The following is an 89,022-nucleotide window of genomic DNA, read 5'->3' as shown; positions in this document are numbered from 1 at the left end:
GCTGCTGCAAAGCCAGCCGCGAAGCCAGCTGCTAAAACCGCTGCTGCAAAGCCAGCCGCGAAGCCAGTTGCTAAAACCGCTGCTGCAAAGCCGGCCGCGAAGCCAGCTGCTAAAACCGCTGCTGCAAAACCAGCCGCCAAGCCAGTTGCCAAAACCGCTGCTGCAAAACCAGCCGCCAAGCCAGCTGCAAAACCGGCTGCTGCAAAACCGGCCGCGAAGCCAGCTGCTAAAACCGCTGCTGCAAAACCAGCCGCGAAGCCAGCCGCCAAACCTGCTGCTGCAAAACCAGCCGCTAAGCCAACTGCCAAACCTGCAGCCAAGCCAGCCGTTGCCAAACCAGCTGCCGCAAAACCAGCACCGGCCAAGCCAGCAACATCTGCTGCTGCCCCGGCCGCGTCGAGCGCTCCAACTGCACCGGCCACCAACACGCCTGCCCCGGTAGCGCCAAGCACCACCCCAACCAGCGCTTCCTAAGTGCTGGTGACCACGACGCGCAGCTGCTGCAGCGCGTCGTGGTCAAGGTTGGCGGCATCCTCGGCCGCCAGTCCTTCCAGCCACTGTTGATGACCCATCGCCTCATCCGTCGGCCACATTCGCGCCAGCGTTTCCAGGCGCGCGAGCAATTGTCGTTCGGCCTCCAGCTCCAGGGCTTTGACCCGTTCACGTAACCCCGCCAAATCCTCGTCCTGCTGCGCCATCGCACGCCATTGCATGCGCACCCGTCGTAACGGCTCAATCACGTGCGCCTGCCAAGGTTCGGCGATCTGTTTCAGCGCCTGGATGCGTTCGGCCGTCACGGCCACAGCGCGCTGTTCCAGCCACGCGCCACAGAGCAATAGGCACACATCCGCCCCTTGCTCCTGTAAACGCAGGCAAGCAGCTTCGACGCCCGGGCGGGCGTAAGTCGAGAGGGCAAAGCTCCATAGGTCAGCGCACATATTCACACCCAAGCCAGCGGGCAACGAAGCTGGTAGACTCCGCCGCCATTATGATCCGACTTCAAAGCCTAACATTACAGCGTGGCCCGCAACGTCTTCTCGAAGACGCCGAGCTGACCCTGCACGCCGGTCACAAAGCCGGCTTGATCGGTGCCAATGGCGCCGGCAAATCCACGTTGTTCGCCCTGTTGCTGGGCGAGCTGACCCCAGATTCCGGGGACTGCTTGCTGCCGGCCGACTGGCGCATCGCCCACATGCGCCAGGAGATCGACACCCTGGACCGCATCGCGATCGACTACGTGCTCGATGGCGACCTGCGCCTGCGCCAGGTGCAACACGACCTCGCCGAGGCCGAGAAAGCCCAGGACGGCGCCGCCCAGGCGCGCCTGCACTCGGAACTCGACAGTGCCGACGGCTACACCGCCGACGCCCGCGCCCGCAAAATGCTCGCCGGCCTTGGTTTCACCAACGAACAGATGGACCGCCCGGTCGCTGACTTCTCCGGTGGCTGGCGCATGCGCCTGAACCTGGCCCAGGCGCTGATGTGCCCCTCGGACCTGTTGCTGCTCGATGAACCGACCAACCACTTGGACCTTGATGCGATCTTGTGGCTGGAAGACTTCCTCAAGAATTACCAGGGCACGTTGCTGCTGATTTCCCACGACCGCGATTTCCTCGACGCCGTGGTCGACAACATCGCCCACGTCGAACAGAAGAAAATCACCCTGTACCGTGGCGGCTATACCGCATTCGAGCGCGCCCGCGCCGAACGCCTGGCCCAGCAACAACAGGCGTTCGAGAAGCAGCAGGCGCAGCGTGCGCACATGGAAAGCTACATCGCCCGGTTCAAGGCCCAGGCCACCAAGGCCCGCCAGGCCCAGAGCCGGATCAAGGCCCTGGAGCGCATGGAAGAGCTGTCGGCGGCCCATGTCGATTCGCCGTTCGACTTTGTGTTCCGCGAGTCGGTGAAGATATCCAGCCCGTTGCTGGATCTTTCAGATGCTCGCCTGGGTTATGGCGACAAAACCATCCTGGAAAAAGTGAAGCTGCAGCTCACGCCAGGTGCGCGCATCGGTTTGCTCGGCCCTAACGGTGCGGGCAAGTCGACGCTGATCAAGAACCTCTCGGGTGAGCTTGAGCCCCTGGCCGGTCGCTTGACCCGTGGCGAGAACACGGTGGTGGGCTACTTCGCCCAGCATCAGCTGGATTCCCTGGACTCCAAAGCCAGCCCGTTGCTGCACTTGCAGCGTCTGGCGCCGACCGAGCGCGAACAGACCCTGCGCGACTTCCTGGGTGGTTTCGACTTCCGGGGTGCGCGCATCGACGAGCCGGTGCTGAATTTTTCCGGCGGCGAAAAAGCCCGACTGGCCCTGGCGTTGATCGCCTGGGATCGTCCGAACCTGCTGCTGCTCGACGAACCGACCAACCACCTGGACCTGGAAATGCGCCTGGCGCTGACCATGGCCCTGCAGGAGTTCAGCGGTGCGGTACTGGTGGTGTCTCACGATCGTCACTTGCTCAAGAGCACCACCGACAACTTCCTGCTGGTGGCCGATGGCAAAGTCGAAGAGTTTGACGGCGACCTGGATGATTACGCGCGCTGGCTGACGGATTACCGCCTGCGCAACGCGCCGGTCAGCAATACGCCCGTCAACCCGGACAAGACCGACAAGAAAGCCCAGCGTCAGGCCGCCGCTGCACTGCGTCAGCAGTTGGCGCCGCACAAGCGTGAAGCCGACAAGCTGGAAGCCGAGCTGGGCAAGGTGCACGAGCGTCTGGCCAAGATCGAAACCAGCCTGGGCGACAGCGCCGTTTACGAGGCCGCCCGCAAGGACGAGCTGCGTGACCTGCTGGCTGAACAGGCCAAACTCAAGGTGCGCGAAGGGCAGTTGGAGGAAACCTGGATGGAAGCTCTCGAGCTGCTGGAAACCCTGCAAGCGGAGCTGGAGGCGCTGTCCTGATGGAAGCGTTGCATCTGCCGTTACCGGCGCAATGGGTCGAGCCCGTATGGATCGGCGTGCAAATCCTGCTGATCCTGCTGGCCGGCTACCTGGCCCAGCGTTTTGTGGCCAAAGGCCTGACTCGCCTGGGTGAGCGCTACCCGTTCCCCCCGCAACTGCTGATGCCGCTGCGCGGTGGTTTGCGCTGGTTGATCATGGGCAGTGCGCTGATCTTTGTGCTGGGCCGCCTGGGTGTCTCTGCCACCGTATTGTGGACGGCGCTTTCCGGGTTTGTCGCGGTCGCCGCCGTGGCGTTCTTTGCCATGTGGTCGGTGCTGTCCAACCTGCTGTGCGCCATTCTGATCTTCACCGTCGGGCCGTTTCGCCTGGGTGATATTGTCGAGCTGGTGGATACCGTCGACAAACCGGGCGTGAAGGGCCGGGTCGTGGCGATCAATCTGCTCTACACCACACTGGTTGAAGTGGCGGAAGCCGGCACCGACAGCGCGATGGTGCAAGTGCCTAACAGCCTGTTCTTCCAGCGCTCGGTGCGCCGTTGGCCGGGTACCCACGTGTTTCCGGGCGACCGCTAGCGTTCACATCTTGTAAAAATCTATAGCCATCCGTTGGTCGGCGGAGTTAGCTTAAGGCACAACAGCTAACTCCCCCCTGAGGTGTGTAATGGCACTCGACACGTGGCTGGCCTTTTTCCTGGCCAGTTGGATCATCTCCCTTTCCCCTGGCGCTGGCGCCATCGCCTCGATGTCCAGCGGCCTGCAATACGGTTTCCTGCGCGGTTACTGGAACGCCATTGGCCTGCAACTGGGCCTGGCGATGCAGATTGCCGTCGTTGCTTGCGGCCTGGGTGCCATTCTGGCGACGTCGTCCACGGCCTTCTATGTGATCAAATGGTTTGGCGTGGCGTACCTGGTGTACCTGGCCATCAAGCAATGGCGCGCGTTGCCCATGGACATGACCGACGACGCGGCCGTGCGCCCGATCGGCAAACCGATGGCGATGATGTTCCGAGGCTTTCTGGTCAATGCCAGCAACCCTAAGGCCCTGGTGTTCATGCTGGCGGTGCTGCCGCAGTTTGTGAACCCACAAGCGCCGTTGCTGATCCAGTACCTGATCCTAGGTGCGACGATGATTTGCGTCGATATGGTGGTGATGGCGGGGTATACGGGGCTGGCGTCGAAAGTGTTGCGTTTGTTGCGCACGCCTAAGCAGCAGAAGCGTATGAACCGTACGTTTGCCGGGTTGTTTGTGGGCGCTGCGGGCTTTCTGGCCAGTCTGCATCGCGCAACGGCTTGAACTGAAGAAACCAGATCAAAAATGTGGGAGCTGGCTTGTCGGGTCGCCGCACCGCTGCGATAGCATCACCTCGGTGTATCAGTTACACCGAGGTGCTCGCATCGCAGCGGTGCGGCGACCCGACAAGCCAGCTCCCACATTGGTTTTGTGTTGCTTGTGAAATCGGGTTTCAGCGCAGTATCTTCGGCGCTTCATCCCTCGGCAGGTTGTTACGCAACACCGGCTGGCCAGGCTCTTGATACCCGCCACCCAATTGCTCCGCCAACTGCCGCGCCACATCTTCCCCCAGCGCTTTCGACACTTCTTTCACTACCCGCGGCCGATTCAGGCTCACACGCACATCGCGGCTGCTCACCAGCTTGGTGTCCTGGCCTTCACCCATGGCGGTAAACGCCGAGGTGATCTCGTAGGTACGGGTGTTGATCAGGCTGAAGTCCGCCACCAGCGTCAGGCCCAATACCGCCGAGTAGCTGTTGGTGTGGTCCAGGGCGTTGATGTCCTGGGTGAAGTCGATGTCTGACAGCGTGCCGAACAGCACATAGTCAGCTCCCTTGAAGTGGCCGGCCTTGATGCGCTTGATCACATCGTAGACGTCACCCTTGGCATCGGCGGTGTAGGGCGTGCCCTGCACCAGCTGGAACTGGCGGGACTTGAGGATCTCGCCCTTGATGTCACCGCTGAATTTACGCAGCTCGGTCTGTTCGATGTAGCTGGTACGGCTTTCGTACTCGCTGTAATTCGATGCGCCGCTGGCGTGGTAAGCGCTGGCCTGGAAGTTATTGCTCGCCGACACCTGGTGAATGTATTCCTCGACCCGCGCCTCGTAGGCCAGGTCGGTCACCGCGATCTTCGGGGCGGCCGAGGCGCCGAAGGCGCACAGCAGGCCGATCATGCCGATCCATGCACGCATTGCTTAGCGCTCCGTGGTCTTGCGGATTTCTTTTTCGTCCATCCATTCGGCCAGGCCGCTCTCGACGTCGATCAGTTGCAGGCTGAACTTGTAGAACACGTCCTTGTAGTCTGAGCTGCGCTTGACGATGGAGCTGATGGAGCCTTCCAGGCGGTACTTGGCGGCGACCATGTTGCCGGTCTTGCTGACGGTGGACTTCTTGTACAGGCCGCTCTGGTTCTGCAGCTTGAGCTGGTCAACCTGGCTTTGCATGTCGGTGTTGTCGCTGGCAAAGCGCGCGGTGCCGGTCTTCATCAACTGGGTCTTGATCGACGTGGTGATCTCGCGGGTATCGATGTACTCGCTGGTCTTATTCTTCACGTCGTACACCTGCACCACCGGGCGGCCTTGCAGGATGCCGGACTGGGCCAGGGAGCGGGTCATGCTTTCGGCGATCATCTGCAGGTCGGTGGAGCCGAACTCGTTGGTCACCAGTTCTACGGCCTTGGTATCGCCGTAGCTGATGTTTTTACCGCCCAGTACCGGCGAAGTGTTAGAGCAACCGCTGGCCAATACGGCAACTACGGCGAGGATCGAGAAGCGTGCAAACATGGGGAAATCTCTCAGTAGCAAAAAGGGTGAACGGCTCAAGGCGTTTTCACTTCAAGGCGGAAGTCCGCCGCCTGGGGCAGGTTGGCGATGGCCGGCAGAAAGGTCGCCTGGTTGGCGTACAGGTTCAGCACCTTCCAGGTTTCTTCATCGCCCACCGGGAAGCCATCGGCGCCCAGCCAGGCAAAGCGGTAATACATCATCTGGTTGCTGCTGGTGATGTTGCTCAACTGCACCTTGGCGGTGAGAAAGCCGTTCTCGCGGGCAACACGAATGGCACCGACCGCGATGCCCTTGAACTTGCCCATCACTACGATTTTGCTCGCGGCGCTGCCGGGCTCCGGCGGCGGCGGGGTGGCGCAACCGGCAAGCAGGACCAGCGCCAGGGCGCCAGGGATGAAATGACGCATAGCGTGCTCCTTAAGGTTGTTTGAGGGCGATGGCCTGGGTGGCCGTGCTCGGCACCACATGGGCGGCCAGGCCGCCCGCGAACACTTGGTTACCAACCACGCGCAGGGTGATCACTTGATAGCGCTGATCAGCCTTGACCGTTACCAGCGTGCCGCCCAGGGCATTGGGCAGGCTGACCTGGTGTTCGCCGTGCTTGAGGCGCAGGCGGGTCACCTGGGTCATGTCCGGCAGGGTGCGCCAGGTGCGGGTGTCGGCGCCTTCGGTGACGGCTGAGGCGATACCCAGCACCAGGCCCGCCATCGGGTTGGTCTTGTTCAGGTTGTTTTGCGCCACGCCACGGGTGACCGCACGCACGGTGGTGCGCAGGATAATCCCAGGCATGTCATCACGCAGTGCGCGGCGGGACATGGCCGTAGTGCTGTTGAGTATGGTGAGGTTCTGTTGCTGGCCGTCGACGCCGATCTGGGCGAAGGTCGCGGTGGACGTATCCGCCTTGATCACCGGGAACGACAGCGGTGTGATCACCAGGTTGCCATTGATCGGAATCGGCAGCGGCAGGCGAATCGAATCGCGAGCCGGTGCCAGGCCACTCTGGACCACGATCAGCACGTCGGTTTCATTGGCGCCGACCTTGGATTTATCCAGGTTCAACAGCGCCTGTTCCAGCAACGGTGTATTGGGGCGCAACTCGGCGGCCTTGCGGTAACCGGGGGCTGCCAGGTCTTTTTCGCCCAAGGCTTCGTAGACGAAACCGGCCAGGTAATGACTGAACGCACTCTGGTAGCTGTTTTTCAGACCGACCACTTCCGGCGCATCCAGGGCTTCCACCGGGTAGCCGCGCAAGTCTTTCATCTGGGTGGTCACGCCCTCACGCTGGGCTTCGTTCTCGCGCTTGAGGTATTCCTTGTCCCGCAGGTCGGCGATCACCGCTTCGCGTTCATGGGTCTTCTTGATTTCGGTGCGCGCGCCGTCGAAGTCGTTCAGGGCCAGGAGGTTCAGGGCCATCTGCGTGGTCAGCATGACCTTTTCGTAGTCATAGCCTTCGTAGCGCCGCACTTTGTCGTTGGCAACGAAACTGCCGAACTGGGCGAGATACCTTGCGCTGTCGAACTTGACCGAATCCTCCCACTTGGCGACTTGCAGGTCGGCGCTGCGCCAGGCGGTCTGGCTGCCGGTCATGTCGCCCTTGGCCCGCAGCAACTCGCCCTTTTCGAAGAAATAGAGCAGGTCTTTGTCGTCGCCGGTGTTGTTCTTTTCCAGCAGGGTCAGCGCGGCGTCGACATTGCCGGTGGCCAATTGCTGGTTGGTGGCTTGCAGTTCGGTGTCGTAGTTGCGGAACATCGAACAGCCGGACAGCAAGGTGACCGCCGCAAGCGCGAGCGAAGGTAAGGCGCGAAATGCCATGCAAACTTCTTCCCTGAAAGTATCAACCGATGTGGTAATTCCTCATAAAAACGAGGAACAAAATTCCCTTTCGCACTAACAGGGCGCGGCATTATAGGCACCATTACTGGCAAAACAATGGCTATTTGATCCGGTGAAATCGGCTGGAGTGCCACCATCCCGCATCTAAAACGCTCCGCCCCCACAAACGACAAATCACTTACGCCTTGAGTCAAACCCGTAAAGCCCTAACAATATGTTACTTCGTATTTCCATTTGAGATTCGTTCATGACTGCCCCCTTCCGTTTTCTCGCCTGGCTGATAGTGCCGGCGTTGATGTCGTGCAGCTTCAACCTGTTGGCCGCGACTGCCGAGGGCGCCCCACAAGCCCTGCATTTGCTGGACTACATTGGTGCTGACTATCCTCCGACGGTGGAGGCGGGCAAGGTTATCGATGAACCCGAATACCGCGAACAGCTGGAGTTTCTCGGGGTGTTGCAGGGCCTAGTGGCAGAGTTGCCACAGCGCCCGGAACGCGTGGCGTTGGTCAAAGGTGTTGATGAACTGTTAGCGGCTGTAACCGCTCATCAGGACGGCCCGACAGTCGCCCGCCAGGCCCGGCAATTGGGGGCTCAACTGGCGGTGGCCTATGAAGTCAGCCAGGCACCGGCGATCACGCCTGACCCAACCCGCGGCGCGCCGCTTTACGCCCAACACTGCTCGGTCTGCCACGGCACAGCGGGCGCCGGTGATGGGCCGGCCAGTGTTGGCATGACGCCGCCGCCCGCTAATCTGCGTGACGCCGTGCGCCTGGATCGCCTGAGTCTCTACGCGATCTACAACACGCTGGGCCTGGGTGTGGAAGGCACTGACATGCCGTCTTTTGCCGACCAACTGGACGATCGCCAACGCTGGGACCTGGCCACTTACATCGCCGGCTTCACCGCCGACCCGGCCGCCGCCAAAAGCGAGCAGCCGTTCAATCTCGCTGACCTTGCTCGCCAGACCCCCAATGAAGTGCTGGCCGCCAATGGCCCGGCTGCCGCCGCGACGTTCCGCGCCCAGCGTGCGCAACCGCCGCAGGTCAAGCGTGGCCCGGCGCAACTGCTTGAATACACCGCTACGACCCTGGACAAGAGCCTGGCCGCGTTCCGCAGCGGTGATCACGAACAGGCCTACGATCTCTCGGTAGCCGCGTACCTGGAGGGCTTTGAACTGGTAGAAAGCTCCCTGGACAACGTCGACGCCAACGTGCGCAAAGACACCGAGAAGGCGCTGATGGCCTACCGGCAGTCGTTGCAGGACGGTTTGCCGGTCGAGCAGGTGCAACAGCGTCTGGACGTGGCCAAGGGCAAACTCACCGAGTCCGCCGGCTTGCTGGGCAGCGACGGCCTGAGCTGGTCATTGAGCTACATCTCCGGTTTGTTGATCCTGTTGCGTGAAGGCCTGGAAGCGATCCTGGTGCTGGCCGCGATCCTCGCGTTCCTGCGTAACACCGGCCAGCAGTCGGCGGTGCGCAGCGTCAACGTAGGTTGGGGCTTGGCGCTGTTGGCGGGTTTGGCGACCTGGGCGTTGGCCGCGTACGTGATTGACGTGAGCGGCGCCCAGCGCGAATTGCTTGAGGGCTGCACGGCGCTGTTCGCCAGCGTGATGGTGCTGTGGCTCGGCGTGTGGATGCATGACCGTCGCCACGCTGCGGCTTGGCAGGATTACATCAAGAGCAGCCTGGTGGGCGGTGGCGGGCGTTTTGGCTTTGCGATGCTGGCGTTCTTCTCGGTGTACCGCGAGCTGTTCGAGGTGATCCTGTTCTACGAAACCCTGTGGCTGCAAGCCGGCCCGGCCGGGCACAACGCGGTGCTGGCGGGTGGCGCCACGGCGCTGGTGCTGCTGGTGGGCCTGGCGTGGGTGATCCTGCGGGGTTCGGCGAAGCTGCCGTTGGCGTTGTTCTTCGGAATCAACGCGGCGCTGTTGTGTGCACTGTCGGTGGTGTTTGCGGGGCACGGCGTGAAGGCGTTGCAGGAAGCCGGGATCTTCGGCACGCGGCCGGTGGCATTCTTTGACTTTGATTGGCTGGGGATTCACGCCGATGCCTACTCGCTGAGTGCGCAGGCAGTAGCGATCCTGGCGATTGTGGTGCTGTATGGCCGCAGTCGAATCGCGGAGAAGCGCCGGGTGGCGGCATAACATGCGCGTGTGGATCGATGCCGACGCCTGCCCTCGGGCGGCCAAGGACCAAGTGGTGAAGTTCGCCCTCAAGCGCCAGTTCGAAGTGGTGCTGGTGGCCGGTCAGAGCCAGATCAAGCCGAGCTTTGCCTGTGTGAAGCTAATTGTGGTGCCCAGTGGCCCGGATGCGGCGGATGACTACCTGGTAGAGCACGCAGAGCCCGGTGAACTGGTGATCTGCAGCGATGTGCCGCTGGCTGACCGCTTGGTGAAAAAGGGGGTCACGGCCCTCGATCCACGAGGCAAGGAGTTCAGCCCGGCCAACATGAGTGAGCGCCTGGCAGTGCGCAACCTGTTCACCGATCTGCGCGAGCAGGGCCAGATGGGCGGCGGTCCACCGCCCCATGGCGAGAAGGACAAGCAGGCGTTTGCCAATGCCCTGGACCGAATCCTCACCCGGTTGATGCGCCAAGCCTGAGCTGTGTAGTGAGCGGGCTTGTCGAATCGTCGCACCGCCCGCGCTGGGCTGCGTAGCAGCCCCAATAAAGACACCGCAGAGTTCCAGATAAAACCAGGTCGTCTGGTTTGGGGCGGCTTCGCCACCCAGCGCGGGGCAAGCCCGCTCACTACATTAAGTGTTTGGCAAGCGGGTCAGTCGTTTTCGTGGGTCAACTCCAGCACCCGATCCACCAGCTTGTTGATCCCCGAAGCGACCTCGCTGATGTTCTTGCCGAGCATATAGGCCGGGGTGCTCACCAGCTTGCGCGCCTGGTCTTCGACGATATCTTCCACCGCGCACTCCTGGTGGGTGGCGCCCATCTTGTCCAGCGCGGCGGCGGTGTCGGCACAGTTGCCAATGGTGCAGGTCACGCCAGGACCGTAGATTTTCGCCGCCAGGGCCGGGGAGATGCAGATCAGTCCCACGGGCTTGCCCGATTCGGCAAAGGCCTCGGCCAGCTCCAGAACCTGCGGGTTGACGCTGCAGCCGGCGCCTTCCACGGCAAAGTTCGACAGGTTCTTCGCCGCACCAAACCCGCCGGGCACGATCAGCGCATCGAAGTCTTCGGCATTGGCTTCGCGGATGTCTTTCACGTCCCCCCGGGCGATCCGCGCCGACTCCACCAGCACATTGCGTGACTCGGGCATCGTTTCGCCGGTGAGGTGGTTGATCACGTGCAGTTGCGCGATGTCCGGGGCAAAGCATTGGACCTGAGCGCCGCGCTGGTCCAGGCGCAGCAGCGTGATCACGCTTTCTTGGATCTCTGCGCCGTCGTACACGCCACAGCCGGAAAGGATCACTGCTATCTTTTTGCTCATGGGCATTTCTCCTGGGTTCTTGGCGTTAAATGTCTACTAATTTGTCATCTGTTGCCAATGGGATCTCGCGCCGCTGCACCTAATCTGATGTAACAAAAATAGACCGGACCAGACCATGGACTTCGTGCCTTACGCGGTACCGTTTTTCATCGCCCTGATTGTGGTGGAGCTGCTCGCCGATCATTGGCGCGGCCAGCGTAACTACCGGGTGGCGGACGCCATCAACAGCCTCAGCACCGGTGTGCTGTCTACCACCACGGGGCTGCTGACCAAGGGCGTGGGGCTGTTGACCTATGCGTTCGCCCTCAAGCACCTCGCGGTGATCGAGCTGTCGGCCCACAGCGTCTGGACCTGGGTGTTCGCCTTTGTGTTCTACGACTTCTGCTACTACTGGCTGCATCGCATGGGGCACGAACGCAACATCTTGTGGGCCGCGCACTCGGTGCATCACCAGAGCGAGGACTACAACCTCAGCACTGCCCTGCGCCAGACCAGCACCGGTTTCCTGCTGAGCTGGATCTTCTACCTGCCGCTGGCCGTACTCGGCGTGCCGTTGGTGGTGTTTATCAGCGTGGCGTCCCTTAACTTGCTGTATCAATTCTGGGTGCACACCCGGCATGTGCCCAAACTCGGCTGGTTCGAATGGTTTTTCGTCACGCCATCCAATCATCGGGCCCACCATGCACAGAACGCTCTCTACATGGATCGCAACTACGGCGGGGTGTTCATTATTTGGGACCGCCTGTTCGGCTCCTTTCAGGAAGAAGACGACAACGAGCCGGTTATTTTCGGCGTGACCACGCCGTTGTCCAGCTGGAACCCGCTGTGGGCTAACCTGCAGTTTTATGCACAGCTGTGGAGTGATGCGCGGCGCACAGAGCGCTGGTGGGACAAGCTGCGCATCTGGTTCATGCGCACCGGCTGGCGCCCGGCGGACGTGAAGGCTAAGTACCCGCTGGCGAAACATGACTTGAGCCTGTTCCGTAAGTTCGAGGTAGCGCTGGATGTGCGCCAACAGGTCTACATCGCCCTGCAGTTCGCGGCGTATGTGAGCTTTGGTAGCTATTTGATGAATTTCGGCGAAGGCTTGCCCACGGCGGCGCTGATCCTGGGTTGGAGTGCCATGGCGTTGGGGCTGTTTACATTGGGTGTGGCTTTGGAGAACCGCCCATGGGCGTTCAAGGCCGAGCTTTCACGGCTGGTGCTGAATGTGCCGCTGGTATGGCTGGCGCCTTTGGTCGGTCTGTGGCCGGCCAGCAACCTGGGCTGGCTGGGCCTGCTCAGTTACAGCCTGCTCAGCGTGATTGGCCTCTACTGCTGCAGCAGCCGGTTTACTCGACTGGTGTCTTAGGCGCTTCAACCCGTGCAGGCTCGGCGGCAAGCCGGGCCTTTTCATCGGCACAGGCCTGACGAGCGATACGGGCGTTCTTGAAGCGGCGGCGCAGCCAGAGGCCAAAGCCCAGCAGCAGCAACGCGCCCAATACCCATAACTCATATTTCTTCACGCTACCGAGCATGCCTTCCAGCACGGCGCCGAAATGGTAAGCCGCTGCGCCCAACGCGGCCGCCCAGATCGCGGCACCAATACCGTTGAGGATGAGGTAGCGCAGCGGTGGGTAGCCGGAAAGACCAATCGCCACTGGCATGACCGTGCGCAGCCCGTAGACGAAGCGAAAGCTCAATACCCAGATATCCGGGTGCTTGCGGATATGCTCCAGGGCTTTGTCGCCCATCAATTGCCAGCGCGGCTTGCGCGCCAACAGCTTGCGGCCGTGCTTGCGGCCCATGTAATACCAAAGCTGGTCGCCGGCGTAGCTACCGAAAAAGGCAACCACCACCACCAGGTTGATATCCATGTACCCACGGAACGCCAGGAAGCCTGCGAGAACAAGAATGGTCTCGCCTTCAAAGAAGGTGCCTAGGAAGAGGGCAAAGTAGCCGAAGTCATGCAGAAATTGTTGAAGCATGGTCTGGGTGCTGGCGAAATGAACGCGCAGCCTACGCCTTCACGAAGATTCATGAAAGTATCGAGATGTGTCACGAAGTGAACAATTCCTACGTAAATCGCGAATGCGACTACAGGTCGCATCGTTAAGCACAACTGTCATACCTTCGTCATAATGGCCGCTTATAACTGCAACGCTCGCCCGTGAACCCGGGCTCAGGAGTCTGTCGTGAGCTTTACCCCTGCCAATCGCCTGTTTCCCGCCACTCGTCTGCGTCGCAATCGTCGTGATGATTTTTCTCGTCGTCTGGTGCGTGAAAATGTACTGACGACCGACGATCTGATCCTGCCGGTGTTTGTGCTGGACGGTGAAAATCGTCGGGAAGCGGTGGCTTCGATGCCAGGTGTGGAACGCCTGAGCATTGATCTGCTGCTTGAAGAAGCCGCGGGCTGGGTTGAGTTGGGGATTCCCGCGCTGGCGCTGTTCCCGGTCACGCCTCCTGAACTCAAGTCCCTGGACGCTGCCGAAGCCTGGAACCCGGAAGGGATCGCGCAGCGTGCCACGCGTGCGCTGCGCGAGCGTTTCCCGGAGCTGGGGGTGATCACTGACGTGGCGTTGGACCCGTTCACCACCCACGGCCAGGATGGCATTCTTGACCGGGACGGCTATGTTGAAAATGACGTCACCGTGGATGCCCTGGTCAAGCAAGCCCTGTCCCACGCAGCAGCCGGTGCCCAGGTGGTTGCACCGTCGGACATGATGGACGGCCGCATCCAGGCGATCCGCGAATCCCTGGAGCTGGCTGGCCACGTCAACGTGCGGATCATGGCCTATTCGGCCAAGTACGCCAGCGCCTATTACGGCCCGTTCCGCGATGCGGTGGGCTCGGCGCTTAACCTGGGCAAGGCCAACAAGGCTTCGTACCAGATGGACCCGGCCAACAGCCATGAAGCCCTGCACGAAGTGGCGGCCGACTTGGCCGAAGGCGCTGACATGGTGATGGTCAAGCCGGGGATGCCCTACTTGGACATCCTTTATCGGGTCAAAGAAGAATTCAAGGTGCCGACCTTTGTGTATCAGGTCAGTGGCGAATACGCCATGCACATGGCAGCAATACAGAATGGATGGCTGAGTGAAGGGGTGATCCTTGAATCCCTTACAGCCTTTAAACGCGCCGGGGCTGATGGCATTCTGACCTACTTCGCCGCCCGCGCCGCCCAATTGCTTAGAGAGCAACAATAGCCCTCACAGGAACACTCGATGAATACCGAAGGACTCACAGAAGTTGCCGTAAAAGACGCTCACCCGGTGGTTGAACAAGTCACCGAAACGCCGCCGGAGCACGAGCCCGCCGTGCCTGTCGTGGTGGCTGAGCCGCCCGCGCCGGTCCCGGTGGTCGCTGTGACCAACCTGGATGACAGCAGCCTGTACATCCACCGCGAGCTGTCACAACTGCAATTCAACATCCGCGTGCTGGAACAGGCGCTGGATGAGTCCTATCCGTTGCTGGAGCGGCTGAAGTTCCTGTTGATCTTCTCCAGCAACCTGGACGAGTTCTTCGAGATCCGCGTCGCCGGCCTCAAGAAACAAATCACCTTTGCCCGCGAACAAGCCGGCGCCGATGGCCTGCAGCCGCATCAGGCACTGGCGCGCATCAGCGAACTGGTACACGGCCATGTGGACCGCCAATACGCGATCCTCAACGACATTCTGTTGCCGGAACTGGAAAAACATCAGGTCCGCTTCATCCGTCGCCGTCACTGGACTACCAAGATCAAAACCTGGGTGCGCCGTTATTTCCGTGACGAGATTTCGCCGATCATCACCCCGATCGGACTCGACCCGACGCACCCGTTCCCGTTGCTGGTGAACAAGAGCCTCAACTTTATTGTCGAGCTGGAAGGTATCGACGCCTTCGGTCGTGACTCAGGCCTTGCGATCATCCCGGCACCGCGTCTGTTGCCACGGATCATTAAGGTACCGGAAGAGGTGGGGGGCGCTGGCGATAACTATGTATTCCTGTCGTCGATGATCCATGCGCACGCCGATGACCTGTTCCAGGGCATGAAGGTGAAGGGCTGCTACCAATTCCGCCTGACCCGTAACGCCGACCTGGCGCTGGACTCCGAAGACGTCGAAGACTTGGCCCGTGCCCTGCGCGGCGAGCTGTTCTCGCGGCGCTACGGCGATGCGGTGCGCCTGGAAGTGGCCGACACCTGCCCTAAACACCTGTCGGACTACTTGCTGAAGCAGTTCAACCTGGCCGAATCCGAGTTGTACCAGGTCAATGGCCCGGTGAACTTGACACGCCTGTTCAGCATCACCGGCCTGGACAGCCATCCGGAACTGCAATACACCCCGTTCACGCCGCAGATCCCGAAATTGCTGCAAAACAGCGAGAATATCTTCAGCGTGGTGAGCAAGCAGGACATCCTGCTGCTGCATCCGTTCGAGTCCTTCACGCCAGTGGTCGACCTGCTGCGACAAGCCGCCAAAGACCCACACGTGTTGGCCGTGCGCCAGACCCTGTACCGTTCCGGCGCCAACTCGGAAATCGTCGACGCCCTGGTCGACGCCGCGCGTAACGGCAAGGAAGTCACGGCGGTGATCGAGTTGCGTGCGCGGTTCGACGAAGAGTCCAACCTGCAATTGGCCAGTCGCCTGCAAGCAGCCGGCGCGGTGGTGATCTACGGTGTGGTCGGCTTCAAGACCCACGCCAAGATGATGCTGATCCTGCGCCGCGAAGCCGGTGAGATCGTGCGCTACGCACACTTGGGCACTGGTAACTACCACGCCGGTAACGCCAAGCTCTACACCGACTACAGCCTGCTGACGTCCGACGATGCCTTGTGTGAAGACGTCGGCAAGTTGTTCAGCCAGTTGATCGGCATGGGCAAGACCTTGCGCATGAAGAAGCTGCTGCACGCGCCGTTCACCCTCAAGAAGGGCATGCTCGACATGATTGCCCGCGAAACCCAGTTCGCCCTCGACGGCAAACCGGCGCACATCATTGCCAAGTTCAACTCGCTGACCGATCCGAAGATCATTCGCGCGCTGTACAAGGCCAGCCAGTCCGGCGTGCGCATCGATCTGGTGGTGCGCGGCATGTGCTGCCTGCGTCCTGGCATTGTCGGGGTTTCGCACAACATTCACGTGCGCTCGATCATCGGCCGCTTCCTGGAGCACACGCGGGTCTTCTACTTCCTCAACGGTGGCGAAGAACAGATGTTCCTCTCCAGTGCCGACTGGATGGAGCGCAACCTCGATAAGCGTGTGGAAACATGCTTCCCGGTGGAAGGCAAGAAGCTGATCATGCGGGTCAAGAAGGAGCTGGAAAGCTACCTCACCGACAACACCCACAGCTGGAGCCTGCAGTCGGACGGCCGCTATATTCGCAACACGCCGACCGGCAACCAGAACCCGCGCAGTGCGCAGGCGACGTTGCTGGAGAAGTTGGGTAGCCCGATCCTGTCGGTGAACTGAAGCCGACACAAACCAAATGTGGGAGCGGGCTTGCTCGCGAATGCGGTAGATCAGTCAGTACATCTAGTGACTGACACTCCGCATTCGCGAGCAAGCCCGCTCCCACATTTGCTTTTGCAGTGTTCTTTGGGCCGGGTTAACGCAGGTTCAGGCTGAACCCCACCCGCGTCAGCCACTCCGCTTCCTGGGCGAAATCCGCCTGGGTCAGCTGATTCTCATCCAGCCAACCTTTCGGGAACACTACGTCCAGGCTGTCGCCGTCGGCGCGCAGGGTCACTTGGGGCATTTCCTGGGTGCCACGGATATGGTGGAACAGGATTGCAAAGCGCAGCAGCACGCACAGGCGAATCAGCTTGATGCCCTCGTCGCCGAACTCAGCAAATTTATCCTTGGGGATGTTACGGCGATGGCCACGCACCAGCAGGGCGAGCATTTGCTGGTCTTCGCGTGAGAAACCGGCCAGGTCCGAGTGCTCGATCAGGTAGGCGCCGTGCTTGTGGTAATGGTAGTGGGCGATATCCAGCCCCACTTCATGCACCTTGGCAGCCCAGCCCAACAGCTCGCGCCATACGCCGTCTTCCAGGTCCCAGTCCTCGGCCACCTGGTCGAAGGCGTGCAGGGCTTTACGCTCCACACGGGCGGCTTGTTCCAGGTCGACGTGGTAACGCTCCATCAACGAGGTGAGCGTGCGCTCCCGCACGTCCTCGTGGTGGTGTCGGCCCAGCAGGTCGTAGAGCACACCTTCGCGCAGGGCACCGTCGCAGTGGTCCATGCGTTGCAGCTCGAGGGCGTCGAAGATCGCTTCGAGAATCGCCAGGCCGGCCGGGAAGATAGTACGACGGTCGGGCTTGATGCCGTCGAAGTCGATTTTCTCGGCGTCCCCCAGCTTGAACAGTTTGCGCTTGAGCCACGCCAGGCCTTCGGCGTTGACCTCGCCGGTGCCGTGGCCGCCGGCTTTCAGGGCCAGGCCGATGGCGCGGATGGTGCCGGATGAACCGATGGCCTCATCCCAGGTCAGGCGGTGCAGGGCGTGCTCGATGCTCATGATCTCCAGTCGCGCCGCCGTGTAGGCCTGGGCATAGCGCGCCGGGGTGATCTTGCCATCCTTGAAATAACGCTGGGTGTAGCTGACGCAGCCCATCTGCAGGCTTTCGCGCAGTAGCGGTTCAAAGCGCTGGCCAATGATGAATTCGGTACTGCCACCGCCGATGTCGGCGACCAGGCGTTTGCCGGGCGTATCGGCCAGGGTGTGGGACACGCCGAGGTAGATCAGGCGCGCTTCTTCACGGCCAGAGATGACTTCGACGGGATGCCCAAGGATCTCCTCGGCGCGGCGGATGAATTCGCCACGGTTGCGGGCTTCGCGCAGGGCGTTGGTGCCGACGATTCGCACGGCACCCAGGGGCATGCCGTTGATCAATTGTGCAAACCGCTTGAGGCAATCGAGCCCGCGCTGCATGGATTCTTCGTTGAGTTGGCGCTCATCGTCGATTCCGGCAGCCAGTTGCACTTTTTCGCCGAGCCGTTCAAGGATGCGGATTTCGCCGTTCTGGGCCTTGGCCACGACCATGTGAAAGCTGTTGGAGCCCAGGTCGATGGCGGCGATCAGGGACAGATTCTTGGCTTGGGATTGCGGCATGGTTAGGGGGTCTCGGTCGATAACCCAGCCATCGTGCCACGATCGACCTTTGGTGCCAACGCGTACGGCTTCGGTAATTTTCCTTTGACTGTCTGTAAGGAATTCTTGTGGGGAATGTAGGGCGGTTTTCTAGGCCCGCAGCGAATGATGTTTCATTTTTGTAGGCGTAATTAAGCGTTTGTTGTTTTCAGGCTGTTTATGATTTTGCCTACACTGAGTTGGATATTCACTAGTTGGTTTTGTACTTAAGCTTACTCGACGATGAATTCTGGCCCACTTTCTCTATCTACACCTCCCACGAAGAGTGGCGTGTTCTCTCATTCTTTATTCGGGGGGTAAAGCGACAGACTGTCACTCGGCAATTTCGCCGTGGTGTTATTTATGTGTGGTCATATGTTAAAGGATGAAGAGAGGGGTAAAGGATACCCGCCCATCGTAAACGCACCTGCCCACTATAGATGACAGGATAAACATGAAAAAAATGCTTGGTTTGACAGTCAGTACTCTGTGTCTGGTCGCGAGTATCGGCGCTCATGCAACAACGGCTGCTGAACTGATTGTACGAGGGACGATCAAGCCGTTGGCTTGCAACCTCAGCCTCGCCGGTGGCGGCATCGTGGATTACGGAATAATTCCCTCCGGAAGTCTGTCCGCCACTAACTTCAATCCTCTAACAGAGAAACCTGTCGCCTTGTCCGTCAGTTGCGGCAAGACGCCAGCCCAGTTCGGCCTGGCGCTGACTGACCTGCAATCGGGCAGCAAGGTGACCGGGATTCTCGGTTCCGGGTTCACCGAGGCGCAGAACTTCGGGCTTGGCCTTGCCAACGGCAAGCGTACGGGTGGCTACTCCGTGACTCTGACGAATCTACGCTCGTCCACCGGGGCCCTGAGCCCTCTCGTGCGTGTTGGTACCACAGGTTCCTGGCAGCGCAGTGACGGCAAAGTCGCGCAAAAGCCGAGTCAATATTCGTGGGGCAACGGCTCCAGCCTGCAACCCGCATCCATCACCCAACTTACGGGCACTCTGGCTGTGAAAGCCGTTATCAACCGCACGCAAGATCTGGACCTGACCCGCGATACGACACTGGACGGCCGCGCCACTCTGGAATTGAGTTACATCTAAATACGTTATTAACGGCCGACCTTAATGCACAGGCAGTGACGCGTCTCTGTTAAGTGTCGGCTGTTTTTGCGTGGGTGTTCGTTAATTGTTGGCTTTATGGCTGTGAGGAAACTCAGTGAAGGCTCTTTCAATAATAGTGATGGCGTTTCTACGGTATATAAGCGTGTGCCTTTGCTTGTGTGGTATGGCAGTAGCTGACGGGATGCAACCCGAGACAACAGTTGTGATTTTGAATGAAGAGGACGGTGAAGCGACACTTAATATAAAAAACACTGATCCTGGCGCGGCGTTATTGCATTCGGTCATACAAAACATACCAGAAGATTTGGAATCCTTATTGATCGTTACGCCGCCCATTACTCGGGTCGAGTCGGGCGACACTCAACTTGTACGCTTCATCATGACCGCGAAGGCACCGCTCAAGACCCAGCGCCTGAAGCGAGTCTCCTTTGAAGGTATCCCCCAGGCTCGCACGCCCGGCGGTGCGACCATTGGTATCACCCTGCGCCAGAACCTGCCGTTGATCCTGCATCCCAAAGGCCTGCCCAAGCACGATGCGCCGTGGCAGTTGCTCACCTGGAAGCGCGAAGGTGACCAGATAAAGGCTTATAACAACAGCGCTTACGTTGTGCGGATGGCACTCGAAGTCCAACTGCATCCGCTGGCGCGTCTGGGAAAGTTACCGCGTACCTACATTCTGCCGGGTGAAGTGCTCACAGTCGTGACGGACGACTCAGTGGCGGGAGTGGTCGCGGTGGAGATTCAACCGGCCACGGTCTACGGGTTTACGGTGGACAGCTACCGCGCACCCGTTACGGCAGATGCGGACTGACGAGCCTATGAAAAAGATCAGGCACTCAGGTCGCTCTGCCAAAAGCGCGCCTGGCAAGGTATTACAGGCGCGTTCCAGGGTCTTGCTGGGGCTCGCGACGCTGTGGGGGTTGCCAGGCTCCAGCGCGGCCTTGGAGCTCGGAGAAGGTTTTGACCTGGCCGCGTTGACAACCCTTGGGATCGACCCGCAGGTGTCCGAATACTTTCGCAGCGCGGCGCGCTTTCGCGAAGGTGTGCATGTGGTCGGGCTGCGGGTCAATGGCACCCCGCTGGGGTTGGTGGACGCGCGGTTCGATTACCAGGGCCAGTTGTGCTTCACCGAGGCGTTACTGGCGAAGGCGGGTCTGGTCACACCCTCCCGTGTGCTACGCGAAGGCATCAGTCCTGACCAGGCCTGCCATGATTTCGTTGGGGAATACCCGGCGACCATGGTACGGCTGCGCCCGAGCAGCGATGAGGTCACCCTGGTAGTGCCGACCCAGTCCCTGCGCGCGCCAGAGTGGGAGGCCGGGAATTTTTCTCAGGGCGGCGCGGCAGCCATCTTCAACTATGACGTGTTGGGTTTCGATACCCGCTCGCGAAGTGGGCCAAGTCGCTTTGTATCGGCCTATACCGAGGCAGGGTTCAATCTGGGTAACTGGATTGTTCGTAGCCGCCAGTTTTTTATCTCTGACAATGGCCAGACTCGAACCGAGCAGGTGGACGCCTACGCCCAGCGCGATATCGCGGCGTTGCAGTCGACTTTCCAGGTCGGGCAGATTTCCAGCAACAACCCGATATTTGGCGGGGTACAACTGGCTGGCTTGCAGCTTTTTCCGGATGGTCAACAACGCGCGGGCGGGGGCAGCAGCGAGGTAGTGGTTGAAGGGCTGGCCCAAAGCCAGTCACGGGTCGAGGTGCGTCAGTCGGGTGCATTGATCCATACCACGCTGGTACCGGAGGGGCCGTTCAGGCTCACCGGATTACCGTTGCTCAACAGCACCAGCGACCTCGATGTGAGCGTGATTGACGTGCGGGGCGCAAAGCGCAGTTTTGTCGTACCCGCTGCGTCCTTTCGAGGTGGGGCTCCTGTTACGCCGGGGTATTACTTTTCCGTCGGCAAGGTGCGTGACACGTCCTTCGACAGCCGGGAAGCGCCCGTTGTTGCCATGGGCAGCGGCACCTGGGGGCTGGGCCAGAACGCGTCACTGGGTTTCGGTTTGCTGAGTACCGACGAGTATCAGTCGGCAGGTGGCTCACTGAGCAGTGTGTTTTTCCATCAAATGACGGTGGGCATGCGCCACAACCTGTCCCGTGATGGCCAAGATGGCGTAGGGGGCGCACGCAGCACACTCTCTGTGGGCAGCCCGTTGTTCGCCAACCTCGACATGAACCTGAGCGCCTCTACGCAAAGCCGAGGCTATCGGGAGGTGCTGGACGCAGGCCAGGCGTCGCGTGGGTACGACTTCGATGCGCGTTTCAAGCGCCAGTACACGGCAGGTTTAAGCTGGGCGGATCCGTTTGTGGGTGGTTTTTCCATCAGTTTCACGCGTAGCTCGCAGTTTGACGGGCAGTCCGCCGATCACCTCTTTGCCTCGTGGAACAATACGTTTAACGGTGTGGGGGTGGCGCTGATCGCCGACGCCCAGGTCGGTGGGGCCAGGCCTCGACGCCGTGACGCGGTTGCGGGTGGCCGACGCGACGACCGGCTGGACGAAGACACCTCCCTCAGGCTGCAGGTCACGGTGCCCCTGGGCGGTGATCGCCGAGTCAGTTCTTACGTCAGTCGTCGAGGCGACCGACTGGATGCGGGTACCGCTCTAAGCGAGCGGGTCAACGACTATGTGAACTACGAGGTCGGTGTTGATCGAGACGTGAACGAGCGGGAGCAGAGCGTGCGCGGCCGGGTGGACGTATTGCCGCTTTATACCCGCGTGAGCCTCGGTGCCAGCCGTGATCCGTCAAGCACCAGCTATTCCGGGCAACTGCAAGGCGGCATCGTCGCTCATGAACACGGCGTGACGTTCTCGCCGTATGCAGTGCAGGACACGTTTGGCATCGTCTCGGTGGGCGATATTGCTAAGGCCAAGGTCTCCACGGCCCAAGGGCCGGTATGGACGGATTTCAGCGGCCAGGCGGTGATCCCCGGGCTGCAGGCCTACAGCAACAACCATCTGCAGGTACAGACCCAGTCGCTGCCCAAGCGCGTCGACTTGAAGAACGGGACCAAGGTGCTCGCCGCTGGTCGTGGCTCAGTCAACATCCTCAACTTTGATGTGGTGAAAGTCCGTCGCCTGTTGCTTGAAGCTCAGGATGAACAAGGTCGGCCCTTGCCTCAAGGGGCTGCTGTGTTTGGCCAGGACAACAACTTTGTAACCAGCGTGGTGGGTGAGGGCATGATTTTCCTCAGCAACATTGATGGGCCGCAAACCCTGAAGGTTTCATTGCCGGATTCGCAATCCTGCCTGCTGCAAGTCAACCCGGAGCAAGAGCCTGACGATGACCAACTCTACGACACCGCACCCGTGGTATGCCATGTTCGCTGAACGGATGTACGGCCCGCGTGCCGCTGGCGTGTGTCTGGTGGTAGTCGCCCTGCTGGTGAACCAGGCGCGGGCTGAAGACTGCCGGATGACCTTGAGCGAGCCCCGGGTCGATTACGGGGTAATTCGTCCCTCGCAAACGTCGTCCGGTCGCTCGACGCTGAGGCTGGATACGCAGCGTACGCTGCACCTAAGCGTGCTCTGCGCCAACCCGGCGGCAATGGCATTGCGCTTCAGTGGTGCGCCTGCCGATGCCCAGGGTTTTCAGTTTGGCCGACAAGGACGCTTCATGTTGAGCCTGAGGCGGGCTCAGGTCGACGGCAGGCCGGTGGCGTGGCAAACCGATGAAACGGCTGACGGGCGGCTGTTACCTGGCCGCACATTGGTTGCGAGCGCAGCCGGTGTGCCAATGATGGGCCGCCGGTTGACGGCCCAGGTAGAGGTTGAGGTTCACTTGCCCGCCGATGCCCTCTCGGTGCGCCGGGAGGTGCTGCTGGAGGGGCATGGCCAATTCGTACTGGTCAGTCCTACTGTTCCGTAGAGCCGATGAAGTTGGCCAGTTCGGCAGTTTGCGGGTTGGCGAACAGCTGCTTTGGGTCACCCACTTCATGCACCTTGCCCTGGTGCATGAACACCAGCTTGTCGCCGACTTCCCGCGCAAAGCGCATCTCGTGGGTCACCATGATCAGGGTCATGCCGTCCTTGGCCAGTTGGCGCACCACACTGAGCACCTCATTGACCAGTTCTGGGTCGAGGGCCGAGGTGATTTCATCGCACAGCAGCACCTTGGGCGACATCGCCAGTGCGCGGGCAATCGCCACACGTTGCTGCTGTCCGCCGGACAGGCGATCGGGGAAGGCGTCGAATTTCTCCCCCAGCCCGACGCGCTCCAGCATTTGCTTGGCCAGCAGCGCAGCCTTGGCCTTGGGCACTTTTTGGACGACTTGCGGCGCGAGCATCACGTTTTCGCCGACGGTCAGGTGCGGGAACAGGTTGAACTGCTGGAACACCATGCCGACTTTCTGCCGCAGGCTGCGCAGGTCAGCGCGGGCGGCGTCGAGGTATTCGCCGTCGACTTCAATCACGCCGTCGTTGATCGATTCCAGGCCGTTGAGGGTGCGCAGTAGTGTGGATTTACCCGAGCCGCTGCGACCGATGATCGCCACCACCTGGCCTTCTTCAACGGTCAGGTCGATGCCCTTGAGTACGTGGTGATCGCCGTAATACTTATGCAGGGCGGAAATTCTAAGCAGAGGCATGCAGTCTCCTTTCCAGGTAGCGCGCACTGAGGGATAGGGGGTAGCAGAGCAAAAAGTAACCAAGCGCTACCAGGCCGTAGACCATGAAGGGCTCGAAGGTGGCATTGGCGAGCATGCCGCCGGTCTTGGTCAGTTCGGTAAAGCCGATGATTGAGGTCACGGCGGTGCCTTTGACCACCTGCACCGAGAAGCCCACGGTGGGCGCCACGGCGATGCGCAGGGCTTGGGGCAGGATCACGTAGCGCAGTTGTTCAAGCGGGTTGAGCGCCAGGCTGGCCGACGCTTCCCATTGCCCGTGGGCGATGGAGTCGACGCAGCCGCGCCAGATTTCAGCCAGGTAGGCGCTGGTAAACAAGGTCAGGGCGATTGCCGCCGCGAGCCAGGGCGAGATATCCACACCCAGCAGAGCAACGCCGAAAAACACCAGGAACAACTGCATCAGCAGCGGCGTGCCCTGGAACAGTTCGATATAGGTGCGCGCAACGTTGCGCGGGAACGCCTTGCGGCTGATGCGCATGGTCATCACCAGCAAGCCGATCACGCCGCCACCCACAAACGCCACCAGCGACAGCAACAGCGTCCATTGCAGGCCCGTGAGCAGGTTGCGCACGATGTCCCAGAAAGAGAAATCACTCATCGGCTGTTCCTCATCACAAACCGGCGGCCGATCCAGTTGAGCAACTGGCGAATCATCAGCGCCATGCACAGGTACACCAAGGTGGTCAGGGCATAGGTTTCAAAAGCGCGGAAATTGCGCGACTGGATAAAGTTGGCGGCGAAGCTCAGCTCTTCAGTGGCGATCTGTGAACACACTGCCGAACCGAGCATCACAATGATGATCTGGCTGCTCAGGGCCGGCCACACCTTGCCCAGCGCCGGCAGCAGCACCACGTGGCGGAACGCTTCGAAGCGTGTCATCGCCAGCGCTGCGGCAGCTTCCAACTGCCCGCGTGGAATCGCCTGGATGCCGGCGCGGATGATCTCGGTGGAATAGGCCCCCAGGTTGATCACCATCGCCAGTACGGCGGCTTGCCATTCGGTGATCTTCAGTCCCAGGGACGGCAGGCCGAAGAAGATGAAGAACAACTGCACCAGGAACGGCGTGTTGCGGATCAACTCGACGTACACACCGAAGAACCACGCAAACGGCTGGATCTTCCAGGCCCGCACCACCGCGCCTACGGTGCCCAACGCTACGCCGAGAATCGCGCCAATGGCTGTCAGTTCAAGGGTGAACAGCGCACCGCGCAACAGCAGGTCGGTATTGGCCAGCACCGGCAAAAAGTCGAATTGATACGCCATGAATCAGCTCCGCTTTTAGAGGTCGGCAGGCAATGGTTCTTTGAGCCACTGCATCGCGTTCTTTTCCAGGCTGCCATCGGCTTTAGCAGCGACCAGGATCTGGTTGACCTTCTCCAGCAGCGCCGGCTCGTTCTTGTTCACGCCCACGTACACCGGCGAGTCCTTGAGCTTCACTTTCAGTGCAGGCACGCGTTTCGGGTTGCGTTCGCTGATCGCCACCATCACCACGTTGCCGCTGGCGATCAGGTCGACCTGGCCGGCCAGGTAGGCGGCGATGGTCGAGTTGTTGTCTTCGAAGCGCTTGATGGTCGCCTCTTTGGGCGCGACGGCAGTCAGCTCGATGTCTTCGATAGCGCCACGGGTCACGCTGATGGTCTTGCCCTTGAGATCGTCCAGGGTACTGACGGCGGCATCAGGCGGACCGAACACAGCCAGGTAGAACGGTGCGTAGGCCTTGGAGAAGTCGATCACCTTTTCGCGCTCGGCGTTTTTACCCAGGCTGGAAATCACCAGGTCGACCTTACCGGTGGTGAGGAACGGGATACGGTTGGTGCTGTTGACCGGGGTCAGTTCCAGCTTGACCTTGAGTTGGTCGGCCAGCAGCTTGGCGGTGTCGATGTCCAGGCCACGCGGCTTCATGTCGGGGCCGACCGAGCCGAACGGCGGGAAGTCCTGAGGCACGGCGACCTTGAGGGTGCCACGGGCAACGATGTCGTCCAGACCATTGGCCTGGGCGGGTGCCTGGCTCAGCATCAGGCTGGCAAACAGGGCAGTAAGCAGGGCGCTGTAGCGCTTGGTCATGGCAACTCTCCGAGAAGGGCGAAGGACTTTTCTGGATTTGCTCAGTGCACAGCCCATGCCATTACCTCTGGAATCGTCTGCGAGGCCGGGATTTGTTGAGCTGCCGTGGTCTTACTGGTCTGAACAGTGACTCGGCGTTTCGCACCCTTTTCGAGCGCCGGTAAAACCTGGCGAGCCCCTTTGGGGCGTGGCTTGCCGCCCGCCCCGAATAGCTTTACAACTAGCCGCTCAGTTGACTGGAACATTGAGTTTTCTATGAATTCCATCGCCCAAGCCGTACCGGAAGCGGCCCTGCAGGCCATCCGCAAACTGATCAAGGAGCAAGGCTTCGGGCCGGGCGATGCCTTGCCGTCCCAGCGCGATCTTGCGCTGCAGTTGGGCGTGAGCCGGGCGTCGTTGCGCGAGGCGTTGTCGTCCCTGAGCGCATTGGGCGTGGTCAATGTGCAGCCGGGCAAGGGCGTGTTTGTACAGGCTGCTGACGAGTCGCCGGGGTTTGCCTGGCCGTTCGCGGCACAGGCCACGCCGCTGGATATCTTTCAGTTGCGCTACGCCCTTGAAGGCTTTGCAGCGGGGTTGGCGGCGGTGACCTTGACCCTCGATGAGCTGGACAGCCTGGAAGACAATGTCGAAGCGATGCGCAAGGTGCTCAAGGCCGGCGACTTCGAAGCGGCTGCCAGGCTGGACTTCGAATTTCACCAACGCATCCTGCTGGCCAGCGGTAACCAGGCGATGGTGAGTATTTTGAGTGCGAGTGCCGAAGTGTTCCTGGAGAGCCAGAAACTACCGTTCATCCGGCCGGAGCGGGCCATGGAAACCTGGCAGGAGCACCGCAGGATAGTGCGTGCCCTGGCCCGGCGCGCCAGTGCGGCGGCGCAGAAAACCATGCAGGAACACGTGCGCAATGCGGCGTTGCGCACGGGTATCGCTTTCGTGACTCCCGTAACCCCCTGAGTGGGGCGATACCCAAACTCATGCGGCACCATAGCAAGACTCAATCAGAGGCGGCTTCCTGAACGGGGGAAGGGCGGCTATGATGGGCCACGTTTTTTTTGCTTACAATCCGGAGACATCCATGAGCAACGATCTTATCAAGCACGTCACCGACGCGACCTTTGAGGCCGAAGTACTCAAGGCTCAAGGCCCGGTGCTGGTTGACTACTGGGCTGAGTGGTGCGGCCCTTGCAAAATGATCGCTCCAGTCCTGGACGACATTGCAACCACTTACGAAGGCAAGCTGACCATTGCCAAGCTGAACATCGACGACAACCAGGAAACCCCGGCCAAGCACGGCGTGCGTGGTATTCCGACCCTGATGCTGTTCAAGAACGGCAACGTCGAAGCCACTAAAGTAGGCGCGCTGTCGAAGTCTCAGCTGCAAGCTTTCCTCGACGCGAACATCTAAGCGTCGTCAAAAAAGCCCCGCAAATCGCGGGGCTTTTTCGTAAAACAGGGCTAGACGCTCCGAAATTCAGGTGGTACATTCGGCCCCGCACTGGTTTCTCCACTGCCCCCTGCAAGCCGTCGCCGACGCATTCCTTTTCGATTAGTACGCGATCCTGTCGCCTTCTCTGCGGCGCGGCCTCATTAAGCCAAAAGCTTAATTTCCCCCCTCCATAAATGATTACGTCATTCCTATATGAATCTGACTGAACTCAAGCAAAAGCCGATTACCGACCTGCTCCAACTGGCCGAAGAAATGGGCATAGAAAATATGGCCCGTTCGCGCAAGCAGGACGTGATTTTCTCCCTGCTCAAGAAGCACGCGAAAAGCGGCGAGGAAATCTCCGGTGATGGCGTGCTGGAGATTCTCCAGGACGGCTTCGGCTTCCTCCGCTCTGCAGACGCCTCCTATCTTGCCGGCCCAGACGATATCTACGTCTCGCCGAGCCAGATCCGTCGCTTCAACTTGCGCACCGGTGACACCATCGTTGGCAAGATCCGCCCTCCTAAGGAAGGCGAGCGTTATTTCGCCCTGCTCAAGGTCGACACGATCAACTTCGATCGTCCAGAGAACGCGAAAAACAAGATTCTCTTCGAGAACCTGACCCCGCTGTTCCCGACCGTGCGCATGAAGATGGAAGCCGGTAACGGTTCCACCGAAGACTTGACCGGTCGTGTGATCGACCTGTGCGCCCCGATCGGCAAAGGCCAGCGTGGCCTGATCGTCGCACCGCCGAAAGCCGGTAAGACCATCATGCTGCAGAACATTGCAGCGAACATCGCACGTAACAATCCTGAAGTTCACCTGATCGTATTGCTGATCGATGAGCGTCCGGAAGAAGTAACCGAAATGCAGCGCACCGTGCGCGGCGAAGTGGTTGCCTCCACGTTCGATGAGCCGCCAACCCGCCACGTGCAGGTTGCCGAAATGGTGATCGAGAAGGCCAAGCGCCTGGTCGAACACAAGAAAGACGTGGTGATCCTGCTCGACTCCATCACCCGTCTGGCCCGTGCCTACAACACCGTGATCCCGAGCTCCGGCAAGGTATTGACCGGTGGTGTCGATGCCCACGCCCTGGAGAAACCGAAGCGTTTCTTCGGCGCCGCGCGGAACATCGAAGAAGGCGGCTCGCTGACCATTATCGCCACCGCGCTGGTTGAAACCGGCTCGAAGATGGACGAAGTGATCTACGAAGAGTTCAAGGGTACCGGCAACATGGAACTGCCCCTGGACCGTCGCATCGCGGAAAAACGCGTGTTCCCGGCGATCAACATCAACCGTTCCGGCACCCGCCGCGAAGAGTTGCTGACCGCCGACGACGAACTGCAGCGCATGTGGATCCTGCGCAAGCTGCTGCACCCGATGGACGAAGTCGCCGCCATCGAGTTCCTGATCGACAAGCTGAAAGCTACCAAGACCAACGACGAGTTCTTCTTGTCGATGAAGCGTAAGTAATACGACGTTTCAGGTCCGAAAGAATGGCGCCCTCAGGGGCGCCATTTTTTTTCGTCGGTTTTTTAAGCATTCTCTGTACCCAAATGCACCGCGATAAGCTGCCAGCCGCCGTCATAGCAGGTAGGATGTACGCCTATTTTACGGGTGGCATGGTTAATGAAATTCAAGGATCTTCGGGATTTCGTGCAGCAACTTGAGCAGCGCGGAGAGTTGAAACGTATCCAGATGCCGATTTCCCCGGTGCTGGAAATGACTGAGATTTGCGACCGTACCCTACGCAACAAGGGTCCGGCGCTGCTGTTCGAGAACCCGACCGGCTTTGATATCCCGGTGCTCGGCAACCTGTTCGGCACGCCTGAACGCGTGGCGTTTGGCATGGGTGCCGAGGCGGTCAGCGAACTGCGCGAGATCGGCAAGCTGCTGGCCTTCCTCAAGGAGCCCGAGCCGCCCAAGGGGCTGAAGGATGCCTGGTCGAAGCTGCCAATCTTCCGCAAGATCATTGCCATGGCTCCCAAGGTGGTCAAGGACGCGGTGTGCCAGGAAGTCGTCATCGAAGGCGATGACGTCGACCTCGGCATGCTGCCCGTGCAGACCTGTTGGCCAGGCGACGTTGGCCCGCTGATCACCTGGGGCCTGACCGTCACCAAAGGCCCGAACAAAGACCGCCAGAACCTCGGTATCTACCGTCAGCAAGTGATCGGCCGCAACAAGGTGATCATGCGTTGGTTGAGCCACCGTGGCGGCGCCCTGGACTTCCGCGAGTGGTGTGAAAAGCACCCCGGCAAGCCGTTCCCGGTTTCCGTGGCCCTGGGTGCCGACCCGGCCACCATCCTCGGCGCCGTGACCCCGGTGCCGGACAGCCTCTCCGAATATGCGTTCGCCGGCCTGCTGCGCGGCAACCGCACCGAACTGGTGAAGTGCCGTGGCAACGACCTGCAAGTGCCGGCCACTGCCGAAATCATCCTCGAAGGCGTGATTCATCCGGGCGAGATGGCCGATGAAGGGCCGTACGGCGACCACACTGGCTATTACAACGAAGTCGACAGCTTCCCGGTGTTCACCGTCGAGCGCATCACTCATCGGATCAAGCCGATCTACCACAGCACCTACACCGGCCGTCCGCCAGATGAGCCGGCTATTTTGGGTGTGGCGCTGAACGAAGTGTTCGTGCCGATCCTCCAAAAGCAATTCCCGGAGATCACCGACTTCTACCTGCCGCCGGAAGGCTGCTCGTACCGCATGGCCATCGTGACCATGAAGAAGTCGTACCCAGGCCATGCCAAGCGGGTAATGCTCGGTGTGTGGTCGTTTTTGCGACAGTTCATGTACACCAAGTTCGTTATTGTCACCGACGACGACATCAATGCCCGCGATTGGAACGACGTGATCTGGGCCATCACCACGCGCATGGACCCCAAGCGCGATACGGTGATGATCGACAACACGCCGATCGACTACCTCGATTTCGCCTCGCCAGTGTCGGGCCTGGGTTCGAAGATGGGCCTGGACGCCACCCACAAATGGCCGGGTGAAACCACCCGCGAATGGGGCCGGGTAATCGTCAAGGATGAAGCCGTCACCGCCCGTGTCGATGCGATCTGGAAAGAATTGGGAATAGATTGATGCGTGTAACCCTGCAACCTTCCGGCGCCGTGCTGGAGCTAGTCCCTGGTGAGCGAATCCTCGAAGGCGCTCGCCGCCTGGGCTACGACTGCCCTCAGGCCTGCCGCAACGGCGTATGCCACGTGTGTGCCGCGCTGCTGGTGGAAGGTCGGGTGCAGCAAGCCGGTGAGGTGCGCGACCACGGGGAGTTCTACACCTGCATCGCCGAGCCGTTGGAAGATTGCATTGTGCTGTGGGATGGCGTGCTGGCGCCGGGAGAGTTGCCATTGCGCAAGTTGTCGTGCCAATTGAGTGAATGCGTAGAAGTCGGTGGCGATGTATGGCGCGTGCGCCTGCGCGCGCCGGCTGGCAAGGCGGTGCGTTACCACGCCGGGCAATACTTGATGATCGAGCGCGACAATGGCGAGAAATCGGCATTCTCCCTGGCGTCGGCACCCCATGCTGGACGCGAGCTGGAGCTGCATGTGCTGGTCCGCGAGGACAGTGCGCGCACCCTGTTGGAGCAACTGCAGCGCAACCAGATGGCTCGGATCGAAATGCCCTTTGGTGACACCCACTTGGCCGAGCTGCCGGATGGGCCGCTGGTATTGATCGCCGCCGGTACCGGCATGGCGCAGATGCACAGCCTGATCGAACATTGCCGCGCCTCTGGCTTCAAGCACCCGGTGCACCTGTACTGGGGCGTACGTCGCCCGGAAGATTTCTACGACATTGAGCATTGGGACCAGTGGCTGCAACTGCCCAACCTGTTCCTGCACAAAGTCGTCAGCGACTTGTGTGGTTGGGAAGGGCGCTGTGGGTTGTTGCATGAAGCGGTGTGCGAAGACATCACCGACCTCAAGTCGGTGCATGTCTACGCCAGCGGTTCACCGGCCATGATCTACGGCACCCTGGACGCGCTGGTGGATGCCGGTATGGATGCGCACCAGATGCGTGCCGATGTGTTCGCCTACGCCCCCCGGCCCTGATCTGACCGGAATCTAATGTGGGAGCTGGCTTGCCTGCGATAGCGGTGTATCAGTTGCAAATAGGTGGCTGACACACCGCTATCGCAGGCAAGCCAGCTCCCACAGTATTTTGCGTTGCGGTCAGAATCGTAATCCAGTCGTCACCATCGCCGCATTAAACCCCAGCAACACCACCTCCGCCGCCACGGGCCCATAATGCGTGCCCACCGACGGAATGATCACCGGCGCCACGCCGTAACGATTCAATGGGATCTTGTCACGGTACTTGCCGCGATAACCCTGGATCGCTCCGCCGGTCAGCTTCAAATACACCGGATAGTTCGCCATGTCGTAGCGCTTGCCCGCGTACGCGTAATACGAGCGCTGCCTGAACGAATTGCGAAATGTCGCCCCGCCATACACAAAACCTGACGCTTCGTTGCGCTCCAGGCCGATCAGGTCCTGGTTGTTGTTGTGCTCCGGGGCGGGCGCGAAATGCCGGGTGTAGACGCTGGTCTGCGCGTACCAGAAGCCTTTGTCGTCCTCGCTCGCGAGTGTTTCGCCAGCCAGTGCGGTGGTGGCCTGGGCCAGGAACAAAAGGCCAGGCAGTCGGAATCTTTTCATGGGTGCGACCTCGATAGTCGATTTGGTGGGCGGCTAAGTGGGTCGTGATGTGTGCGCTATTTTGATGGGTTGGCGGGTGCCCAGGCTGAACCGGGGCTGAAAGCGACGGGATTGGCACGGGTAATGCTGACGAATGGCAGTGGCGCTTATATCCGTACTTATTCGCTTACGGTATTTAGTGTCTCAGGCAAATGTCCTTAAGCTATATCTGAGACGGGCGGCTTATTGCTGCGGGTTTTATTACGGTAGAGTTGCTTACAACTGGTAATACATAGGAGGCGTACCGCTTTTCGCCATGACCGCCATTGAAACTGATCTTTTGCAATTGGCTTACCCTCCGCGTCTCGATCTTGGGCCGCAACTCACTCACGAACAATTGATGAGCTCGATGCAGGCCACCATGGCCCGGCATAAGGGTGGGCCGGTCTGGCTATTTGCGTATGGTTCGCTGATCTGGCGCCCTGAATGCTCGTCGACCGAGCGCATGCGGGCACGGGTCCATGGTTATCACCGGGGTCTTTACTTGTGGTCCCACGAGCACCGGGGTACGCCGGAATTACCAGGTTTGGTCTTTGGTCTGGATCGCGGCGGCTCTTGCAGCGGGTTTGCCTACCGCTTGCCGGAAGATCAGCTGGAGGCCTCGCTTTACGCCTTGTGGCAGCGCGAGATGCCTTACCCCTCTTACCGGCCGCACTGGCTCAGCTGTCGCCTGGAAGATGGCAGCACGGTGCAGGCATTGGGGTTTGTGTTGGAGCGGCACTTGCCCAGCTACGCCGGCAACTTGCCAGATATCGTGCTGAACCACGTGCTGCAAAGCGCTTGCGGGCGTTACGGCACAACTCGCGATTATGTCGAGCAGACCGTCAACGCCCTGCGTAGCCACGCCATGCCAGATAAAAACCTGGAGGCGCGGCTCAAGCGTTGTGCAAAGGATTGCTCAGGCGGCGGTTAACGCGCCGAGCTGACGCTGTTGGTGTGCCACAACGTTGGGATCAGGAAGGCGATCGCCAACACGCACGCGCCGATCAGCAGCACAAAACCACCGTCCCAGCCGAAGTGGTCCACGGTGTAGCCCATGGCCGCACTCGCTGCTACCGACCCCCCCAGGTAACCGAACAAACCAGTGAAGCCCGCCGCGGTGCCGGCGGCTTTCTTCGGTGCCAACTCCAGCGCCTGCAGGCCGATCAGCATTACCGGGCCGTAGATCAGGAAGCCGATGGAGACCAGCGCGATCATGTCGACCATCGGGTTGCCCGGCGGGTTGAGCCAGTACACCAGGGTCGCCACGGTCACCAGTGCCATGAACACGATACCGGTCAGGCCACGGTTGCCACGGAAGATCTTGTCCGACATCCAGCCGCACAGCAGCGTGCCCGGGATACCTGCCCACTCATAGAAGAAGTACGCCCAGGACGATTTGTCGACCGTGAAGTGCTTGGCTTCTTTCAAGTAGGTCGGCGCCCAGTCCAGTACGCCGTAGCGCAGCAGGTAGACGAACACGTTGGCGAAGGCGATGTACCACAGCATTTTGTTGCGCAGCACGTACTTGACGAAGATTTCCTTGGCGCTGAATTCTTCTTCGTGGCTCGCGTCGTAGCCTTCCGGGTAGTCGTTCTTGTACTTCTCGATCGGCGGCAGGCCGACCGATTGCGGGGTGTCGCGCATGGTGATGAAGGCAAACGCCGCCACTGCCAATGCCACCGTCGCCGGTACATAGAACGCTGCGTGCCAGTCGTTGAACCAGGCCATGCCCAGCAGGAACAGCGGGCCGATCAGGCCGCCGCCGACGTTGTGCGCCACGTTCCATACCGACACCACGCCGCCGCGTTCTTTCTGCGACCACCAGTGCACCATGGTCCGTCCACTGGGCGGCCAGCCCATGCCTTGAGCCCAGCCGTTGATGAACAGCAAAATGAACATCATGGTCACGCTGGACGTCGCCCAAGGTGCGAAACCGAAAATGAACATGACCCCAGCTGAAACCAGCAAGCCGAAGGGCAGGAAATAGCGCGGGTTGGAACGGTCGGACACCAGGCCCATGAGGAACTTGGACAGGCCGTAGGCGATCGCGATGGCCGACATCGCCAGGCCCAGTTCACCACGGGTGTAACCCTCGTCGATCAAGTAGGGCATGGCCAGGGAGAAGTTTTTGCGCAGCAGGTAGTACCCGGCATAGCCGATGAAGATACCGGCGAAGATCTGCCAGCGCAGGCGTCGGTAGGTACTGTCTATTTTTTCTTCAGGCAGGGGCGCCTGATGTGCGGCAGGACGAAAGAAAGCAAACATTCAAGAGCTCCAGATTTCTTGTTTTGACTGCGGATGCGAATGTTACAGTTTCGTTACCGAAAATAGCATCGCCTCTTATCTGCAAACACAGGAAATCAGAGCAATTGCATGTTCTCTTATGAACATGTCGCGAATAGATAAGTGCTGGTCGGGATTGGGTCTAGAGACCACTGATTAACTAACGTGGGAGCAGGCAAGCCAGCTCCCACATTGACCGCATTCAAGTCCATTAGCGGATTTGGACGACGACCTTGCCCACCGCCTTGCGCTGCCCCAAATCATTGATCGCCTGGGCGGCCTGTTCCAGCGGGTATACCTGCGACACCAGCGGCTTCAACTTACCCTCGGCATACCACGTGAACAACTGCTGGAAATTCGCCGCATTCTCCTGCGGCTGACGCTGCGCAAATGAACCCCAGAACACCCCGACCACTGCCGCGCCCTTGAGCAGCGCCAGGTTCACCGGCAGCTCCGGAATACGCCCGCTGGCAAACCCCACCACCAGCAAACGCCCGTTCCAAGCGATGGCGCGGATGGCCTGGTCAAACAGGTCGCCACCCACCGGGTCGTAGATCACATCGGCACCGTTGCCGTCGGTGAGGCGCTTGATCTCGTCTTTCAGGCTGGCTTCGCTGTAGTTGATCAGCTCATCGGCGCCGGCGGCTTTGGCCACCGCAAGTTTATCGGCGCTGCTGGCGGCAGCGATCACCCGCGCGCCCATGGCCTTGCCGATTTCAACGGCGGCCAGGCCCACGCCACCCGAAGCGCCGAGCACCAGCAGCGTTTCGCCAGGTTGCAGGTTGGCCCGTTGTTTCAACGCGTGCATCGAGGTGCCGTAGGTCATGCTGAAAGCGGCAGCGGTGTTGAAGTCCATGCTCGGCGGGATCGGCAGCACGTTATAGGCCGGCACCGCGACCTGTTCGGCAAAGCTGCCCCAGCCGGTCAGCGCCATGACCCGGTCACCGACTTTCAGGTGACTGACCTTTTCGCCCACTTCACTGACCACGCCCGCCGCCTCGCCGCCCGGCGAAAACGGGAAGGGCGGCTTGAACTGGTACTTGCCCTCAATGATCAAGGTATCCGGGAAGTTGACCCCGGCGGCATGCACGTCCAGCAGGATTTCGTTCTTCTTGATCGCCGGGCTGGCGATTTCTTCCAGCACCAGGGTTTCGGCAGGGCCGAAGGCTTTGCACAGCACAGCTTTCATCGGACTATTCCTTTTGGCGTCGTGGCCGATAAGTGTAGGAGGGTACGCCCGTGGGTCAACGAGCATGCCCGGGCCTGATAAGTCGCCATAAGCTTGTGCTCAGCCTTGCTAGCGTTATGCTACCTGGCAACCGAATGTGAGGAATGAACTGTGAAAGCGTGGATCCTGTTGATGCTGGCCCTGACCTTGCCGATGGCAGCCCAGGCCGAAGAGGCCAAAGAAGGCGAGGCGCCGAAGGTCAGCTATATCAGCCTAAGCCCGCCGTTTGTGGGCAACTACGGCCTGGATGGCACGGCGAAGCTCAAAGTATTCAAGGCCGACATCGCGCTGCGCGTGACCGGCACTGAAGCTGCCGCTGCGGTCAAAGCCAACGACGCGTTGATTCGTAACCAACTGGTGGCGCTGTTCACCCAGCAGACCAACGAGAGCATGAGCACCGTTGAAGGCAAGGAAAAACTGCGTCAGGAAGCGCTGAAGCAGACTCAGCAGGTAATGAATGACGAGACCGGTAAACCGGTAGTGGAAGACTTGTTGTTCAATAACCTGATCATTCAGTAGCAGGCGGTGTCGCTCTCCAGATCTTGAGCAAGGTCGCTATGAAGTCGGGCTCCAGCACGCGGTTGCCGTGGCCGCTCAGGTGGTTGGAGTCGAAATACAGCGGCTTGGCGTTTTGGTCATAGGCCCAACAGGTCACGCCGGGGCACAGCAGCGGCAGCGGGTCCCACACCCTCAGCGCCGGATACTCGGCGCTCAGCTCCTGCAACAGTTGCATTTGCGGTGCGCGCAGTCGTTCAAGCTGTGCGCGTTGCATTGTCAGACCTGGCGCGCATACCGGGTTCATGCGGTTGAACCCATCGGAACAACGATTGGGCGCGGCCTTGAACAGAGGCTTGGGCGCATCGATCAGCACAGTCAGGCGTGCCGCCTGCAATCGGTTCAACAGGGTTTGGGCGTCAATGCGCGCCGCTTCCATCGTTGAAGCGGTCAGTTCGGTCAGCGCCTTATCGACCATCGCCTGCTCACCCTCTCTCCATTCGCGGCCCGCAAGCTCCGGCATGCGCAATGAGGCCAGAAACACGATGTCACCTGGCTTGGCCCGCGCTTCGATCTCCTTCAACTGGACTTCGCGGGAGGCCGCGCAGTGTTTCGGATCGGGGCCTATCAGGCTCACGACCCCGCAGCCGCCTTGTTCATAGTCATGCACCTTGATGCCCAGCTTCAGCGACACGAGGTTCAGCAGGGTGCGATAGGCCGCCGTGTGTGAGTCGCCGATGACGAACAACTGGCGACCGGCCAGGTGCGGGTCCTTGAGGACCTCGAAGTCTTCCCGGGGATAATGTTTATAGGCGTACCAAGTGTAGGTATCGCGGGTCTGGCTGATCGACAGTACGGCAGGATCCTCCGCTACCCACATCGCGCCGCGCCAGAGCAGGCCGGTCACCAGCACGGTCGTGGCCAACGTCAGCCATGCGCTGCGCTGGGTCACGGACCTGCTGCTGCGGATCGGCGTCTCGATCCAGTGGTAGGACGCTGCGGCAAGCGCCAGCACCAGGCAAGGATAGAGCAGCTGTACCGCCAGCAATTCCAGCCCGGTGGTCCAGCGTAGGAACACCAGTACCGGCCAGTGCCACAGGTACAGCGAATAAGACAGCCGCCCGATGTAGGTGAACAACGACGTTTGCAGCAGACGCTGCAAGGGGCCCGGCGATGCGTCACCTTGCTGCACAATCCCTGCGATCATTAGCAGCGTGCCCGCAACCGTCACCAGCGCCCAGGGAAACGGAAATTGGCGCGGATCGGCAAAGATAAAGCCCATTACGACCAGCACAAGTCCACCGCCCAGTAACCAGGGCGCGATACGCGCCGCCGGAGCCCGCGTGCACATCAGCTGAAACAACATTGCCCCGGCAGCCAGTTCCCAGAATCGCCCTGGCAGCAGGTAAAACGCTGCCAGCGGTTGGTCATTCACCTGGTAGGCAGCGACCAGCAGCGACACCAGAGCCGCCAACGGCAGCAACGCGCGCGGTCTGGCGCGCAGCCAGATGAAAAACAGTGCCGGGAAGATCACGTAGAACTGTTCTTCAACGCCCAGCGACCAGGTATGCAGGTAGGGATTGAGTTCGGCGCTCGGCGAAAAGTAGGTATCGGTGTTCCAGGCCAGCACAAAATTGCTCAGGCCGAAAAACGCCGCCAGGCCGGTGCGGTTAAACAGGTCGCTGAGCCAGAAGGGCGGCATCAGCATCGCTGAGAGCACGCCGCTGACGCACAGCATCACAAGCAGAGCTGGCATGATGCGCAGCATACGACGCCGGTAGAAATCTGCCAGGTAGCGGCCCAAGGTCAGCTCCCGCCGCTCCCATAGCGACTGGCTGATCACATACCCGGAAATCACGAAGAACATGTCCACGCCGGTAAAACCGCCCGGCAGCCATTGGAAATAATCCAGATGGAAGACGATCACACTCAGCACGGCGATTGCCCGCAAGCCGTCGATGGCTGGCCTGTAGGTGGAGGTGGGGCAGGACACGTGGGCTTCCTTTGCTCAGTGGGTGGGGCACTGATTCTGCCCCAACCTGGCGAGCGCGACGACTGGCCGTTCGGACAGGTGTAAGTCCGCTTATTTCGCGAGCAAGCTCGTTCCTGCTGATGCGGGGGTTAACGCAGCGCCAGCACTGCCGTCCACTGTTCAGGGGTCACCGGCATTACCGAAAGCCGGCTGCCTTTTTGCACAAGGGGCAGTTCGGCGAGGGCGGCTTGCTGTTTCAGGTAGCCCAGGCCCAGTACCTTGGGAAAGGTTTGCAGGTGCGCGACGTTGATCGCACTCCACGGGTTTTTTTCCGAGGTGGCCTTGGCGTCGAAATAGTGGCTTTCTGGTTCCAGCGCGGTGGGGTCCGGATAGGCCGCCTCGACGATTTTGCCGATGCCGGCAATGCCAGGCTCGGGGCAGCTGGAGTGGTAAAAGAAAAACTCGTCACCCACCGCCATCGCGCGCAAAAAGTTGCGTGCCTGGTAGTTACGCACCCCGTCCCAGCGCGCTTCACCGAGCTTTTCCAGGCCGTTGATCGAGAGTTCGTCGGGCTCGGATTTCATCAGCCAATAGGCCATTTTTGGGCTCCTGAAACAGGGAGTGGGTAAGTTGTCAGGCAATTTGATGACAAACCGACAGTCGGTTGGCGCCAAGGTTTGCGTGTTGGTTCACGTTACCGCAGAATGCCGGCTTTTAAAGCTTGGCGCAGCTGCAACGGACTTCTTTGGAACGTTGTTGTCATCGTGTACGAGGTGCCTGCAGGGGGGCAATCGATGCAACGTAAACCGGATTTACTATGGATTTTGGTGATTTTGTTTGGTCTGGGCGTCGTGACCACCGGGTATGCCCAAAGCTTGTGGTCGAACAAGACCGATGCTCCCGTTGAACTGGCTCAGCAGCAGCCGCAACCGTTCAAGCGTTAACTCTTCCTCAAGGCGCCGCTGATTCCAGTGGCGTCTGTGCGATATACCAAGTCTTATCTGTTACGGTGCCAGCCAACGGCACGTCCCAGCTCGCTTGCGCCAAACGATCGACTTTCTGGCATTCATGGGCCAGGCCCAGCAGCGTCGGCTTGCGCCAGCTCTGGCGGCGCGCCAGGTAGGCCAGGCTACGGTCGTAAAACCCGCCGCCCATGCCCAGTCGCCCACCGGCATCATCGAACCCCACCAACGGCAGCAGCACCAGGTCCAATGCCCAGACCTTGCGTTGGCGGCTGATATTCACCCGTGGCTCCAGAATGCGAAAACGGTTCGGCAGCAGTTTTTCCCCAGGCCTTACGCGCTGGAACACCATCTTGGTCCGCGGCCAGGCGCTGAGTACCGGCAGGTACGTGGCCTTGCCCCGGCGCTGGGCTGCGCGCAGCAGCAAGCGCGGATCGATTTCACCGTCCGTCGGTAGATACAAAGAGATATGTTTGGCCCGGCGAAACAGCGGGTGCTGTGCCAGTTGCCGATACAGGCCGTGGGCGGCCTTGCGCTGCTCGCTCGGCGTGAGGGCGCGGCGGGCCTGGCGCAACATGCGTCGAAGTTGCGGACGGGAAAGCGGCGCAGGTTCGGTCATGGTTTCCGGCTCATAAAACAATGCCAGTCCGAGGACTGGCATTGAGTTTGGGAATTCAGGCTCCCCGACAGAGCCGCTGTCGACTTAGCCCTTGAACCCGAAAGTTCAAGGTGGAAGATGCAGTAGGCTTTAAGGCTTTCCGTCTAGCGGACATGCACACCAGCCCAACGTGCAACTTCCAGGGTAGTGCGAATCGGCTCAGGGACATCGCCGACTGGCAAACACGCCAGGGAGTGGGGCGAGTATACCTTAAAGAGTCGCGGCAATCAGCCCTTGGGTGCGTCTGTGTCGCTGGAAAGCGCCAGATCAACACGCTCCAGCAGGTCACGCACCTGCTCACGGGTGGAGCCGCTGGCCTGCACGTCAGGGCGTTCCTGCTTATGCAGTAAATCGTGAGTAATATTCAGCGCGGCCATCACGGCGATGCGGTCGGCGCCGATGACTTTGCCGCTGCTGCGGATTTCACGCATCTTGCCATCCAGGTAGCGGGCGGCGCTCACCAGGTTGCTGCGCTCTTCCTGGGGACAGATGATCGAATATTCTTTGTCGAGGATCTGCACGGTGACGCTATTGCTTGAACTCATGAGTCTTGCTCCAGGGCCTTCAGGCGCGAAATCATCGATTCGACCTTACGCCGGGCGATTTCGTTTTTTTCAATGAGGTGAGCGCGTTCCTCGCGCCAGGTCTTTTCCTGAGCTAATAGGAGTCCGTTTTGACTCTTTAGTTGCTCGACCCGGGTAATTAGCAATTCGAGTCTGGCCATCAGCGCTTGCAGGTCGGTGTCTTCCATTGGGTTCCACTGGATTTGTCTGATGAATGGCAACTGCAGGATAAACGATCTGACGCCCTTGATAGTCTTGGTACGTCTGCCGGTGCTAGGATACAACGCTCCATTCTAGACATTGCGCCGTCTGGCGCCTAGCTCACCATGCCTATTCAGAACTCCCCGTACGATGCTTTTTCCAAACTGCTGAGCACCAGCGGCCACCCCTGCTCGCCTGCCGAACTGCACGGCGTGCTGCTGGGCCGTAGTTGCACCGGCGTTGGCTTTGACGCTGATAACTGGCTGGCCGATGTGGCCGAGCTGCTCGAAACCGAGCCGACCGACAACGTGCGTAACGCGCTGATCGGCTTGCAAGAGATGGTCAAGGGCGAGCTAACCGGTGATGACGTCACCGTGGTCCTGCTGCTGCCGACTGACGACGCGCCGCTCACCGAACGCGCTGCTGCCTTGGGCCAATGGTGCCAAGGTTTCCTCCACGGCTTTGGCGTAAACGCCGGCGGCCTGGAACTGAGCACCGACGCCAAGGAAGTGTTGCAGGACCTGGCAGCCATCTCCCAGGTGCAAGACGCTCTGGAAGAATCCGAGGACGGTGAAGGCGACTACATGGAGGTGATGGAATACCTGCGCGTCGCGCCGCTGCTGCTGTTCACAGAGACCAAGAAGTCTGCTGAACCCGCTGCACCCAAGCCGTCGCTGCATTAAGAAAGGAAGCCCATCTGTCCATGATTCATATCCCCCGAGCGGAATACACGCGGCGCCGCAAGGCGCTCATGGCGCAGATGGAACCCAACAGCATCGCGATCCTACCGGCCGCCGCCGTGGCGATTCGCAACCGTGATGTCGAACACGTGTACCGCCAGGACAGCGATTTCCAGTACCTGAGCGGTTTCCCCGAGCCGCAAGCGGTGATCGTGCTGATGCCCGGCCGCCAGCACGGCGAGTACGTGCTGTTCTGCCGCGAACGCAATGCCGAACGCGAACTGTGGGACGGCCTGCGTGCCGGCACCGAAGGCGCAATCCGCGACTTTGGCGCCGACGATGCCTTCCCGATCACCGATATCGACGACATCCTGCCCGGCCTGATCGAAGGCCGCGACCGGGTGTATTCGGCCATGGGCAGCAACGCTGAATTCGACCGGCACCTGATGGAGTGGATCAACGTGATCCGCTCTAAAGCGCACCTCGGCGCCCAGCCACCGAACGAATTCGTTGCTCTGGATCATCTGCTCCACGACATGCGTCTGTATAAATCGGCGGCAGAAGTGAAGGTGATGCGCGAGGCCGCACGAATCTCCTGCGCCGCTCATGTGCGGGCGATGCAGGCCAGCCGGGCGGGTTTGCACGAGTTCAGCCTGGAAGCCGAGCTGGACTACGAATTCCGCAAAGGCGGCGCGAAAATGCCGGCTTATGGTTCCATCGTCGCCGCCGGGCGTAACAGCTGCATCCTGCATTACCAGCAGAATGACGCGTTGCTCAAGGACGGTGATCTGGTGCTGATCGACGCCGGTTGCGAGATCGACTGCTACGCCAGTGACATCACCCGTACCTGGCCGATCAACGGCAAGTTTTCGCCCGAGCAGAAGGCAATCTACGAGATTGTGCTGGCCTCCCAGGAAGCCGCCTTTGCCCAGATCGCCCCCAACAAGCATTGGAACCAGGCCCACGAGGCCACAGTGCACGTCATTACCGCCGGGCTGGTGAAGCTGGGGTTGTTGCAGGGCGACGTCGACGAACTTATCGCCAGTGAAGCCTACAAACCCTTCTATATGCACCGCGCCGGCCACTGGCTGGGCATGGATGTGCATGATGTGGGCGAGTACAAAGTGGGCGGAGAATGGCGTGTGCTGGAAGTTGGCATGGCGTTGACCGTTGAGCCGGGGATCTACATCTCGCCGGACAATCAGAACGTGGCAAAGAAATGGCGTGGCATTGGCGTACGCATCGAGGACGACGTGGTGGTAACCAAGCAAGGCTGTGAAATCCTGACCGGCGGCGTGCCCAAGACCGTCGCCGATATCGAAGCGCTGATGGCGGCTGCGCGATGAGCCGGGTCAACCTGGCGATCATCGGCGGTGGCCTGGTCGGTGCCAGCCTGGCGTTGGCGTTGCAGGCGGGGGCCAAGGCGCGCGGTTGGAAGATCGTGCTGATCGAACCGTTCGCGCCGGGCGACAGCTACCAGCCGAGCTACGACGCGCGCTCTTCGGCGCTGTCCTTCGGCGCCCGGCAGATCTATCAGCGTTTGGGCTTGTGGCAGGACATTTCCCGCCGCGCCGAACCGATCAAGCAGATCCATGTGTCCGACCGTGGGCGCTTCTCCACGGCGCGTTTGTCAGCCATGGAAGAGGGCGTGCCCGCCCTTGGTTACGTGGTGGAAAACGCCTGGCTGGGCCAGTGCCTGTGGCAAGGCCTGGATAAAGACGTGGTCAGTTGGCGCTGCCCGGCGGAAGTCACGCGCATGGAGCCGCTGTCCGATGGCTACCGTCTTACCCTCAACGATGAAACCGTGCTGGAATGCGACCTCGCGGTGCTGGCCGATGGCGGCCGTTCCGGCTTGCGCGAGCAACTGGGCATCGGCGTTAAAACCCGCCCGTATAACCAGAGCGCGCTGATCGCCAACATCACCCCAAGCGAAGCCCATAACGGCGAAGCATTCGAGCGTTTCACCGATGAAGGCCCAATGGCCTTGCTGCCGCTGCCGGACAACCGTTGCGCGCTGGTGTGGACGCGCATCGGTATGGATGCCCAGCGCCTGGCCAACCTCGATGAACGCAGCTTCTTGAGTGAATTGCAGGGCGTGTTCGGTTACCGCCTGGGCACCCTGAAGCAAGTCGGCGCACGTCATCTGTATCCGCTGACGTTGGTTGAGGCCGAGGAACAAGTGCGTTCGCACCTGGCAATCCTTGGCAACGCCGCCCACAGCCTGCACCCGATTGCCGGGCAGGGCTTCAACTTGTCCCTGCGCGATGCGAACGCCTTGGCCGAGGCCTTGCTGGCCGGGCCGCAAGTACCGGGCGACCTGGCAACCTTGCAGGGCTATCGCGAGCGTCAGCGCCTCGACCAGAAACTCACCGTGGGCTTCTCCGACCAGGTCACGCGCCTGTTTGGCAGCGCCCAACCGCTGGTAGCGCTGGGCCGCAACATAGGCCTGCTGGGCCTGGACCTGTTACCGCCGGCCAAGCGCTGGTTCGCCCGTCAGGCCATGGGCCTGGGCACGCGTCCCGATGCGTAAGGGGTTGATCGAGCGCCTGGGCAAGGCGCGGTTGTTGCGTTGGATCATGACCCTGTATCCGCCATATTTGGGCGCCGGGATCAGCGTGCAGCAGATGAGCGCCGATTTTCGCCACGTCAAAGTGCGCATGGGCCTGGGCTGGTACAACCGCAATTACGTCGGCACACAGTTCGGCGGCAGCCTGTATTCGATGGTCGACCCGTTCTACATGCTGATGCTGATGGAGAACCTGGGCCGCGACTACATTGTGTGGGACAAGGCCGCGAGCATCGATTTCATCTCGCCGGGCAAAGGCCCGGTGTACGCCGAGTTTTCCATCGACGACGCCTTGCTCGATGAGGTGCGTCGACACACCGAAGGTGGCGAGAAGTACTTGCCCCACCTCAAGGTCGAGATACATGACGGCTCCGGCACCCTGGTGGCGCGGGTCGACAAAACCCTTTACGTGCGGCGCAAGCCGCCAGCGAGACAGGCTTAAAGCATGGACATGCGCGCAGATGTGCTGGTTGTCGGGGCAGGAATGGTCGGAAGCGCCCTGGCGCTGGCGTTGCAGGGCCGTGGCCTGCAGGTGCTGCTGCTCGATGGCAGCCCGCTGAGTGTCAAACCGTTCGACCCTGACGCGACTTTCGAGCCGCGGGTGAGCGCCTTGTCGGCCGCCAGCCAGCGCATCCTCGAGCGCCTGGGTGTGTGGGACGGCATCGTGTCGCGCCGTGCCAGCCCTTACGGCGAGATGCAGGTATGGGACGGCAGTGGCACCGGGCAGATCCACTTTTCGGCGGCCAGCGTGCACGCTGAGGTGCTCGGGCATATCGTCGAGAACCGCGTGGTTCAGGATGCCTTGCTCGACCGTCTGCACGACTGCGACCTGGGCCTGTTGGCCAACGCGCGTCTTGAACAGATGCGCCGCTCCGGCGATGACTGGCTGCTGACCCTGGCCGATGGGCGCAAGTTGCGTACGCCGTTGGTGGTTGCCGCCGATGGCGCCCACTCCGCCGTGCGCCGCCTGACCGGCACGGCGACCCGCGAATGGGATTACCTGCATAACGCCATCGTCACCAGCGTGCGTAGCAGCGAGCCGCACCAGCGTACGGCGTGGCAACGCTTTACCGATACCGGCCCGCTGGCGTTCCTGCCACTTGTGCGGGATGGGCAGGAGGATTGGTGCTCGATTGTCTGGTCGACCACGCCCGCTGAGTCTGAGCGCCTGATGGCGCTGGATGATCAAAGCTTCTGCCGTGAACTGGAGCGGGCTTTTGAAGGCCGGCTCGGCACAGTGCTGAGCGCCGACCCGCGCGTTTGTGTGCCGTTGCGCCAGCGTCACGCCAAACGCTACGTGGCCGAAGGCCTGGCATTGATCGGCGACGCGGCCCACGTCATCCATCCATTGGCGGGGCAGGGCGTGAACCTGGGCTTTCTTGACGCAGCGACACTGGCTGAAGTGCTGTTGTCGGCGACCGAGCGCGGTGAGCGCCTGGCGGATGTGAAAGTGCTGAGCCGCTACGAACGCCGACGCATGCCGCACAACCTGGCGTTGATGGGGGCAATGGAAGGCTTTGAGCGACTGTTCCAGGCCGACCAATTGCCGCTGCGCTGGCTGCGCAACGCGGGGTTGAAGCTGGTCGACCAGATGCCCGAAGCCAAGGCCGTGTTTGTACGCCAGGCGCTGGGCCTGACCGGCGATCTTCCTGACCTGGCAAAACCCTGACATTGACGCCCGGTCCCCTGTGGCAGCGGGCTTGCTCGCGAAGAGGCCATCAGCTCCACCGCAAAAAGTTGACTATGCAACATCTGGTAACGCCTCCAGCAAGCACCACCAAATGTGAGTCCTTATCATTTGCCCTCTTTTTGCAAATGAGAGACCGCACCCATGTTGGCACCCAAGCGCCTCCTGACTGCCCTGGCACTCACCCTGATCGGCAGCACCACCGTGCAGGCCGCCGACGAAGTGGTGGTCTACTCCTCGCGCATCGACGAACTGATCAAGCCAGTGTTCGACGCCTACACCCAGAAGACCGGCGTGCAGGTGAAGTTCATCACCGACAAGGAAGCCCCGCTGATGCAGCGCATCAAGGCCGAGGGCGAGAATGCCACCGCCGACCTGCTGCTCACCGTGGATGCCGGCAACCTCTGGCAGGCCGAGCAAATGGGCATCCTGCAACCGTTCACCTCAAGTGTGATCGACAAGAATATTCCGCTGCAATATCGCTCGTCGGCCCACGCCTGGACCGGTTTGAGCCTGCGCGCGCGGACCATCGCCTATTCCACCGACCGGGTAAAACCGGGTGACCTCACCACTTACGAAGCCCTGGCCGACAAACAGTGGGAAGGCCGTCTGTGCCTGCGTACGGCGAAAAAGGTCTACAACCAGTCGCTGACCGCCACCCTGATCGAAACCCACGGCGCGGCCAAGACCGAAGAAATCGTCAAGGGGTGGGTCAACAACCTGTCCACCGACGTATTCTCCGATGACATCGCCGTGCTCGAAGCCATCAATGCCGGCCAGTGCGACGTAGGGATCGTCAACACCTACTACTACGGTCGCCTGCACAAGCAGAAGCCGGACCTGGCGGTGAAGCTGTTCTGGCCGAATCAGGGCGACCGTGGCGTGCATGTGAACCTGTCGGGCATTGGCCTGACCAAGCACGCGCCACACCCGGAAGCCGCCAAGGCGTTGGTGGAATGGATGACCACGCCTGAGGCGCAGAAGATCTTTGCCGACGTGAACCAGGAGTTCCCGGCGAACCCGGCGGTACCGCCGTCGGCCGAAGTGGCAACCTGGGGTAAATTCGTGGCGGACACCTTGCCGGTGGAAGTGGCGGGCAAACGTCAGGCTGAGGCCATTCGGTTGATGGATAGGGCTGGCTGGAACTGATACAAGTTTAAAAACACTGCAGTCCAAATGTGGGAGCTGGCTTGCCTGCGATAGCATCACCTCGGTATGACTGATATACCGAGGTGTCTGCATCGCAGGCAAGCCAGCTCCCACATTGGTTAGCGGCGACTTCAAAACCTTCATTTCTCTGAGAGCTTTTCCTTGGCCCACCCCGCCCAACGCCGCTGGTACCTGCCGGTCTTCACCGTCGCTGCCCTGGTGCTGCTGCCGCTGAGCGTGATGTTGCTGTCCTGGCAAAGCATCGACGCGCAAATCTGGTCCCACCTCTGGGAAACCCAGATGCCGCGCCTGCTGGGCAACACCCTCACCCTGGTGTTGGGCGTCGGTGTCGGTGTGACCTTGTTGGGCGTCAGCCTGGCCTGGTTGACCAGCCTCTGCGAATTCCCCGGACGGCGTTGGCTGGATTGGGCGCTGATGTTGCCCTTCGCCATTCCCGCGTACGTGCTGGCTTTCGTGTTTGTGGGCCTGCTGGATTTTGCAGGCCCGGTGCAAACCCTGCTGCGCGAATGGTTTGGCAGTGGTTTGAGGCTGCCGCGCGTGCGCTCGACCAGCGGGGTGATCATCGTTCTGGTGCTGGTCTTTTACCCGTATGTGTATTTGCTGGCACGCACCGCGTTCCTGGCCCAGGGCAAAGGCTTGATGGAAGCGGCGCGGGTGCTGGGGCAATCGCCATGGCGAGCGTTCTGGCACGTGGCCCTGCCCATGGCACGGCCGGCGATTGGTGCCGGGGTGGCGTTGGCGCTGATGGAAACCCTGGCGGATTTCGGTGCGGTCTCGGTGTTCAACTTCGATACGTTCACCACCGCCATCTACAAAACCTGGTACGGCTTCTTCAGCCTTTCCAGCGCGGCACAGTTGGCCAGCCTGTTGCTGCTGGTGGTGATGTTGGTGCTGTACGGCGAACGTCGCGCACGCGGTGCCAGCCGGTCGAGTAATGAGCGGCCACGGGGCAAGGCGCTGTATCACTTGCGTGGGCTCAAGGCAGCGGCGGCCAGCGGCTGGTGCGGGCTGGTGTTCGCCTGTGCGTTTGTCATCCCGATGCTGCAACTGGTCGTCTGGTTCTGGCAGCGCGGCCGCTTCGACCTGGATGAGCGCTATTCGGGCCTGATCGTCCACACGCTCTACTTGGGCGGCATCGCAGCGTTGATCACCGTAAGCGTGGCGTTGCTGCTGGCATTTGCCAACCGCCTGGCGCCGACCCGGGCGATCCGCTCCGGCATCAGCCTGGCCAATGTCGGCTATGCCTTGCCGGGCTCGGTGCTGGCGGTATCGATCATGTTGGCGTTCAGTTATCTGGATCGTGAGCTGGTGGTGCCGCTGTCTGGTTGGCTCGGTGGTGCGGGCAAGCCGTTGCTGCTGGGCAGCCTGTCGGCATTGGTGCTGGCGTACCTAGTGCGTTTCCTGGCGGTGGCCTATGGGCCGCTGGAAAACAGCCTGGCGCGCATCCGCCCGTCCTTGCCGGAAGCAGCACGCAGTCTGGGCGTCAGTGGCCCGCGACTGTTTTGCAAAGTGTATCTGCCGTTGCTGCTGCCGGGGACCTTAAGTGCGGCGCTGCTGGTGTTCGTCGATGTGCTCAAGGAAATGCCCGCCACCTTGCTGATGCGCCCGTTCGGCTGGGACACCCTCGCGGTTCGTATTTTCGAAATGACCAGCGAAGGCGAGTGGGCACGGGCTTCTTTGCCGGCGTTGACCCTGGTGCTGGTGGGGCTGTTACCGGTGATCGGGCTGATCCGACGCTCTGCCCGGCAAATCGGTTAGGTGCCAGTCCTACAGCTTGCAGCTACAATGCGCGGCATTCGGTGCGGCCCGTCTTTCGGGTCGAGTCGCTGGGCGTGGCTGCGGGCCTTGTAATTCAAGGTGTTTGGCACGAACGGCAACGCTGCGCACCTTCGCCACGCCCGGAAGGAGAAACCCATGGGACAGCGTACGCCTCTGTACGACCTGCATCTCGCCCTCGGCGCGAAAATGGTCGATTTTGGCGGTTGGGATATGCCTTTGCACTACGGCTCGCAAGTTGAAGAACACCACCAGGTGCGACGCGACTGCGGGGTGTTCGATGTATCTCATATGACCGTGATCGATGTCAGCGGCCCCCAGGCCAAGGAATGGCTGCAGTATTTGCTGGCCAATGATGTCGAACGTCTGCATGGCTGCGGCCGTGCGTTGTACAGCGCCATGCTCAACGAAAAGGGCGGCGTGGTGGACGATATGATTGTCTACCGCACCGAGGACGCCTATCGGCTGGTGGTCAACGCCGCCACCCGCGATCAGGACATGGCGTGGATGCACGCGCAACTGGGTAATTATCAGGTGCAGCTGCATGAGCGGCCCGAATTGGCGATGCTCGCCATTCAAGGCCCCCACGCCCGGCAGAAAATTGCCGAGTTGGTCACCCAGTCCCGCGGCACCCTGATTCACCAACTCAAGCCCTTCGAAGGCCACGCCGATGGCGATTGGTTTATCGCGCGCACGGGCTACACCGGCGAAGATGGCCTGGAGATTGTCCTGCCTGCTGATCAGGCGCCAGGCTTTTTCAACGATCTGGTGGGCGCGGGTATTTCACCCATCGGTCTCGGCGCCCGGGATACCCTTCGCCTGGAGGCTGGCATGAACCTGTATGGTCAGGACATCCACCAGGACGTTTCGCCCCTGGCATCGAACATGGCCTGGAGTATTGCCTGGGAACCTGCCGAGCGAAATTTCATTGGTCGCACCGCGCTGGAAGCGGAAAAAGCGGCGGGTGTGCAGTTCAAACTGGTCGGGCTGGTACTGGAGGAACGCGGGGTTCTGCGTGCTCACCAGGTGGTTCGTATCGCCAATATTGGCGAAGGGGAGATCACCAGTGGTAGTTTCTCTCCTACGCTGAGCAAATCCATTGCCCTGGCGCGTGTACCGACGGCCACCGCCGATCGGGCCGAAGTGGAAATCCGCGGCAAGTGGTACCCGGTTCGAGTGGTCAAACCGACCTTCGTGCGCCATGGCAAGACCTTGATCTAACCTATTCCCGGCAGGCCGAAGGCCGCTGACATTACTTCTTGAGGACACAGACTATGAGCGATATCCCTGCCGACCTGCGTTTTGCCGAAAGCCACGAATGGGCACGCCTGGAAGCTGACGGCACCGTGACCGTCGGGATCTCCGACCATGCCCAGGAAGCGTTGGGTGATGTGGTGTTTGTTGAACTGGCTGAAGTTGGCGCTACGTTTGAAGCCGAAGGCCAGGCGGGTGTGGTTGAGTCGGTGAAGGCTGCTTCGGATATCTACGCCCCGGTTGCAGGCGAAGTGATTGCAGTCAATGAGGAGCTGAGCGGTAGCCCTGAACTGCTGAACTCCGACCCGTACGGCGCGTGGATCTTCAAGCTCAAGCCAAGCAACCCGACTGATCTGGAAAAACTGCTGGATGCTGCCGGTTACAAAGCCGCCATCGGCGAGTAAACGCCAATAGCTGAAACAGCACAAACCAATGTGGGAGCTGTGGTGCGACGAATCGTCGCGCCGCAGCTCCCACATTTGGTTGTGGTGAGCCAGATTTTTCAGCTCGCTTTCAGAACCGCTTTCACGGCTGCCACCGACCGCTCCACATCCGCCTCTGTCATCGCCGTAAACATTGGCAATGATACGATCAAGCGCCCAACCTTTTCCGCCACCGGAAACATGCCTTCCTTGAACCCCTGCGCCCGATAAAGACTCAGCAGATGGATCGGCGGGTAGTGATAGCCAATGCCGACGCCGTGGGCCTGCATCTGCTCCATGAAGGTGGCGCGGGCCGGCAGACCGTCCTGACGCTCCGGCAGTACCAGTTGGAACAGGTGCCAGTTGCTGTTTTCGAAATCCGCTGGCGGCAGTTGCGCGCCGTATTGCGCTTCAAAGTCATCGCCAAAGCATTTGAAGTAGTGCTGCGCCAGGTTCTGGCGGTGAGCGGTGATCTTTTCGATATGGGCAAATTGCCCCAAACCGATGGCTGCGGCGATGTCGGTCATGTTGAACTTGCCACCCAGCACATCCACATCCAGGCCGTCGAAGCCTGTGCGGGTAACGCCTTGCAGGCGGTATTTTTCTGCCAGCCGCGCTTCTTCGGCATTGTTCAACACAAGACAGCCGCCTTCGGAAGAGGTGATGTTCTTGTTGGCCTGGAAGCTGAACGACACAAAATCCCCGGTGGCGCCGATACGCTCGCCATCCCAGCTTGAACCCAGCGCCTGGGCAGCATCCTCAACGATACGCAGGTTGTACTTGTTGGCCAGTGCATACAGCATCGGCATGTCCAGGGGTAGGCCAGCGAGGTACACCGGGATGATCGCCTTGGTGCGCGGGGTAATCGCAGCCTCTACCTGGGCCAGGTCGATATTGCGAGTAATCGGGTCAATATCGGCAAACACTGGCGTAGCGCCGACTTCCAGGATCACGTTGGCCGTGGCAACCCAAGAGATCGGCGTGGTGATGACTTCATCGCCCGGCCCGATACCGGCAATGCGCAAGGCAATCTCCATGGTGCAGGTGCCCGAGTTGAAGGTACGCACCGGGCGGCCGCCAAAGTATTCCGATAACTGAGCCTCGAATGCCTGCACTTTCGGCCCGCTGGTGATCCAGCCCGAGCGCAATACATCGCCAACCGCCGAGATGGTGGCTTCGTCAATGGTAGGTTTGGAAAACGGCAGGAAGGGCTGTTGGCTCATGACGACGAAGGCATCCGTTTCAGATTGGCGATGAGTGAGCGAGGTATCAGTACGGCATGGTTGCACGGCTTGACTGAATATAGCCTGTCGTCCGTGAATGAATTGTCATACTGCGGGTTAAAACGCGGGCAAAAAAATGCCGCTTCAACAGCGGCATTTTTCAGAGCGATGAAATCACTCGGTAACGGCGTTTTTCGCAAGGATGGCGTTGGCCAGCTCCATATCCGTGGCCTGTAGGCCAGGGTTATCGGCGCGGACTTTCTGCATTGCGGCTTCCAGGTATGGACCACGGATGCCGCCGTCGCTGGCAACAAAGCTGCCGGCGTCGTCTTGTGCGGCAACCACCAGCTTGTGGTCCTTGAAGGTCAGGTACGTCGAGCCAGTAGTGGCGCCCGACGAGATGACATTGCGCCAGAAACTGTCGGCCATGGCTGAACCGACAGGAAGGGAAAGCACAGCAAGGGTTGCGACAGCATATTTGAGACGCATGATGGGTGACTCCGGTGAGTTATCTGTACATTATGATTGTAGATAGCCCAGCCGAGTTCCATCACTGACTAAACAGTTTCAACCTTTAACACCACGCCCTCCTGACTAACCACACGGACTTGGGCGCCTACAGGGCTGTCCGGGCCGGTCACCATCCAAACGCCATCGCCGACTTTCACTTTGCCACGGCCGTCCACGATCGCCTGATGCACGATAAACATACGGCCGATAAGCTCCGAGCCCCGTTCGTTCAGCCCGGGTTGGTCACTTGCCTTGGCGCTGCTGCGCTGACGCTTCCACCAATACACCGCCGTCAGGATCGATAACACGGCAAACAGCAGCAACTGCCACTCCAGCCCCAGGGGCGGCACCAGGAACTTGATCACGCCCACGGCAGCCGCTGCGATACCCATCCATAACAGGTACCCACCGGCGCCAAATACTTCAAGAATCAACAGCACCGTACCCAGTGCCAGCCAATCCCAGAACGACAAATGCTGCAGGAAATCCCACATGGTGCTGGCCTCAGCCTTTCTTGTTGTCGAACGTCGCCTTGACGATCTCGCCGATACCGCCGACCGCACCGATCACCTGGCTGGCTTCCAGCGGCATCAGGATGACCTTGCTGTTGTTGGCGGACGCCAGCTTGCCCAGTGCGTCGATGTATTTTTGCGCGACGAAGTAGTTGATGGCTTGAACGTTACCGGTGGCGATCGCCTCGGAAACGACTTGAGTCGCACGAGCCTCAGCTTCAGCCTGACGTTCACGGGCTTCAGACTCCAGGAACGCAGCTTGGCGCCCACCTTCGGCCTCAAGAATTTGTGCCTGCTTCTTGCCTTCTGCTGTCAGGATCGCCGACGCCCGCAGGCCTTCGGCCTCCAGGATCTGCGCGCGCTTGATCCGCTCGGCTTTCATCTGGCCAGACATGGCTGCCATCAGGTCGGCGGGCGGGCTGATGTCCTTGATCTCGATACGGGTGATCTTGATGCCCCATGGCGCAGTAGCTTCATCAACGGTGCGCAACAGTTTTTCGTTGATACCGTCACGCTGGCTGAGCATGGCATCCAGCTCCATGGAGCCGAGCACAGTACGGATATTGGTTTGCAGCAGGTTGCGGATGGCGTGTTCGAGGTTATTGACCTCATAGGCCGCCTGGGCGGTGTTGACCACCTGGAAGAAGCACACGGCGTCGATCTGCACGGTGGCGTTGTCGGCTGTGATCACTTCCTGGGGCGGGATGTCCAGCACGCTCTCCATCACGTTGATCTTGCGACCGATGCGGTCCATGACCGGGATGATGATGTTCAGGCCAGGCTTGAGAGTGTTGGTGTATCGGCCAAAACGCTCGACTGTCCACTGGTACCCTTGGGGGACGACCTTGAAGCCCATGAACAGGATGGCGATGGCCAAGCCCACAAAAAGAAGCAGTACGGTTCCGATCTGCATAGCGATTCCCTATCTGATGGTGTCAGTGAAACGACGTTCGGCCGATTGTAACGGTGTTGTCACCGATAAGAACGGTTTCACCGCGTAACAAACAAAGGATTTGTTACCGAATCCCCAGGGGTCACCCGCAATACTTCCGCGATGGTGGTCAGCCCCGCTTCGACTTTTTGCATGCCAGCGCTGCGCAGGCTGCACATGCCTTGTGCAACCGCTGCCTGGCGCAGGGCCTGCACGTCGGCGCCGGGCGTGATCAGCGCCTTGAGCTCTTCGTTCAACACCATGATTTCGTAAACGCCGGCTCGCCCCCGAAAACCACTGTTTCGACATTCAACGCACCCGACGGCCTCATGAACCTCACCCAGCGCACGTTTGCAGTGAGGGCACAAAACCCGCACCAACCGCTGCGCCATTACGCCCAGCAAGGTGGCCTTGATCAAATAGTGAGCAATGCCTAGCTCCTGCAAGCGGCTGATGGCGCTGGGTGCATCGTTGGTATGGAGTGTGGATAGCACCAAGTGCCCGGTCAGCGCGGCCTGGATCGCCATTTCAGCGGTTTCCTGGTCGCGGATTTCACCGATCATGATGATGTCCGGGTCCTGGCGCAGCAGGGCGCGGATGCCGCTGGCAAAGGTCAGGTCGATGTTGTGTTGCACCTGCATCTGGTTGAACGCGGGTTCGACCATCTCGATCGGGTCTTCCACGGTGCACAGGTTGACCTCCCGGGTCGCCAGTTGCCTGAGCGTGGTGTACAGGGTGCTGGTCTTGCCCGAACCCGTAGGGCCGGTGACCAGGATGATGCCGTTGGTCTGGCCAGTCATGGCGAGCCAGCGTTGTTGGTCCTCACTCGACAGACCCAACTGGTCAAAGCCCTTGAGCAGCACCTGAGGGTCGAAAATCCGCATCACCAGTTTCTCGCCAAATGCTGTCGGCAGGGTGGAAAGGCGCAGCTCGACTTCCGCCCCCGCCGGGCTTTTGGTTTTGACCCGGCCATCCTGTGGCCTGCGTTTTTCCGCCACGTTCATGCGGCCCAGGCTCTTCAGGCGGCTGACCACGGCCATCGTGACCTGGGGCGGAAACTGATAGACGTCATGCAGCAGTCCATCGATGCGAAAGCGCACACGGCCCTGTTCACGGCACGGTTCAATATGGATATCACTGGCGCGCTGGGCAAAGGCGTACTGCAGCAGCCAGTCGACGATATTGACGATATGCGCGTCGTTGGCATCAGGCTCCTGGTCGCTGGCGCCAAGGTTGAGCAGGTCCACATTGCCAGGCGCCGCGACCTTTTGATCGGCGCCGCTGACGGACTTCGCCAGCCGGTAAAACTCGCCGATACAGCGGGCGATGTCCTGGGGGTTGGCGACCACTCGCTTGATCGAGCGCTTGAGCACCTGGGCGAGCCCGGCCTCCCAACTGGTGACGTGGGGCTGGGCGCTGGCGACGGTGACGGTCTGTGCGTCCACCGCCACCGCCAGTATGGCGTGGCGTTGAGCGAAGGCGTGGGACATCAGCGGCACGACCGTCGCCACGTCGATCTTCAACGGGTCGATACGCAAGTAAGGTTGCCCGGCATGCTGGGCCAGCCATTCGGTCAGGGTTTCCAGGTTGGGGCCAAGGGCTGCGATGCTTTCCAAGGGATGCTGGGTGTTACTGGCCGGCAGCGCTGACAAGCGTTGCGCAACCTCGGGTGTGATCAGTTTTCCGTCGACCAAAGCCGGCAACAGCTGATGCAATTCCAATCGTTGGTCAACGGGCATGAAGATTTTCCTGGGGGGGCAGTGGGCGTTAATCCCAGGCTAGCCAGCCCCTGATTATCTGCCTCCCAGGGTGTATTGCAGATTTTTACCGAGCGCCCGCCACCATCGCTTGAGGCCCCGCAGAGTCAGCCGACCACACATTCAGCTCGCACACGTTGATCAGGTTTCGAATCTTTTCACCGATCACCTGGGCGCGGTGCCAGCTCAGGCCGTCCATCACGATGCCGATGTTCAGCACGTCATCCTCCCTGTTCACTGTGACGTGTCGCGGCGTCAAAAACTGCAGCGCGAAATAGTTGAGCACTCGGCACAGCGCATCCGGCTCCGCCTCGGCGACGATCTGGTAATGCGCCTGGCAATGGGCGCTGTTGGTGGCCCACGCATCGGAGCGAGTGACAGGGGGAGTGATCTCGACGGCGTGCATGGGAAAGCTCCATATTTGACTGGAGAAATTTTTACATTCGCTGTGGGAGATTTCTTATCTAAGATGAGCCTGTTTTGCGAATAATCGAATCAATCAATTCAAGAAAAGCACCTTAGAAGGTATTTATATGCACAGCGAGCTGGACGCCTACGACCGCCGTATCCTGGCCCTGCTGCAAGAAGACGCCTCGCTCTCCAGTGCGCAAGTTGCCGAGCAGGTGGGCCTGTCCCAGTCGCCGTGCTGGCGGCGCATCCAGCGGCTCAAGGAAGAGGGGGTGATCCGCGGCCAGGTCACCTTGCTCGATCGCAAGAAGATCGGTCTCAACACGCAGATATTCGCCGAAGTCAAACTCAACGCCCACGGCCGTTCCAACTTCACTGAGTTCACCGACGCGATTCGCGGCTTTCCGGAAGTGCTGGAATGTTATGTGCTGATGGGGGCGGTGGATTTTCTGTTGCGCATTGTCACTTCGGACATTGAGGCGTATGAGCGGTTTTTCTTCGAGAAGCTGTCGATGGTGCCGGGGATTCAGGAGGTTAATTCGATTGTGGCGCTATCCGAGATCAAATCCACGACCAGCCTGCCAGTATTGCGCTGATCGGGCCGGCCTCATCGCGGGCAAGCCCGGCTCCCACAGGGAATGCATTCCAAATGTGGGAGCCGGGCTTGCCCGCGATTGCAATCTTACAGACGCAGCAACGTCTTCCAGGCACGGTTCTGATACACCGCAATCGCCTGATGCATCCGCGCATCCAGCGACTCATCGGTGATCGGCTGGTTGGCCAGTTGCGCCAACTTGTTCAGCTCGCCATACAGGCGGTCCAGTTCCAGAATGTCGACCACGTTACGCGCATGGTGCAGCCAGGCCTGGATGCGTTCGATACGCGGCAGTTGCTCAGCCAGGTCTTCCGGTTGCTGCTGGTAGCGCGGCAATTGCAGGGCGACTGCATCGTCGGCCAGCAGGCGTGGCAGCCAGTTGGTGATTTGCGCAGCGCCCTGGCGGTTGCCACGCACGTTGCGGTCGGCGGTCCAGGTGCGAGCCAGCAGCCAGCGCGAGGCGCTCAGTGAGAACTGGCCCCAGCGCACGTCTTCCAACTCTTCGACGAACTGCTCAGGCGCAGCTTTGCGGATGTCTTCATCGTCGTCACCGGCTTGTACCAGTGGGCGCCAGTCTTCCAGAAGAGCATCGAGTGCGCTGCGCAGTTCGCTGGTGGATTGACGCGGTGCGGCCTGGCCGAGGCTGCCGATCAGGGCGCGCAGTTCGCCGAGGGTGTCGACCCAGTTTTGCAACAGGCGCCAGTGGCCATTGAAACGGTATTGCTCGGCCAGGCGTTGGCTGCTGCCGAGCAGGTGCCACATGATCGCAGCGAAGGCATCGTCCAACGGCATCTCGGCGTGAATCTGCGGCGCTGGCAGGCTCAACGAGTAGCTGCTGGCGTCATACAAGCGATAGCCACGCTCGGCCTTGCTGATGTCGCAAGGCATCAGCGCCAGGGTCGCGGCCAGTTCGGCGGCGAGTTCCAGCAGGGCAGCCGGTTCGCCTTCGCGCAGTTCCAGTTCCAGCTCGCAGATTTCTTCTTTCTGCTTGCCGACTACCACGTGACCCAGGTCCAAAGCGGCTTCGATTACCACCTTGGCTTTGCCACGGCCCCAGGCGATTTCGGCGCGTTCACGCACGAAGTCGGTGGTGAAGATCGGCTTGAGGGTCTTTTTGTCCAGCTCGGCCAGTTGCTCGGGCCAGCATTCGCCGTCGAGTTTCTTCACGTCGAGCTTGGCTTTGGGCAGGTCCCAGTTGTATTCGTTACGTTCCGACAAGCCGGCGATGCTCTGACCGCGGGTCTTGAGGGTCTGGATGATGTCGTCACCGTCCTTGCGCAGGCGCAAGGCGACTTTGGCCTGGGCCAGGTCGCGTTCGGGGGTGTCGAAATACTGGTTCATCAACTCACGGCGTTCCCAGCCACTTTTGTTGCGTTTTTTCAGTAGCGGGTGCTCACGCAGCGCAGCGAGTGTTTCGCGGCTGACGCGGAGCTTGATTTCGGTTTCTTTCTGCATGGCCGGAAAATCCAGGATCGGGAGCGCAGCCGGGAAAAAGAGTGGCTGCCAAGGTCGTGCAGTGTACAGGACTGAGCCCGGCAACGTGCCGCAACGGTTTATTGTGTCGTGCAGATGGCTCTATAGTGGGGCTCATCCGTGAAGTTGAGAGACCGCGCATGCCGTTACCCTCCATGAAAGAGCAGTTTGCCGCGCTGATTGCCGCGCCTTCGGTCAGTTGCACCCAAGCGGCTCTCGACCAGACCAACCGCCCGGTGATCGATTTGCTCGCCAGTTGGCTGGGTGACCTGGGTTTCGCCATCGACATCCAGCAAGTCAGCCCTGGCAAGTTCAACCTGCTCGCCAGTTACGGCAGCGGCCCCGGTGGGCTGGTGCTGGCCGGTCATAGCGATACCGTCCCTTATGACGCCGCGCTGTGGAAGACTGATCCGCTCAAACTGACGGAAGTCGACGGCCGCTGGGTAGGACTGGGCAGTTGTGACATGAAGGGCTTTTTTGCTCTGGCGATCGAGGCGGTGCTGCCGCTATTGGATCAACCGTTCAAGCAACCGCTGCTGATTCTCGCCACCTGCGATGAAGAAAGCTCCATGTCCGGCGCCCGCGCGCTGGCCGAGGCAGGGCGCCCGTTGGGCCGCGCGGCGGTGATCGGTGAGCCGACTGGGCTCAAGCCGATCCGCCTGCACAAAGGCGTGATGATGGAGCGCATCGATATCCTCGGCCAGAGTGGCCATTCGTCGGACCCAAGCCTGGGCCACAGCGCCCTCGAAGCCATGCATGACGCCATGGGCGAACTGCGCGGGTTGCGCCTGGCCTGGCAACGTGAGTACCGCAATCCGCAATTCAGCGTGCCGCAGCCGACCCTGAATTTTGGCTGCATCCATGGCGGGGACAACCCCAACCGCATCTGCGGCCAGTGTTCCCTGGAGTTCGACCTGCGGCCCTTGCCGGGCATGGACCCGCAAGTGTTGCGCGCGGCCATCCGGCAGAAGCTTGAGCCCTTGGCCGAGCGGCATAAGGTCAAGATTGACTACGCGCCGTTGTTCCCCGAGGTGCCGCCGTTTGAGCAAGCCGAAGACGCCGAGCTGGTGCGGGTTGCGGAACGATTGACCGGTCATCGTGCTGAAGCAGTAGCGTTCGGCACCGAAGCGCCTTATCTTCAGCGCCTTGGTTGTGAAACCCTGGTACTTGGCCCTGGCGACATCGCTTGCGCCCATCAGCCGGGCGAGTACCTCGAAATGTCACGCTTGACGCCTACAGTGCGTCTATTGCGGGAACTGATCGAACATTACTGCCTGAAACCTGCATAAATTAACCTCTGCCCATTCGTACATAAGGAGAGTGAGCGTGTCGCCAAGCCTGTTCCGACGATAACCATCAGCCCGCTGTGCGCTTTCACGATTCATCCTTTTTCGGCTGCTTTTTATTACAGGCCCAGGTTCTATGCCCGACTACGTTAATTGGCTTCGTCACGCGTCCCCTTACATCAACGCCCACCGCGACTGCACCTTTGTAGTTATGCTGCCCGGCGATGGTGTGGAACATCCCAACTTCGGCAATATCGTCCACGACCTGGTGCTGCTCCACAGCTTGGGCGTGCGGCTGGTGCTGGTGCACGGTTCGCGCCCGCAGATCGAAGTGCGCCTTGAAGCGCGTGGCCTGACCCCTACTTACCACGAAGGCATGCGCATCACCGACGCGGCGACGCTGGAGTGCGTGATCGACGCGGTCGGCCACCTGCGTATCGCCATTGAAGCGCGCCTGTCGATGGACATGGCCTCGTCGCCGATGCAGGGCTCGCGCCTGCGTGTGACCAGCGGCAACTTCGTGACCGCGCGCCCTATCGGCGTATTGGACGGCGTGGACTATCACCACACCGGCGAAGTGCGCCGGGTCGACCGCAAGGGTATCAACCGCCTGCTGGACGAGCGCTCCATCGTGCTGTTGTCGCCGCTGGGGTATTCGCCCACTGGTGAGATCTTCAACCTGGCCTGCGAAGACGTCGCCACGCGCGCCGCCATCGACTTGGGTGCCGACAAGCTGCTGCTGTTCGGCGCCGACTTGGGCCTGATCGATGAAAATGGTCGCCTGGTGCGTGAACTGCGCCCGCAACAAGTGCCGGCCCACCTGCAGCGCCTGGGTAGCAACTACCAGGCCGAATTGCTCGACGCCGCCGCAGAAGCTTGCCGGGGTGGAGTAGGGCGCAGCCATATCGTCAGCTACGCCGAAGACGGCGCTTTGCTCACCGAGCTGTTTACCCGTGACGGCGGCGGTACGCTGGTGGCCCAGGAGCAATTTGAACTGGTGCGCGAAGCGGCGATTGAAGACGTGGGCGGCTTGCTCGACCTGATCAGCCCGCTGGAAGAGCAGGGGATCCTGGTGCGCCGTTCGCGGGAAGTGCTGGAGCGTGAGATCGAGCAGTTCAGCGTGGTTGAGCGCGAAGGCATGATCATCGCGTGTGCAGCGCTGTATCAGATCGCGGATTCGGATGCGGGTGAGCTGGCGTGCCTGGCAGTGAACCCGGAATATCGCCACGGTGCGCGGGGTGATGTGTTGCTGGAGCGCATCCAGACCCGAGCGCGGGCGCAGGGCTTGAAGACGTTGTTTGTCCTCACCACCCGTACCGCCCACTGGTTCCGTGAGCGGGGGTTTGTACCGAGCAGCGTGGATCGTCTGCCGTCGGCGCGGGCTTCGCTGTACAACTACCAGCGTAATTCGAAGATTTTTGAGAAGGCGTTGTAGGCCCGATTTCGGCGGTCAAGCAGGTCAACGTGTGAGAGGGGGCTTGCTCCCGATGGCGGAGTGTCAGTCGATAGTACTTGACTGGCTCACCGCTATCGGAAGCAAGCCCCTTCTCATTTCTATTCCTTCAGAAGTATTGATCAGGGCCGATACGATGGCAGGCACACCGTGAAACCAGCGGTGTTGACATCAAAAGAAAGTATTAGCGATACAAAAACTGTAACAAATTGACGGGAGGATGTGCGTTTAGCCATCATGGCGTCGCTTTTTTGATCGTGAGTGACGTATGAAACCGTACAGTCAGACTAAACGGTCTAAAAATTCGCTGGTAAATACCCTTTAGGAATAGCTTTTGTAACGTTCAGTCAACGTAGATTGGCTCGTATCACGAAAATGCTTATTCCTGAATCGTATTAAAAAGAATGAAATAATTCTTTTTGGGTGTATGAAAAACTCATTACCCTGCAGGGACCAAATCAACTGCAGTTAGACGAAGGTAGTAGACACACAAGGTTACGATTGACTTGTCAGTCACTATGCGGTGCTAATCGCGCATCTGTGGATCGAGGGCGTCAGACCCGAGACCAAAGAAATACAAAAATTAGAAATGAGAGGAGCGGTACATGAAGAAGTCCACCTTGGCTTTGGCTGTAGCTTTGGGCGCAATCGCCCAGCAAGCAGGCGCTGCCGGTTTCATCGAAGACAGCAAGGCCACCCTGGGTCTGCGTAACTTTTACATCAACACGGATAACCGTGACGACGCCACCAAAGCGGCCGGCGCGCAGAACAAGCAGGAGGAGTGGGGCCAGGCTTTCGACCTGCGTTTCATCTCCGGCTACACCCAAGGCACCGTGGGCTTCGGTCTTGACGCTATCGGCCTGCTGGGCGTGCGTCTGGATTCGGGCGGCGGCACCAACGGCGCCAGCGGCCGCACCGCTACCAACGCTGGTTCGTACGGCGGCACGGTTTTCCCGAGCAAGTCCAACGGCGAAGCTGTTGATAACTACTCCAGTCTGGGTCTGACTGCCAAAGCCAAGATCTCCCAGACCGAACTGAAATTGGGCACGCTGCAACCTAAGTTGCCAGTAATCGTGACCAACGACGGTCGCCTGCTGCCGCAGACCTTCCAAGGTGGCCAGATCACTTCTGGCGACATCAAGGACCTGACACTTGTTGCCGGTCAGATCGAAAAGGCCAAAGGCCGTAACTCCAGCAACGTTGAAAACCTGTCAATCGCAGGTGCCAACGGTCGTACCGCTACTGGCCGCGACAGCAACAAGTTCTACTACGCCGGTGGTGACTACAAGATCACCAAAGACCTGACTGCCCAGTACTACTACGGCAATCTGGATCAGTTCTACAAGCAGCACTTCCTGGGCCTGCTGCACAACTGGGCGATCGGTCCTGGCGTGTTGAAAACCGACCTGCGCTACTTCAACAGCCGCGCAGATGGTAACAACAGCAACGACGCCAACTACTTCACCAGCGGTGACTACGGCACTAACGCTGCCGGTAACAACATCGTCAAGGGTAAAGTCGACAACAACCTGTACAGCGGCCTGTTCCTGTACTCGGTTGCTGGTCACACCTTCGGTGGCGGTTACCAGGTCAGCAACGGCGACAGCGACTTCCCATGGTTGAACCAAGGCGACGGCTCGTCAGCTTACCTTACCACTGACTCGCAAATCGCCAAGTTCGCCCGCGCTGGCGAACGTACCTGGCAAGCTCGCTACGCTTACGACTTCGCCAAGATTGGCGTACCTGGCCTGACCGCCGGTGTGGTTTACCTGCGTGGCGACAATATCGACACCCGCGGTAACACCGGTAATCCGCAACGCGCAACAAACGCCAATGGCGCGAACGAGTGGGAGCGTGACATCACTGTTGCCTACGTCGTACCAGAAGGTCCGCTGAAGAACGTCGGTGTAGCTTGGAAAAACGCCATGTGGCGCAACGACATTCCTGGCCAGCGTAACCAGGACGAAAACCGCCTGATCGTCAGCTACTCGCTGCCACTGTTCTAGTAGCGTGAAGCTGTTGTAACTGTGTAAAACCTTGCCCGGTGCAACACCGGGCAAGGTGTCTTACTTTCAAGTCGGGCTAAACCCCCGCAAGCCCTTCCTGAACCCCTCTGTGTACAGCGTCTCAAGGCCTTCTCGAACCTTGGAATCGATGTTGCTCCTCGCCTGCTCCCACGTCCAATGAACAGATTTTTAATATTCCTTTATCGTCTAGATAAATCGATATTTATTCTTTTTAAATAATCCGCAATCCATGCACAGTGGGATCCATAAGCACTCACCAGGAGCACCACCATGAGCCTAAGACTGGGCGATATCGCCCCCGACTTCGAGCAGGATTCCAGCGCCGGTACGATTCGTTTCCACGAATGGCTGGGCGATAGCTGGGGTGTGTTGTTTTCCCACCCAGCGGACTTCACCCCGGTGTGCACCACCGAGCTGGGCTTCACCGCCAAGCTCAAGGACGAATTTGCTCAGCGCGGCGTCAAGGCAATTGCCCTGTCGGTCGATCCGGTGGACTCGCACCACACGTGGATCGAAGACATCAACGAAACCCAGAACACCATCGTCAACTTCCCAATCCTGGCGGATGCCAATCGTAAAGTGTCCGACCTCTACGACCTGATCCACCCGAACGCCAGTGACACCCTCACCGTGCGCTCTTTGTTCGTGATCGACCCGAACAAGAAGATCCGCCTGACCATCACCTATCCGGCCAGTACCGGCCGTAACTTCCACGAAATCCTGCGGGTCATCGACTCGCTGCAGCTGACCGACAACCACAAGGTCGCCACGCCCGCCAATTGGCAGGACGGTGATGAGGTGGTGATCGTGCCGTCGCTCAAGGATGAGGAAGAGATCAAGAAGCGATTTCCGAAGGGGTATCGCGCGGTGAAACCGTATCTGCGGCTTACCCCTCAGCCTAACCGCTGATACCGAATCGCGGGCAAGCCCGCTCCCACAGGGGAATGCGATCGACTGTGGGAGCCGGGCTCGCCCGCGATGGCGTCAGTCCATGCACCACAGAATTTGAGTTATACCGAAACACATAGCAGGGGTTTTCAGGCCGTTTTTACGGCCTTTTTTTTCGCCCGGAGATTCATCACCCGCATATGCATTTAAAGAATAAACAAATGAAAAAATAAGATTTAAAGATATATAAATCTGCTGATAAGGTCTGTTCCATCTTGGCGCCATCGCCACACAGCGAACCGCTGACACCTGCTCAAGGAAATCCTGCATGTTGGTCGTAACACTTGGAGGCAGTCCCAGCCAGCGTTCGCGCTCCGGGGTGTTGCTGGATAAAACCCGTCAGTGGTTGCAAGACAAAGGCGTGGAAGTGGTGAGTTACCAGATACGGGACTTCCCGGCTGAAGACTTGCTGCACGCTCGCTTCGACAGCCCCAAGGTCATCGACCTGCTGCAACAGGTGGCGAATGCGGATGGCCTGGTGATTGCCACGCCGGTCTACAAGGCTTCGTTTTCCGGCGCGCTGAAAACCGTGCTCGACCTGCTGCCCGAACGCGCCCTGGCCCACAAGATCGTGTTGCCGATGGCGACTGGCGGCAGCATCGCCCACATGCTGGCGGTGGACTACGCCTTGAAGCCGGTGTTGTCGGCGCTGAAAGCCCAGGAATTGCTCCACGGAATTTTTGCCGAGGACAGCCAGATCGCTTATGCCGAAGGCAACGCACAAGCGCAGCTGGTGCCGGTGCTCGAACACCGGTTGCACGAAGCTCTTGAGCAGCTCCTCAGCGCCATGGCCCGTCGCCCGAAACCGCTGGACCCGCATGTGTTGAATGAACGTTTGTTGAGTGCTCGCTGGAGCATTTAAGCGGTACCCGACATCAAGTAACACTCACCTTACTCAGCCGCCAACGGCCAAGCAGGTGCAGCCAAAACCCTATTCGCATATTTGGAGAGAGCGCCATGCGCACTGTCATCTTGCGTCGTGGTCTGGTCGCACTGTTTGCTGCGGCTGTGTCCTTCGGCGCCATTGTTCAAGCTCAAGCCGCCGAGACCTTGCGTATCGGTTACCAGAAGTACGGCACGTTGGTGCTGCTCAAAGCCAAGGGCACCCTGGAAAAACGCCTGGCCGCCCAAGGCGTGAACGTGCAATGGACCGAGTTTCCCGGTGGGCCGCAATTGCTCGAGGGCCTGAACGTCGGCTCCATCGACTTCGGCGTGACCGGCGAAACCCCACCGGTGTTCGCCCAGGCGGCTGGTGCCGACTTGCTCTACGTGGCCTACGAACCGCCCGCGCCGACCAGCGAAGCGATCCTGGTGCCGAAAGATTCGCCGATCAAATCCGTGGCCGAGCTCAAGGGTAAGAAAATCGTGCTCAACAAAGGCTCCAACGTGCACTACCTGCTGGTACGTGCGCTGGAAGACGCCGGCCTGAAATACACCGACGTGCAGACCGTGTTCCTGCCGCCCGCCGATGCGCGTGCCGCCTTTGAGCGTGGCAGCGTGGATGCGTGGGTGATCTGGGACCCGTACCAGGCTGCCGCCGAGAAACAACTGCAAGCACGCACCCTGCGTGACGGTACCGGCATTGCCGACAACCATCAGTTCTACCTGGCGACCAAGCCGTACGCTGAAAAAAATCCGGAAGTGATCAAGGCGTTGATCGAAGAAGTGCGCGCCGTGGGCGAATGGTCCAAGGCCAACCCGCAGGAAGTGACTGAACAAGTCGCTCCGCTGCTCGGCCTGCCGGCTGACATCACCCTGACCTCGGTGAAACGCCAAGGCTACGGTGCGCTGTTCCTGACCCCGCAAGTGGTCGCTGCCCAGCAGAAAATCGCCGACACCTTCTACCAACTCAAATTGATCCCCAAGCCCTTGAGCATCAAGGACGTGATCTGGACACCACCCGCCGCCGTTGCCAAAGCGCCGTAATCCGATTTTTCAGGAGACAACTCCATGAGCCTCACTATTTTCTGGTTCCTGCCTACCCACGGCGACGGCCATTACCTTGGCACCGCCGAAGGCGCTCGCGCCGTTGACCACGGTTACCTGCAGCAAGTGGCCCAGGCCGCTGACCGCCTGGGGTTCGGCGGGGTGCTGATCCCTACCGGTCGCTCCTGCGAAGACTCGTGGCTGGTGGCTGCCTCGCTGATTCCGGTGACCCAGCGTCTGAAATTCCTTGTCGCGTTGCGCCCCGGGATCATTTCCCCGACGGTGGCCGCGCGTCAGGCTGCGACCCTGGATCGCCTGTCTGGCGGCCGTGCGTTGTTCAATCTGGTCACCGGTGGTGACCCGGAGGAATTGGCCGGCGACGGTCTGTTCCTCAGCCATGAAGAGCGCTACCAGGCTTCTGTGGAGTTCACCCGCATCTGGCGCCGCGTGCTGGAAGGCGAAACCGTGGATTACGACGGCGAGCACATCAGCGTCAAAGGCGCCAAGCTGCTTTACCCGCCGATCCAGCAACCACGCCCGCCGCTGTACTTCGGCGGTTCCTCCGAGGCCGCCCAGGACCTGGCTGCCGAACAAGTGGAAATGGTGCTGACCTGGGGCGAGCCACCGGCTGCCGTCGCTGAAAAGATCGAGCAGGTACGGGCCAAGGCCGCGAAGCTCGGGCGCACTGTGCGCTTTGGTATTCGCTTGCACGTGATCGTGCGTGAAACCAACGATGAGGCATGGAAAGCCGCCGACAAACTGATCTCTCATCTGGACGACGACACCATTGCTCGTGCCCAGGCCTCCCTGGCGCGTTTCGATTCCGTCGGTCAGCAACGCATGGCTGCCTTGCATGGCGGCAACCGCGACAACCTCGAAGTCAGCCCCAATCTGTGGGCCGGCGTTGGCCTTGTCCGAGGCGGCGCGGGTACGGCGCTGGTGGGCGATGGCCCAACGGTTGCTGAACGTGTGAAGGAATACGCAGCGCTCGGCATCGACACGTTTATCTTCTCTGGTTACCCACACCTGGAAGAGTCGTATCGCGTCGCCGAGCTGCTGTTCCCACACCTGGATATCGAGCGTCCCGAGCTGCCAAAAAGCGCCGGGTACGTCAGCCCGTTCGGCGAGATGGTCGCCAACGACATCCTTCCCAAAGCTGCGTCACAGAGCTGAGGCAGCGCCATGAACTTTGAAAAACTAAGCCATCGTGTGGCGCCCTGGGTACTGCCGATTCTCTTGCTGGCGGTGTGGCAGTTGTCGGTGTCGGCGGGCTGGTTGTCGACGCGCATTCTGCCGGCGCCCAGCGCCGTGATTGCAGCCGGCGTCCACCTGGTGGCCAGCGGCGAAATCTGGACACACCTGGCCATCAGCGGCTGGCGTGCGGGCCTGGGTTTTGTGATCGGCGGCAGCATCGGTCTGGCCCTGGGCTTTATCACCGGCCTGTCGGCGTGGGGCGAACGCCTGCTGGACAGCTCGGTGCAGATGATCCGCAACGTGCCGCACCTGGCGCTGATCCCGTTGGTAATCCTGTGGTTCGGCATCGACGAGACGGCGAAGGTTTTCCTGGTCGCCCTTGGCACGCTGTTCCCGATCTACCTCAACACGTATCACGGCATCCGCAATGTCGACCCGGCGCTGGTGGAAATGTCGCGCAGCTACGGCTTGTCCGGGTTCAGCCTGTTCCGTCAGGTGATCCTGCCCGGCGCGCTGCCGTCGATCCTGGTGGGGGTGCGGTTTGCCCTGGGCTTTATGTGGCTGACGCTGATCGTGGCGGAAACCATCTCGGCCAGTTCCGGTATCGGTTACCTGGCGATGAACGCCCGTGAATTCCTGCAAACCGATGTGGTGGTACTCGCGATTGTGATGTACGCGATCCTCGGCAAGCTGGCCGACCTGGCCGCGCGTGGCCTGGAGCGTGTGTGGCTGCGCTGGCACCCGGCGTATCAAGTGAATAAAGGAGGTGCGGCATGACAGCTCAACAACCCCCGCGCCTGCTGAAGGGGATTCCCTTGGCGGTGCGTAAACTGCGCAAGGCTTTTGGTGCGCGCGAAGTGCTCAAGGAAATCGACCTGCACATTCCTGCCGGCCAGTTCGTGGCCGTGGTCGGTCGCAGCGGTTGCGGCAAAAGTACGTTATTGCGCCTGCTGGCCGGCCTGGACAAAGCCAGCGGCGGCGAGCTGCTGGCCGGCTCCGCGCCGCTGAGCGAAGCGATTGAAGACACGCGGTTGATGTTCCAGGAAGCGCGCCTGCTGCCGTGGAAAAAGATTATCGATAACGTCGGCCTGGGCCTTAAAGGCAACTGGCGCCCCAAAGCGCTGGAAGCCCTGGAAGCAGTCGGCCTCGCCGAACGCGCCAATGAGTGGCCGGCGGCGCTGTCCGGTGGGCAGAAGCAACGCGTGGCCCTGGCGCGCGCCTTGGTCCATCAACCGCGCCTGCTGTTGCTTGACGAGCCCTTGGGCGCGCTGGATGCCCTGACTCGTATCGAGATGCAGCAACTGATCGAAAACCTCTGGCAGAAGCACGGCTTTACCGTGTTGCTGGTGACCCACGATGTCAGCGAAGCCGTGGCCATTGCCGACCGGGTGATCCTGATCGAAGACGGCGAAATCGGCCTCGACCTGATCGTCGACCTGCCACGCCCACGGGCCCGCGGCTCGCATCGCTTGGCGGCGCTGGAAGCCGAAGTGCTCAACCGTGTGTTGTCGTTACCCGGCACGCCGCCGGAACCTGAACCTGTTTCACCGCTGCCTACGCAATTGCGTTGGGCTCAATAACTCACTTGTCCTACGAAGAGAGAACACCATGACTATTAAAGCCATCAACGTGCGTAACCAGTTCAAAGGCACGATCAAGGAAATCGTCGAAGGCGACGTGCTGTCGGAAATCGATGTGCAAACGGCGTCCGGCATCGTTACTTCGGTAATCACTACTCGCTCGGTCAAAGAGCTGGAGCTGGTGATTGGCAGCGAAGTGATTGCCTTTGTTAAGTCCACCGAGGTGTCGATTGCCAAGTTGTAATTGGCGTTGTTCTTGAGGCCGCTATCGCAGGCAAGCCAGCTCCCACATTTGACCGAGTTCCAAGGTTGGAATGCATTCAAATGTGGGAGCTGGCTTGCCTGCGATAGAGCCGGCCCTGTCAAACCAGGACTTGGCGCTTAGGCAAATACGCCGGCAAATAAAGCCCCACATACGCATCAAACACCCGCATCCCTTCCTCCGCCATGCGCGGCGTAATCAACCCATGTTGATGCACTGAGCGCGCATACACGCGGTCGCTCAGCTCCAGCGCTAACGCAAACACATCCACATCGCTGGGCAACGTCGGCACTTCAAAGTGACGGTTGAACACGGTGAGCATCAGGTCGCCCAATTCCAGATCATGCTGACGGTCGGCCTGGGTCACTTCGGTGAGCCCGTGCTGCGCCAGGATCAACTGTCGCGCGGCGGCGTCATGATCATAGATGGTGAGCATGCGCTGTTCGACGATGCAGGACAGGTCGCGCCAGTGTTTGAGTGAGTCATGCTCGATGGGTGCCTGGATGGCTGCCCGGAATGCGGCGTGCACGTCTGCGGTCAACGCCTCCAGCAATGCCGGCACGCTGGCGAAGAAGTGATAGACCGACGAAGGGGGAATCTGCGCCCGTTCGGCCACGCTGTAGATCGACAAACCGGCCACGCCTTCAGCGGCCAGCAAGGTGCGGGCGGCGTCGAGGATCGCGTCGATCCGGGCCTGGCTACGGGCGCGGGGTTTGCGAGGGGCGGCGGGACGGGTGGTCATGGAAGTCTCCTACAAGGCAGCGGGCATTGTATGAGCAGGGAGGTGTGTTGTCTGCCAGGCCGCCTTCGCGAGCAAGCCCGCTCCCACATTCGAACCGGTTTCTTCAGGAGAACTCGGTCAAATGTGGGAGCGGCGGTGCGACGATTCGACTTGCTCGCGAAGGGGCCAACTCGGTCTCCCGGAATAAACCCATAAAAAAACGCCGCAGGCCATTAAGCCTGCGGCGTTCTCTTATTGCAGCCACCGCTTACACGGTATGCAGGTACCAGTTGTACTCAAGGTCGGAGATAGAGTGTTCAAACTCCTCCAGCTCACTTTCCTTACAGGCAACGAAGATATCGATGTATTTAGGATCGATGTACTTGGCCATCACCTCGCTGTCATCCAACTCGCGCAGGGCATCGCGCAGGTTGTTCGGCAGGCTTTGCTCGTTCTGCTCGTAGCTGTTGCCTTCCACCGGTGCGTTCGGCTCGATCTTGTTGGTCAGGCCGTGATGCACGCCTGCCAAAACCGAAGCCATCAGCAAGTAAGGGTTGGCGTCGGCGCCAGCCACACGGTGTTCGATCCGCACGGAATCGGCCGCGCCAGTCGGTACGCGGATCGCCACGGTGCGGTTATCCAGGCCCCAGCACGGCGAGTTCGGCACGTAGAACTGTGCGCCGAATCGACGGTAGGAGTTGACGTTGGGGCACAGGAACGCCATTTGAGCGGGTAGGGTCTCCAGCACACCGCCGATCGCGTGACGCAATGCGGCGTTCTGCTCGGGATCCTCGCTGGCAAAGATGTTCTTGCCGTCTTTGTCCAGGATCGAAATGTGTACGTGTAAACCGTTGCCTGCCTGGCCTGGGTAAGGCTTGGCCATGAAGGTGGTGTCCATCTCATGGTCGTAGGCGATGTTCTTGATCAGGCGTTTGAGCAATACGGCGTAGTCACACGCCTTGATCGGGTCGGCCACGTGGTGCAGGTTCACTTCGAACTGCGCCGGGGCACTTTCCTTGACGATGGCGTCGGCCGGGATGCCTTGCTCTTTGGCACCTTCCAGGATGTCCTGGAGGCAGTCGACGTATTCGTCGAGGTCGTCGATCAGGTAGACCTGTGTCGAATGCGGGCGTTTACCGGAGATCGGCGAGCGGGGCGGTTGCGGGCGGCCGTTCACGTTCTCCTGGTCGATCAGGTAGAACTCAAGCTCGAAGGCAGCGCAGATGGTCAGACCGAGGTCGTCAAATTTGCTGACAACTTGCCGGAGCACTTCGCGCGGATCGGCGAAGAACGGCTCACCTTCTAGTTCGTGCATGGTCATCAGCAGTTGCGCGGTAGGGCGCTTTTGCCACGGCTCATTGCACAGGGTGTCGGGGATTGGATAACAGATTCGGTCAGCATCACCGATGTCCAGGCCCAGGCCGGTGCTTTCCACCGTAGAGCCATTGATATCCAGGGCAAATAAAGAGGCAGGCAGGTTAATGCCCTTCTCGTAAACCTTGTGGAGGCTGGTGCGTTCGATGCGCTTGCCGCGCACCACACCATTCATATCCGCAATTAGAAGGTCTACGTACAGAACCTCAGGATGATCCTTAAGGAACGCGTTCGCTTCGTTAAGCTGAACGGCACGCGGGGGTACCGACATGATGCAACACCTTTGTTGTTAAAAATATCAATCATTGATCTTTTCTGGTTTCAGTCAACCCGAACGGCATGCCGAAGTCAAGCGAGGCCTTTTTTGCCCTAAAAAAGCGCCCTGAGGGCTTTTTTGAGGCTTTTTGGGGCGGTTTTTTGGGTTTGAAAGGCTTGGGACTCGCAGGCTTGAGCGGGCCGTGTTGTATTTTTTACGGGGGTGTTGTGTAAAAAAATGAACAAGGCTAAGCTCGATTCAAACCCATAACAGCAATAATACCGGGGTGCTTCATGTTTCGCCTGCCTCCACTTGGCGTCTCTGCCTGCTTCAGACAGGCTTTGTCATCATTCCATTCTTCCTGTGTAAACACCCGCAGCCCGGTCAATATTCTTGACGCCTCGGCTGACCTCGTCTTTGCCCATTCGCTTTCCTCTTGCCTGCTTCTGAGCGGCTCCCGTGCAGGGTGCTGCTCATGATTCTGCACGAGTTTGGCCTGAGGAATGCAATGCTGCAGCAAATGGCAGGTAAGCTCCTACCCTGAATGAAAAAACGACGCGGATGCTGCGTCAAACAACGCCTGGCCTTTAACGGATGCCAGGAAACCCAGCCCAGAGGCATTTATGAGTAACAACCTCGACCAGCTCACCGATTGGTTGAAAGACCACAAGATCACAGAAGTCGAATGCATGATTGGCGACCTTACGGGTATCACCCGTGGCAAGATCTCGCCAACCAACAAATTCATTGCTGAAAAAGGCATGCGCCTGCCCGAGAGCGTTCTGTTGCAGACCGTGACTGGCGACTATGTCGAAGACGACATCTATTACGAATTGCTCGATCCGGCCGACATCGACATGATCTGCCGCCCCGACCAGAACGCGGTATTCCTGGTGCCCTGGGCCATCGAGCCCACCGCCCAGGTGATCCACGACACCTACGACAAGCAAGGCAACCCGATCGAGCTGTCGCCGCGCAACGTGCTCAAGAAAGTCCTCAAGCTTTACTCCGACAAAGGCTGGCAGCCCATCGTGGCACCGGAGATGGAGTTTTACCTGACCAAACGTTGCGAAGACCCGGACTTCCCGCTGCAACCGCCGATTGGCCGGTCCGGTCGCCCGGAGACTGGTCGGCAGTCCTTCTCTATAGAGGCGGCCAACGAATTCGACCCTTTGTTCGAAGACGTCTACGACTGGTGCGAGCTGCAGGAACTGGACCTCGACACGCTGATTCATGAAGACGGCACGGCGCAGATGGAAATCAACTTCCGTCACGGCGATGCCCTGTCCCTGGCCGACCAGATCCTGGTGTTCAAGCGCACCATGCGTGAGGCCGCACTCAAGCACAACGTGGCCGCCACCTTTATGGCCAAGCCGATGACCGGCGAGCCTGGCAGCGCGATGCATTTGCACCAGAGCATCATCGACATCGCCACCGGCAAGAACGTCTTCTCCAATGAAGACGGGAGCATGAGCCAGCTGTTCCTCAACCACATTGGCGGCCTGCAGAAATTCATTCCTGAATTGCTGCCGCTGTTTGCCCCCAACGTGAACTCGTTCCGCCGCTTCCTGCCCGACACCTCGGCGCCGGTGAACGTGGAGTGGGGCGAAGAAAACCGCACCGTGGGCCTGCGCGTACCGGATGCCGGCCCGCAGAACCGCCGTGTGGAAAACCGCCTGCCGGGCGCCGATGCCAACCCGTACCTGGCGATTGCCGCCAGCTTATTGTGTGGCTACATCGGCATGGTCGAAGGCCATGAGCCGAGCGCGCCGGTGGTGGGTCGTGGTTACGAGCGACGCAACCTGCGCCTGCCGTTGACCATCGAGGACGCCCTGGAACGTATGGAAAACAGCAAGACCATCGAAAAATACCTGGGTCAGAAATTCATCACAGGCTACGTCGCGGTCAAGCGGGCCGAGCATGAAAACTTCAAGCGCGTGATCAGTTCGTGGGAGCGGGAATTCCTGCTCTTTGCCGTCTGATGCGCCGGGCGTGTGGGGCAACCCGCGCGCCCTTCACTGAAAAGTCTAGGAGATTGGTATGTCCAGCAACAACCCGCAAACCCGTGAATGGCAAGCCTTGAGCCGCGATCACCACCTGGCGCCGTTCAGCGACTTCAAGCAACTGAAAGAGAAAGGCCCACGGATCATCACCAAAGCCCACGGCGTTTACCTGTGGGACAGCGAAGGCAACAAGATCCTCGACGGCATGGCCGGCCTGTGGTGCGTGGCGATCGGTTACGGTCGCGATGAACTGGCTGACGCCGCCGCCAAGCAGATGAAAGAACTGCCGTACTACAACCTGTTCTTCCAGACCGCTCACCCGCCGGTGCTGGAATTGGCCAAGGCAATTTCCGACATCGCGCCTGCCGGCATGAACCATGTGTTCTTCACCGGATCCGGCTCCGAAGGCAACGACACCATGTTGCGCATGGTCCGCCACTACTGGGCGATCAAAGGCCAGCCCAACAAGAAAACCATCATCAGCCGCAAGAATGGCTACCACGGCTCTACCGTGGCCGGCGCCAGCCTGGGCGGCATGACCTATATGCATGAACAGGGTGACTTGCCGATCCCGGGCATTACCCACATCGCCCAGCCGTACTGGTTTGGCGAAGGCGGCGACATGAGCCCGGAAGAATTCGGCGTGTGGGCGGCCAATCAGTTGGAAGAGAAGATCCTTGAACTGGGCGTGGACAACGTCGGTGCCTTTATTGCCGAGCCGATCCAGGGCGCCGGTGGCGTGATCGTACCGCCCGCCAGCTACTGGCCGCGCATCAAGGAAATCCTCGCCAAGTACGACATTCTGTTTGTGGCCGATGAAGTGATCTGCGGTTTCGGCCGTACCGGCGAGTGGTTCGGCAGCGATTTCTACGACCTCAAGCCGCACATGATGACCATCGCCAAGGGCCTGACCTCGGGTTACATCCCCATGGGTGGCCTGATCGTGCGCGATGACGTGGTGGAAGTACTCAACGAAGGCGGTGATTTCAACCACGGCTTCACTTATTCCGGTCACCCGGTGGCTGCTGCGGTGGCGCTGGAGAACATCCGCATCATGCGCGATGAAAAAATCGTCAGTCGCGTTCATGACGAAACGGCACCGTATTTGCAGAAACGTCTGAGGGAGCTGGCTGATCATCCGCTGGTGGGTGAAGTGCGCGGCGTGGGCATGCTCGGTGCGATTGAGCTGGTGCAGGACAAAGCCACGCGCAAACGTTACGAAGGCAAGGGCGCCGGCATGATCTGCCGCACGTTCTGCTTCGAGAATGGCCTGATCATGCGCGCCGTGGGCGACACCATGATCATTTCGCCGCCGCTGGTGATCAGCAAGGCCGAAATTGACGAGCTGGTGACCAAGGCTCGCCACTGCCTGGACCTGACTTTGGCGGCATTGCAGGGCTAAGTGCTAGGCTCAGTGCGCAGCGGCTTTCGAGCGTTGCGCATCGAGTAGTTATAAATGAGGCTTTGGTTGAAAGCTGGCCTCAGAACTTGCCAGACTGTCGCCCTGTTTTGTTGCCCTTTAGACGGGCCGCAGAACCTTGTAAGAACGTGGCCCAAAAAAGAAAAATTGGAGCATCACCAAATGAAGGCATTAGGTTTGAAGAACGCTGGCAAGACCCTCCTCGCCTTGTCCCTGATGGGCGCAATGGCGGGCGCGGCCCAGGCAGACGATAAAGTGCTGCACGTCTACAACTGGTCCGACTACATTGCACCGGACACCATCGCCAACTTTGAAAAAGAGTCGGGCATCAAAGTGGTGTACGACGTTTTTGACAGCAACGAAACCCTGGAAGCCAAGTTGCTGGCAGGCAAGTCCGGCTACGACATCGTCGTACCGTCGAACAACTTCCTCGCCAAGCAGATCAAGGCCGGTGTGTATCAGGAGCTGGACAAGTCCAAGCTGACCAACTACGACAACCTGAACAAATCCCTGCTCAAGGCCGTGTCGGTCAGCGACCCGGACAACAAGCACGCCTTCCCGTACATGTGGGGCTCGATCGGCATCGGCTACAACCCGGAGAAGGTCAAGGCCGCGCTGGGCGTGGACAAGATCGAATCGTGGGATGTGCTGCTCAAGCCTGAGAACATCGCCAAGCTGAAAAGCTGCGGCGTGAGCTTCCTTGATTCGCCTACCGAAATGTTGCCGATCGCGCTGCACTACCTGGGCCTGCCGACTGACAGCCAGAAGAAAGACGACCTCAAGCAAGCCGAGGCGCTATTCCTGAAGATCCGTCCTTCGATCGGCTATTTCCACTCGTCCAAGTACATCTCGGACCTGGCCAACGGCAACATCTGCGTCGCCGTGGGTTACTCGGGTGACATCCAGCAGGCCAAGTCCCGCGCGGCTGAAGCCGGTGGCAAGGTGAAAGTGGCCTACGACATTCCTAAAGAAGGCGCCGGCAGCTTCTTCGACATGGTCGCCATCCCTAAAGATGCCGAAAACGTCGACGCGGCCTACAAGTTCATGAACTACCTGCTGAAGCCGGAAGTGATGGCTTCGATCACCAACAGCGTACGTTTCCCGAACGGTAACGAGAAGGCGACCGCACTGGTCGACAAGGACATCACAAGCGATCCAGGCATTTACCCGTCAGCAGAGGTGCAGGCCAAGCTCTACGCTATTGCTGACTTGCCGGCGGCGACCCAGCGTGAAATGACACGCAGCTGGACCAAGATCAAGTCCGGTAAGTAACCGGTCTTCATTAACCACCGCGCCTGGCGCGGTGGTTAATGAAACAAATAAATGACAGAAAGTTTTGCCGGATCGGTTTATCGAGGGTAAGTTGCGCGCCGGTTTTGTTGCCGTGCAACAACTTTAAGGCCCAACTATTTAAGAGGACCTCCACTTGCCAATTTCTTTATTTCGCAAAGCCTTGCTGGTGGGTGCAGGTATCACGCTGGCTGTCAGCGTGCAGGCCGCACCGACTGTGCATATTTATAACTGGTCGGACTACATCGGCGACGACACCCTGGCCAACTTTGAAAAGGCCAGCGGCATCAAGCCCGTGTACGACGTGTTCGATTCCAACGAAACCCTGGAAGGCAAGCTGCTGGCCGGGCGTACCGGCTACGACGTGGTGGTGCCGTCCAACCACTTCCTCGGCAAGCAGATCAAGGCCGGGGCGTTCCAGAAGCTCGACAAGTCATTGCTGACGAACTACGCCAACCTTGACCCGGTGCTGCTCAAGCGTCTGGAAAAAAACGACCCGGGCAACCAGTACGCCGTGCCGTACCTGTGGGGCACCAACGGCATTGGCTACAACGTCGATAAAGTGAAGGAAGTGCTGGGTGTCGACAAGATCGATTCCTGGGCCGTGCTGTTCGAGCCGGAGAACATGAAGAAGCTGGCCACGTGCGGTGTGTCGTTCATGGACTCGGCGGATGAGATGCTGCCCGCGGTGCTCAACTACATGGGCCTGGACCCCAACAGCACAAACCCGGCCGACTACAAGAAAGCCGAGGAAAAACTGCTGAAAGTGCGTCCTTACGTGACCTACTTCCATTCGTCCAAATACATCTCCGACCTGGCCAACGGCAACATCTGCGTGGCCGCCGGTTTTTCCGGTGATGTGTTCCAGGCCAAGGCCCGCGCGGCCGAGGCGGGCAAGGGCGTGAACATCGCCTACGCGATTCCGAAAGAAGGCGGCAACCTGTGGTTTGACGTACTGGCGATCCCCAAGGATGCCGCCAACGTCAAGGAAGCCCACGCCTTCATCAACTATTTGCTGCAGCCTGAGGTGATCGCTCAGGTCAGTGATCACGTCGGTTACGCCAACCCTAACCCAGGGGCGGACAAACTGATGGAGCAATCGATACGCACCGACGAAGCGGTTTACCCACCGCAGGCGGTTCTCGACCGGACATTCGTCAACTTCGAGCTACCCCCGAAAGTGCAACGCTTGATGACCCGTAGCTGGACCAAGGTCAAGACGGGCAAGTAAGGCTCAAACTATCCAAGGTTCGCCCGCCTCTGGCGAACTGCACTGTTTTTTTTTGGGAGTTTCGTAAATGGCAGTTGCCTCCGGCGCCTATAAGAAAGCCCTCGAGGGCGACCAGACACCGAAAAAGGTGCTGGTCAAAATCGACCGGGTCACAAAGAAGTTCGACGAGACGATTGCCGTGGACGATGTGTCCCTGGAAATCAAGAAAGGCGAAATCTTCGCCTTGCTCGGCGGTTCGGGTTCGGGCAAGTCCACCTTGCTGCGCATGCTCGCAGGTTTCGAGCGCCCGACTGAAGGGCGCATCTACCTCGACGGTGTGGACATCACCGACATGCCGCCCTACGAGCGGCCGATCAACATGATGTTCCAGTCCTACGCCTTGTTCCCACACATGACCGTGGCGCAGAACATTGCGTTCGGCCTGCAACAGGACAAGATTCCCAAAGCCGAAGTCGACGCCCGCGTGGCCGAGATGCTCAAGCTGGTGCAGATGAGCCAGTACGCCAAGCGCAAGCCGCACCAGTTGTCCGGTGGCCAGCGCCAACGTGTGGCCCTGGCGCGTTCGCTGGCCAAGCGCCCGAAACTGCTGCTGCTCGATGAGCCCATGGGCGCCCTCGACAAGAAGCTGCGCTCGCAGATGCAGCTGGAACTGGTGGAGATCATCGAGCGCGTGGGCGTGACCTGCGTGATGGTGACTCACGACCAGGAAGAGGCCATGACCATGGCCGAGCGCATCGCGATCATGCACCTGGGCTGGATCGCCCAGATCGGCAGCCCGATCGACATCTACGAAACCCCCACCAGCCGCCTGGTGTGCGAGTTCATCGGCAACGTCAACATCTTCGACACCCAAGTGGTGGATGACGCCGAAGGCCACGCGGTGCTCAAGTGCCCGGACCTGGACCGCGACATCTACGTGGGCTACGGCATCGCCACCGCGGTGGAAGACAAGTCGGTGACCTACGCCATCCGCCCGGAAAAGCTGCTGGTCACCACCGAAATGCCGACCTGCGAGCACAACTGGTCCAGCGGCAAGGTGCACGACATTGCTTACCTGGGCGGCCACTCGGTGTTCTATGTGGAGCTGCCGAGCGGCAAGCTGGTGCAGTCTTTCGTCGCCAACGCCGAGCGCCGTGGGCAGCGTCCGACCTGGGGTGACCAGGTCTACGTCTGGTGGGAAGACGACAGCGGCGTGGTACTTCGCTCATGAATATGAAGAAGTTCAAGCGGCGCTTGGATCGCATAATCCCCAGTGGCAAGCAGGTGGTCATTGGGATTCCTTTCCTGTGGCTGTTCCTGTTTTTCGCACTGCCGTTTTTCATCGTATTGAAAATCAGCTTTGCCGAAGCCGATGTGGCGATCCCGCCGTACACCGAGATCTACACCTACGTTGAGCAGAAGCTGCAACTGGTGCTGAACCTGGCGAACTACAGTTTGCTGGCGGGCGATGAGCTGTATATCGCCGCGTACCTGGGCTCGCTCAAGATGGCGTTTTTCAGCACGCTGCTGTGCCTGCTGATCGGCTATCCGATGGCCTATGCCATTGCTTCTGCGCGCAAAGAGATGCAGACCGTGCTGGTGCTGCTGATCATGATGCCGACCTGGACTGCGATCCTGATCCGCGTGTACGCGTGGATGGGCATTCTCAGCAACAACGGTTTGCTTAATGGCTTCCTGATGTCCATGGGGTTTATCAACGAACCGCTGCAGATCCTTAACACCAACATCGCGGTGTACATCGGCGTGGTCTATTCGTACCTGCCGTTCATGATCCTGCCGCTGTATGCCAACCTGGTGAAACATGACCAGAGCCTGCTGGAAGCCGCATCGGACCTGGGTTCGAGCACCTTCAATAGCTTCTGGAAAATCACCGTTCCTCTGTCCAAGAACGGCATCATCGCCGGCTGCATGCTCGTATTCATCCCGGTGGTGGGCGAGTTTGTGATCCCGGAACTGCTGGGCGGCCCGGAAACCCTGATGATCGGTAAAGTGTTGTGGCAAGAGTTCTTCAACAACCGTGACTGGCCGGTGGCGTCTGCCCTGGCGGTGGTGATGCTGGCGATCCTGATTGTGCCGATCATCCTGTTCAACCGCAGCCAAGCCAAAGAGTTGGAGGGCAAGATATGAAGCGCTTCAGTTTCTCGAGTTTCATGCTGGTAGCGGGGTTGTTGTTTATCTACCTGCCGATGCTGATCCTGGTGATCTACTCGTTCAACGAATCCAAACTGGTGACGGTGTGGGGCGGTTGGTCGATCAAGTGGTACGTGGGCCTGCTCGACAACACCCAGTTGATGGGGTCGGTGGCGCGTTCCCTGGAAATCGCCTGCTACACGGCGGTGGCTGCGGTAGCGCTGGGCACGTTGGCAGCGTTTGTGCTGACTCGCATCAGCCAATTCAAGGGCCGCACGCTGTTCGGCGGCCTGGTGACCGCGCCGTTGGTGATGCCGGAAGTGATCACCGGTCTGTCGCTGTTGCTGCTGTTTGTGGCGATGGCGCAGATGATCGGTTGGCCGCAAGAGCGTGGCATCGTCACCATCTGGATCGCCCACACCACGTTCTGCGCAGCCTATGTGGCGGTGGTGGTGTCGGCGCGCTTGCGTGAGTTGGACCTGTCGATCGAAGAAGCGGCGATGGATTTGGGTGCGCGGCCGTGGAAGGTGTTCTTCCTGATCACCATCCCGATGATTGCACCGTCGCTGGCTGCGGGCGGCATGATGTCGTTCGCGCTGTCGCTGGATGACTTGGTACTGGCCAGCTTTGTGTCGGGGCCGGGTTCGACCACCTTGCCGATGGAAGTGTTCTCGGCGGTGCGCCTTGGGGTTAAGCCCGAGATTAACGCCGTGGCGAGCTTGATCCTGTTGGCGGTGTCGTTGGTGACCTTCCTGGTGTGGTTCTTCAGCCGCCGTGCCGAAGAACACCGCAAGAAGGCTATCCAGCAAGCGATTGAAGAAGCGGCGGCGGATGGCTGGAAACAGCCGGACAAGCGCCGGGCGCCTGCACCGGTCTAACTGACGGAACGCGGTAAAAAATGTGGGAGCTGGCTTGCCTGCGATGAGGCCGTGCCAGTCGACTCATCTGTCGACTGATACACCGCTATCGCAGGCAAGCCAGCTCCCACAGTTGATTGCATTTCAGGTCAACTAAGCCACCCACGGCGACTTGCGGATCACCTCCACAAAATTCATCGGCTGGAACCCTGGCTCTTGATCCACCAGCACATCCGTCTTCACGTTGCCAAACGTGGTCTGCGGGCGATGGCGCAAGCCGTCGGCAAACGCGCAAATGATGCACTCCTTGAACCCTTCGCCACGTGGATGCGCATGCACCACGGCTTCGCGTTGCACGCTGGAAAACGCAGCGTAGTCCATGCCCAGCACGTCCATCTCCACGCCGGCCGTCACCAGCGCCACGGTCGGGCGCAGATGCTGCGGCACGCCCGGTGTGGTGTGCAGGGCGATGGATAACCACACCTGTTCGATGTCGTCATCGCTCAGCCCGTAAGGCTTGAGGAAGGCAGCGGCTGCGTTGGCGCCGTCCACTTCGAAGCGTTCGTTGTCACTGCGATGGCCTTCGATCAGGCCCAGGTCATGGAACATGGCGCCGACGTAGAGCAACTCCGGGTTGTAGGCGAGTTGCTTGCGTTCACCGCTCAATGCGCCAAACAGGAACACCCGGCGAGAGTGGTGGTAGAGCAGGTCGGATTCGACGTCGCGGATGTATTCGGTGGTGGCCTTGGCCAGGGCGCTGTCAGGGATCTGGATGCCGGCGATGGTGGTGGTCATGGTCGTTCTCCTCTGGGAAGCATCCAGTCTGGTCGTGTGCTCGTGGAGGGGCTAGCACGGCGAGGGAGCGATGTCGGCCAATGTGCAGCCACATCGTGCCAAGGCAAAATCAGCTAGGGTGTAGCAGGCGATTGATCCCTTGAAGCCTGCGAAAATCAAAAATGTGGGAGCGGGCTTGCTCGCGAATGCGGTGGTTCAGTCACCGAATTTATTGGCTGATCCACCGCATTCGCGAGCAAGCCCGCTCCCACAGGGGTTTGTGTTCATCCAATCAAAGGTGTGTTGTTCATGGGCAAAACCGTTGCCATCCTGATTTTCCCCGGCGTCCAGTCACTGGACGTGACCGGCCCCATGGATGTGTTTTGCGAGGCCAACCGGTTTCTAGCGCCTGAGGACCATTACCAGCTTGAAGTGATTGGCCTTGGCCTCGGCACCATGGCCGCCTCCAACGGTCTGTCATTGCAGGCCCACCGGCACTACAGCGAAGCCCTGCACGCCTATGACCTGCTGCTGGTCGCTGGCGGCCCGCAGTTACCCTTCGAGGACTTCGGCACGCAGTTCGATGATTGGTTGCGGGGCGCCGCTGCAAGGGCACAACGCTTCGGTTCGATCTGCAACGGCGCGTTCATGCTGGCCCGAGCCGGGCTGCTGGATGGGAAAACCGTCACCACCCATTGGAACGACGCGGCTGATCTGGCGCGCCTGTGCCCCACCGCCCAGGTTGAGGCCGACCGCCTCTACGTGCAGGACGGCAACCTCTACACCTCGGCCGGGGTCACGGCGGGTATCGACTTGTCGCTCTATTTGCTGGCTCAGGACCACGGCCCGGAAGTCGCGCTGAGCGTGGCCAAGCGCTTGGTGGTGTTTACCCAGCGTTCGGGCGGGCAGTCGCAGTTCAGCCCGTTCCTCACGCCCCACGCCGAAACCACCTCGGCGGTGGCGTTGGTGCAGCTGTACGTATTGGCGAACCTGACCGGCGACCTGAGCATTGCCGACCTGGCCGAGGCGGCCAATATGAGCCCGCGCAATTTCTCTCGGGTGTTTGCCCGCGAGGCGCGGATAACGCCAGCGGAGTTTGTCGAGCGGGCGCGGGTGGACGCGGCGCGGGTGCTGCTCGAAAGCAGCCACGCACCGCTGAAAACAGTGGCGTATCAATGTGGCTTTCGCGACGCCCAGCACATGCGCAGTGTGTTCAACCGCCGGCTGGGCGTGACGCCACAACAGTTCCGGCTTAACTTTGCGGCGCCGGTTTGAGCGTGTCGTAGGCTTCCAGCGCACGCAGCGAGTAGATGTATGCCGCGCCGGCATTCAGCGAAATCGCGGTGGCCAATGTGGCGGCAACCTCTTCGCGGGTCGCGCCGGCCTTGATCGCAGCGTCGGCATGCACGCCGATGCAACCGTCGCAGCGGGTGGTGATGGCCACGGCAATGGAGATCAGCTCACGGGTCTTGGCGTCGAGTACGTTGTTTTCCTCGGCAGCCTCGCCCAGCGCCATGTAGGCTTTGACCATCTTCGGGTTGCTCTTGCCCAGCGCGCCAAAGGCTTTCTTCACGGTAGGCAGCAAGTGGGACCAGTTATTGAACATTGCGGTAACTCCTCAACAGGTTGGGTGTGAAGCCAGTCTGTTCTGTTTGAGGTTGGGGTTATTGTTCAATCCGCTCATCTTTTTGACCGATGCTCGCAAATGAATTCGATCGACACCCTTATCGCGCTGGCCAACCTGCGCGGCAGTCTGGATTTGCGGTGCCAGTTCCAGGGCGCCTGGGCGCTGGAGCATGCCCCCGAGAATCTCGGTGTGGCGCCGTATCACATCGTGCTCAGTGGCAGCTGCCGCGCGGAATTGTCGGGCGGGCAACAAGTGACCCTGGAGGAGGGTGACATCCTGCTGATGCCTGGCGGCGCCACGCACTTGCTGCGCAGCCAGGGCGCGAGGATCAGGCCGATGCAGCCCCGGGTGGTCGAAGGCGGCGTACTCAAGGTGCACCGCCTGGGCGGTGACCAGCCGGATTTGGACATGCTCTGCGGCAGTTTTCACTACAACCGCCAATCGCTGTTGTTCGGTGCGTTGCCGGAGCACTTGGTGGTGTCCAGCCGCGAATGGCAGGCCGATGGGCAATTGGCAGCGTTGATTGGGTTGCTGCGCAGCGAAGCGGACGGCGAGCAGCTCGGCGCACGTTCGTTTATCGATGCACTCTCTTCAGCGCTGTTCACCCTGATCCTGCGTGCCTGGCTGACCCGTCAGGCGCCAGTTGCCGGCACCTTCGCGCTGCTCGCTGACAAGCGCCTGAGCAAGGCCTGGCAGGCGATGCTGGCCGATCCCGGGCACGAGTGGACCATCGACAGCCTGGCCACCGCCGCGACGATGTCGCGCGCTACGTTCATGCGCGCGTTTGTAAAAGTGGCGGGCGTATCGCCCTGGGTGTTGCTGACCCAGTTGCGCATGGAGCTGGCATTCAACCTGCTGCGCGAGTCACGCCTGAGCCTGTTGGATATCGCCGCCCAGGTGGGTTACCAGTCCCAGGCGGCGTTCAGCAAGAAATTCAAGGAAACCTATGGTGAGGCGCCGGGGCGGGTGCGGGCACGGTAGCCGCCGCACCACCGGTCAAAGTGTGGGAGCTTGCTTGCCTGCGATGGCGGTGGTTCAGTCACATCGCTATCGCAGGCAAGCCAGCTCCCACCTTGATCGGGTTTACAGGCCGCTATCTCGCAGGGAGTAATTTAAGAGTGCCTCGCATATTCGCCGTCACTTCCTCATCACTGAAATGCGCCTGCTCATAGCCACCTTCGATGTAGGTTTCTGCCTGGTCGCCATAATGCTTGTCGAACGGCACCCCACTTTGCCCGACCGGGTTGATGGTCAGTGCGTGAGCCGCATCGGCGAAATCGATCAGGCGGCGGGTGGAAGGCCCGTAGGTCACGGGCCACGGTGCCGGGCCGATAGGGGCCGACTGGTTGTTGGGCACTTCGTGGGTTCCCGGCGCCGGGAACGGGCCGACATTCACGATCAGGTCCAACGGTTTCTGCGAGCCCAGCGGGTAGCCATGGGTCAGGGTGTGGGCCTTGCCCCACTGCCATTGGCTTGGGTCATCGCCGAAAGTGGCTTTGAGGTGTGCGAGGCTGTTGTCCCAGGCGAGCTTGACGGTGTCGGCGCGCTTGCCGTCCCACCACGGCGAATCTGGCGCGGCGGCCAGGCGTGGCAGTGCGGCGTCGATCACGCGGGTGCTGAGCAGGGTCTTGAACATGGCGTCGCCGAGTTTCGGATGGAAGGCGGCGTCGGCCAGGTTGAACAGGAACTGGTTGAACAGCGTGGCGCTGGTGGAGTCCAGCGGGTAGTCACCTTTCCAGGCGGCCAGTTGCTCCACCAGTTTCAACTGCGCCGGGTCCTTGACCACTTCACGCAGCACCGGCAACAGCGGCGCCAGCAGGCGCGGGCCGAAGGCGGTGGCGGTGCCCAGTTGCAAGGCCTGGCTGTTGTCGACATCCCACTTCACGCTCTTGTCGCTCAACTGCGCGTTCAACTGTTGGCCACGGTCGGCCAGGTTGTAATAACCGGGGATCTCCATGCCGGTGGGCGAGACGGGTTGCGCGTTGGCCGACACCACGTAGCCACGCGCGGGGTTTTCTTCCTGGGGGTTGGCGCTGAAGGGGTAGAAGCCCAGCTTGTCGGCCTGTGTGCTACTGCCGTCGAGGATAAAGCCGGCATTGGTACCGGCCGGACGAATCGGCAATTGCGCCGCCGCCCACCAGCCGATATCGCCCTTGGCATTCGCCCACACAATATTCAGCCCCGGCGCAGACACCTTCGACGCCGCCGCGCGCGCCTTGGCCAGGGTGTCGGCGCGGTTGAGCTGGTAGAAACCTTCGAGGATCGGGTTCTGGGTGTCGAGGAACGCCCACCACATGGCAATCGGCGTCTTGCCGGCACTTTCGCCGAGCACGTCATTAATGACCGGGCCGTGGGGTGATTGGCGCAGGGTCAGCGTGACGGGCGCCTGGCCTTTCACCGCAATCTGTTGCTCGGTGCTGGTCATATCGACCCACTGGTCGTGGTACCAGACCTGATTGGCGTTTTCCGGGTTGACCTTCTCGGCGATGAGGTCGAGGTCATCGTTCTGGAACATGGTCAGGCTCCAGCCGAAATCCAGGTTGTGCCCCAGGAACGCCACCGGCACCAGCGCGTTGTGATAGCCATACAGCTCAAAGCCCGGCGCCGACAGCTGCGCCTCGTACCACACCGACGGCACCGAGAAGCGAATATGCGGGTCACCGGCCAGCAACGGTTTACCGCTCTTGGTGCGGTTGCCGCTGATGGCCCAGGCGTTGCTGCCTTCGAACTGCGGCAAGCCATTGTCGGCCAAGGCCTGTTCGCTCAGGGCGGCGATGGCGCCGAGGGTTTGCCAATCGCTGGCGGCGAGGTTGAGGGCGCCCTGAGGTTGCCAGTCGAGGTCGAAGACTTTCAGGTAGTCGCTGCCCAGTTGATCGCGTACGTAAGTCAGCAGAGGCTCGGTACGAAATGCGGCAGCAAAGCTGTAGGCCATATACCCGGCGACGCTGATGCTGTCCTCGGCGGTGAACGGCCGCTTGGGGATGCCCAGCACGTCGAACTCCATCGGGCGGGCGTGGCTGTCTTGATATTGGTTGATCCCGTCCAGGTAGGCTTGCAGGGCCTTCCAGTGCGCCGAATCATGATCCAGCTGCGCCACATAAGTGGCGGCGCGGTCACGAATGCGCAGGCTACGGAACAGCTTATCGGTCTCCAGCAGCTTGGGCCCAAGCACCTCGGCCAGCTCGCCACGGGCCAGGCGCCGCATGATCTCCATCTGGAACAAGCGGTCCTGGGCGTGCACGTAGCCCAGGGCGCGATACAGGTCGGTTTCGTTCTCGGCACGAATATGCGGCACGCCACGGTCGTCGTAGCGCACGGTGACCGAGCCTTGCAGGTTGGCCAGCTCAACCGTGCCCTGGCGGGTCGGCTGCTTGCTGTACACGTACCAGCCGGCGCCGAGAGCCGCCAGCACTACAAGAACCGCGAGAGTCCGCAAGACGCGCTTCATGAACATTCCTTACCAAGAGAGGGGTGGCGAGTTACGAGCCTTTTGGCCAGGAACAATAGCAGCCCACCGCCAGGGTGTGCGTGGCATTCACCTCGCGCCCCGCTCCAAGGGCCTTCAAGATCGGCTCAATAAAACTGTTGCTGGAATTGCACGTCAGGCCTTCGCTGTAGGGCCCGAAATACGCGAGTTTGCCGCTGCGATCCCAAATGCCCACCGCCGGGCTGGCGGGCACTTGGTCGGCGCCGGGCAGGGCGGTGAGGGTTTTCATTGTGCGCAGGTTGTCAGGCAGTTGGCCGTGGCTGCCGGGTTTTTGCAGCGCATAGAACTCGACGCCTTGGGGGGCGTAGTGCTCGATCAGTTCGCCCAGGTGTTGTTGGTTGCCGACATTGCACGGGCAGGCCGGGTCCCAAAAGTGGACCAAGCGGATCGGGCCTGGGCCGGCGAGCTCGGCCGGCAGCTTCAATGGGTCGCCGGAAAACACCGCCGTGTGTTCGCTGAAGGCGCGCAGGTAGCGGCCCTGGAACCAGTCATACGCGGCCCACAGCACGCCGGTGCAGATAACCACGATAAGGCTGGCGAACAGGGCGGTGCGGTAGGGCTGTCGCATTCAGATGTATCCTCAGAGGTCGCGTAGCTTGCCATGCTTGTCCTGACAGATGAATATCGCAGCTCGATATTCATCTCTGCCGTAAGTCTGGAACCCTTTATGCCTGTGACCTTTGACCCCGATCATCTGCGCGAAAGCTTGCGGCCCCTGGTGGATGCGCAACCGCTTTCAGCTGAGGCGCGGGTCTACCAGCGTTTCTACGGGCTGGATCTGGCCGCGCGCGCAGTACCGGCGGTCAGCCGTCTGGGGCGTTTCGAGGTGGATGGGTTTCAGGTGGTCGCGCAGGTGTGGTGGCCGCCCAAGCCTGTGGCGACGATGTTTATGTTCCACGGCTTCTACGACCATATGGGGCTGTATCGCCATGTGGTGGACTGGGCGCTGGACCAGGGGTTTGTGGTGATCGCGTGCGATTTGCCGGGCCACGGGTTGTCCAGTGGCGAGCGCGCCAGCATTGATGATTTTGCGGTGTACCAGCATGTGGTGCAGGCACTGTTCGCCGAGGCCCAAGCGCTGCAACTGCCGCAACCCTGGCACCTGTTCGGGCAAAGCACCGGCGGGGCGGTGGTGGTGGATCACTTGCTCAACCATGGCGCCGACAGCCCGGCCCAGGGCAAGACCTTTCTGCTGTCACCGTTGGTGCGACCGCGTGCCTGGGGTTGGTCGCAAGTCAGCTATTACGTGCTGCGGCCGTTCGTCAAAGGCATTGCGCGGCGCTTCAGCGAGAACACCCACGATCCCGAGTTCAAGCCGTTTCTTGAGGCTGATCCGCTACAGCCGCGCCAACTGCCTACCGCCTGGGTCGGTGCATTGGCGCGCTGGATCAAGCGTATCGAGGCTGCACCGCGCAGTTTGCGGCGCCCGGTGATTGTGCAGGGTGAGGAAGACATGACGGTGGACTGGCAGCACAACCTGCAGGTGCTGCGCGGCAAGTTCGACAGGCCCGAGGTGTTGATGCTGCCGCGTGGCAGGCATCATTTGGCGAATGAGATTGCGGAGATTCGTGAGGCGTACTTCCGCTATTTAACGGACCACCTGAAGTAACGCGATGCAAATGTGGGAGCAGGCAAGCCAGCTCCCACACTTGTTACGGTGCCAGGCTTGAAGTGCTTTGGCCGACTGCCAGCCCTGCACGAATCGCCGCCAACGCCGCCTGGTAATACGCCTTACCTTCCGACGACTCCGCAAACGTAGCGAATTCTTCCAACTCAGGGTCAGATAAATCCCGATAAACGTACAGCAGCGTGTTGTTCAGATCCTTGTCGATCTGCTGCATCAACCGCTCACGCTGGCCATTCAACATGCCCTGGGCCTGACCGCCGCCCAACAGGCCGGGGATCATCTGGCTCAGGCTGTCGGCCGCCACGCCGGCAATCGCCAGGCTGACTTCCGCACCGGCCTCACGGGCTGGCAAGGCCTGGGCCAGGTGGCCGATGATCAGGCTGCGGGTGGCGTCGGCTTGGATTTTTGGCAGGCCCTGAGCGTTTTTCGCCAGTTGGTCGCGGCGCGTCGCCAGCAACTCGGCGGCGACAATCTTGCGGCCCAAGGGCGATTGAAAAAACGCCAGGGCAGGCTTCGGGTCCGCCAGGTTCTTGCGCAATTGCGCCTCGGCACGCTGGTCCATGGCCTGGGCGGCAAAGCGTTTATTGCTGTTGTCCACCAGCGCCTGATACACCGCTGGCGGCAGGCTGTTGCGGTAGCGTTGCTGGGCCGCACTGAGGGCGTCATTGAAATGCGCACGTTGTTCGGCCCAGCCGGCGACCTTGTACAACTGGTCATGGCCGTCTGCCCAGGCGGGCAAAACGCAGAACATCAGCAAGGAAAAAAACAAACGACGCATATGGACTCCTGTCAGTCGGCCACTATTGTCCGTGTCGGGCGTAGGATTTGTCGAGAAGTCCTATCGGTCACCTGACTAAAGTGTATTCAGACGCTCGGCGGCTCTGTCGGATTCACAAGCGTATGGATACTATGCGCGCCATGCAAATACCCCTCGATCACCCGCTGTTGCAACGCATTGTCGACGACCTGGCCGAAAAAGGCTGGTCCCGACAAGACGGCTTTCTGCCCCAGGCTCTGACCCTGGAACTGGCGGCTGAGTGCCGTAAACGTGCGGCCGAAGGTGAATTGGCCCCGGCGGCGGTCGGGCGCGGACCGGCCCAAGAGATTCGCGAAGGTATTCGCGGTGACCATATCCAATGGCTGGAAGAGGGCGATGCAGCAGTCTGCGACACCTATATGGCGTTGATGGACAGCCTGCGCCTGGCAATGAACCGTGGCCTGTTTCTCGGCCTCGAAGACTTCGAAAGCCACTTCGCGATGTACCCGCCGGGCGCGTTTTACCTCAAGCACCTGGACCGGTTCCGTGACGATGATAGGCGCATGGTCTCGGCGGTGATCTACTTGAACAACGCCTGGCTGCCCGAGCATGGCGGCCAGTTGCGCATGTACCTCAAGGACGGCGTCGAATACGACGTGGTGCCCACCGGTGGTAGCCTGGTGGTGTTCCTGTCGGGCGAGGTGCCCCACGAAGTCATGCCCGCTAAGCGCGAACGCCTGTCCCTCACTGGCTGGTTTCGCCGGCGGGGCAACGAGCCGTTTTGAGCATGGAAAAGATTCTGGTCAGCCGTTGCCTGCTTGGGCACAAGGTGCGCTACGACGGCGCGGCGAGCGGGCCGTTCGACCAACTGGCGGCGTGGCAAGCCGAAGGGCGAGTGGTTGCGATCTGCCCGGAAGTGTCCGGTGGCTTGCCAACGCCGCGCCCACCCGCCGAGATCTCGGGCGGGCAAGGTGTAGAGGTGTGGGAAGGCCGCGCCCAGGTGCTGACCGCCGAGGGCGAAGACTTCAGCGCTGCCTTTCTCGATGGCGCGAGCCAGGCCTTGGCGCTGGTGCAGCGCCATGACATCCGCATCGCCGTGCTCAAGGCGAATAGTCCGTCTTGTGGAAACTTGCTGACGTACGACGGCACCTTCAGCGGCGTGAAGGTGAGCGGCGAAGGCGTGACGGCAGCGCTGCTCAAACAGCATGGCGTGCAGGTGTTCAGTGAGTTGGAGTTGCCTGAGGCGTTAGTAGCGCTGGCGCAGCTATCGAAACCTGTGTAGGTCAAAATGTGGGGGCTGACCGAGTCAAATCCGAAAAATCACTGTGCCTTGGCTACCGGGGGCTCGCTCTCAAGCCACTTCTGGGCCAACGCCTTCAATCGGCCATCGGCCTTCACCCGCCCCAGCGCCTTATCCAGACTCGCCTTGAATGCCGGGTTACCTTTCTGGAACGGGATCGCCAACTCAGGCTTATCGCTGTAAG

Annotated in this window: 89 protein-coding genes and 1 other RNA gene (1 of these 90 running past the window's edge); 53 read left to right on the top strand and 37 right to left on the bottom strand. The window is 60.3% G+C overall.

Translation table 11 applies throughout. The annotated features are described in order from the left end of the window. Positions 1-474 (top strand): hypothetical protein (locus JBO08_RS28165; RefSeq protein WP_258407216.1); only part of this gene is annotated, 474 nt, incomplete at its 5' end. Here JBO08_RS28165 and JBO08_RS13090 read toward each other — a convergent pair. Beyond that, positions 471-938 carry a TIGR02444 family protein gene (locus tag JBO08_RS13090; protein WP_065875433.1) on the bottom strand — a complete coding sequence of 156 codons (468 nt, stop codon included), beginning with the start codon at positions 936-938 and terminating at the stop codon, positions 471-473. The two genes, JBO08_RS28165 and JBO08_RS13090, sit on opposite strands and share 4 nt — an antisense overlap. Positions 939-988: 50 nt before the next feature. On the opposite strand from JBO08_RS13090, the gene JBO08_RS13085 reads away from it, so the two are divergent. The 3 genes from JBO08_RS13085 (at position 989) to JBO08_RS13075 (ending at position 4,192) form a co-directional block, all read left to right on the top strand. Further along, the gene (locus JBO08_RS13085; protein ID WP_065875432.1) at positions 989-2,899 is read left to right on the top strand and encodes an ATP-binding cassette domain-containing protein; all 1,911 of its coding nucleotides are present in this window, start codon (positions 989-991) and stop codon (positions 2,897-2,899) included. Beyond that, complete coding sequence (locus JBO08_RS13080; RefSeq protein WP_065875431.1) at positions 2,899-3,471, top strand: mechanosensitive ion channel family protein; 573 nt, start codon at positions 2,899-2,901, stop codon at positions 3,469-3,471. The genes JBO08_RS13085 and JBO08_RS13080 overlap by 1 nt, the downstream gene beginning before the upstream one ends. A gap of 88 nt (positions 3,472-3,559) precedes the next feature. Next, positions 3,560-4,192 (top strand): LysE family transporter, encoded by a 633-nt coding sequence (locus JBO08_RS13075; protein WP_015886481.1) that lies wholly within the window; start codon positions 3,560-3,562, stop codon positions 4,190-4,192. A gap of 169 nt (positions 4,193-4,361) precedes the next feature. Here JBO08_RS13075 and JBO08_RS13070 read toward each other — a convergent pair whose 3' ends face one another. From JBO08_RS13070 to JBO08_RS13055, 4 genes are read right to left on the bottom strand one after another with little or no spacing between them, the layout of a single operon-like run. Next, entirely contained in the window at positions 4,362-5,102 is a 741-nt protein-coding gene (locus JBO08_RS13070; RefSeq protein WP_065875430.1) for a penicillin-binding protein activator LpoB, read from the bottom strand. 3 nt (positions 5,103-5,105) lie between these two features. Beyond that, a complete protein-coding gene (lpoB, locus tag JBO08_RS13065; protein ID WP_049710984.1) occupies positions 5,106-5,693 on the bottom strand; it encodes a penicillin-binding protein activator LpoB in 588 nt (195 codons plus the stop codon). Between the two features lie 35 nt (positions 5,694-5,728). Next, positions 5,729-6,100, bottom strand: coding sequence for a YcfL family protein (locus tag JBO08_RS13060; protein ID WP_065875429.1), 372 nt, complete (start codon positions 6,098-6,100; stop codon positions 5,729-5,731). A gap of 10 nt (positions 6,101-6,110) precedes the next feature. Then, positions 6,111-7,505, bottom strand: coding sequence for a COG3014 family protein (locus JBO08_RS13055; RefSeq protein WP_065875428.1), 1,395 nt, complete (start codon positions 7,503-7,505; stop codon positions 6,111-6,113). 268 nt (positions 7,506-7,773) lie between these two features. On the opposite strand from JBO08_RS13055, the gene JBO08_RS13050 reads away from it, so the two are divergent. Continuing rightward, the gene (locus JBO08_RS13050; RefSeq protein ID WP_065875427.1) at positions 7,774-9,669 is read left to right on the top strand and encodes an FTR1 family protein; all 1,896 of its coding nucleotides are present in this window, start codon (positions 7,774-7,776) and stop codon (positions 9,667-9,669) included. A 1-nt stretch (position 9,670) separates the two neighbouring features. After that, positions 9,671-10,126 carry a YaiI/YqxD family protein gene (locus tag JBO08_RS13045; protein ID WP_065875426.1) on the top strand — a complete coding sequence of 152 codons (456 nt, stop codon included), beginning with the start codon at positions 9,671-9,673 and terminating at the stop codon, positions 10,124-10,126. 173 nt (positions 10,127-10,299) lie between these two features. Here the strand turns inward: JBO08_RS13045 and elbB are convergent, their stop codons facing one another. Next, the gene (gene elbB, locus JBO08_RS13040; RefSeq protein ID WP_065875425.1) at positions 10,300-10,965 is read right to left on the bottom strand and encodes an isoprenoid biosynthesis glyoxalase ElbB; all 666 of its coding nucleotides are present in this window, start codon (positions 10,963-10,965) and stop codon (positions 10,300-10,302) included. 115 nt (positions 10,966-11,080) lie between these two features. Between elbB and JBO08_RS13035 the strand changes: the two genes are divergently transcribed. Then, positions 11,081-12,316, top strand: coding sequence for a sterol desaturase family protein (locus tag JBO08_RS13035; RefSeq protein WP_065875424.1), 1,236 nt, complete (start codon positions 11,081-11,083; stop codon positions 12,314-12,316). On the opposite strand, the gene JBO08_RS13030 is transcribed toward JBO08_RS13035, so the two are convergent. Next, complete coding sequence (locus JBO08_RS13030) at positions 12,297-12,932, bottom strand: DedA family protein (protein ID WP_065875423.1); 636 nt, start codon at positions 12,930-12,932, stop codon at positions 12,297-12,299. The genes JBO08_RS13035 and JBO08_RS13030 overlap by 20 nt on opposite strands. A gap of 207 nt (positions 12,933-13,139) precedes the next feature. On the opposite strand from JBO08_RS13030, the gene hemB reads away from it, so the two are divergent. Both hemB and ppk1 read left to right on the top strand, forming a co-directional pair. After that, entirely contained in the window at positions 13,140-14,153 is a 1,014-nt protein-coding gene (gene hemB / locus JBO08_RS13025) for a porphobilinogen synthase (RefSeq protein ID WP_065875422.1), read from the top strand. A gap of 18 nt (positions 14,154-14,171) precedes the next feature. Continuing rightward, positions 14,172-16,394 carry a polyphosphate kinase 1 gene (gene ppk1, locus JBO08_RS13020; RefSeq protein ID WP_065875421.1) on the top strand — a complete coding sequence of 741 codons (2,223 nt, stop codon included), beginning with the start codon at positions 14,172-14,174 and terminating at the stop codon, positions 16,392-16,394. Positions 16,395-16,530: 136 nt separating this feature from the next. Here the strand turns inward: ppk1 and ppx are convergent, their stop codons facing one another. After that, positions 16,531-18,033: an exopolyphosphatase gene (gene ppx / locus JBO08_RS13015; RefSeq protein ID WP_028618414.1), complete on the bottom strand. Its 1,503-nt coding sequence runs from the start codon at positions 18,031-18,033 to the stop codon at positions 16,531-16,533. 472 nt (positions 18,034-18,505) lie between these two features. On the opposite strand from ppx, the gene JBO08_RS13010 reads away from it, so the two are divergent. The 4 genes from JBO08_RS13010 to JBO08_RS12995 all read left to right on the top strand — a co-directional run bounded on the left by JBO08_RS13010 (position 18,506) and on the right by JBO08_RS12995 (position 23,050). After that, the gene (locus JBO08_RS13010) at positions 18,506-19,156 is read left to right on the top strand and encodes a DUF1120 domain-containing protein (RefSeq protein ID WP_065874455.1); all 651 of its coding nucleotides are present in this window, start codon (positions 18,506-18,508) and stop codon (positions 19,154-19,156) included. A 139-nt stretch (positions 19,157-19,295) separates the two neighbouring features. After that, entirely contained in the window at positions 19,296-19,988 is a 693-nt protein-coding gene (locus JBO08_RS13005; protein WP_083207167.1) for a fimbria/pilus chaperone family protein, read from the top strand. A gap of 7 nt (positions 19,989-19,995) precedes the next feature. Further along, positions 19,996-22,512 carry a fimbria/pilus outer membrane usher protein gene (locus tag JBO08_RS13000; RefSeq protein ID WP_258407106.1) on the top strand — a complete coding sequence of 839 codons (2,517 nt, stop codon included), beginning with the start codon at positions 19,996-19,998 and terminating at the stop codon, positions 22,510-22,512. Positions 22,513-22,516: 4 nt separating this feature from the next. Next, positions 22,517-23,050 (top strand): hypothetical protein, encoded by a 534-nt coding sequence (locus tag JBO08_RS12995; protein WP_065874458.1) that lies wholly within the window; start codon positions 22,517-22,519, stop codon positions 23,048-23,050. Here JBO08_RS12995 and JBO08_RS12990 read toward each other — a convergent pair. From JBO08_RS12990 to JBO08_RS12975, 4 genes are read right to left on the bottom strand one after another with little or no spacing between them, the layout of a single operon-like run. Further along, the gene (locus tag JBO08_RS12990) at positions 23,037-23,768 is read right to left on the bottom strand and encodes an amino acid ABC transporter ATP-binding protein (RefSeq protein WP_065874453.1); all 732 of its coding nucleotides are present in this window, start codon (positions 23,766-23,768) and stop codon (positions 23,037-23,039) included. The genes JBO08_RS12995 and JBO08_RS12990 overlap by 14 nt on opposite strands. Beyond that, positions 23,755-24,405, bottom strand: coding sequence for an amino acid ABC transporter permease (locus JBO08_RS12985; RefSeq protein WP_065880234.1), 651 nt, complete (start codon positions 24,403-24,405; stop codon positions 23,755-23,757). Before JBO08_RS12985 ends, JBO08_RS12990 begins: the two co-directional genes overlap by 14 nt. Next, positions 24,402-25,070, bottom strand: coding sequence for an amino acid ABC transporter permease (locus JBO08_RS12980; RefSeq protein WP_065874451.1), 669 nt, complete (start codon positions 25,068-25,070; stop codon positions 24,402-24,404). The genes JBO08_RS12985 and JBO08_RS12980 overlap by 4 nt, the downstream gene beginning before the upstream one ends. Before the next feature lie 15 nt (positions 25,071-25,085). Continuing rightward, positions 25,086-25,871, bottom strand: coding sequence for a transporter substrate-binding domain-containing protein (locus JBO08_RS12975; protein ID WP_065874450.1), 786 nt, complete (start codon positions 25,869-25,871; stop codon positions 25,086-25,088). A 255-nt stretch (positions 25,872-26,126) separates the two neighbouring features. On the opposite strand from JBO08_RS12975, the gene JBO08_RS12970 reads away from it, so the two are divergent. The 5 genes from JBO08_RS12970 to JBO08_RS12950 all read left to right on the top strand — a co-directional run bounded on the left by JBO08_RS12970 (position 26,127) and on the right by JBO08_RS12950 (position 31,358). Beyond that, positions 26,127-26,822 carry a FadR/GntR family transcriptional regulator gene (locus JBO08_RS12970; RefSeq protein WP_065880232.1) on the top strand — a complete coding sequence of 232 codons (696 nt, stop codon included), beginning with the start codon at positions 26,127-26,129 and terminating at the stop codon, positions 26,820-26,822. Positions 26,823-26,943: 121 nt separating this feature from the next. Next, positions 26,944-27,273 carry a thioredoxin TrxA gene (trxA, locus tag JBO08_RS12965; RefSeq protein WP_003213989.1) on the top strand — a complete coding sequence of 110 codons (330 nt, stop codon included), beginning with the start codon at positions 26,944-26,946 and terminating at the stop codon, positions 27,271-27,273. Between the two features lie 234 nt (positions 27,274-27,507). After that, positions 27,508-28,767 carry a transcription termination factor Rho gene (gene rho / locus JBO08_RS12960; RefSeq protein WP_048729328.1) on the top strand — a complete coding sequence of 420 codons (1,260 nt, stop codon included), beginning with the start codon at positions 27,508-27,510 and terminating at the stop codon, positions 28,765-28,767. 156 nt (positions 28,768-28,923) lie between these two features. Next, a complete protein-coding gene (ubiD, locus tag JBO08_RS12955) occupies positions 28,924-30,390 on the top strand; it encodes a 4-hydroxy-3-polyprenylbenzoate decarboxylase (protein ID WP_049711003.1) in 1,467 nt (488 codons plus the stop codon). After that, the gene (locus tag JBO08_RS12950) at positions 30,390-31,358 is read left to right on the top strand and encodes a CDP-6-deoxy-delta-3,4-glucoseen reductase (protein ID WP_065874447.1); all 969 of its coding nucleotides are present in this window, start codon (positions 30,390-30,392) and stop codon (positions 31,356-31,358) included. The genes ubiD and JBO08_RS12950 overlap by 1 nt, the downstream gene beginning before the upstream one ends. Positions 31,359-31,478: 120 nt before the next feature. On the opposite strand, the gene JBO08_RS12945 is transcribed toward JBO08_RS12950, so the two are convergent. After that, positions 31,479-31,961 carry a sn-glycerol-3-phosphate transporter gene (locus JBO08_RS12945; protein ID WP_065910062.1) on the bottom strand — a complete coding sequence of 161 codons (483 nt, stop codon included), beginning with the start codon at positions 31,959-31,961 and terminating at the stop codon, positions 31,479-31,481. A gap of 295 nt (positions 31,962-32,256) precedes the next feature. On the opposite strand from JBO08_RS12945, the gene JBO08_RS12940 reads away from it, so the two are divergent. After that, positions 32,257-32,913 (top strand): gamma-glutamylcyclotransferase, encoded by a 657-nt coding sequence (locus JBO08_RS12940; RefSeq protein ID WP_065874445.1) that lies wholly within the window; start codon positions 32,257-32,259, stop codon positions 32,911-32,913. Here the strand turns inward: JBO08_RS12940 and glpT are convergent. Both glpT and JBO08_RS12930 read right to left on the bottom strand, forming a co-directional pair. After that, complete coding sequence (gene glpT, locus JBO08_RS12935; protein ID WP_065874444.1) at positions 32,910-34,247, bottom strand: glycerol-3-phosphate transporter; 1,338 nt, start codon at positions 34,245-34,247, stop codon at positions 32,910-32,912. The two genes, JBO08_RS12940 and glpT, sit on opposite strands and share 4 nt — an antisense overlap. Positions 34,248-34,476: 229 nt before the next feature. Next, the gene (locus tag JBO08_RS12930; RefSeq protein WP_065874443.1) at positions 34,477-35,454 is read right to left on the bottom strand and encodes an NADPH:quinone oxidoreductase family protein; all 978 of its coding nucleotides are present in this window, start codon (positions 35,452-35,454) and stop codon (positions 34,477-34,479) included. A gap of 150 nt (positions 35,455-35,604) precedes the next feature. Here JBO08_RS12930 and JBO08_RS12925 point away from each other — a divergent pair, with 150 nt between their 5' ends. Further along, complete coding sequence (locus JBO08_RS12925) at positions 35,605-36,012, top strand: flagellar basal body-associated protein FliL (RefSeq protein ID WP_049711009.1); 408 nt, start codon at positions 35,605-35,607, stop codon at positions 36,010-36,012. Here the strand turns inward: JBO08_RS12925 and JBO08_RS28300 are convergent. Together JBO08_RS28300 and JBO08_RS12915 are read right to left on the bottom strand one after the other, a co-directional pair. Next, on the bottom strand, positions 36,002-37,981 hold the full coding sequence (locus tag JBO08_RS28300; RefSeq protein ID WP_065910060.1) for an acyltransferase family protein: 1,980 nt from the start codon (positions 37,979-37,981) through the stop codon (positions 36,002-36,004). The two genes, JBO08_RS12925 and JBO08_RS28300, sit on opposite strands and share 11 nt — an antisense overlap. 128 nt (positions 37,982-38,109) lie before the next feature. Beyond that, positions 38,110-38,559: an EVE domain-containing protein gene (locus tag JBO08_RS12915; RefSeq protein ID WP_065874441.1), complete on the bottom strand. Its 450-nt coding sequence runs from the start codon at positions 38,557-38,559 to the stop codon at positions 38,110-38,112. A gap of 195 nt (positions 38,560-38,754) precedes the next feature. On the opposite strand from JBO08_RS12915, the gene JBO08_RS12910 reads away from it, so the two are divergent. Next, positions 38,755-38,904, top strand: a complete 150-nt coding sequence (locus JBO08_RS12910; protein ID WP_010207387.1) for a hypothetical protein — start codon at positions 38,755-38,757, stop codon at positions 38,902-38,904. 7 nt (positions 38,905-38,911) lie between these two features. On the opposite strand, the gene JBO08_RS12905 is transcribed toward JBO08_RS12910, so the two are convergent. The 4 genes from JBO08_RS12905 to JBO08_RS12890 all read right to left on the bottom strand — a co-directional run bounded on the left by JBO08_RS12905 (position 38,912) and on the right by JBO08_RS12890 (position 40,331). After that, positions 38,912-39,541 (bottom strand): 5-formyltetrahydrofolate cyclo-ligase, encoded by a 630-nt coding sequence (locus JBO08_RS12905; RefSeq protein ID WP_065874457.1) that lies wholly within the window; start codon positions 39,539-39,541, stop codon positions 38,912-38,914. A gap of 57 nt (positions 39,542-39,598) precedes the next feature. Then, positions 39,599-39,777, bottom strand: a non-coding RNA gene (gene ssrS / locus JBO08_RS12900) — 6S RNA. Positions 39,778-39,807: 30 nt separating this feature from the next. After that, positions 39,808-40,125, bottom strand: coding sequence for a cell division protein ZapA (locus JBO08_RS12895; protein ID WP_049711015.1), 318 nt, complete (start codon positions 40,123-40,125; stop codon positions 39,808-39,810). Then, positions 40,122-40,331, bottom strand: coding sequence for a TIGR02449 family protein (locus JBO08_RS12890; RefSeq protein ID WP_007982902.1), 210 nt, complete (start codon positions 40,329-40,331; stop codon positions 40,122-40,124). Before JBO08_RS12890 ends, JBO08_RS12895 begins: the two co-directional genes overlap by 4 nt. A gap of 138 nt (positions 40,332-40,469) precedes the next feature. On the opposite strand from JBO08_RS12890, the gene JBO08_RS12885 reads away from it, so the two are divergent. The 9 genes from JBO08_RS12885 to gcvH all read left to right on the top strand — a co-directional run bounded on the left by JBO08_RS12885 (position 40,470) and on the right by gcvH (position 49,881). After that, positions 40,470-41,027, top strand: coding sequence for a YecA family protein (locus tag JBO08_RS12885; RefSeq protein WP_015886444.1), 558 nt, complete (start codon positions 40,470-40,472; stop codon positions 41,025-41,027). A 20-nt stretch (positions 41,028-41,047) separates the two neighbouring features. Beyond that, positions 41,048-42,370, top strand: coding sequence for a Xaa-Pro aminopeptidase (gene pepP, locus JBO08_RS12880; RefSeq protein WP_065874440.1), 1,323 nt, complete (start codon positions 41,048-41,050; stop codon positions 42,368-42,370). Continuing rightward, positions 42,367-43,554: a 2-octaprenyl-6-methoxyphenyl hydroxylase gene (gene ubiH, locus JBO08_RS12875; RefSeq protein ID WP_065891328.1), complete on the top strand. Its 1,188-nt coding sequence runs from the start codon at positions 42,367-42,369 to the stop codon at positions 43,552-43,554. The genes pepP and ubiH overlap by 4 nt, the downstream gene beginning before the upstream one ends. Then, entirely contained in the window at positions 43,547-44,032 is a 486-nt protein-coding gene (locus JBO08_RS12870; RefSeq protein WP_065874438.1) for a DUF4442 domain-containing protein, read from the top strand. The genes ubiH and JBO08_RS12870 overlap by 8 nt, the downstream gene beginning before the upstream one ends. 9 nt (positions 44,033-44,041) lie before the next feature. Further along, on the top strand, positions 44,042-45,259 hold the full coding sequence (locus JBO08_RS12865) for a 2-octaprenyl-3-methyl-6-methoxy-1,4-benzoquinol hydroxylase (protein ID WP_175403044.1): 1,218 nt from the start codon (positions 44,042-44,044) through the stop codon (positions 45,257-45,259). Between the two features lie 162 nt (positions 45,260-45,421). Continuing rightward, on the top strand, positions 45,422-46,426 hold the full coding sequence (locus JBO08_RS12860; RefSeq protein ID WP_065874436.1) for an extracellular solute-binding protein: 1,005 nt from the start codon (positions 45,422-45,424) through the stop codon (positions 46,424-46,426). 162 nt (positions 46,427-46,588) lie between these two features. Next, the gene (locus JBO08_RS12855; RefSeq protein WP_065874435.1) at positions 46,589-48,205 is read left to right on the top strand and encodes an iron ABC transporter permease; all 1,617 of its coding nucleotides are present in this window, start codon (positions 46,589-46,591) and stop codon (positions 48,203-48,205) included. A 156-nt stretch (positions 48,206-48,361) separates the two neighbouring features. Then, positions 48,362-49,444, top strand: coding sequence for a glycine cleavage system aminomethyltransferase GcvT (gene gcvT, locus JBO08_RS12850; RefSeq protein WP_065874434.1), 1,083 nt, complete (start codon positions 48,362-48,364; stop codon positions 49,442-49,444). Positions 49,445-49,497: 53 nt separating this feature from the next. After that, entirely contained in the window at positions 49,498-49,881 is a 384-nt protein-coding gene (gcvH, locus tag JBO08_RS12845) for a glycine cleavage system protein GcvH (RefSeq protein ID WP_065874433.1), read from the top strand. A gap of 98 nt (positions 49,882-49,979) precedes the next feature. On the opposite strand, the gene JBO08_RS12840 is transcribed toward gcvH, so the two are convergent. The 6 genes from JBO08_RS12840 to JBO08_RS12815 form a co-directional block, all read right to left on the bottom strand. After that, entirely contained in the window at positions 49,980-51,122 is a 1,143-nt protein-coding gene (locus JBO08_RS12840; protein WP_220074673.1) for a DegT/DnrJ/EryC1/StrS aminotransferase family protein, read from the bottom strand. A 174-nt stretch (positions 51,123-51,296) separates the two neighbouring features. Next, entirely contained in the window at positions 51,297-51,611 is a 315-nt protein-coding gene (locus JBO08_RS12835) for a DUF2388 domain-containing protein (RefSeq protein ID WP_003176799.1), read from the bottom strand. 68 nt (positions 51,612-51,679) lie between these two features. Next, complete coding sequence (locus JBO08_RS12830) at positions 51,680-52,126, bottom strand: NfeD family protein (protein WP_065874431.1); 447 nt, start codon at positions 52,124-52,126, stop codon at positions 51,680-51,682. Positions 52,127-52,136: 10 nt separating this feature from the next. Beyond that, positions 52,137-53,057: an SPFH domain-containing protein gene (locus tag JBO08_RS12825; RefSeq protein ID WP_046381704.1), complete on the bottom strand. Its 921-nt coding sequence runs from the start codon at positions 53,055-53,057 to the stop codon at positions 52,137-52,139. Positions 53,058-53,134: 77 nt separating this feature from the next. Beyond that, on the bottom strand, positions 53,135-54,814 hold the full coding sequence (locus tag JBO08_RS12820; protein ID WP_220074674.1) for a GspE/PulE family protein: 1,680 nt from the start codon (positions 54,812-54,814) through the stop codon (positions 53,135-53,137). Positions 54,815-54,899: 85 nt separating this feature from the next. Beyond that, positions 54,900-55,238, bottom strand: a complete 339-nt coding sequence (locus tag JBO08_RS12815) for a hypothetical protein (RefSeq protein WP_220074675.1) — start codon at positions 55,236-55,238, stop codon at positions 54,900-54,902. A gap of 127 nt (positions 55,239-55,365) precedes the next feature. Here JBO08_RS12815 and JBO08_RS12810 point away from each other — a divergent pair, with 127 nt between their 5' ends. Then, positions 55,366-55,836, top strand: coding sequence for an Lrp/AsnC family transcriptional regulator (locus JBO08_RS12810; protein ID WP_220074676.1), 471 nt, complete (start codon positions 55,366-55,368; stop codon positions 55,834-55,836). Positions 55,837-55,922: 86 nt separating this feature from the next. Here the strand turns inward: JBO08_RS12810 and JBO08_RS12805 are convergent, their stop codons facing one another. After that, positions 55,923-57,290, bottom strand: coding sequence for an inorganic triphosphatase (locus JBO08_RS12805; RefSeq protein WP_220074677.1), 1,368 nt, complete (start codon positions 57,288-57,290; stop codon positions 55,923-55,925). Positions 57,291-57,448: 158 nt separating this feature from the next. Between JBO08_RS12805 and argE the strand changes: the two genes are divergently transcribed. From argE to JBO08_RS12785, 4 genes are all read left to right on the top strand, one after another. Further along, the gene (gene argE, locus JBO08_RS12800; RefSeq protein ID WP_065874427.1) at positions 57,449-58,597 is read left to right on the top strand and encodes an acetylornithine deacetylase; all 1,149 of its coding nucleotides are present in this window, start codon (positions 57,449-57,451) and stop codon (positions 58,595-58,597) included. Positions 58,598-58,730: 133 nt separating this feature from the next. After that, entirely contained in the window at positions 58,731-60,029 is a 1,299-nt protein-coding gene (gene argA, locus JBO08_RS12795) for an amino-acid N-acetyltransferase (RefSeq protein ID WP_049711030.1), read from the top strand. A 623-nt stretch (positions 60,030-60,652) separates the two neighbouring features. Next, positions 60,653-62,053, top strand: coding sequence for an OprD family porin (locus JBO08_RS12790; RefSeq protein ID WP_116626900.1), 1,401 nt, complete (start codon positions 60,653-60,655; stop codon positions 62,051-62,053). Between the two features lie 291 nt (positions 62,054-62,344). Next, a complete protein-coding gene (locus tag JBO08_RS12785; protein ID WP_065880219.1) occupies positions 62,345-62,983 on the top strand; it encodes a peroxiredoxin in 639 nt (212 codons plus the stop codon). 75 nt (positions 62,984-63,058) lie between these two features. On the opposite strand, the gene JBO08_RS12780 is transcribed toward JBO08_RS12785, so the two are convergent. Next, positions 63,059-63,292: a hypothetical protein gene (locus JBO08_RS12780; RefSeq protein ID WP_220074678.1), complete on the bottom strand. Its 234-nt coding sequence runs from the start codon at positions 63,290-63,292 to the stop codon at positions 63,059-63,061. Between JBO08_RS12780 and ssuE the strand changes: the two genes are divergently transcribed. From ssuE to JBO08_RS12750, 6 genes are all read left to right on the top strand, one after another. After that, entirely contained in the window at positions 63,291-63,884 is a 594-nt protein-coding gene (ssuE, locus tag JBO08_RS12775; protein WP_220074679.1) for an NADPH-dependent FMN reductase, read from the top strand. The two genes, JBO08_RS12780 and ssuE, sit on opposite strands and share 2 nt — an antisense overlap. 95 nt (positions 63,885-63,979) lie before the next feature. After that, positions 63,980-64,948, top strand: coding sequence for a sulfonate ABC transporter substrate-binding protein (locus tag JBO08_RS12770; RefSeq protein WP_065874423.1), 969 nt, complete (start codon positions 63,980-63,982; stop codon positions 64,946-64,948). A 24-nt stretch (positions 64,949-64,972) separates the two neighbouring features. Then, positions 64,973-66,121: an FMNH2-dependent alkanesulfonate monooxygenase gene (ssuD, locus tag JBO08_RS12765; RefSeq protein ID WP_065874422.1), complete on the top strand. Its 1,149-nt coding sequence runs from the start codon at positions 64,973-64,975 to the stop codon at positions 66,119-66,121. Positions 66,122-66,130: 9 nt separating this feature from the next. Then, positions 66,131-66,919 (top strand): aliphatic sulfonate ABC transporter permease SsuC, encoded by a 789-nt coding sequence (ssuC, locus tag JBO08_RS12760; protein WP_220074680.1) that lies wholly within the window; start codon positions 66,131-66,133, stop codon positions 66,917-66,919. Continuing rightward, positions 66,916-67,722: an aliphatic sulfonates ABC transporter ATP-binding protein gene (gene ssuB, locus JBO08_RS12755; protein ID WP_065880217.1), complete on the top strand. Its 807-nt coding sequence runs from the start codon at positions 66,916-66,918 to the stop codon at positions 67,720-67,722. Before ssuC ends, ssuB begins: the two co-directional genes overlap by 4 nt. Positions 67,723-67,750: 28 nt before the next feature. Next, positions 67,751-67,966, top strand: coding sequence for a molybdopterin-binding protein (locus tag JBO08_RS12750; RefSeq protein ID WP_003213899.1), 216 nt, complete (start codon positions 67,751-67,753; stop codon positions 67,964-67,966). 118 nt (positions 67,967-68,084) lie between these two features. Here JBO08_RS12750 and JBO08_RS12745 read toward each other — a convergent pair whose 3' ends face one another. Both JBO08_RS12745 and JBO08_RS12740 read right to left on the bottom strand, forming a co-directional pair. Beyond that, entirely contained in the window at positions 68,085-68,726 is a 642-nt protein-coding gene (locus JBO08_RS12745) for a TetR/AcrR family transcriptional regulator (protein WP_065874420.1), read from the bottom strand. Positions 68,727-68,973: 247 nt separating this feature from the next. Further along, positions 68,974-70,350: a glutamine synthetase family protein gene (locus tag JBO08_RS12740; RefSeq protein ID WP_065874419.1), complete on the bottom strand. Its 1,377-nt coding sequence runs from the start codon at positions 70,348-70,350 to the stop codon at positions 68,974-68,976. Positions 70,351-70,958: 608 nt separating this feature from the next. On the opposite strand from JBO08_RS12740, the gene JBO08_RS12735 reads away from it, so the two are divergent. The 7 genes from JBO08_RS12735 to JBO08_RS12705 all read left to right on the top strand — a co-directional run bounded on the left by JBO08_RS12735 (position 70,959) and on the right by JBO08_RS12705 (position 79,287). Then, complete coding sequence (locus JBO08_RS12735; protein ID WP_065874418.1) at positions 70,959-72,317, top strand: glutamine synthetase family protein; 1,359 nt, start codon at positions 70,959-70,961, stop codon at positions 72,315-72,317. A gap of 58 nt (positions 72,318-72,375) precedes the next feature. Further along, complete coding sequence (locus tag JBO08_RS12730; RefSeq protein ID WP_220074681.1) at positions 72,376-73,740, top strand: aspartate aminotransferase family protein; 1,365 nt, start codon at positions 72,376-72,378, stop codon at positions 73,738-73,740. Positions 73,741-73,935: 195 nt separating this feature from the next. Continuing rightward, positions 73,936-75,030: a polyamine ABC transporter substrate-binding protein gene (locus JBO08_RS12725; protein WP_065874456.1), complete on the top strand. Its 1,095-nt coding sequence runs from the start codon at positions 73,936-73,938 to the stop codon at positions 75,028-75,030. 154 nt (positions 75,031-75,184) lie between these two features. Further along, the gene (locus JBO08_RS12720; protein ID WP_065880215.1) at positions 75,185-76,279 is read left to right on the top strand and encodes a polyamine ABC transporter substrate-binding protein; all 1,095 of its coding nucleotides are present in this window, start codon (positions 75,185-75,187) and stop codon (positions 76,277-76,279) included. Between the two features lie 67 nt (positions 76,280-76,346). Further along, on the top strand, positions 76,347-77,489 hold the full coding sequence (locus JBO08_RS12715) for an ABC transporter ATP-binding protein (RefSeq protein WP_003176776.1): 1,143 nt from the start codon (positions 76,347-76,349) through the stop codon (positions 77,487-77,489). Then, positions 77,486-78,406 carry an ABC transporter permease subunit gene (locus JBO08_RS12710; RefSeq protein WP_065874415.1) on the top strand — a complete coding sequence of 307 codons (921 nt, stop codon included), beginning with the start codon at positions 77,486-77,488 and terminating at the stop codon, positions 78,404-78,406. The genes JBO08_RS12715 and JBO08_RS12710 overlap by 4 nt, the downstream gene beginning before the upstream one ends. Then, positions 78,403-79,287: an ABC transporter permease subunit gene (locus tag JBO08_RS12705; protein ID WP_010207334.1), complete on the top strand. Its 885-nt coding sequence runs from the start codon at positions 78,403-78,405 to the stop codon at positions 79,285-79,287. Before JBO08_RS12710 ends, JBO08_RS12705 begins: the two co-directional genes overlap by 4 nt. A 132-nt stretch (positions 79,288-79,419) precedes the next feature. Here JBO08_RS12705 and JBO08_RS12700 read toward each other — a convergent pair whose 3' ends face one another. After that, entirely contained in the window at positions 79,420-80,061 is a 642-nt protein-coding gene (locus JBO08_RS12700) for an HD domain-containing protein (protein WP_220074683.1), read from the bottom strand. 288 nt (positions 80,062-80,349) lie between these two features. Here JBO08_RS12700 and JBO08_RS12695 point away from each other — a divergent pair, with 288 nt between their 5' ends. Next, on the top strand, positions 80,350-81,315 hold the full coding sequence (locus JBO08_RS12695; protein WP_065874413.1) for a GlxA family transcriptional regulator: 966 nt from the start codon (positions 80,350-80,352) through the stop codon (positions 81,313-81,315). Here the strand turns inward: JBO08_RS12695 and JBO08_RS12690 are convergent. Then, positions 81,293-81,646 carry a carboxymuconolactone decarboxylase family protein gene (locus JBO08_RS12690; protein ID WP_065874412.1) on the bottom strand — a complete coding sequence of 118 codons (354 nt, stop codon included), beginning with the start codon at positions 81,644-81,646 and terminating at the stop codon, positions 81,293-81,295. The two genes, JBO08_RS12695 and JBO08_RS12690, sit on opposite strands and share 23 nt — an antisense overlap. A gap of 99 nt (positions 81,647-81,745) precedes the next feature. Between JBO08_RS12690 and JBO08_RS12685 the strand changes: the two genes are divergently transcribed. Continuing rightward, a complete protein-coding gene (locus JBO08_RS12685; protein WP_065880212.1) occupies positions 81,746-82,648 on the top strand; it encodes an AraC family transcriptional regulator in 903 nt (300 codons plus the stop codon). A 112-nt stretch (positions 82,649-82,760) separates the two neighbouring features. On the opposite strand, the gene JBO08_RS12680 is transcribed toward JBO08_RS12685, so the two are convergent. Beyond that, positions 82,761-85,115 carry a penicillin acylase family protein gene (locus JBO08_RS12680; protein WP_220074684.1) on the bottom strand — a complete coding sequence of 785 codons (2,355 nt, stop codon included), beginning with the start codon at positions 85,113-85,115 and terminating at the stop codon, positions 82,761-82,763. Between the two features lie 31 nt (positions 85,116-85,146). Further along, complete coding sequence (locus tag JBO08_RS12675) at positions 85,147-85,722, bottom strand: DUF6436 domain-containing protein (protein WP_065880211.1); 576 nt, start codon at positions 85,720-85,722, stop codon at positions 85,147-85,149. A 99-nt stretch (positions 85,723-85,821) separates the two neighbouring features. Between JBO08_RS12675 and JBO08_RS12670 the strand changes: the two genes are divergently transcribed. Further along, positions 85,822-86,763: an alpha/beta hydrolase gene (locus JBO08_RS12670; protein ID WP_065946128.1), complete on the top strand. Its 942-nt coding sequence runs from the start codon at positions 85,822-85,824 to the stop codon at positions 86,761-86,763. 43 nt (positions 86,764-86,806) lie between these two features. On the opposite strand, the gene JBO08_RS12665 is transcribed toward JBO08_RS12670, so the two are convergent. Next, positions 86,807-87,559 carry a DUF2059 domain-containing protein gene (locus JBO08_RS12665; RefSeq protein ID WP_065874407.1) on the bottom strand — a complete coding sequence of 251 codons (753 nt, stop codon included), beginning with the start codon at positions 87,557-87,559 and terminating at the stop codon, positions 86,807-86,809. Positions 87,560-87,690: 131 nt separating this feature from the next. Here JBO08_RS12665 and JBO08_RS12660 point away from each other — a divergent pair, with 131 nt between their 5' ends. Further along, complete coding sequence (locus tag JBO08_RS12660; RefSeq protein ID WP_065946127.1) at positions 87,691-88,323, top strand: 2OG-Fe(II) oxygenase; 633 nt, start codon at positions 87,691-87,693, stop codon at positions 88,321-88,323. Positions 88,324-88,325: 2 nt separating this feature from the next. Next, a complete protein-coding gene (locus tag JBO08_RS12655; RefSeq protein ID WP_220074685.1) occupies positions 88,326-88,820 on the top strand; it encodes a DUF523 domain-containing protein in 495 nt (164 codons plus the stop codon). A 38-nt stretch (positions 88,821-88,858) separates the two neighbouring features. Here the strand turns inward: JBO08_RS12655 and JBO08_RS12650 are convergent, their stop codons facing one another. After that, positions 88,859-89,022 carry the end of a transporter substrate-binding domain-containing protein gene (locus JBO08_RS12650; protein WP_065874404.1) on the bottom strand. The gene runs 331 nt beyond the window's last position, so only the last 164 of its 495 coding nucleotides appear in the window; the start codon falls outside the window, past its right edge — the gene reads right to left on this strand; it ends in the stop codon at positions 88,859-88,861.

The organism is Pseudomonas sp. LAP_36, assembly GCF_019456785.1.
Classification (GTDB): domain Bacteria; phylum Pseudomonadota; class Gammaproteobacteria; order Pseudomonadales; family Pseudomonadaceae; genus Aquipseudomonas; species Aquipseudomonas tritici.
This window is presented reverse-complemented; position numbering and strand designations above follow the sequence as displayed.

Bases quoted from the DNA above. Each gene is read 5' to 3' on its own strand.
- JBO08_RS12950 (WP_065874447.1), top strand. From the start codon at position 30,390: ATGCGTGTAACCCTGCAACCTTCCGGCGCCGTGCTGGAGCTAGTCCCT.
- JBO08_RS12895 (WP_049711015.1), bottom strand. From the start codon at position 40,125: ATGAGTTCAAGCAATAGCGTCACCGTGCAGATCCTCGACAAAGAATAT.
- JBO08_RS12805 (WP_220074677.1), bottom strand. From the start codon at position 57,290: ATGCAGAAAGAAACCGAAATCAAGCTCCGCGTCAGCCGCGAAACACTC.
- JBO08_RS12975 (WP_065874450.1), bottom strand. From the start codon at position 25,871: ATGACCAAGCGCTACAGCGCCCTGCTTACTGCCCTGTTTGCCAGCCTG.
- JBO08_RS12840 (WP_220074673.1), bottom strand. From the start codon at position 51,122: ATGAGCCAACAGCCCTTCCTGCCGTTTTCCAAACCTACCATTGACGAA.
- ssuE (WP_220074679.1), top strand. From the start codon at position 63,291: ATGTTGGTCGTAACACTTGGAGGCAGTCCCAGCCAGCGTTCGCGCTCC.
- ubiD (WP_049711003.1), top strand. From the start codon at position 28,924: ATGAAATTCAAGGATCTTCGGGATTTCGTGCAGCAACTTGAGCAGCGC.
- gcvH (WP_065874433.1), top strand. From the start codon at position 49,498: ATGAGCGATATCCCTGCCGACCTGCGTTTTGCCGAAAGCCACGAATGG.
- JBO08_RS12810 (WP_220074676.1), top strand. From the start codon at position 55,366: ATGCACAGCGAGCTGGACGCCTACGACCGCCGTATCCTGGCCCTGCTG.
- JBO08_RS12870 (WP_065874438.1), top strand. From the start codon at position 43,547: ATGCGTAAGGGGTTGATCGAGCGCCTGGGCAAGGCGCGGTTGTTGCGT.
- ssuD (WP_065874422.1), top strand. From the start codon at position 64,973: ATGAGCCTCACTATTTTCTGGTTCCTGCCTACCCACGGCGACGGCCAT.
- JBO08_RS12785 (WP_065880219.1), top strand. From the start codon at position 62,345: ATGAGCCTAAGACTGGGCGATATCGCCCCCGACTTCGAGCAGGATTCC.
- JBO08_RS12665 (WP_065874407.1), bottom strand. From the start codon at position 87,559: ATGCGTCGTTTGTTTTTTTCCTTGCTGATGTTCTGCGTTTTGCCCGCC.
- JBO08_RS12790 (WP_116626900.1), top strand. From the start codon at position 60,653: ATGAAGAAGTCCACCTTGGCTTTGGCTGTAGCTTTGGGCGCAATCGCC.
- JBO08_RS12770 (WP_065874423.1), top strand. From the start codon at position 63,980: ATGCGCACTGTCATCTTGCGTCGTGGTCTGGTCGCACTGTTTGCTGCG.
- gcvT (WP_065874434.1), top strand. From the start codon at position 48,362: ATGGGACAGCGTACGCCTCTGTACGACCTGCATCTCGCCCTCGGCGCG.
- JBO08_RS12930 (WP_065874443.1), bottom strand. From the start codon at position 35,454: ATGAAAGCTGTGCTGTGCAAAGCCTTCGGCCCTGCCGAAACCCTGGTG.
- JBO08_RS12825 (WP_046381704.1), bottom strand. From the start codon at position 53,057: ATGCAGATCGGAACCGTACTGCTTCTTTTTGTGGGCTTGGCCATCGCC.
- JBO08_RS13075 (WP_015886481.1), top strand. From the start codon at position 3,560: ATGGCACTCGACACGTGGCTGGCCTTTTTCCTGGCCAGTTGGATCATC.
- JBO08_RS12910 (WP_010207387.1), top strand. From the start codon at position 38,755: ATGCAACGTAAACCGGATTTACTATGGATTTTGGTGATTTTGTTTGGT.
- JBO08_RS12780 (WP_220074678.1), bottom strand. From the start codon at position 63,292: ATGCAGGATTTCCTTGAGCAGGTGTCAGCGGTTCGCTGTGTGGCGATG.
- JBO08_RS12700 (WP_220074683.1), bottom strand. From the start codon at position 80,061: ATGACCACCACCATCGCCGGCATCCAGATCCCTGACAGCGCCCTGGCC.
- JBO08_RS13035 (WP_065875424.1), top strand. From the start codon at position 11,081: ATGGACTTCGTGCCTTACGCGGTACCGTTTTTCATCGCCCTGATTGTG.
- JBO08_RS12970 (WP_065880232.1), top strand. From the start codon at position 26,127: ATGAATTCCATCGCCCAAGCCGTACCGGAAGCGGCCCTGCAGGCCATC.
- JBO08_RS12695 (WP_065874413.1), top strand. From the start codon at position 80,350: ATGGGCAAAACCGTTGCCATCCTGATTTTCCCCGGCGTCCAGTCACTG.
- JBO08_RS12820 (WP_220074674.1), bottom strand. From the start codon at position 54,814: ATGCCCGTTGACCAACGATTGGAATTGCATCAGCTGTTGCCGGCTTTG.
- JBO08_RS12685 (WP_065880212.1), top strand. From the start codon at position 81,746: ATGAATTCGATCGACACCCTTATCGCGCTGGCCAACCTGCGCGGCAGT.
- JBO08_RS12675 (WP_065880211.1), bottom strand. From the start codon at position 85,722: ATGCGACAGCCCTACCGCACCGCCCTGTTCGCCAGCCTTATCGTGGTT.
- JBO08_RS12915 (WP_065874441.1), bottom strand. From the start codon at position 38,559: ATGGCCTATTGGCTGATGAAATCCGAGCCCGACGAACTCTCGATCAAC.
- JBO08_RS12690 (WP_065874412.1), bottom strand. From the start codon at position 81,646: ATGTTCAATAACTGGTCCCACTTGCTGCCTACCGTGAAGAAAGCCTTT.
- JBO08_RS12980 (WP_065874451.1), bottom strand. From the start codon at position 25,070: ATGGCGTATCAATTCGACTTTTTGCCGGTGCTGGCCAATACCGACCTG.
- JBO08_RS13090 (WP_065875433.1), bottom strand. From the start codon at position 938: ATGTGCGCTGACCTATGGAGCTTTGCCCTCTCGACTTACGCCCGCCCG.
- JBO08_RS12655 (WP_220074685.1), top strand. From the start codon at position 88,326: ATGGAAAAGATTCTGGTCAGCCGTTGCCTGCTTGGGCACAAGGTGCGC.
- rho (WP_048729328.1), top strand. From the start codon at position 27,508: ATGAATCTGACTGAACTCAAGCAAAAGCCGATTACCGACCTGCTCCAA.
- JBO08_RS12705 (WP_010207334.1), top strand. From the start codon at position 78,403: ATGAAGCGCTTCAGTTTCTCGAGTTTCATGCTGGTAGCGGGGTTGTTG.
- JBO08_RS13050 (WP_065875427.1), top strand. From the start codon at position 7,774: ATGACTGCCCCCTTCCGTTTTCTCGCCTGGCTGATAGTGCCGGCGTTG.
- JBO08_RS12945 (WP_065910062.1), bottom strand. From the start codon at position 31,961: ATGAAAAGATTCCGACTGCCTGGCCTTTTGTTCCTGGCCCAGGCCACC.
- JBO08_RS12750 (WP_003213899.1), top strand. From the start codon at position 67,751: ATGACTATTAAAGCCATCAACGTGCGTAACCAGTTCAAAGGCACGATC.
- JBO08_RS13000 (WP_258407106.1), top strand. From the start codon at position 19,996: ATGAAAAAGATCAGGCACTCAGGTCGCTCTGCCAAAAGCGCGCCTGGC.
- JBO08_RS13080 (WP_065875431.1), top strand. From the start codon at position 2,899: ATGGAAGCGTTGCATCTGCCGTTACCGGCGCAATGGGTCGAGCCCGTA.
- JBO08_RS13055 (WP_065875428.1), bottom strand. From the start codon at position 7,505: ATGGCATTTCGCGCCTTACCTTCGCTCGCGCTTGCGGCGGTCACCTTG.
- argE (WP_065874427.1), top strand. From the start codon at position 57,449: ATGCCGTTACCCTCCATGAAAGAGCAGTTTGCCGCGCTGATTGCCGCG.
- trxA (WP_003213989.1), top strand. From the start codon at position 26,944: ATGAGCAACGATCTTATCAAGCACGTCACCGACGCGACCTTTGAGGCC.
- pepP (WP_065874440.1), top strand. From the start codon at position 41,048: ATGATTCATATCCCCCGAGCGGAATACACGCGGCGCCGCAAGGCGCTC.
- ppx (WP_028618414.1), bottom strand. From the start codon at position 18,033: ATGCCGCAATCCCAAGCCAAGAATCTGTCCCTGATCGCCGCCATCGAC.
- JBO08_RS12730 (WP_220074681.1), top strand. From the start codon at position 72,376: ATGTCCAGCAACAACCCGCAAACCCGTGAATGGCAAGCCTTGAGCCGC.
- ubiH (WP_065891328.1), top strand. From the start codon at position 42,367: ATGAGCCGGGTCAACCTGGCGATCATCGGCGGTGGCCTGGTCGGTGCC.
- JBO08_RS12885 (WP_015886444.1), top strand. From the start codon at position 40,470: ATGCCTATTCAGAACTCCCCGTACGATGCTTTTTCCAAACTGCTGAGC.
- JBO08_RS12835 (WP_003176799.1), bottom strand. From the start codon at position 51,611: ATGCGTCTCAAATATGCTGTCGCAACCCTTGCTGTGCTTTCCCTTCCT.
- JBO08_RS13070 (WP_065875430.1), bottom strand. From the start codon at position 5,102: ATGCGTGCATGGATCGGCATGATCGGCCTGCTGTGCGCCTTCGGCGCC.
- JBO08_RS13060 (WP_065875429.1), bottom strand. From the start codon at position 6,100: ATGCGTCATTTCATCCCTGGCGCCCTGGCGCTGGTCCTGCTTGCCGGT.
- JBO08_RS13030 (WP_065875423.1), bottom strand. From the start codon at position 12,932: ATGCTTCAACAATTTCTGCATGACTTCGGCTACTTTGCCCTCTTCCTA.
- JBO08_RS12905 (WP_065874457.1), bottom strand. From the start codon at position 39,541: ATGACCGAACCTGCGCCGCTTTCCCGTCCGCAACTTCGACGCATGTTG.
- ssuB (WP_065880217.1), top strand. From the start codon at position 66,916: ATGACAGCTCAACAACCCCCGCGCCTGCTGAAGGGGATTCCCTTGGCG.
- JBO08_RS12680 (WP_220074684.1), bottom strand. From the start codon at position 85,115: ATGAAGCGCGTCTTGCGGACTCTCGCGGTTCTTGTAGTGCTGGCGGCT.
- JBO08_RS12860 (WP_065874436.1), top strand. From the start codon at position 45,422: ATGTTGGCACCCAAGCGCCTCCTGACTGCCCTGGCACTCACCCTGATC.
- JBO08_RS12715 (WP_003176776.1), top strand. From the start codon at position 76,347: ATGGCAGTTGCCTCCGGCGCCTATAAGAAAGCCCTCGAGGGCGACCAG.
- lpoB (WP_049710984.1), bottom strand. From the start codon at position 5,693: ATGTTTGCACGCTTCTCGATCCTCGCCGTAGTTGCCGTATTGGCCAGC.
- glpT (WP_065874444.1), bottom strand. From the start codon at position 34,247: ATGTTTGCTTTCTTTCGTCCTGCCGCACATCAGGCGCCCCTGCCTGAA.
- JBO08_RS12985 (WP_065880234.1), bottom strand. From the start codon at position 24,405: ATGAGTGATTTCTCTTTCTGGGACATCGTGCGCAACCTGCTCACGGGC.
- JBO08_RS12890 (WP_007982902.1), bottom strand. From the start codon at position 40,331: ATGGAAGACACCGACCTGCAAGCGCTGATGGCCAGACTCGAATTGCTA.
- JBO08_RS12865 (WP_175403044.1), top strand. From the start codon at position 44,042: ATGCGCGCAGATGTGCTGGTTGTCGGGGCAGGAATGGTCGGAAGCGCC.
- JBO08_RS12740 (WP_065874419.1), bottom strand. From the start codon at position 70,350: ATGTCGGTACCCCCGCGTGCCGTTCAGCTTAACGAAGCGAACGCGTTC.
- ssuC (WP_220074680.1), top strand. From the start codon at position 66,131: ATGAACTTTGAAAAACTAAGCCATCGTGTGGCGCCCTGGGTACTGCCG.
- JBO08_RS13005 (WP_083207167.1), top strand. From the start codon at position 19,296: ATGGCGTTTCTACGGTATATAAGCGTGTGCCTTTGCTTGTGTGGTATG.
- JBO08_RS12815 (WP_220074675.1), bottom strand. From the start codon at position 55,238: ATGCACGCCGTCGAGATCACTCCCCCTGTCACTCGCTCCGATGCGTGG.
- JBO08_RS12710 (WP_065874415.1), top strand. From the start codon at position 77,486: ATGAATATGAAGAAGTTCAAGCGGCGCTTGGATCGCATAATCCCCAGT.
- JBO08_RS13085 (WP_065875432.1), top strand. From the start codon at position 989: ATGATCCGACTTCAAAGCCTAACATTACAGCGTGGCCCGCAACGTCTT.
- elbB (WP_065875425.1), bottom strand. From the start codon at position 10,965: ATGAGCAAAAAGATAGCAGTGATCCTTTCCGGCTGTGGCGTGTACGAC.
- JBO08_RS13045 (WP_065875426.1), top strand. From the start codon at position 9,671: ATGCGCGTGTGGATCGATGCCGACGCCTGCCCTCGGGCGGCCAAGGAC.
- JBO08_RS12735 (WP_065874418.1), top strand. From the start codon at position 70,959: ATGAGTAACAACCTCGACCAGCTCACCGATTGGTTGAAAGACCACAAG.
- JBO08_RS13010 (WP_065874455.1), top strand. From the start codon at position 18,506: ATGAAAAAAATGCTTGGTTTGACAGTCAGTACTCTGTGTCTGGTCGCG.
- ppk1 (WP_065875421.1), top strand. From the start codon at position 14,172: ATGAATACCGAAGGACTCACAGAAGTTGCCGTAAAAGACGCTCACCCG.
- JBO08_RS12940 (WP_065874445.1), top strand. From the start codon at position 32,257: ATGACCGCCATTGAAACTGATCTTTTGCAATTGGCTTACCCTCCGCGT.
- JBO08_RS12995 (WP_065874458.1), top strand. From the start codon at position 22,517: ATGTACGGCCCGCGTGCCGCTGGCGTGTGTCTGGTGGTAGTCGCCCTG.
- JBO08_RS12990 (WP_065874453.1), bottom strand. From the start codon at position 23,768: ATGCCTCTGCTTAGAATTTCCGCCCTGCATAAGTATTACGGCGATCAC.
- JBO08_RS12745 (WP_065874420.1), bottom strand. From the start codon at position 68,726: ATGACCACCCGTCCCGCCGCCCCTCGCAAACCCCGCGCCCGTAGCCAG.
- JBO08_RS12830 (WP_065874431.1), bottom strand. From the start codon at position 52,126: ATGTGGGATTTCCTGCAGCATTTGTCGTTCTGGGATTGGCTGGCACTG.
- JBO08_RS12660 (WP_065946127.1), top strand. From the start codon at position 87,691: ATGCGCGCCATGCAAATACCCCTCGATCACCCGCTGTTGCAACGCATT.
- JBO08_RS12670 (WP_065946128.1), top strand. From the start codon at position 85,822: ATGCCTGTGACCTTTGACCCCGATCATCTGCGCGAAAGCTTGCGGCCC.
- argA (WP_049711030.1), top strand. From the start codon at position 58,731: ATGCCCGACTACGTTAATTGGCTTCGTCACGCGTCCCCTTACATCAAC.